Origin of the sequence: Pseudoalteromonas sp. 5Ae-yellow (genome assembly GCF_014077565.1) — a bacterium.
Lineage (GTDB): Bacteria > Pseudomonadota > Gammaproteobacteria > Enterobacterales > Alteromonadaceae > Pseudoalteromonas.
Genome location: NZ_JACGWD010000004.1, coordinates 1 through 111,868, shown reverse-complemented (window position 1 = coordinate 111,868; position 111,868 = coordinate 1). Strand labels below are relative to the sequence as shown.

Annotated in this window: 116 protein-coding genes, 4 tRNA genes and 2 pseudogenes; 42 read left to right on the top strand and 80 right to left on the bottom strand. The window is 40.5% G+C overall.

What is annotated here, in order from left to right:
* Positions 1 to 174: 174 nt before the first annotated feature.
* Positions 175 to 1,512, bottom strand: coding sequence for an ankyrin repeat domain-containing protein (locus H4J63_RS02285; protein WP_182194280.1), 1,338 nt, complete (start codon positions 1,510 to 1,512; stop codon positions 175 to 177).
* A 230-nt stretch (positions 1,513 to 1,742) separates the two neighbouring features.
* Complete coding sequence (locus tag H4J63_RS02280) at positions 1,743 to 2,336, bottom strand: phospholipid-binding protein MlaC (protein WP_182194277.1); 594 nt, start codon at positions 2,334 to 2,336, stop codon at positions 1,743 to 1,745.
* Positions 2,337 to 2,580: 244 nt separating this feature from the next.
* On the opposite strand from H4J63_RS02280, the gene H4J63_RS02275 reads away from it, so the two are divergent.
* The gene (locus H4J63_RS02275; protein ID WP_101163303.1) at positions 2,581 to 3,117 is read left to right on the top strand and encodes an acyloxyacyl hydrolase; all 537 of its coding nucleotides are present in this window, start codon (positions 2,581 to 2,583) and stop codon (positions 3,115 to 3,117) included.
* Positions 3,118 to 3,243: 126 nt separating this feature from the next.
* Positions 3,244 to 3,390 (top strand): DUF2897 family protein, encoded by a 147-nt coding sequence (locus H4J63_RS02270; RefSeq protein WP_182194274.1) that lies wholly within the window; start codon positions 3,244 to 3,246, stop codon positions 3,388 to 3,390.
* A 52-nt stretch (positions 3,391 to 3,442) separates the two neighbouring features.
* Here the strand turns inward: H4J63_RS02270 and H4J63_RS02265 are convergent, their stop codons facing one another.
* Positions 3,443 to 4,813, bottom strand: a complete 1,371-nt coding sequence (locus tag H4J63_RS02265) for a YjiH family protein (RefSeq protein WP_138489349.1) — start codon at positions 4,811 to 4,813, stop codon at positions 3,443 to 3,445.
* A 66-nt stretch (positions 4,814 to 4,879) separates the two neighbouring features.
* Positions 4,880 to 5,941: an outer membrane protein assembly factor BamC gene (bamC, locus tag H4J63_RS02260; protein ID WP_182194271.1), complete on the bottom strand. Its 1,062-nt coding sequence runs from the start codon at positions 5,939 to 5,941 to the stop codon at positions 4,880 to 4,882.
* A gap of 368 nt (positions 5,942 to 6,309) precedes the next feature.
* Between bamC and H4J63_RS02255 the strand changes: the two genes are divergently transcribed.
* Complete coding sequence (locus H4J63_RS02255; protein ID WP_007583906.1) at positions 6,310 to 6,843, top strand: glycine cleavage system protein R; 534 nt, start codon at positions 6,310 to 6,312, stop codon at positions 6,841 to 6,843.
* 11 nt (positions 6,844 to 6,854) lie between these two features.
* Positions 6,855 to 7,334 (top strand): thioredoxin-dependent thiol peroxidase, encoded by a 480-nt coding sequence (bcp, locus tag H4J63_RS02250; protein WP_002963124.1) that lies wholly within the window; start codon positions 6,855 to 6,857, stop codon positions 7,332 to 7,334.
* A 278-nt stretch (positions 7,335 to 7,612) separates the two neighbouring features.
* Here the strand turns inward: bcp and H4J63_RS02245 are convergent, their stop codons facing one another.
* The 4 genes from H4J63_RS02245 to queE all read right to left on the bottom strand — a co-directional run bounded on the left by H4J63_RS02245 (position 7,613) and on the right by queE (position 11,115).
* Positions 7,613 to 8,140, bottom strand: coding sequence for a hypothetical protein (locus H4J63_RS02245; RefSeq protein WP_182194268.1), 528 nt, complete (start codon positions 8,138 to 8,140; stop codon positions 7,613 to 7,615).
* Positions 8,109 to 9,035 (bottom strand): hypothetical protein, encoded by a 927-nt coding sequence (locus H4J63_RS02240; protein WP_182194266.1) that lies wholly within the window; start codon positions 9,033 to 9,035, stop codon positions 8,109 to 8,111. The genes H4J63_RS02245 and H4J63_RS02240 overlap by 32 nt, the downstream gene beginning before the upstream one ends.
* Positions 9,036 to 9,406: 371 nt before the next feature.
* Positions 9,407 to 10,150 (bottom strand): class I SAM-dependent methyltransferase, encoded by a 744-nt coding sequence (locus H4J63_RS02235; RefSeq protein WP_182194263.1) that lies wholly within the window; start codon positions 10,148 to 10,150, stop codon positions 9,407 to 9,409.
* A 299-nt stretch (positions 10,151 to 10,449) separates the two neighbouring features.
* Complete coding sequence (queE, locus tag H4J63_RS02230; protein ID WP_002960417.1) at positions 10,450 to 11,115, bottom strand: 7-carboxy-7-deazaguanine synthase QueE; 666 nt, start codon at positions 11,113 to 11,115, stop codon at positions 10,450 to 10,452.
* A gap of 145 nt (positions 11,116 to 11,260) precedes the next feature.
* Between queE and queC the strand changes: the two genes are divergently transcribed.
* Complete coding sequence (queC, locus tag H4J63_RS02225; protein ID WP_002960416.1) at positions 11,261 to 11,917, top strand: 7-cyano-7-deazaguanine synthase QueC; 657 nt, start codon at positions 11,261 to 11,263, stop codon at positions 11,915 to 11,917.
* An 87-nt stretch (positions 11,918 to 12,004) separates the two neighbouring features.
* On the opposite strand, the gene H4J63_RS02220 is transcribed toward queC, so the two are convergent.
* Positions 12,005 to 12,454 (bottom strand): isoprenylcysteine carboxylmethyltransferase family protein, encoded by a 450-nt coding sequence (locus H4J63_RS02220; RefSeq protein WP_024598358.1) that lies wholly within the window; start codon positions 12,452 to 12,454, stop codon positions 12,005 to 12,007.
* 198 nt (positions 12,455 to 12,652) lie between these two features.
* Here H4J63_RS02220 and H4J63_RS02215 point away from each other — a divergent pair, with 198 nt between their 5' ends.
* On the top strand, positions 12,653 to 12,895 hold the full coding sequence (locus H4J63_RS02215; RefSeq protein WP_010553668.1) for a hypothetical protein: 243 nt from the start codon (positions 12,653 to 12,655) through the stop codon (positions 12,893 to 12,895).
* Between the two features lie 4 nt (positions 12,896 to 12,899).
* Here H4J63_RS02215 and H4J63_RS02210 read toward each other — a convergent pair whose 3' ends face one another.
* From H4J63_RS02210 to H4J63_RS02030, 37 genes are all read right to left on the bottom strand, one after another.
* Complete coding sequence (locus H4J63_RS02210; protein ID WP_182194260.1) at positions 12,900 to 13,922, bottom strand: hypothetical protein; 1,023 nt, start codon at positions 13,920 to 13,922, stop codon at positions 12,900 to 12,902.
* A gap of 101 nt (positions 13,923 to 14,023) precedes the next feature.
* Entirely contained in the window at positions 14,024 to 14,704 is a 681-nt protein-coding gene (locus H4J63_RS02205) for a tRNA (adenine(22)-N(1))-methyltransferase TrmK (protein WP_182194257.1), read from the bottom strand.
* Positions 14,705 to 15,643 carry a class I SAM-dependent methyltransferase gene (locus tag H4J63_RS02200; protein WP_182194254.1) on the bottom strand — a complete coding sequence of 313 codons (939 nt, stop codon included), beginning with the start codon at positions 15,641 to 15,643 and terminating at the stop codon, positions 14,705 to 14,707. It abuts the gene before it with no gap.
* Between the two features lie 2 nt (positions 15,644 to 15,645).
* The gene (gene uvrB, locus H4J63_RS02195; protein ID WP_182194251.1) at positions 15,646 to 17,640 is read right to left on the bottom strand and encodes an excinuclease ABC subunit UvrB; all 1,995 of its coding nucleotides are present in this window, start codon (positions 17,638 to 17,640) and stop codon (positions 15,646 to 15,648) included.
* Positions 17,637 to 19,016: an MATE family efflux transporter gene (locus tag H4J63_RS02190; protein WP_182194249.1), complete on the bottom strand. Its 1,380-nt coding sequence runs from the start codon at positions 19,014 to 19,016 to the stop codon at positions 17,637 to 17,639. The genes uvrB and H4J63_RS02190 overlap by 4 nt, the downstream gene beginning before the upstream one ends.
* A gap of 670 nt (positions 19,017 to 19,686) precedes the next feature.
* The gene (locus H4J63_RS02185) at positions 19,687 to 20,061 is read right to left on the bottom strand and encodes a hypothetical protein (RefSeq protein ID WP_259365563.1); all 375 of its coding nucleotides are present in this window, start codon (positions 20,059 to 20,061) and stop codon (positions 19,687 to 19,689) included.
* Positions 20,013 to 20,585 (bottom strand): hypothetical protein, encoded by a 573-nt coding sequence (locus tag H4J63_RS02180; RefSeq protein ID WP_182194245.1) that lies wholly within the window; start codon positions 20,583 to 20,585, stop codon positions 20,013 to 20,015. The genes H4J63_RS02185 and H4J63_RS02180 overlap by 49 nt, the downstream gene beginning before the upstream one ends.
* On the bottom strand, positions 20,585 to 20,761 hold the full coding sequence (locus H4J63_RS02175) for a hypothetical protein (RefSeq protein ID WP_182194243.1): 177 nt from the start codon (positions 20,759 to 20,761) through the stop codon (positions 20,585 to 20,587). Before H4J63_RS02175 ends, H4J63_RS02180 begins: the two co-directional genes overlap by 1 nt.
* A 72-nt stretch (positions 20,762 to 20,833) precedes the next feature.
* A complete protein-coding gene (locus H4J63_RS02170) occupies positions 20,834 to 21,058 on the bottom strand; it encodes a hypothetical protein (RefSeq protein WP_024604955.1) in 225 nt (74 codons plus the stop codon).
* Positions 21,051 to 22,799, bottom strand: a complete 1,749-nt coding sequence (locus H4J63_RS02165) for a hypothetical protein (protein ID WP_182194240.1) — start codon at positions 22,797 to 22,799, stop codon at positions 21,051 to 21,053. Before H4J63_RS02165 ends, H4J63_RS02170 begins: the two co-directional genes overlap by 8 nt.
* 11 nt (positions 22,800 to 22,810) lie before the next feature.
* A complete protein-coding gene (locus H4J63_RS02160) occupies positions 22,811 to 23,089 on the bottom strand; it encodes a hypothetical protein (protein ID WP_182194238.1) in 279 nt (92 codons plus the stop codon).
* A complete protein-coding gene (locus H4J63_RS02155; protein ID WP_182194235.1) occupies positions 23,089 to 23,973 on the bottom strand; it encodes a hypothetical protein in 885 nt (294 codons plus the stop codon). Before H4J63_RS02155 ends, H4J63_RS02160 begins: the two co-directional genes overlap by 1 nt.
* A gap of 3 nt (positions 23,974 to 23,976) precedes the next feature.
* Entirely contained in the window at positions 23,977 to 26,109 is a 2,133-nt protein-coding gene (locus tag H4J63_RS02150; RefSeq protein WP_182194232.1) for a hypothetical protein, read from the bottom strand.
* A 10-nt stretch (positions 26,110 to 26,119) separates the two neighbouring features.
* Positions 26,120 to 26,482: a hypothetical protein gene (locus H4J63_RS02145; RefSeq protein ID WP_182194231.1), complete on the bottom strand. Its 363-nt coding sequence runs from the start codon at positions 26,480 to 26,482 to the stop codon at positions 26,120 to 26,122.
* Positions 26,479 to 30,081 (bottom strand): tape measure protein, encoded by a 3,603-nt coding sequence (locus H4J63_RS02140; RefSeq protein ID WP_182194228.1) that lies wholly within the window; start codon positions 30,079 to 30,081, stop codon positions 26,479 to 26,481. The genes H4J63_RS02145 and H4J63_RS02140 overlap by 4 nt, the downstream gene beginning before the upstream one ends.
* Before the next feature lie 81 nt (positions 30,082 to 30,162).
* Positions 30,163 to 30,915, bottom strand: a complete 753-nt coding sequence (locus H4J63_RS02135) for a hypothetical protein (RefSeq protein ID WP_182194225.1) — start codon at positions 30,913 to 30,915, stop codon at positions 30,163 to 30,165.
* Position 30,916: 1 nt separating this feature from the next.
* Positions 30,917 to 31,336 carry a hypothetical protein gene (locus H4J63_RS02130; RefSeq protein WP_182194223.1) on the bottom strand — a complete coding sequence of 140 codons (420 nt, stop codon included), beginning with the start codon at positions 31,334 to 31,336 and terminating at the stop codon, positions 30,917 to 30,919.
* Positions 31,336 to 31,764 (bottom strand): gp436 family protein, encoded by a 429-nt coding sequence (locus H4J63_RS02125; protein ID WP_182194220.1) that lies wholly within the window; start codon positions 31,762 to 31,764, stop codon positions 31,336 to 31,338. The genes H4J63_RS02130 and H4J63_RS02125 overlap by 1 nt, the downstream gene beginning before the upstream one ends.
* Positions 31,765 to 32,247: an HI1506-related protein gene (locus H4J63_RS02120; RefSeq protein ID WP_182194217.1), complete on the bottom strand. Its 483-nt coding sequence runs from the start codon at positions 32,245 to 32,247 to the stop codon at positions 31,765 to 31,767.
* 75 nt (positions 32,248 to 32,322) lie between these two features.
* Positions 32,323 to 33,231, bottom strand: coding sequence for a Mu-like prophage major head subunit gpT family protein (locus H4J63_RS02115; RefSeq protein ID WP_182194215.1), 909 nt, complete (start codon positions 33,229 to 33,231; stop codon positions 32,323 to 32,325).
* Positions 33,231 to 34,403: a phage protease gene (locus H4J63_RS02110; RefSeq protein ID WP_182194211.1), complete on the bottom strand. Its 1,173-nt coding sequence runs from the start codon at positions 34,401 to 34,403 to the stop codon at positions 33,231 to 33,233. The genes H4J63_RS02115 and H4J63_RS02110 overlap by 1 nt, the downstream gene beginning before the upstream one ends.
* Positions 34,404 to 34,694: 291 nt before the next feature.
* Positions 34,695 to 35,267 carry a hypothetical protein gene (locus tag H4J63_RS02105; protein WP_182194208.1) on the bottom strand — a complete coding sequence of 191 codons (573 nt, stop codon included), beginning with the start codon at positions 35,265 to 35,267 and terminating at the stop codon, positions 34,695 to 34,697.
* A gap of 71 nt (positions 35,268 to 35,338) precedes the next feature.
* Positions 35,339 to 35,791 (bottom strand): phage virion morphogenesis protein, encoded by a 453-nt coding sequence (locus H4J63_RS02100; protein WP_182194205.1) that lies wholly within the window; start codon positions 35,789 to 35,791, stop codon positions 35,339 to 35,341.
* Positions 35,791 to 35,985, bottom strand: a complete 195-nt coding sequence (locus tag H4J63_RS02095; RefSeq protein WP_182194202.1) for a hypothetical protein — start codon at positions 35,983 to 35,985, stop codon at positions 35,791 to 35,793. Before H4J63_RS02095 ends, H4J63_RS02100 begins: the two co-directional genes overlap by 1 nt.
* The gene (locus tag H4J63_RS02090; RefSeq protein ID WP_182194199.1) at positions 35,982 to 37,463 is read right to left on the bottom strand and encodes a phage minor head protein; all 1,482 of its coding nucleotides are present in this window, start codon (positions 37,461 to 37,463) and stop codon (positions 35,982 to 35,984) included. The genes H4J63_RS02095 and H4J63_RS02090 overlap by 4 nt, the downstream gene beginning before the upstream one ends.
* On the bottom strand, positions 37,464 to 39,029 hold the full coding sequence (locus H4J63_RS02085) for a DUF935 domain-containing protein (RefSeq protein ID WP_182194196.1): 1,566 nt from the start codon (positions 39,027 to 39,029) through the stop codon (positions 37,464 to 37,466).
* Positions 39,026 to 39,187, bottom strand: coding sequence for a hypothetical protein (locus tag H4J63_RS02080; protein ID WP_002960378.1), 162 nt, complete (start codon positions 39,185 to 39,187; stop codon positions 39,026 to 39,028). The genes H4J63_RS02085 and H4J63_RS02080 overlap by 4 nt, the downstream gene beginning before the upstream one ends.
* Entirely contained in the window at positions 39,187 to 40,791 is a 1,605-nt protein-coding gene (locus H4J63_RS02075; RefSeq protein ID WP_182194193.1) for a terminase large subunit domain-containing protein, read from the bottom strand. Before H4J63_RS02075 ends, H4J63_RS02080 begins: the two co-directional genes overlap by 1 nt.
* Complete coding sequence (locus H4J63_RS02070) at positions 40,784 to 41,380, bottom strand: DUF3486 family protein (RefSeq protein ID WP_182194190.1); 597 nt, start codon at positions 41,378 to 41,380, stop codon at positions 40,784 to 40,786. Before H4J63_RS02070 ends, H4J63_RS02075 begins: the two co-directional genes overlap by 8 nt.
* A 2-nt stretch (positions 41,381 to 41,382) precedes the next feature.
* On the bottom strand, positions 41,383 to 41,682 hold the full coding sequence (locus H4J63_RS02065; RefSeq protein WP_024606090.1) for a hypothetical protein: 300 nt from the start codon (positions 41,680 to 41,682) through the stop codon (positions 41,383 to 41,385).
* Between the two features lie 9 nt (positions 41,683 to 41,691).
* Positions 41,692 to 41,904 carry a hypothetical protein gene (locus H4J63_RS02060; RefSeq protein ID WP_182194188.1) on the bottom strand — a complete coding sequence of 71 codons (213 nt, stop codon included), beginning with the start codon at positions 41,902 to 41,904 and terminating at the stop codon, positions 41,692 to 41,694.
* Positions 41,891 to 42,205: a DUF2730 family protein gene (locus H4J63_RS02055; protein ID WP_182194185.1), complete on the bottom strand. Its 315-nt coding sequence runs from the start codon at positions 42,203 to 42,205 to the stop codon at positions 41,891 to 41,893. Before H4J63_RS02055 ends, H4J63_RS02060 begins: the two co-directional genes overlap by 14 nt.
* Position 42,206: 1 nt before the next feature.
* Positions 42,207 to 42,428 (bottom strand): TraR/DksA C4-type zinc finger protein, encoded by a 222-nt coding sequence (locus H4J63_RS02050; protein ID WP_182194182.1) that lies wholly within the window; start codon positions 42,426 to 42,428, stop codon positions 42,207 to 42,209.
* A complete protein-coding gene (locus tag H4J63_RS02045; RefSeq protein ID WP_182194179.1) occupies positions 42,425 to 42,871 on the bottom strand; it encodes a 3TM-type holin in 447 nt (148 codons plus the stop codon). Before H4J63_RS02045 ends, H4J63_RS02050 begins: the two co-directional genes overlap by 4 nt.
* Positions 42,861 to 43,142, bottom strand: a complete 282-nt coding sequence (locus H4J63_RS02040; protein WP_182194177.1) for a hypothetical protein — start codon at positions 43,140 to 43,142, stop codon at positions 42,861 to 42,863. Before H4J63_RS02040 ends, H4J63_RS02045 begins: the two co-directional genes overlap by 11 nt.
* A complete protein-coding gene (locus H4J63_RS02035) occupies positions 43,132 to 43,395 on the bottom strand; it encodes a hypothetical protein (RefSeq protein ID WP_182194175.1) in 264 nt (87 codons plus the stop codon). The genes H4J63_RS02040 and H4J63_RS02035 overlap by 11 nt, the downstream gene beginning before the upstream one ends.
* Positions 43,395 to 43,994 carry a glycoside hydrolase family 108 protein gene (locus H4J63_RS02030; RefSeq protein ID WP_182194172.1) on the bottom strand — a complete coding sequence of 200 codons (600 nt, stop codon included), beginning with the start codon at positions 43,992 to 43,994 and terminating at the stop codon, positions 43,395 to 43,397. Before H4J63_RS02030 ends, H4J63_RS02035 begins: the two co-directional genes overlap by 1 nt.
* A 166-nt stretch (positions 43,995 to 44,160) precedes the next feature.
* Between H4J63_RS02030 and H4J63_RS02025 the strand changes: the two genes are divergently transcribed.
* Positions 44,161 to 44,574 (top strand): DUF4124 domain-containing protein, encoded by a 414-nt coding sequence (locus H4J63_RS02025; RefSeq protein ID WP_024606082.1) that lies wholly within the window; start codon positions 44,161 to 44,163, stop codon positions 44,572 to 44,574.
* 31 nt (positions 44,575 to 44,605) lie between these two features.
* Here the strand turns inward: H4J63_RS02025 and H4J63_RS02020 are convergent, their stop codons facing one another.
* From H4J63_RS02020 to H4J63_RS01945, 16 genes are all read right to left on the bottom strand, one after another.
* On the bottom strand, positions 44,606 to 44,866 hold the full coding sequence (locus tag H4J63_RS02020; RefSeq protein WP_024606081.1) for a hypothetical protein: 261 nt from the start codon (positions 44,864 to 44,866) through the stop codon (positions 44,606 to 44,608).
* A 12-nt stretch (positions 44,867 to 44,878) separates the two neighbouring features.
* A complete protein-coding gene (locus tag H4J63_RS02015; protein ID WP_024606080.1) occupies positions 44,879 to 45,157 on the bottom strand; it encodes a hypothetical protein in 279 nt (92 codons plus the stop codon).
* Positions 45,154 to 45,507 carry a hypothetical protein gene (locus H4J63_RS02010; protein ID WP_182194169.1) on the bottom strand — a complete coding sequence of 118 codons (354 nt, stop codon included), beginning with the start codon at positions 45,505 to 45,507 and terminating at the stop codon, positions 45,154 to 45,156. The genes H4J63_RS02015 and H4J63_RS02010 overlap by 4 nt, the downstream gene beginning before the upstream one ends.
* The gene (locus tag H4J63_RS02005) at positions 45,507 to 45,923 is read right to left on the bottom strand and encodes a Mor transcription activator family protein (RefSeq protein ID WP_008165819.1); all 417 of its coding nucleotides are present in this window, start codon (positions 45,921 to 45,923) and stop codon (positions 45,507 to 45,509) included. Before H4J63_RS02005 ends, H4J63_RS02010 begins: the two co-directional genes overlap by 1 nt.
* Complete coding sequence (locus tag H4J63_RS02000) at positions 45,920 to 46,264, bottom strand: hypothetical protein (RefSeq protein WP_024606078.1); 345 nt, start codon at positions 46,262 to 46,264, stop codon at positions 45,920 to 45,922. Before H4J63_RS02000 ends, H4J63_RS02005 begins: the two co-directional genes overlap by 4 nt.
* A complete protein-coding gene (locus H4J63_RS01995) occupies positions 46,261 to 46,758 on the bottom strand; it encodes a hypothetical protein (protein ID WP_024606077.1) in 498 nt (165 codons plus the stop codon). Before H4J63_RS01995 ends, H4J63_RS02000 begins: the two co-directional genes overlap by 4 nt.
* On the bottom strand, positions 46,730 to 47,341 hold the full coding sequence (locus H4J63_RS01990) for a gp16 family protein (RefSeq protein ID WP_024606076.1): 612 nt from the start codon (positions 47,339 to 47,341) through the stop codon (positions 46,730 to 46,732). The genes H4J63_RS01995 and H4J63_RS01990 overlap by 29 nt, the downstream gene beginning before the upstream one ends.
* Positions 47,334 to 47,513, bottom strand: coding sequence for a hypothetical protein (locus H4J63_RS01985; RefSeq protein WP_182194166.1), 180 nt, complete (start codon positions 47,511 to 47,513; stop codon positions 47,334 to 47,336). Before H4J63_RS01985 ends, H4J63_RS01990 begins: the two co-directional genes overlap by 8 nt.
* 97 nt (positions 47,514 to 47,610) lie before the next feature.
* Entirely contained in the window at positions 47,611 to 47,793 is a 183-nt protein-coding gene (locus H4J63_RS01980; RefSeq protein ID WP_002960355.1) for a hypothetical protein, read from the bottom strand.
* 10 nt (positions 47,794 to 47,803) lie between these two features.
* Positions 47,804 to 48,406, bottom strand: a complete 603-nt coding sequence (locus H4J63_RS01975) for a DUF3164 family protein (protein WP_182194163.1) — start codon at positions 48,404 to 48,406, stop codon at positions 47,804 to 47,806.
* Between the two features lie 6 nt (positions 48,407 to 48,412).
* The gene (locus tag H4J63_RS01970; RefSeq protein ID WP_182194160.1) at positions 48,413 to 48,619 is read right to left on the bottom strand and encodes a hypothetical protein; all 207 of its coding nucleotides are present in this window, start codon (positions 48,617 to 48,619) and stop codon (positions 48,413 to 48,415) included.
* 2 nt (positions 48,620 to 48,621) lie between these two features.
* On the bottom strand, positions 48,622 to 48,954 hold the full coding sequence (locus H4J63_RS01965; protein ID WP_002960349.1) for a LacI family DNA-binding transcriptional regulator: 333 nt from the start codon (positions 48,952 to 48,954) through the stop codon (positions 48,622 to 48,624).
* Positions 48,938 to 49,543: a hypothetical protein gene (locus tag H4J63_RS01960; RefSeq protein WP_182194157.1), complete on the bottom strand. Its 606-nt coding sequence runs from the start codon at positions 49,541 to 49,543 to the stop codon at positions 48,938 to 48,940. Before H4J63_RS01960 ends, H4J63_RS01965 begins: the two co-directional genes overlap by 17 nt.
* Before the next feature lie 10 nt (positions 49,544 to 49,553).
* On the bottom strand, positions 49,554 to 50,261 hold the full coding sequence (locus H4J63_RS01955; RefSeq protein ID WP_008165836.1) for an AAA family ATPase: 708 nt from the start codon (positions 50,259 to 50,261) through the stop codon (positions 49,554 to 49,556).
* Positions 50,262 to 50,272: 11 nt separating this feature from the next.
* Positions 50,273 to 52,480 (bottom strand): DDE-type integrase/transposase/recombinase, encoded by a 2,208-nt coding sequence (locus H4J63_RS01950; RefSeq protein ID WP_182194154.1) that lies wholly within the window; start codon positions 52,478 to 52,480, stop codon positions 50,273 to 50,275.
* Positions 52,480 to 52,749, bottom strand: coding sequence for a helix-turn-helix domain-containing protein (locus tag H4J63_RS01945; RefSeq protein WP_024606071.1), 270 nt, complete (start codon positions 52,747 to 52,749; stop codon positions 52,480 to 52,482). Before H4J63_RS01945 ends, H4J63_RS01950 begins: the two co-directional genes overlap by 1 nt.
* A 291-nt stretch (positions 52,750 to 53,040) precedes the next feature.
* Here H4J63_RS01945 and H4J63_RS01940 point away from each other — a divergent pair, with 291 nt between their 5' ends.
* From H4J63_RS01940 to H4J63_RS01875, 14 genes are all read left to right on the top strand, one after another.
* Positions 53,041 to 53,667 carry a helix-turn-helix domain-containing protein gene (locus H4J63_RS01940; protein WP_024606070.1) on the top strand — a complete coding sequence of 209 codons (627 nt, stop codon included), beginning with the start codon at positions 53,041 to 53,043 and terminating at the stop codon, positions 53,665 to 53,667.
* Between the two features lie 690 nt (positions 53,668 to 54,357).
* Positions 54,358 to 54,434, top strand: a tRNA-Asn gene (locus tag H4J63_RS01935).
* Positions 54,435 to 54,455: 21 nt separating this feature from the next.
* Positions 54,456 to 54,532, top strand: a tRNA-Asn gene (locus H4J63_RS01930).
* A 21-nt stretch (positions 54,533 to 54,553) separates the two neighbouring features.
* A tRNA-Asn gene (locus H4J63_RS01925) sits at positions 54,554 to 54,630 on the top strand.
* A gap of 29 nt (positions 54,631 to 54,659) precedes the next feature.
* Positions 54,660 to 54,736 (top strand) — tRNA-Asn (locus H4J63_RS01920).
* A gap of 148 nt (positions 54,737 to 54,884) precedes the next feature.
* The gene (locus H4J63_RS01915) at positions 54,885 to 56,828 is read left to right on the top strand and encodes an EAL domain-containing protein (RefSeq protein WP_182194151.1); all 1,944 of its coding nucleotides are present in this window, start codon (positions 54,885 to 54,887) and stop codon (positions 56,826 to 56,828) included.
* Between the two features lie 211 nt (positions 56,829 to 57,039).
* Positions 57,040 to 57,621 (top strand): electron transport complex subunit RsxA, encoded by a 582-nt coding sequence (gene rsxA / locus H4J63_RS01910; protein WP_008134172.1) that lies wholly within the window; start codon positions 57,040 to 57,042, stop codon positions 57,619 to 57,621.
* Between the two features lies 1 nt (position 57,622).
* The gene (gene rsxB / locus H4J63_RS01905; protein ID WP_182194148.1) at positions 57,623 to 58,177 is read left to right on the top strand and encodes an electron transport complex subunit RsxB; all 555 of its coding nucleotides are present in this window, start codon (positions 57,623 to 57,625) and stop codon (positions 58,175 to 58,177) included.
* Between the two features lie 8 nt (positions 58,178 to 58,185).
* Positions 58,186 to 60,744 carry an electron transport complex subunit RsxC gene (gene rsxC, locus H4J63_RS01900; protein WP_182194146.1) on the top strand — a complete coding sequence of 853 codons (2,559 nt, stop codon included), beginning with the start codon at positions 58,186 to 58,188 and terminating at the stop codon, positions 60,742 to 60,744.
* Positions 60,741 to 61,799, top strand: coding sequence for an electron transport complex subunit RsxD (gene rsxD, locus H4J63_RS01895; protein WP_182194143.1), 1,059 nt, complete (start codon positions 60,741 to 60,743; stop codon positions 61,797 to 61,799). The genes rsxC and rsxD overlap by 4 nt, the downstream gene beginning before the upstream one ends.
* Entirely contained in the window at positions 61,796 to 62,437 is a 642-nt protein-coding gene (gene rsxG / locus H4J63_RS01890) for an electron transport complex subunit RsxG (protein WP_182194141.1), read from the top strand. The genes rsxD and rsxG overlap by 4 nt, the downstream gene beginning before the upstream one ends.
* Positions 62,434 to 63,132, top strand: coding sequence for an electron transport complex subunit E (locus H4J63_RS01885; RefSeq protein ID WP_007585346.1), 699 nt, complete (start codon positions 62,434 to 62,436; stop codon positions 63,130 to 63,132). Before rsxG ends, H4J63_RS01885 begins: the two co-directional genes overlap by 4 nt.
* A gap of 49 nt (positions 63,133 to 63,181) precedes the next feature.
* Positions 63,182 to 63,814 (top strand): endonuclease III, encoded by a 633-nt coding sequence (gene nth / locus H4J63_RS01880; protein ID WP_182194139.1) that lies wholly within the window; start codon positions 63,182 to 63,184, stop codon positions 63,812 to 63,814.
* Between the two features lie 179 nt (positions 63,815 to 63,993).
* The gene (locus H4J63_RS01875; protein ID WP_182194136.1) at positions 63,994 to 65,904 is read left to right on the top strand and encodes an aminotransferase class V-fold PLP-dependent enzyme; all 1,911 of its coding nucleotides are present in this window, start codon (positions 63,994 to 63,996) and stop codon (positions 65,902 to 65,904) included.
* Positions 65,905 to 66,442: 538 nt separating this feature from the next.
* Here H4J63_RS01875 and H4J63_RS01870 read toward each other — a convergent pair.
* From H4J63_RS01870 to H4J63_RS01860, 3 genes are read right to left on the bottom strand one after another with little or no spacing between them, the layout of a single operon-like run.
* Positions 66,443 to 66,892 carry a flavodoxin gene (locus tag H4J63_RS01870; protein ID WP_002963026.1) on the bottom strand — a complete coding sequence of 150 codons (450 nt, stop codon included), beginning with the start codon at positions 66,890 to 66,892 and terminating at the stop codon, positions 66,443 to 66,445.
* On the bottom strand, positions 66,892 to 67,656 hold the full coding sequence (gene truC, locus H4J63_RS01865; protein WP_182194133.1) for a tRNA pseudouridine(65) synthase TruC: 765 nt from the start codon (positions 67,654 to 67,656) through the stop codon (positions 66,892 to 66,894). Before truC ends, H4J63_RS01870 begins: the two co-directional genes overlap by 1 nt.
* Positions 67,649 to 67,969, bottom strand: a complete 321-nt coding sequence (locus H4J63_RS01860) for a YqcC family protein (protein ID WP_002963030.1) — start codon at positions 67,967 to 67,969, stop codon at positions 67,649 to 67,651. Before H4J63_RS01860 ends, truC begins: the two co-directional genes overlap by 8 nt.
* Before the next feature lie 104 nt (positions 67,970 to 68,073).
* On the opposite strand from H4J63_RS01860, the gene H4J63_RS01855 reads away from it, so the two are divergent.
* Positions 68,074 to 69,102 (top strand): DUF3549 family protein, encoded by a 1,029-nt coding sequence (locus tag H4J63_RS01855; RefSeq protein ID WP_182194122.1) that lies wholly within the window; start codon positions 68,074 to 68,076, stop codon positions 69,100 to 69,102.
* A complete protein-coding gene (locus H4J63_RS01850; RefSeq protein WP_002963032.1) occupies positions 69,103 to 69,402 on the top strand; it encodes a DUF3301 domain-containing protein in 300 nt (99 codons plus the stop codon). It begins immediately after the preceding gene.
* A gap of 851 nt (positions 69,403 to 70,253) precedes the next feature.
* On the opposite strand, the gene H4J63_RS01845 is transcribed toward H4J63_RS01850, so the two are convergent.
* Positions 70,254 to 70,907, bottom strand: coding sequence for a GNAT family N-acetyltransferase (locus tag H4J63_RS01845; protein ID WP_024597670.1), 654 nt, complete (start codon positions 70,905 to 70,907; stop codon positions 70,254 to 70,256).
* A 326-nt stretch (positions 70,908 to 71,233) separates the two neighbouring features.
* Here H4J63_RS01845 and H4J63_RS01840 point away from each other — a divergent pair, with 326 nt between their 5' ends.
* From H4J63_RS01840 to H4J63_RS01830, 3 genes are all read left to right on the top strand, one after another.
* Positions 71,234 to 71,470: a DUF2789 domain-containing protein gene (locus H4J63_RS01840; protein WP_002958240.1), complete on the top strand. Its 237-nt coding sequence runs from the start codon at positions 71,234 to 71,236 to the stop codon at positions 71,468 to 71,470.
* 96 nt (positions 71,471 to 71,566) lie between these two features.
* Positions 71,567 to 71,833, top strand: coding sequence for a hypothetical protein (locus H4J63_RS01835; RefSeq protein WP_007378199.1), 267 nt, complete (start codon positions 71,567 to 71,569; stop codon positions 71,831 to 71,833).
* 13 nt (positions 71,834 to 71,846) lie between these two features.
* Positions 71,847 to 72,620 carry a Zn-ribbon-containing protein gene (locus H4J63_RS01830; protein WP_182194119.1) on the top strand — a complete coding sequence of 258 codons (774 nt, stop codon included), beginning with the start codon at positions 71,847 to 71,849 and terminating at the stop codon, positions 72,618 to 72,620.
* A 65-nt stretch (positions 72,621 to 72,685) separates the two neighbouring features.
* On the opposite strand, the gene syd is transcribed toward H4J63_RS01830, so the two are convergent.
* Positions 72,686 to 73,225 (bottom strand): SecY-interacting protein, encoded by a 540-nt coding sequence (syd, locus tag H4J63_RS01825; protein WP_182194117.1) that lies wholly within the window; start codon positions 73,223 to 73,225, stop codon positions 72,686 to 72,688.
* A gap of 59 nt (positions 73,226 to 73,284) precedes the next feature.
* Here syd and queF point away from each other — a divergent pair, with 59 nt between their 5' ends.
* Positions 73,285 to 74,130, top strand: coding sequence for an NADPH-dependent 7-cyano-7-deazaguanine reductase QueF (queF, locus tag H4J63_RS01820; protein WP_008169292.1), 846 nt, complete (start codon positions 73,285 to 73,287; stop codon positions 74,128 to 74,130).
* 205 nt (positions 74,131 to 74,335) lie between these two features.
* Here queF and H4J63_RS01815 read toward each other — a convergent pair whose 3' ends face one another.
* From H4J63_RS01815 to H4J63_RS01805, 3 genes are read right to left on the bottom strand one after another with little or no spacing between them, the layout of a single operon-like run.
* Positions 74,336 to 75,241 carry a peptidylprolyl isomerase gene (locus H4J63_RS01815; protein WP_182194114.1) on the bottom strand — a complete coding sequence of 302 codons (906 nt, stop codon included), beginning with the start codon at positions 75,239 to 75,241 and terminating at the stop codon, positions 74,336 to 74,338.
* A gap of 32 nt (positions 75,242 to 75,273) precedes the next feature.
* Complete coding sequence (locus H4J63_RS01810; protein ID WP_182194111.1) at positions 75,274 to 78,963, bottom strand: translocation/assembly module TamB domain-containing protein; 3,690 nt, start codon at positions 78,961 to 78,963, stop codon at positions 75,274 to 75,276.
* Positions 78,963 to 80,690: an autotransporter assembly complex family protein gene (locus tag H4J63_RS01805; protein WP_182194108.1), complete on the bottom strand. Its 1,728-nt coding sequence runs from the start codon at positions 80,688 to 80,690 to the stop codon at positions 78,963 to 78,965. The genes H4J63_RS01810 and H4J63_RS01805 overlap by 1 nt, the downstream gene beginning before the upstream one ends.
* A gap of 214 nt (positions 80,691 to 80,904) precedes the next feature.
* Here H4J63_RS01805 and H4J63_RS01800 point away from each other — a divergent pair, with 214 nt between their 5' ends.
* A complete protein-coding gene (locus H4J63_RS01800; RefSeq protein WP_165725436.1) occupies positions 80,905 to 81,240 on the top strand; it encodes a ribonuclease E inhibitor RraB in 336 nt (111 codons plus the stop codon).
* 35 nt (positions 81,241 to 81,275) lie between these two features.
* On the opposite strand, the gene H4J63_RS01795 is transcribed toward H4J63_RS01800, so the two are convergent.
* From H4J63_RS01795 to H4J63_RS01775, 5 genes and pseudogenes are all read right to left on the bottom strand, one after another.
* Positions 81,276 to 83,027, bottom strand: coding sequence for a DEAD/DEAH box helicase (locus H4J63_RS01795; protein WP_182194105.1), 1,752 nt, complete (start codon positions 83,025 to 83,027; stop codon positions 81,276 to 81,278).
* A gap of 124 nt (positions 83,028 to 83,151) precedes the next feature.
* A complete protein-coding gene (locus H4J63_RS01790; protein WP_002958250.1) occupies positions 83,152 to 83,454 on the bottom strand; it encodes an H-NS family nucleoid-associated regulatory protein in 303 nt (100 codons plus the stop codon).
* A gap of 167 nt (positions 83,455 to 83,621) precedes the next feature.
* The gene (locus tag H4J63_RS01785; RefSeq protein ID WP_182194103.1) at positions 83,622 to 86,438 is read right to left on the bottom strand and encodes a TonB-dependent receptor domain-containing protein; all 2,817 of its coding nucleotides are present in this window, start codon (positions 86,436 to 86,438) and stop codon (positions 83,622 to 83,624) included.
* A 530-nt stretch (positions 86,439 to 86,968) separates the two neighbouring features.
* Positions 86,969 to 89,839, bottom strand: a pseudogene (locus H4J63_RS01780) (TonB-dependent receptor domain-containing protein).
* Between the two features lie 226 nt (positions 89,840 to 90,065).
* Positions 90,066 to 92,408 (bottom strand): DNA polymerase II, encoded by a 2,343-nt coding sequence (locus tag H4J63_RS01775; RefSeq protein WP_182194100.1) that lies wholly within the window; start codon positions 92,406 to 92,408, stop codon positions 90,066 to 90,068.
* Positions 92,409 to 92,601: 193 nt separating this feature from the next.
* On the opposite strand from H4J63_RS01775, the gene dinG reads away from it, so the two are divergent.
* Genes dinG through H4J63_RS01745 form a run of 6 tightly spaced genes read left to right on the top strand, consistent with a single transcriptional unit; the run spans position 92,602 to position 97,439 of the window.
* Positions 92,602 to 94,677, top strand: a complete 2,076-nt coding sequence (gene dinG / locus H4J63_RS01770; protein ID WP_182194098.1) for an ATP-dependent DNA helicase DinG — start codon at positions 92,602 to 92,604, stop codon at positions 94,675 to 94,677.
* Positions 94,677 to 95,453: a TSUP family transporter gene (locus H4J63_RS01765; protein WP_024599782.1), complete on the top strand. Its 777-nt coding sequence runs from the start codon at positions 94,677 to 94,679 to the stop codon at positions 95,451 to 95,453. Before dinG ends, H4J63_RS01765 begins: the two co-directional genes overlap by 1 nt.
* Before the next feature lies 1 nt (position 95,454).
* Positions 95,455 to 96,063: a primosomal replication protein gene (locus H4J63_RS01760; protein ID WP_182194095.1), complete on the top strand. Its 609-nt coding sequence runs from the start codon at positions 95,455 to 95,457 to the stop codon at positions 96,061 to 96,063.
* Positions 96,064 to 96,076: 13 nt separating this feature from the next.
* Positions 96,077 to 96,970, top strand: a complete 894-nt coding sequence (locus H4J63_RS01755; RefSeq protein WP_182194092.1) for a histone deacetylase — start codon at positions 96,077 to 96,079, stop codon at positions 96,968 to 96,970.
* A 51-nt stretch (positions 96,971 to 97,021) separates the two neighbouring features.
* Positions 97,022 to 97,303, top strand: coding sequence for a late competence development ComFB family protein (locus H4J63_RS01750; RefSeq protein WP_165725429.1), 282 nt, complete (start codon positions 97,022 to 97,024; stop codon positions 97,301 to 97,303).
* Entirely contained in the window at positions 97,287 to 97,439 is a 153-nt protein-coding gene (locus H4J63_RS01745) for a DUF2496 domain-containing protein (protein ID WP_007584045.1), read from the top strand. The genes H4J63_RS01750 and H4J63_RS01745 overlap by 17 nt, the downstream gene beginning before the upstream one ends.
* Before the next feature lie 2 nt (positions 97,440 to 97,441).
* Here the strand turns inward: H4J63_RS01745 and H4J63_RS01740 are convergent, their stop codons facing one another.
* Complete coding sequence (locus tag H4J63_RS01740) at positions 97,442 to 97,963, bottom strand: sel1 repeat family protein (protein WP_182194089.1); 522 nt, start codon at positions 97,961 to 97,963, stop codon at positions 97,442 to 97,444.
* Between the two features lie 105 nt (positions 97,964 to 98,068).
* Here H4J63_RS01740 and H4J63_RS01735 point away from each other — a divergent pair, with 105 nt between their 5' ends.
* Positions 98,069 to 98,953, top strand: a complete 885-nt coding sequence (locus H4J63_RS01735) for a DMT family transporter (RefSeq protein WP_182194086.1) — start codon at positions 98,069 to 98,071, stop codon at positions 98,951 to 98,953.
* A gap of 44 nt (positions 98,954 to 98,997) precedes the next feature.
* Here H4J63_RS01735 and H4J63_RS01730 read toward each other — a convergent pair whose 3' ends face one another.
* Complete coding sequence (locus H4J63_RS01730; RefSeq protein WP_182194084.1) at positions 98,998 to 101,196, bottom strand: exonuclease domain-containing protein; 2,199 nt, start codon at positions 101,194 to 101,196, stop codon at positions 98,998 to 99,000.
* Positions 101,197 to 101,615: 419 nt separating this feature from the next.
* Between H4J63_RS01730 and H4J63_RS01725 the strand changes: the two are divergent.
* A pseudogene (locus H4J63_RS01725) lies at positions 101,616 to 102,044 on the top strand (dual specificity protein phosphatase family protein); the annotation flags it as partial.
* 329 nt (positions 102,045 to 102,373) lie between these two features.
* Here H4J63_RS01725 and H4J63_RS01720 read toward each other — a convergent pair.
* Both H4J63_RS01720 and H4J63_RS01715 read right to left on the bottom strand, forming a co-directional pair.
* Entirely contained in the window at positions 102,374 to 102,898 is a 525-nt protein-coding gene (locus H4J63_RS01720; protein ID WP_182194081.1) for a competence protein CoiA, read from the bottom strand.
* 123 nt (positions 102,899 to 103,021) lie between these two features.
* Positions 103,022 to 103,417: a hypothetical protein gene (locus H4J63_RS01715; RefSeq protein ID WP_182194078.1), complete on the bottom strand. Its 396-nt coding sequence runs from the start codon at positions 103,415 to 103,417 to the stop codon at positions 103,022 to 103,024.
* 370 nt (positions 103,418 to 103,787) lie between these two features.
* Here H4J63_RS01715 and H4J63_RS01710 point away from each other — a divergent pair, with 370 nt between their 5' ends.
* The 4 genes from H4J63_RS01710 (at position 103,788) to H4J63_RS01695 (ending at position 107,354) form a co-directional block, all read left to right on the top strand.
* Positions 103,788 to 105,212 (top strand): sugar porter family MFS transporter, encoded by a 1,425-nt coding sequence (locus tag H4J63_RS01710; RefSeq protein ID WP_182194076.1) that lies wholly within the window; start codon positions 103,788 to 103,790, stop codon positions 105,210 to 105,212.
* A 132-nt stretch (positions 105,213 to 105,344) separates the two neighbouring features.
* Complete coding sequence (locus tag H4J63_RS01705; protein WP_182194073.1) at positions 105,345 to 105,758, top strand: YeeE/YedE family protein; 414 nt, start codon at positions 105,345 to 105,347, stop codon at positions 105,756 to 105,758.
* Between the two features lie 3 nt (positions 105,759 to 105,761).
* Positions 105,762 to 106,163: a DUF6691 family protein gene (locus tag H4J63_RS01700; RefSeq protein WP_182194072.1), complete on the top strand. Its 402-nt coding sequence runs from the start codon at positions 105,762 to 105,764 to the stop codon at positions 106,161 to 106,163.
* Positions 106,164 to 106,259: 96 nt separating this feature from the next.
* On the top strand, positions 106,260 to 107,354 hold the full coding sequence (locus H4J63_RS01695; RefSeq protein ID WP_182194069.1) for a mechanosensitive ion channel family protein: 1,095 nt from the start codon (positions 106,260 to 106,262) through the stop codon (positions 107,352 to 107,354).
* A 34-nt stretch (positions 107,355 to 107,388) separates the two neighbouring features.
* Here H4J63_RS01695 and H4J63_RS01690 read toward each other — a convergent pair whose 3' ends face one another.
* Positions 107,389 to 109,518, bottom strand: coding sequence for a TonB-dependent siderophore receptor (locus H4J63_RS01690; RefSeq protein ID WP_182194066.1), 2,130 nt, complete (start codon positions 109,516 to 109,518; stop codon positions 107,389 to 107,391).
* A 233-nt stretch (positions 109,519 to 109,751) separates the two neighbouring features.
* On the opposite strand from H4J63_RS01690, the gene zigA reads away from it, so the two are divergent.
* A complete protein-coding gene (gene zigA / locus H4J63_RS01685; protein WP_182194063.1) occupies positions 109,752 to 110,951 on the top strand; it encodes a zinc metallochaperone GTPase ZigA in 1,200 nt (399 codons plus the stop codon).
* Complete coding sequence (locus H4J63_RS01680) at positions 110,951 to 111,640, top strand: DUF1826 domain-containing protein (protein WP_182194060.1); 690 nt, start codon at positions 110,951 to 110,953, stop codon at positions 111,638 to 111,640. Before zigA ends, H4J63_RS01680 begins: the two co-directional genes overlap by 1 nt.
* The last annotated feature ends 228 nt before the right edge of the window (positions 111,641 to 111,868 follow it).

Below are 111,868 nucleotides of genomic sequence, written 5' to 3'. Positions count from 1 at the left end.
GCTTCCTTCAGACCCCACCGTTGGCCAGTGACGCCCTTGCCATTCAGATTATCTTCCCCTTAGTCAGGGTAATAAGGCATCTTTCAGCCTATCGGGTTTGCCAGCTTCGCTGGGCAAACAAAAAACGCGCTTAAATTGCTTTAAGCGCGTTTTTTATTAACTTTTTAAAAGTGACTAAACCAAATCACTCAAGGCTGCTAGTACCACAATACTCGCCAACCCTATTTGAGCAATTAAGCTAATAAACGAAAAGCCCCTAAGCACAAATAAACCCCAAGGATGTTTAATATGTGGATATAACGCACAGCGTTTTAAAGTGGTCGCAAAGAAAAAACAAATCACTGCAACCATGGTTAAACCCAGCGTCAGCTCGCTTTTAATTGAGAGTGTTTCATCAAAAAAGAAGAACAACTGCAAAGGCAGCAATATAGTGACAATAGCGTGCAGCACATGTACTTTTTTAATACGATCAAACTGCCCTTCCGGCGAAAGCTCTTTAATACCAAAGTCACGCTCTAAGCATTTAACTAAGTTATTGGCTTTAATACTAACCGCCAAACGGTAACAACTTAAGCCTTCTTTATTGCGCGCTCTAAAGTTATAACCCGCTTTAATTAACAGCACCATTAACGATTCATTTTTAGCAAATACAGCGTAATGAAGCGCTGTATTACCTAAATTATCAACCGCTTTTTTATCTTGCTTTGCAAGTAGCGTTTCAACCACATTTACATAGCCTTTTTCGGCGGCCCACATGAAGGCTGTTTTATTGTTCTCGTCAGCAAGAACGCCTGTGGCGCCTTGTTCAATAAAACGCATGGCCATTGTTTGCTTGGCTGTTTTTTTACGTAAGTGCGTTAATAATGCTTTTTCTAGCAGTACAACAGAGTCAACATCAGGAGAAACCTGTGTAAGCAACGTAAAGTAGTCTTTACCCGCCGCTACTTTTTCGCTAGCAAGTTCAGAAAGAGTATCTAAATCAGCAATAGACTCTGGAATAAACGCACTTAAGCGCTCTCTAAAATCAACTTCTTTCCAAAGGGCTAATGTATCTTTTGCCGAAAGTTTACTTTTATTATTTAGCGCATGCTCAATTAACGTGAAATAGCGTTTACTAAAAAACAAATCGACTAAAGACAGTGGCGTATCTATGGTATTTTGCGCAGCCACACTTGCGTATTTTTCAAGGCGTTGGCACAACATAAGCACTAAGCTTTCAGGGGTGTATTCATTATCGTAGTAATGGCTTTTAACCGCACTAATATACGCTTGTGCGTCTTCGTCATATTCAGAGATATGTTGAAAGTAACATTCTTCAAATGGTTCTAGCGGGGTTAGCCATGCCAAATAATAAATAGGCGGTAACACGGTGGTGCATACACCATCGTCTTCATTTGTAGAACGACAAGCAGGCCAAGCTTCCAAAGCATCTAAAATAAAGGCACCGTTTTGTTCTACCAGTCCTTTAATAAGTAATGGGTATTCCTTTGGCCAAATCAGTACATTTTCCATTAAAACAACACAACTCCAGTGTGGCTTGGGGGTGGTAAGTTATATCAGTTTTTAGCTGACACCACGCTTAATCAAAGTGTCGATATTCTAGCACACCTTTGTTTTGCTGCTAGCGCAAAATTACGCAATAGCAACAATCCTTTACTTACAAATATAAAAACGGCCAAGTACATAAGTAATTGGCCGTTTTTGAGGTTGGAGTTGGGCTTAATCAGAGCCAGACAAATAGTCTATTTACTTTTTAACTCGCTAATAACTTGATCTAAACCCACTTCAGAAATACGTTGAATAATCTCTTTTTGCTTAGCACTTAATAGTGAAATGCCTTCGGCAACAATATCGTATACTTTCCACTCATCATTTTTACCTAAACGAAGCTTAAAACTTAAGTCGATTGTAGGCGCATTTGGCTCAATAATTTGTGTATTAACTGTTGCGTACTCAGAGTCACTTTTTGCGTTATTACGCTCAAATACTACTTTTTGACCTGTGTACTTCATTAGTGCACCAGCGTATGTGCCTGTTAAGTAATGCTCTACTGCATCTATAAATTGAACAGCCTGCTCGCGCTCAATGCCTTTAATGTGTTTACCTAATAATTTAAACGACACAAACTTAACATCAATATGTGGCATTAAACGTTTTTCAACAATGGCAGCCATCGCTTCTTTGCTTGCTGTGCCTTTTGAATTTACTTGGCCAATGTCTGCAAATAGCTTATCGGCTACTGATTCAAGTAACTGATCTGGCGATTGCTGAGTTTGTGCAAATAACGAACTACTAAAAAAAGCAGTGGCTAAAACGATTAGTTTAAAGAGTTTCATAATTGTATATGTCTGTGTGATTAAGATGGCTTTAGTTTACGCGAACTATACGCAATAAAAAAGGCACAAATAAGCAACTTATTAATGCCCAAAACGCACCAATAAAATAACTAAAATAAATTCAAGCAGTTAGAAACCACCGTTAACAGCTCATATACAACCGGCATTTTGTCCTCATTGTAATTGTTAATAGGTCGCCCTTATCATTTAGTTATCACTTGAATCAGACAAACATTTGGCACCTATGAAAACGTCACTTAAAACACTTATTATTTCTTTTGTATTAGTAGTTTCACTTTTTGGCAAACTTGCTTTTGCTCAATCGAACCACGGTTATGCCGTTGATTTTCTCAAAGGCGAAGGTAACGTAAACGGCGTTAAGCTTGCGTATCAGTATCATGCACCTAGCATGCAAAATATAATTGGTGATGCACGCTTTTACTTTGAAACCAGCGTAAATATGTGGGAATACCGCCACGGCGATGAAACACAATCAAACCTAGTACTTGCTATGTCACCTGTGCTGCAATTTCCTGCCTTTAGTTTTAACAACACCCCATTTTATGTAGAGGCAGGGATTGGTGTATCACTGATTGATGAAACGCAGTTTGCCGGTAAAAACATAAGTACTCACTACCAGTTTGAAGACCGCATAGGCCTTGTTGCCGACTTTGGTCATACTAACGTTGCCCTTAGAGTTATTCACTATTCAAACGCAGGCTTTAAAGAGCCAAACCCAGGGCTTAACTTTTTAACGCTTTCGGTAGCTAGACGTTTTTAAGGTTATTGATTGTGTTTAAAGTTATTGATTGCGTTTAAAATTATTGATTGTGTTTTGAGTAATTTAATTGCTGTTATAGCGTAAAACGGTCACACTTAAACGTACTAAATATTAAGTGATACTGCGATGCAAACTTGGCATATTGTAATTATTGTCGCTGTTGTTCTTGCCATTATCATTGGTAATATTGCGCTGATTAGACTCTCTGCAAAACAGGAGTTTATAAAGCCCAACGCCAATATAAAAAATACAACAAACACAAAAAAGCCCTGATCAATCAGGGCTTTTTCAAAAATACCAACTCGCTAAATATATTTTTGCTAATTTAGCCTACTAGCCAATGCGCCATTAGCGCAATAACAGGTAAAGTAATTAGCGTTCGCAAAATAAATATAATAAATAGCTCTAAAATATTTACCGGTATTTTACTGCCAAGTAAAAGTGCACCTACCTCAGACATATAAATAAGCTGAGTTACACTCATTGCGGCAATAATAAAGCGCGTTACATCACTTTCAATAGTCCCTGCTGCTAATATTGACGGAATAAACATATCAGCAAAACCAACCATAATAGTTTGCGACGCAGCGGCTGCTTCGGGTACTTGCAATAGCTCTAAAAATGGCACAAACGGCATACCTAAATACTGAAATATAGGCGTATGCTCAGCAATGATCAGTGCAAATGTGCCTACCGCCATTACTACAGGTAACACACCAAACACCATATCAAGCGCATTATGTACGCCCTCTTTTATAGTGCCTTTAACACCCGTTGAGTTATCAGCTTTTGCTAATGCAACATCTAACGAATGCCCAAATAAAGTTTTATGACCCGGAATTGTTTCAGCGTCTCTATCTGGCTCAGTGCCATCAATGAGTAAGTCTTTTTTAAAGCGCAGTGGCGGTAATCGCGGCACAATAATAGCGGCAACAATACCGGCTAAACATACCGTTGCGTAAAACGGTGCAAATAGGTATTCAAGTTTAACTTGCCCAAGCACCACTAAACTAAATGTAATTGAAACCGCTGAAAACGTAGTACCAATAATAGCCGCTTCGCGTTGTGTATAATGCTTTTGATCGTACTGCCTTGCAGTCATCAAAATACCCACACTGCCATCACCTAACCACGATGCAGTACAGTCAACCGCACTTCTACCTGGTACACCAAATACAGGGCGCATTACTTTGGTCATTAACGTACCAGCAAGCTCTAATAGACCAAAGTTAATTAATAGCGGCAGTAATAAGCCCGCTAAAATAAATACCGAAAACAACACTGGCAATAAGTCATTTAATACCAGCGCGCCAGTATTGGCCGAGGTAATCATCTCGCTGCCTAAGCTTAAGTACGTCATTAAACCAAACGCCATACCAAATAAGCGCACCACCAGCCATGTCCAGCTCACATCAAATAAATGCTTTAACAAAGGTGAGTTACATATAGCGGCGGGTTTAAACACTTTAGTAATTACAGAAATAACCCCTGTAATGCAAATAATGAGAGTAATAATTGCTTGAGCAGAGCCAAGCATCATTGCTTGAACCGCTTTTGCCATAACGGCAATAGGAATGGTCATCCCTTGCGAAGTACTAATGGGTGTCATAAATAAAAACACACCAATTAACGAAGGAACCAAAAAAGTAAACCAAGTGCGCCACGTATAGTGTGAACGTTCAGGTAGCTGAGACATATTGTTTAACCTATAAAAACCACAAAAAGAGCATAGCGCTCTTTTTATGGTAAAACTTATTATTATTTAAATTTTAATGCCGCGCTGAATGAGTGCTGCTTCTAATGCTTGTTGTAAACCATTCATAGTACCTGGCTCAAGCGTTTCGCCTTTATCATCCATCCACGTTAAGCTAGTACCGCCTTCTTTAGTTTTACTTACTAAAATTTGATATTGGCCTTCATCAATAGGTAGTTGAGCTACGTCATCACCCCAAATTGAATCCCAAACGCTTGTTTCTGGTTTAGTATAATCTGCAGTAATTAAGCCCGTATCTGGGTTAATTTCAACAATAGAGAACGACAAGCGCTCTAAAAAACCAGAGAAGCGGTCAAACACAGCTTCGTAAGATTGCTCAGTTACAAGTGCTGCATTACCTTTGTTATCAAAGCCCATTTCAAGAGAAATAATACCTTGGCGTTTACGCATATCAACTTCAAGTTGACGGTAACGGTAATCAAACTCGCTCACTACTTGGTTAAGCGCACGTACTTCTAACTGCTGCTTTAACAAATCAGTAAGTGTATGGTCGCCTTTAAAATCTATCAGCTCTACACGTAAAGACGCAGTACGCTGATGTGACTTTTCTTCAATAGTGAATCTAAACTTTTCTAAGTCATCGTTAACTTCATCGCCCCACCACCAAAAGCTTTCTTCTGTTTTGATGATTGAGTACCAATCAGTTTCAATAATACCAAGTAGTTTATCTTCTTTAGTAGTTGCCGCATTATTATCAGCTAGGACAGATTTAATCGTATCCCAAAGAAATTCATCTAAATCAGCAATGCCATCGTTTTTATCAAAATAAATACGCGCTTGTTTATCTGTCTCTTCTACCCAACTGCCTTTCGCAATTGTTAATACTTGTGCCGGTGGGCGGTAATTTGTAGCTTCAGGATTATTGTCGTATTGACCTACATCCATTTTATAAACTGGGTCTTGAGCTGGTTGAGATAACGACGCTGGTGCTTTTACAGGCTCATGCGTACGATAGTTACGCTCGTCATGTGCCTTATTAATAAATACACTACACCCTGATAAACTTACCAATACACTTACTGCAAGTGCTTTTGGGATCCAATACTGCACAGATATTTCTCCTTAGCATACCCTTTAATTGTTTTAACAAATATATGAGTGGGTAATACCGATTTGGTTCAGTGTAAAATCAATATTAACTTTACATTTATTATTTGGCTGCCTAAATGCAATAAAGTTCAGCACTTCAACTTAGTAAGCAACTAAGCGCAAATAAGCGCAAATAAGCAAATTTTAGCTATGGTACTTTCCCGTGCCAGTAAAAACAAGAAACACCGCACTTTAAAAGCGCTTAATTAGCGTGTGCTGTAGTTTAGAGCCCTTTTTGTGTTAAACTTCGCCGCCGTGCAACTTCTCGTGTGTATTTTTGGTGTTGCCAACTCGGTTGATATAATCCAAGTAACAAGGTATTTGAACTCATGACTGCATTTTCAAATCATCAAATTGTTTTAACAGCGATTGGCGAAGACAGACCCGGTATTGTAAGTGAACTAACCCAACTGGTTAGCGATTGCCACTGCAACATTATTGACAGCCGTATTGCTATTTTAGGCTGCGAATTTACCTTCATAATGCTACTTAGCGGCGACATGTCGGCAATAAGCCGCATAGAGCACGTACTGCCCACTAAAGCCATGGAACTTGGCCTGCTAACCATGATGAAGCGTACAGCAAGTCATACTCCTAGCGAGTTTTGTGCAGGTTACACCCTAGAATACACAGGCATAGACACCCCTGGTACATTGAGCAAAGTAACGCGCTTTTTTGCCGACAATAATATTAGTATTTGCTCACTTAAGTCAGACACTTATTCTCAAGAAGACAACATTAAAATGCGTTGTGAACTTGAATTCAACATACCTGTTGATGTAGATATAGATCAATTTAAAATTAGTTTTGAGAGCCTTTCTCACACACTAAACGTAGATTATATTTTTAAACGAATTCGTTAAGGATGCTAAACATGAACACAATTAGTCCATTACAAGCTGGCGATACTGCACCCGCTTTTAGCCTACAAAACCAAAACGACGAAACAGTAACATTAAGCGAGCTGTTAAAAGAGCAACAAGTGCTTGTGTACTTTTACCCTAAAGCGTCAACGCCGGGTTGTACTGTACAAGCCGAAAACCTACGCGATGAGCAAGCACAGCTTGCTAAATTTAACACCCGCGTTGTAGGTATTAGCCCAGATCCAATTAAGCGCCTTAAAAACTTTGAAACTAAAAAAGAGCTTAACTTTGATTTATTAGCCGATGAAGACCACGCCATTGCAGAAGCATTTGGTGTATGGGGCTACAAAAAGTTTATGGGTAAAGAGTACGATGGTATTCACCGCCTGACATTTTTAGTAGGCCAAGACGGTAAAATAAAACACCTATTTGATAAGTTTAAAACTAAAGATCATCATCAAGTAGTGTTGGATTATTTAGCTGCAGAATAAGTTTGTGGCAGAATAAGCTAGCGGCTAAGTAAGTTAGCTACCAGCTATTAGACAAATACAGAAAAGCGTTGCTCAAGGGCAACGCTTTTTTTATGCTAGTTATTAAACCTTAGATTTATAAGAGCATGCTCGAGGGATAAATAGGCAATCAATAATTTTGATGTATGAAGTCAAGATTTTATCCCTATGGTTTTAGGTTAAATTTATGGAGAATCCCTCAAGCCTCAATTGTTAATATTACGCCATCAATACAGTGAAAATACACAAGGCTATTAACACTATTTGCTATTGTTTTGTCTTTTCCCATTATTGATGATTAGTCTAAATTGTTGCGCTCTTTTAAAACCCTGAAACTGATCATATGCTGCATAAATTGCCAAGGAAATAACGCCCCCCCTGACTGACAAAAAGAGCCACTCTAAAAGGGTTGAATCCCCGTCAAACAAGCCAGCTCCCCCCTTAAACAGGGCATCTAAAAACAATAATAATATAATAAAAGCAGCGTTACTGATAACTTCATTTTTTAGATCTGTTAATTTTTCTACTGCAATCCCTATCTTTTTTTGATTACCTTTTAGCTCACTTACATCCTTTAACACACCTTCAATATAGTTAAACAACGCCCACGTTAACGCACTCGCGGCAGCCACAAAGTAAGGGAAAACTGCCAATACAGTATCAAATAACTTTTTTGCAGCCCCATTAGTCATATGCAAAACAGCGAAACATAGAATTAAAGACGCCAAGATATATAAACCAATTAATAATGGTTTTTTAACTTTTACCCATATGTTTAATTGTCGCATAAACTTCAGCACCTAAATTTGACTCTTTATAATTTAAGGTATGCACAGAGTCTGCTTTTTCACCTAACTCCATTTGAGAATCATCAGTTTCATTCTCACTTTCAATAGACGGTAGACTTACTGTATCAATATTTTCATTACTACTATGCGCCTTCTTGCCGCCTCGCTCACCTTCTGTGACAACACTCCAACTACCTTCGCCTTCTGCAATATACTCTAGATAGTTAGATACAGGTGACTCTGGTACTTTTAAATCACCAGAGTCATTTTTCAAAGTAATATCTATCTCATCTTGCCCAAATATATCTTGCAATGCTTCAACCGCATCCCTTGCTTTTTGGTTTGTATCTAAAATATTTGGAGATATCAACTTAAACTCTAGCCTGTATATTTTACTTTTCGAACTTACAATGTTCCAAAACTTAGCTGACTCTGACTTACCTTCAATAAAAATACGATGGTTATAAGTAGCAAGTACTGGGTCAGTAAAGGCTGTCTGCAATGACCTAGCAATATGTTCAGGGTCGCCATATCGCCAATCTTTCCTAACAAATATGTGTTGCGTTTGTATATCAATTACTACTGATAACGGGATCCAGTTGTCATGCACCACTTCAACAATGTCACCTGGAATTTTTTCACCTGTTTGCTGTTTTTTTAGTTTTGCAATTTTCCCACAATAAAAACGTCCATTTGGAAAATCATATCCAAAAGACGGAACAAGTTCTTTAAACCCAAGTACGCTATAAAGAGCGCCTGCTGACTTAAACTCTCTATCATTCTTTATCGCTGGTAAAATTGCATGGCCTTTAACTGGTGGTATTGCTTTTGTATTAAGCGCTTTTTGCGCTTCTTCTACTAATGAGTAGCGTAAAATCAGGTACTCTTTATTCATTTTTATATTTCCTTATATGTATTATTATTTTTTGATAATACACACAAAGTAGACAGTTTAAAATCCTCTTGGAGGCAATACCAAATGGTAAAAATTTTGACCTCACACATCATAATTAATTAGTGCCTTGTTTTGCTATTTTTAACCATTTAACAATAACAGCCTTAGGGGTCAAATCTTGACTTCATACATCATAATTAATTAGCTGTTTATATTCGCCGAAACTTAAACAAGCTACTGTGTCGGATGGCGCTTCGCTTATCCGACCTACGTTTTCAAATATATAATGCGGGGTTATTGGGTGTGGGTATTGGCCGTGGGTATGGAGCTCGTTGGGTTTCGCTACGCTCTACCCAACGTACGTGTTTAACTTAAATTTTTACGCAGACAAAAATGGCGTTGCCTGAGCGCTGTGCCCATGGGGTTATTTTGTCGTAGTCATGTTCAAATATGTGAATTTCGAAGTACGGTTTTAAGGCTTCTTTAAGCTCGGTGTAACTAAAAGCAACCATTGGGTGCTCGTCGTGCCATACGAGAGTGTTGTCTGCGGTGGTTTTTTCTATGCTGAGTTTTAATAACTGTTTACTGCCAGTGCCACCGTAGTGCCAGCCAGATCGAAATGTGAAGAAGCTATTTTCGCTTGTTGCTGTGTACTCTACAAATGAATCGCTGTCGATTTTGTTTTTATCAACCGTGTTAAAGCAAAATATTCCACCTACGTTTAATGCATTGTGCACGCTAGCAAGGCACTCTTTTAACTTATCAATTCCGTCGCAGTAATGTATTGAATACAAAAAGCAGGTAATTAAATCCACGTGCTCAGTGACCTTAAATTCACTCATGTTTTGCAACGAAAATTGCGCTTCTGGGCAACGAACTTTTGCTTTATCGAGCATTGGCTGGTTTAAATCAAGCCCACTACTTTTATAGCCGTAATCAATAAAGTGGCGTACATGCGGGCCAGTGCCACACGCTAAATCAAGATGGGTGTTTGCACCATTACCAAAAATTTGGTGCAGCCTGTGAATAGAATTGCTTTGGGCTTGATAATCTATATCTGCGCACATTAAGTCGTAGTAATCAGAAAGGTCGGTGTAAAGCGCATTTGCGGACATATAAGCCTAGTGGTAAGTAGTAGAATATTTTTAAGTCGCGCATAGTAAACTAATTAGCACAATTAACGAAGAAGATATGAGCTTTGGGGTAGATGTAATTTAAGGCTATAAATTTTAGGCTATAAAGTTCAGGCTATAAAGTTCAGGCTATAAAGTACAGGACTGTCGGATGACGCTTCGCTTATCCGGCCTACGTATTTAAATATTATAGAGCGTTGTTATAAAACGGTGTGGAATTGGAGATTCGTTGGGTTTCGCTACGCTCTACCCAACATACGTACTATAACTTTAAACTGGCTTTAACTAATTCCTAAATACTTATGTACTTGTATTGATAGGCGCCAGTTTTTGGCAATACAGGTGTCGATTGCGAGTTTAGTTGCTGATACTTTTTGGCTAATTGGCTGTAAGTAAACAAGCTTAGGGTTAACGCCTGTTTTAGCAAATAATTCTTCTAGCTCTTCTACGTGTTTTTGCATCGCAACGGGGTGTTTTATCTCGTTTGCGCGCTTCATGGTGCTGGTTAGTACTTCGTAACCGCCGCGCATATTAATTTTTGGCGATACTGTTACCCATGTTTGCTCTGGGGCAAGTATTTCAAACGTGCCGCTGGTTTCTATTTGTGTGCTAAACCCGTGTTCGTGTAATAAGTTACAGACTGGATTTAAGTCAAACATACATGGCTCGCCGCCGGTAATTACTACATGCTTTGCGGTATACCCACGTGATTGAAACAACGCTAAAATTTGCTCTGCACTGGCGTTAGCCCAATGATCTGAGTCGGCTTTTTTTTCTACGGTTTCGTCCAGCGATACTTTATATACATTATCAACATCCCACGTTTGCTTGGTGTCGCACCAAGAACAGCCTACTGGGCAGCCTTGCAGGCGCAAAAATATTGAAGGTGTGCCAGTAAAACTTGCTTCACCTTGGATGGTTTCAAACACTTCATTAATTTTGTACAAAAGAAATCTCACTTACTACCTAGCAGCCACATTGCTACTATTAAAAAACCAAAAAGCGCTGTGCAAAAATTGTTATTTAAGCTGCGGCCGTGTAGTATATCGCGCCCTGATATAAACCTCTATTAAAACTAAGAGCAAAACAGATATGACGCAAAAAGTAGTTGTTATTTATTCCGGCGGTATGGACTCATTTACCGTATTAAATAAAGCCCTGCAACAAGGCCATGATGTATATGCCCTATCATTTGACTATGGTCAGCGTCATGTAAAAGAGCTTAAAGTAGCAGCAAGTGTGTGTGAAAAATTAAACGTTCCACATAAAATTGTTGATATTTCGGCGATTAACCAGCTTATTGGTGGCTCATCTCTTACTGATGATATTGACGTGCCAGAAGGCCATTACGAAGAAGAAAGCATGAAAAGTACGATTGTTCCTAATCGTAATATGATTTTGCTCTCGCTTGCGGTTGGTTACGCGGTATCACTTAAAGCTAGCCAAGTTTATTACGGTGCTCATTCTGGGGATCATGCTATTTACCCCGACTGCCGTCCTGAATTTGTGCAAAAAATGGATGATGTGTGCCGTATTGCTAACTACGACGCTGTAGAAATTTTTAGCCCATACTTAAACAATACTAAAATTGGTATTTTAACCGACGGTATTGAAATGGGTTTAGATTACAGCCAAACGTGGACTTGTTATAACGGCCGTGAAAAGGCCTGTGGTAAATGTGGCGCGTGCCAAGAACGCCTTGAAGCATTTGCACTAAATAACATTACAGACCCGTTAGAATACGAATAAGCAGCAATTAATTAGTAATACAGTTGCTACAAATAAAAAAGGCTATCATCGATAGCCTTTTTTGTTTGTTTAATTTTAACGTAGAGATTACAACCAGCGTTTTACGCGCGCTTTGTAAGCGGTAAACTCTTCGCCAAATAATTTAGTGAGCGCTCGCTCCTCGGGTATTATTTGAAAAAACGTTAAATACGCAATAAACCCGATAATACATAAAAGTGCCCACAATGAGCTCAACCAAATACCCCACCCTGCTAAAATAAATGCAAAACCCACATACATTGGGTTACGCGAAATTTTATAAATGCCGCTCGTAATAAGTTTTGACGCTTGCTCAGGCTTACTAGGGTTTACTGTGGTGTTTGCTATTTTAAAACTCACCACCCCTGCAATACAAAAAACACACCCTATAATAACCAAACTTGCTGCTAAGTAGGTAATAAATGCGGTGAAATCAATAACACTGTAATGCGCAATAAGCGCCATTATGCCTGCAAAAAACAGCACAACAATAACGGGAGGTATTTTATTATTTAACATGGCAACTCACTGTATTGGCTAAAGTATGTTTATTTATGCAGCCATTAAACAATATCTTAAGTGTATAAATGATGAACACACTCAAAGCTGAGCTTAATTAAGCTATACAAATTAAGTTACAATTGTCAGCTTTATCATAAGCGCTTAAAGGTTATACTTTAACCATAAACGAATAATAAAATGATAAGGAATGAGGTTATGTCTGGAACTACGATGATTGTACTTATTGTGCTAATTTCGGTTGGCTCAGGAGTGGTTTACGATATGTATAAAAAGCATCTTGAGTTTAAGCATAAAATGCAAAACAACAACAGCGATGCCCATAAACAATTAGCTGAAACAAACGCACAAGTGCTTGCATTAAAAGAGCGTGTACAAACACTTGAGGCTATTGTTACTGATTCAAGCTTTAACGTTAAAGATGAAATTAATAAACTTTAAGTTGTTATAGGTAATTTGGATATAAATGTGCATTTTCTGGCTGCTCAATGCCGTGAGCAGCTAAAAACCCACCAATAGCTTGCCCGCAGCCCTGTGGTGCTCGCCCACTGTCTATCTCAAAGTTTAACTGATTAGCATGTTGCTTACCCACAGAGCAAAGCCCTACGGTACTTGGCGAGCGCATAGCGATACTTAGGTTACCTATTTGTTCAACCACTACGTGCTTACTAAAACGGGCAAAACCTTTGTATTTAAACTGCTCGTTTACGTAGTCGTTACTTGTAGCCACCAATGCCGCAATTAAGCCGTGTAAAAAACTATTAGCGGATGAGTCTGCTGTTAAAAACGCAATCGTTTTTTTATTAAACTCACTAAGCTGGCAATCCTCACACAACAGCTCAACAGTATATAAATGTTGCTCGGCTACTTGCTGCTGACTTTTAAGCTCAATACTTTTTCCTGCAAATACAATACGTTTAAGCACTTCATCAACGTTACTTGTAATCGCTTCGCTTTTAACAAGTTCAGGGTTTTGCGCCATTACAGGTAAGTCGTGGTGATTGTTAAATGGCGTGCTTGTTGCGCCGCTTTGCATTAACTGAAAAAGTTCTCTTACTTCATGTTCTCGCGCTACTTTTAACGCTAAAAATGCAGTTTGGATAAGTTCTGAAGTAGGTAGGTTTTCCTCTACAATCCAGCGTCTGCCAAATAATAGTTTTTTAGCTTTGGCTTCATTAGTAGATGCGATTTTTTGGTAGTTATCAGGGCTCAGCACTGCTACTTGCAGGTAAATTTCTTCACCTTTTTGTGCAGCAAGCACTCTAAAGTGAGCCGAAAATTCAATACTCTCAAGTACTTCGTTTACGCTTTGAAGCGTGTGCTTGTAACGTAAAAAATGCTGTGGCACCACCCAATTACTATTAGCCAATTGCACAAGGGGTGCATAAGAAATAGGTTGCTCGTAACTGTGTTGCCATTTTTGCTCATTGCTAAGCAAATGATTAATGTGACTCTTGTTATCTGACATAAATAAACCAAATAAACTCGCGTTGTGCGATATAAACTATGAACACATTACGTCATCAATGTCGTAATTAGATCACATGTACGCCCTACTTTTGGGCTTTTTTAACTATCGGTGAGTTCTTGATAGTCTGTTATAACTTTTTGATAGTATGGCTTATCTTTATTGAGCATTTTATTATAATGATTTATGAGTTGCCGTTGGTACATAGCGTGCTCTGTACTAGCAAAGTCCCACATTTTGTTGCCGGTATGGCTAATCTCAATATTGGTACTAAAGCTCACTTCAATCACTTCATAAAAACGTTTGTTGTCGTAAACTATTTGCTCACTTATAAGCCCTAAACCAAGTTGTTTTAAACCCACTCGCAACTTATAAGTGTGATGCACGGGGCATAAAATAAACCGAACATTATTTAAATGCTCCACTGCGTTATTAGCAATAATTTGTTGTACTAAACTTAACAACAGCTCACCGCCAACACCTGCTATTACAACTACTTGGCTTTTACTTTGAGCAATTTCAATTTTGCCTACATCCTGACATAAGACCTGCCACTGCGGGTTTTTATCACAGGTTTTTTGTAATTTATTAATAGATGATAATTGCGCTTCTAAATCGTTCATTAAAGTGGCGACTATATCTACAAAAATAACCTGGTTTGCAGCTGCGCGTTTTAATAGCGCCATGCCTAAATAACCATGGTCGCAGCAACAATCCCAAATAATATCATGATGCTGCGAAATTAATGTATCAATGGCAGTTAGGCGTTTACTGAGCTTCATTTAAGCAGGTGTTTGTGACGTTTTATAGACAAGCGCTTTTAAACTTTTGTCGCTATCGACTTCAATAAAACGCTCGGTGGGGGCTAGCCGCTCAACAAATTCAATTGCGCCTTGGGTGTTCTCGTTTATTAACGCTTTAAATGCATCTTCGCTAAGCTCTGGGCTATTCGCACATAATAGTAATTGTGTGGTATCGCAAAGTAGCTCTGGCAACCTGCGCAGCACTTTTTGATAGTCTTTAGTTAATATAAAGCTGCCTTTTTGAAAGCTTGGCGGATCAACTATTATTAAATCAAACGGGGCTGCTTTTTTTAGTTTTCCAAAGGATTTTAAAATATCGTGAGGTAAAAAACTTACGCCGCGCTCAAAACCATTTAGCTGATGGTTTTGCTTGCCGACTTTTAGCACGCCTTTGCTCATATCCATGTTCATCACATGATCTGCCCCGCCTTGCATGGCGGCAAGCGAAAACCCACATGTATATGAAAACAAATTAAGCACTTTGCCATGCTTGCTATTAGCCATTACAAATTCACGGCCACTGCGCATATCGGGAAATATTCCGGTATTTTGGCGGCTCTGTAAATCAACCAAAAAGCGAATGCCATTTTCGGTTACAACATGTGGATTAGGTAATTGCCCATAAACCACGGTGTTTTGGCTTTGTACGCCAGCACGCTGCTGGTACACAAGTGACGTAATAAGCTCAGGCTGTTTTTTTTGTGCCCACTGCCACACAACATTGGTGAGCTCGCTTAGTGTTTGCTCATCAATTTCATCGTACGAAACCAAAAATAAACTTGGCGGGTAAAAGTCTAAATTAATATGGCTTAATGCTTCGACGCTGTGGCCTCGGCCATGAAAAACACGACACAGTTCATTTTTTAAAATTGGCGCGTCTTCAAGCGCAGTAATAAGAGGTGTAAAGTTTGCTGTCATTTTTAATTAATCAACTGTTGTTGTAGTTCATGTATTTCATCGCGAACAGAGCCCGCTTTTTCAAATTCTAGGTCGCTTGCGTATGCATGCATTTTGGTTTCAAGCTGCTTAATTTGCACTGTAATTTCTTTCGCGCTAAGTACCTTTTTAGAATCTTTACGAATAAGTTTAAGGTTGTCTTTAGGGCCGGCCTCTTCGCCAACATCCATCGCATCAAGAATCTTTTTGGCTAGTGAATGCGGTTCAATACCGTGTTCAACATTATAAGCATGCTGAATTTCGCGTCGGCGCGCTGTTTCGTCCATGGCCTTGGCCATCGACTTTGTAATTTTATCACCGTATAAAATTGCGCGACCATCTAAGTGACGTGCAGCACGACCAATGGTTTGAATAATTGAACGCGCTGAGCGTAAAAAGCCTTCTTTGTCAGCATCAAGTATGGCTACTAGCGCTACTTCTGGCATATCCAAACCTTCTCGAAGTAAGTTAATGCCCACTAACACATCAAACACACCCGCACGTAAATCTCGAATAATCTCAACGCGCTCAACGGTATCTATGTCTGAATGTAAGTAACGCACTTTTACGCCATGCTCACTTAAGTAATCAGTTAAATCCTCAGACATACGTTTGGTCAATGTGGTTACCAGTACGCGTTCGCCCTTCTCTACACTTTTATAAATTTCTGATAGGAGGTCGTCAACCTGATCGCCCACTGGACGCACTTCAATAAGTGGGTCAAGCAACCCTGTTGGGCGAATTACTTGCTCTGCAATTGCGCCCACACAACGTTCTAATTCAAAGTCGCCAGGCGTTGCCGATACATAAATAGTTTGTGGTGAAATAGCTTCAAACTCTTCAAAGCGCAGCGGTCTATTATCCATTGCTGAGGGCATTCTAAAGCCATATTCAACTAAGTTTTCTTTACGGCTTCTGTCGCCTTTATACATTGCGCCAATTTGCGATACGGTTACGTGCGATTCATCAATAATCATCAATGCATCGTCTGGGAGATAATCAAGTAACGTAGGCGGCGGATCGCCTGGCGTGCGGCCAGATAGATAGCGGCTATAGTTTTCGATGCCAGAGCAATAACCTAGCTCTCGCATCATTTCCATATCGTATTGCGTACGCTGCGTTACGCGTTGCTCTTCTACTAATTTATTAGCACTTAGTAACTGGGCTCTTCGATCTTTTAGTTCTTCTTTTATTTTTTCGATAGCGCCAAGTATTTTTTCACGCGGGGTAACATAGTGCGTTTTAGGATAAATAGTAGCGCGCACTATGTGCTTTTCAATTGCACCGGTAAGCGGGTCAAAAATACTTAAGCGTTCTATTTCATCATCAAACATTTCTACACGTACAGCAAAAGTGTCTGATTCTGCTGGGAATATGTCAACTACTTCGCCACGTACACGGTATGTACCTCGGCTAAAATCTATATCATTACGGGTATATTGTATTTCAGCAAGACGGCGTAGCATGTCGCGTTGATCTACTTTTTCGCCCACTTTTAAAAGTAGCATCATTTTCATGTACGATTTAGGGTCACCCAAACCATAAATAGCCGATACCGATGCCACAATAATGGTGTCGCGACGCTCAAGCAATGCTTTGGTCGCACTTAAACGCATTTGCTCTATGTGCTCATTTATCGAAGCATCTTTTTCAATAAATGTGTCGCTAGATACAACATAGGCTTCTGGCTGGTAGTAATCGTAATACGATACAAAGTATTCAACCGCGTTTTTAGGAAAAAACTCTTTCATCTCGCCGTATAGCTGCGCAGCCAATGTTTTATTGTGCGCCATTATTATTGTTGGACGGTTTAAATCGCTAATAATATTGGCCATGGTAAAGGTTTTACCTGTACCGGTGGCACCTAATAACGTTTGGTGTGCAAGCCCCGCTTCTAACCCTTCGCATAGCTGTTTAATGGCGGTAGGCTGATCGCCTGCTGGTTTGAAATGTGATTTTAACTGAAAATGGTCGCTCAATTATTGCACTCCTGTAACGATTCGCCGCTCAGCGCTTCTAGTTTTTTCATAAACCATTTATATGCCACTATTGCTGTAAATAAATTACCTATGGCAGCGCCTATAAATAACCCTAATAATCCGGCTATTTCGTTGCCGATATAAGCAAATGGTACATAAAATATGAATAAACGAATAACGCTTAGTACCAATGCGTTCATTGGTTTGTGTAAAGCATTAAACGATGAGTTTGATAATATGATCACCCCTTGTAAGCCATAGCTTAGTGGGATGGTATAAATAAAGAGCTTAATTACATCTATTACGGCTTGTTCTTTACCAAATAATTGGCTTATAACACCTGAAAATGCAATTAGTAATACGTAAATGGCAAATTGCCATACCATCACAAATTTTAGTGTGCCGGTATACGCTTCTTTGACACGGCATAATTTGCCAGCCCCAAAGTTTTGACTCACAAATGGCGGTAATGTCATCGATAGCGCAAGCACTAATATACTTGCAATAGATTCTATCCGGCTTCCTACTCCAAATGCGGCCACGGCTTCTGGCCCATGATGCGCTACTAAGGCGGTCATTACAGCCATTGCAACGGGTGTAAGCATGTTTGCACCTGCAGCAGGTAAACCAATTTTTAATATTTTACGAATAGCGCCAGTTACAGTTTGCTTGCCCGCTTTGAGACTCAACAAACGTTTTTTAACCGCTAATATATATAAAATAATAACCACAGCGACCGACCATGCAACAACACTTGCTATGGCAGCGCCTTGAATTCCTAACGCGGGTACCGGCCCAAAGCCAAATATAAGTATTGGGTCAAGTACGGCGTTTATCAGCCCGGCTCCGCCCATTACTATACTTGGCGTTTTGGTATCACCACTGGCACGCAGTACCGAATTACCAATCATTGGGGTTATTAAAAATACGCTACCGATAAACCATACATTCATGTATTCGTGTATTAACGGCAATACTTGCGCGCCCGCTCCTAGCAAAGTAAATATGGGGTCAATCAGTAAATATCCAACAGATGACAACACAATAACCAGAACCAAACCAACCATTAAAGAAATACTGGCATCAAAACGTGCTTCATCAATTTTATTACTGCCGAGCGCTTTCGCTATTACTGCTGATGTACCGATCCCCAGCCCTATTGCTAAGCTGATAACGGTAAAAGTAACCGGAAATGTAAAGCTCACGGCAGCTAGTGGTTCGGTGCCAAGTAAGCTTATAAAAAAGGTGTCTACAATATTGAACATCATTAGTGTGATCATGCCGAATATCATCGGTATGGTCATCGTCTTTAATGTAGGCAAGATAGGATCGTTTAGTAAATCTGGGCGAGTCTGAGATTTTGAAATTGCGCGCATGAAATAAATAGGCCTCTTTTTACTGAACGAATCATTTTAAAGCATCAAGGCAGTTCAAGCCACGGATTTATCACCACAATTGATGTAATTACGTAAGTAAATATTCTAAAAAATAGTAAAACTTGGTTTTTACATCTTTTTGTTAAAATAGAGCCTAAACACGCCAAAAAACAATTAAAACACATTTTTATAACTTTTATTACAAACACCCTGTGTTATCTGATGCTTTTTTACACAAAGCAACTACTTGGTTTATCGTTACGAAAAAATTCATTCATGGAGTTACATCTATTAGCCACCAAAACATAACCCACTGTTTTACAATGAATAAAAAATAGTGATTTAAAAGCTTGAAATCGTTGTAGCACCCTAAAACATTGGTGCCGATGATGTTCTTAAAGTTTCATAAACAGAGTTATCCACAGAAACCGTGGATAACTCATTCAAAGCCGCATTTATAAAGGCCTTGAGAGACTCGCAATTTTCGCTGAGGTCCAACCAATTGTTGATTTGCTAATTGTGGCATTTTTATAAACTCACATGTAGCCGCCGACGAAAAATGATAAACGCCACGGGGTTAAGTGATAAACAATAAATTATCATTTATGCCGCGCGGGTTGGGGTGATAATATTCAAGCCAATAAAAAAGCAGCTTTCGCTGCTTCATATATTAGGCATTGATCTTTGCCAATTTGAGTAAGGCAGATATTGACTGTGATAGGTCTTCTCCTGTTTCATGCTGCCTATCAATCAACTCCTCTGCACCTCTAATAAGCTCTATAAACTCACCTGTAGGGTTATTCGTAAACCCTCTTAAATCATTTGTGCGGCTTGCTAGCTTACGATTACGCACTAACTCCACTATATCCTTTGGCACTCCCTCTTGTTTAAGTAGGTTGCAAAGCTCAATAAGTGACTCGTCAGTAATCTTTTGCAGGTGCCGCTCTGGTATTTTAACCATGGATTCAAGCATATAAAAACGATATGAAAACACAACTAAAGCGATAACACCGCAAAGCAACAACAATACAATAAGAATATCCATACATATTTGCCTTTAAACTCACCACGGGTAAACAACATAAAAGCCAAAAATAGCAGGTTTGCGTTTATCCCGATGCTGTATATATCCCATAGTAGCCAATTATCTTCTGTATAAAAGTTTGGGCTACCATCAAAATTGAGTGCTATTAAGTTGCGATCAATAAACATTAAGGTGTTTAAAAAAGCGTTTAACGCCATCGTTATAAACACCAGTTTAACCTGATCACTAAACATAACACCGATGAACCAATGAACACCTAGAACTACAAAAGCCTGTAACAACGAGAACAAAGCCCACACCAAATACCAGTAATAAACCTGCTCTGTAATGTCTAGCAAGTTAAGTAAGTTGCCATGGAACAAATCACCTATCGCTAAACCTACTGACATAACGCCAGCAGATATAGCAATAGAAACCCTTTTAGGCTTGAAATAGATTGCCAGTAAGAACGCCACTATAAAAGCAACTAACTCAAGCTTGTTTAGAGAGTAGCCAAGTAGCACGCTTAAAGTTGGCAATTCCACTATTTAGGCTTTATTTTAGGGTTTAGAGGGTGCCCGCCGCCGCCATTATTCAAAGTCATTTCAGAGTTAAGTATTGCTGCAAAATCCTGCTTGGTTTCTTGTGGCTTATTCTGCGTTGGTTTAACTTTGTCTAGCGGCTCTAGTGGGTTGGTAGTGATAGGTTTTGTAACATTCATATTTAAACTCCTTTATAAATAAATACGAAAACGGAAAATACAATAGCGTTCCTTTGTTTGCAACAAATAACCTTAAACTTCTATTTCTGTATACGGCAACGTTGGTGCTGCCCCAACAATACGGCCATTTTCAACGTATGCTGCGCCTGATTCAACGTTAGCACCTAACACAATGCTTTGACTGCTGTCGCTGTATTGTACTAACGTGGTGCCGTTAGAGTTTACTGAAACCACTGTCACTATAGTACGTTGCGTTTTGTCCAGGACTGAGCCTAAGCGGTTGAGTGTATTAGACATTGCTGATCACCTTTATAGTTTGGCTTACTGTGATGGCCCCTGAGTCGCTAATACTTGCGCTTATATCCATGTTATCGCACGTTGCTTTGTAAGTAGAGCTGCCATATGTAACGCCTACCAACATGCCTGGTCTAATTGGTGGTAAGTCGTTTAGTAACTTTGTGCGTATAGTGCTTTGCTGTTTATTGCCACTGTTGGCAAGTTCATATGAGCCGCGCTGCCTTGCTGCTTGGTTGTCTGTTATTAATGAGTCCACTACGTCACCTGCAAACTGATCACCTAATGTTCCCGCTCGTTTGATTTTACACGCCACGCCTTGCTGCTCACCGCGAACAAATACCGCGTTATGCGCTTGGTTAATCGTTTGGCTTGTATTATGTTCGAGTATTATTGAGTCGTTGAGTATTACATCACAAATAGCGTTTTCAGTATCCCAAGGCATAACAGGCCAAGCAGGTATAACTGAGACCGTTTTGTTAGCGTTGTCTATGTCCAACATTGCCCCTACCGACTTAGCCACACTTAAAAGTGCGGCAGCGGGGGTTAAATCAGTATAAGTAAATGCCCCTGTTGGGATTGGGTAATCTATCATTTTATTATCGAGTGACCAGCCTGTATTTACTAAAATATCTGACATGATCCCCGCTAACGTTTTAGCCGTTGGATTGGCGTAGTTTGTAGCGCGAGCATATGGGGCCGATAAGAGCGCAAAACGTCCGCGACAGCTTGCACTATAGCTTGAATTTGCAAAACGATTAGCAGTGCTAGGCTGCTCACAAATCACATAAAAATCGTAGCCATTTACTGAGATTTTTAGCTCTTGGCCCAGGGCACGCTCAAAGTCGATACGAGAACAAAACTTAAGGCTACATGAAGCACTAAACTGGCTGCGAGATACCGAGTAATTTATGCTACTAATTAGTATCTTTACGTCGTCTGAAAGACGTACGCAATTAATGGTTGGCTGCATGATATATGTTTTCCTAATCTGGGGTTCAATAGGTATTTTTCTGTCTATTGTTGGTATGTCATCATCACCACGAACCAAACCGCCTGGCAGGCCCCAATAACACACTTTATCGGGTGCATTGAAACGCATTTTTATAGAGCCTGTTCGGGCTTGGTATGGGGCGTTAAAGTCGAGCTTTACATAGCCTTTAAATGGATGATTTCGCCAATAACAAATGTATTCTTTATCTGTTTGGCCGTAGTAGATAACAAAATCTTTTTGTTTTAATTCAGGGTTTACTCGCCAATCAAACTGCCATGAACTTTCATTAATAGGGCCAGTTTTCCACGGTATTAAAAGCGTGTTGTGCTCAATATCTAAATTATTTAACCACGACAAATCTTGCTCTTTATGCACACGCAGCATTTTATTTTTAAAAGGCACTTCAATACTGTTTAATAATCCTTCACCAATAGACCAATTTGTAATAGCTACTGTTTGCTCATAGTTATTTAGTAACCATGATACTGCTACACTCGCCTCAGTTATGTTTATTGATTTATAAGCCAATTCATTTGATAAGAAAATATCAATTGAAGTCCAATCAAAATGAACTGCATTTTCGGTAGTAGGGAAGCTAAGCCAATCAACAAGAAAATAGCTACCCACTTCCTTATTAGGATTTTCAGGCGGCTCTGTTGGGGTTGAATCAACACCAAACTTAAATGTTATGGGTGGACTTTTTTCTTCTGCATAACTTGTAAAAGAAAATACAACTAAAGGATTTGCCATGAACTATCTCTCTAAGTTGTTATCGCGGGTGTCACATTATCTACAAGGGTTGCTGAATAACTATCTGTCCTATCAAAGCATATTACTGTTAATAAATTTAAATTAGCGACTCGGAAATAAAATTCACCACGCTCACCAGTATTAGCATAAGCCACTGGCGAATAGGTACTTTTATCTATAGCAACAACCATCTGAGATTTAAGCTTGACGCCTTCTTTTGGTTCAATAACACCATCAACGTACATTACTGATGGAATTACCGGTTGGCCAAGTTTAATTGTATATTTCATTATTCACCCAAATAAAAGCGTACATGATTAAAGTAAAGATAATTGTCTATTACTTCGAACTGTTCTGGCTTTGTGTGCGGTGGTGATAATGCCATTTCAGCGTTTGGTAAAAATGCTGATATTTTAAGAGATTTATTTTTAAAATAGATAGGGCCCCATACCCCATCAATGGATATGCCTGACGGTCCAACATCTATAAACGAGCCTGAAGTGACATTTATAGGCCCAACTTCATGAATTGAATCTAAAGTACCTGTATTAACATCAACTAAAATGGGGTACGCAGATGTAATTTCAAGTATAGATTTATGAGAAGTATAAGAGCTAAACAATTGGCATGTATCATAATCCTTATAATACCCATAGTTTGCAATTACACTGTAAGCTAAATCATGGCCATTTCCATCAAGCTTACCAAAAAAACAACCCGCACTAGCGCCTCCAGATCCTATATCGTTCAAAAGGAGGTAAAAGCTCTCCTCATCTGCCAATATCACCCATTTAGAAGCAATTTTATCTATTACCTGATTGTAATAACTTGAGTCCTTTAGGGTTCTACTTGTCCAGTCGCTATAATTTAGTGATGAAATAGGTTCTTCTATTGAGTTATAAGCATCGATAGCGCCAACCATAGCACCTCTATTGCCCCAGTAAGAGTTACGACCATCATCATAAATTAGATACATCCAAGCGCGGCTTTTTGGGCTAAATATCATATTTTTATTGTCTGATGATATTTCTTCAATAACCCAACCAGCTGGCTCTTTTGTTCCATAACCATCAATTAAGCACTTTTTTATAACATCAACTGCTGAACCTTGTGTTTGACTCAATTGCGGCGCGCCTGGGTCATCCCATCGATACATTGTTACTGGTAAAGCCATTATTTAATCCTTATTTCCACGAAAGCTGAGTGTTGAATTATCACGGGTTATTTCTGAATGGCCCGGTGATACTGAGCGCGTTAGCATTGTTGGTTTACTTGCTGCAAGCGTTTCAAATAAGAACGCTTCGCCTGGGTTTAAGCCTGCGCCAAATGCTTCTTTACGTAATATAAAATACGGTGCGCCTGCAAAGCTGTTGATAGGCGTACAGTCGTTTAGCGTATCACCGCTGTATATATTGCCGACTGATTCACCAATGACGTTGTAAGCCGTTGTTGATGTAAAAACAATGGCCCAGCGCTGGGCTATTGCGCCTATGTTTGTAAGCTCTATTGGGTATTGAGTTGTGTTAATAGCGCTTGATGCAGCGGCACCAAAATCAGCAAAGTTGTTTTGCCAAGCGGCCAGTGTACGTTCGTCTTTACTTTGCGCCTGAAAATCGCCTAACACCTGGACACTACTGATTGTTGCACCCGCTGGATAAGCACGGCTAAGTGGTGTTAACAGGCTTAATAGGTTCCCGCTAATACCGCTTACAGTTACTAGCTCAGATTGAATAGCCGTAACAATAAAAGGCGGGCTAAACTCGCTCACACCTGCGTTTATTGTCACCTCGCCAGTGGCTTTGTCATAGCTGTAGTTTGCATCTGTTGCTGACCATAAGCTTGCGCCTTGTGAATCAGCTATATCTACAAAGTTAGCATCAGCCATCACATTTACGACTTGCCCGCTTGTTAAGCTTTGCTGTTGTGTACGCTCTCGGTTTTGAACACTAATTTGCCCAAACTCATGAAATATACTTACAACGCCACCACCAGGCAGTGTTGATGTATCAAAGCCGCCTTCTGGTGAAGGAACTGTAACTTGCTCCACCTCGTTATAGTCGTAGCGTATTGATTCTGGCTTTACATCAACCGTAAAGGTTATATCAACGTAGCCTGTAGCGCTCACTTCACCTGTAGCGTTAGTGCCAGTTATTGCGCCGCTTAAATCGCTAGATGCGCTAAACGTAGTGCCGTCTGTTGTTTGGTAGGTGATATAAAGCGAGTCTCTCGCGAATGAACTGTTAGGCAATTGCCATTGTTTGTTGCGCGTTTTCCGATCGCCTTTAATGATTGTAACCCCAAGGTTATCGTCAACGGGGCCGTTGTAATCAACGCCGTCTATATCTGTAATAACCCCGGTTTCATAGTCAATCGTTGCGAAAACATAGCCATTAGAAATAAAGCGGCCTTGTTTATCATCGGTAAAAACTTTCGTTTCATCTGTTTTTCTAAGTCGTGAATAACCGGGTAAAACAGTCTCACCTGCTGCAAGTGTTACGTTTTGGTTTGCTGAAAATGAATGGAATCTAAAGTCATCTTTACTAAAGTAATTGAGTGTAAAATATTGGTCTTTAGTTACAGCTGAATTTCTATCAAGTGTTACGGATACCGTATTGCCATTGAGTGAAAGTTCAGATTGCTTTAAATTAAGAGTAACAACCTTATAAATAAAGCGCTCATAAGGCTGGCCCGAAGGCGGAAAGTAAAGCTCTTTTGTATATTTATAGCTTTGGTAACTGGCATTGAATACTGGTGAATCTATTAGTAAGTCGGGTACCTCAATGTTTATTTCAGTTATATCACCGTAACTAAGTACACGAGCACTTTTAAAACCTGCCTCACTATCGGGGCTTAAATTTAGCGATTGTGTGACTGTTTTTACACTTGGCGTTAATGAGCGGCTTATTTCTTCAACTCTTAGCGTTTGGCTCTCTGCTTCAACACTTTCGGTTAATAAGCTTGTTCCATGATACTTAGTGCTGGCTAATGACAAATAAGGTAGCATTTCTGCAACTGTGTCAGTGTCTTTTAAGTTAGCAGCTTCAACAATCAATACATTTACAAGCGCATCATCTGGCTGGTCGCTTAGGAATATGTGCGCGTCCTGCAAGCGGCTTGCATCGTCAGTGCTTAGCGCCGGGTATAACTTCACCAAATCAAATGATGAACGGGCATGGTCAATGTCACTGATTGAGCTAAATACATCGTTAAGTTTACCGCTAACAATGGCGTTACTTGTTCGGTGTCCGCCTGCGTGTAGCTCGTTACTTATGCGCTGTGGCTTAAATATTTTTAAATCGGTTCTTTGCATTATCGGGCCTTTAAACAGTTTTTAAACGTAGGTTTACGTTTTGAAAATAGGTAGGTGCGGAGTCTGAAAAATGCGTATGTGGTGTGCCCTCAACCGGCTTTTGGCTGTGGTCCCACACCACAGTAAACGCAGTGCCGCGTATTGTTATTTCAAACTCTGTAAGCGTTGTGCGGGCGTGTTCAAAAAGCGGGTTAAACACGCTAGCCGCTTCAAAGTCACTGTATAAATTGATTGAGCGCCCAGCGGGTATAATGGTTTTTTCTATATGCTGCGCACCATTGAGTGCGCGCTCTGACTGCTCAGCAACGGCTATGTAGTCTAGCTCGTCCAACCAAACAAAGTTATCTAATTGCTGTTCGTTAATTACTATCATTGTGTATTACTCAGTTGCTCTAATGTTTGTAAAAAGCGTTCTTCAAATTCACCATAAATGAGCTGTTTATTTGGCAGAACAAGCTCTAAACGCACTGTTTTAAATGCGTTACTGTTTCCAGCATTCGCAACTGGCTGGGCCTTTAAAGCGGCTGTTAGCTCCTTTACTACTGAGGCTAAGCTGTTTAAAGCGCTATTAGATGCCGCATTAGAGCTTGTATTATTCTGCGAATACGTGGGTGCTTTTGGTGTATAAGTTTGTGTGGGTGCATAGCTAGGCGTGTAAGCCGGTGTTTGACTTACTTTATTGCTGGGCTTTAACGCTTCACGTCGTGCTTTAATTGCATCGTTAATTATTTTTTTATTTTCAGTGCCTAATCGACTAAGTTGCTGGTTAAGCTCTTTATAAATTTTATCAAGATCGGCATTCGTTTTGGCGGATGCAACACTTCTTTGGTACTTCTCCAAATGCCCAGTTTCATAACCCGCTCTTTGTCTTTTGTTACGTTCGGCTCTAATCTCTGGTGTATCTAAGTCATATGCATTTCGACCATTCTTTTCTTGGTAGTCGACTACTTGGCTAACGCTTGCGCCTGACGTTTGACTTCGTTGGCTGTAGTAACTTTGAGCGCTTTGTGATGCATTTTGGTATGAGCGAGATACATTATCTAATTGTCCTATTTGCTCACGTAGGCTTTTAGTTGCAGAGTCACTTGCCCTGGCTTGCTCTTTAGTTGCTTGAGTGCCTGCTTTGGTTGATGTTGTTGCGGCATCTTGTGCGTTTTTAAAGTCACCTAATAAGTTATTTACAACGGCTAGTACATCGCTTAAACGCTCTTTTTGGTAATTGTATTCTTGAGCCGTTAACGCGCCCGATTGATAACGACTATTTAACCGCTCAAGCTCTGCGGTTACATTACTTTGTTGGCGCTGTAATTCGCCCAGGCTTGCAAGTTCTAACTGCTGCACTCGGGTTAAATCGTTTGTTTGATCAGCTAAGCGTTGTTGCTGAATAGTAAGTGCCGCTTGGGCTTGGGCTTTTTGCTCAGCGGTAGCAGTGCTGCTTGCCATTACTTGCTGATTAGTAATAATTGCTGAGCGGGTTTGTTCAAGTTCACGAGCAAAGCGATTTACTGCGTCGCTGTTAGTGTCTGTTACTGGCTTAAGTGCGTTGGCCTTTTCTATCAGCTTGTCTAGCTCTTCGGTAAGCCCAAGCGCAGCAGCAGCGGCTTCAATACTTGAGGGCACAGTTTGGTCGGTAGCATCTGCGGCTTTTATTGCGGCTTCGGCCCACTTTAAATACGCTTGTTGCTGTATGGCTAAGGGCTGCTCAGACTCTTGCATTAACTCATAAGCTGCACGTAGCTTGTTTGCGGTATCGTCCAGCGCTTTAACTGAGGTTAAGCCCAGCGCCTCGTAAGCTTTACCCACATCCCCTGCAAATATTTTTTGACGCTCTAATAATTCGCCATGCTCAGTAAACTTAACTTTTAGTGCATCTAATACAACTAATTGGCCCTGATATTGTTCACCGGCGGCAATAATAGCAGTACGAGCCGACTCTATACTTTGTAAAAAGCCGTCTACGCCTACGGTTACACCATCAAGTGCAGTGGCTTGTTGCTGTAACGACTCTATGGTTTTTACAGCTTCGGGTAATGTTAGGCTTAAAAATGCCTGGCGTTCTTTTTCAGCTGCTAAGGTTTTAGCTGTGGATTCGGCTAATTTTTGTTGCTGGTATTCAATATTTACATAACGGTTGGTTACGTCATCCCATACTAATATGCCCGCCTCTATCAACGCGTCCAGCTCGGCCATGTTAGTAATAACTAAGCCGGTTGAACTGGATAACGATTTTAATTCACCGGTGAGTAATTGCGCTTGCTGCGCTGATTGCTGCTGTGATTTACGTAGCGCCTCTTCGGCTATTAGTAAGTCTTTATATAAAAAGCCAACCTCAATCAATTCGCTAATTAACCAGGTATACAGTCCCGCTTTAGCGACTGTTTTAAGTGCTGTACTCCACTTTGCAGCAGCTATACCTGCCGCATTGGTCGCTACGGTTGTAGAGCCAACGGCTGCGGTATAAGTTCTTAATGATGCAATGGCCGTTGCAGCACCGCTTATTACACTTGTAAAATAGTTACCTACTTTTAGCGCAAGCCACACCTTAGCAACGGTGGCTATTTCTTCACGGTATTCGTAAAGCGTTGTTGCAGCGCCTTTAATTGCTTCGCCGGTACTTACGATTGTGTCGCTAATTTTTTGCGCCCACTCTTGCAAACGCCCATCTGCGGCCATCGCTGCAAACTCAGCATTGAGGGCTGTTATATTGGCTTTTAACCAATCCATAGCGCCACTTTGCGCTATTAGGTTATAGAACTGCTCCATATTGTCTTTAGCGTTTGATACCTGCCCGCTAAAAAGCGCCATTTGGGCAGCGGCTGAGCCAGCACTCGCGCGGCCCATTTCATCTATTAAACCTTTTATTACATCACGGCCTAACTGGCCTGCACTTGATAGCTTTTGCAGCTCAACGGTATTTTTACCTGTGCTTTTTTCTAATAGCTCCCATACTGGTATACCGCGCTCAATTAGCTGTAGTATTTCTTCGCCTTGTAACTTTTGCTTAGCCCAGGCTTGGCCTAATGCTAGGCTTACGCCCTCGACTTCTTGAAAACCACCGCCTAACTTTAGTGCTTGGTCGGTAATGGCCTGCATGGTGCCATCCATTGGATCAAGGCCAAAGGCTTTCAATTTTACAAATGCCTGGCTTACTTCACCCATTTGCAATGGGGTGTTTTTGGTAAAGTCTTTTACCCACTCTGTGGCTTTTTCACCACCAGCTATGCCACCCATAAGCGCCTGCATTTGCACGCCTAGCTTTTCAAATTTATCGCCAGTGGTAAATACTTGGGTTACTGCTTGGGCTACACGGTCAAGGCCAACATAAGCGGCTGCCAGTGCCGTTACTTTGCCTATAACGCCGTCTAAGCTTTGTGCTTGGGTGCGCTGCGCTGTGGTTCCTGTGCGTAAGTTACTGCTAAATTTATCAACTGAGCGGCCTGTTTTATCAAACTGGGCAGCTAAATCGCGCTTAGCTGCCCGTAGATTATTGGTGTCTACGTCTGACTTTTTAAGAGCATTTTGTAGTGCCGTGTGCTTACTTGTTTGCTGTGTAAGCTCGGTGCGCATTTGCGTTAAATCTTTTTCTGCGGCATCGAGTGAGCGTGCAAGCTGCACAAAAGGCTTATCGGTGTTTTTAGCTTCTGTTTGAAGTTTATCAAGGGCAATCGCCGCAGCGGTTGTGGCAATTTCTTGTTGTTCTAATTTTTGTTTGGACTGCTCAAACGCACGAATAAGATCAGCTTGATTAGCTAACCCGTCTAATTCTTTAGCAAGTTTACCTGCTGTTTGACCTGTTTGTTTTGCACTGATGTCGGTTTTGTCTAACGATTCACTGAGGCTTTTAGCTGCTGGATTAGCTGCATCTGCGCTTTGCTCAATATTTTCAAGCTCGGTTACTAGCTGCTCAATATTCTGCTTGCCTGTGGCTTCGGCAACAATGCGTAGGGCTAATTCTAGGGTTTTATTTGCCATGATTTCAACTCAGTTTAAACAGTGCTTGAATGGGGGGATATAAAGGGACGAACGCCCCTTTATAAATACGCTTTATGGGGTTTATTCAGCGTCTAGCTCTTCAATGTAGTACGGCTCTTTTTTGCCTGTTACCAGTTTGGCTGTTCCTTCAAGCGCAGCGGTTACAAACTCACTGCTTGCTAAATCAAGCTCAGAGGTTGGCATCATTGAAGTATCGTAAATTTCAAAGTTAACTTGCTTACCATTGGCTAAATTTGTGCCTTCACCAAAAATACGTAAGCGCGTTTGCGATACTGTTGCACCATTAATGCGTTTACCGGTGCGAGCGTTGTAGCTACCTGTTACGGTAATGCTGCCGCCTGCATCCAATGCACCGCCTTTAATAGCGCGTACCATGCCCAGCGCAAAATTAAACTCGTAATCAACACCGACAGCCAAGGTTACAGTGGCTTGTTTTACTACTACATCGTTTGTAAAGTTTTGCCCAGGTACTGCAACCCATGATTGATTAGCAGGCATTGTTATAGCTTCATCAGTTAATGCACCGGCTGCATCGTTAATCGCAGCTACATCACCCATAAGCGCTAGTGCAATCATTTCTGCTGGCTGGTCGTCAAACTCCCACGTAATAACCGTTGGCTTACCTATTTTCACATCATCAAGTGCTTGGCCTTTGCTGCCTTTTTTATTTGATGTACGTACAACCGAATCGGCTTCGGCTTTAATGCCTAGCTTAGTGGTGTTAATTGGGCCAAAGATTTGGCCGGTGCTTACGCCTTGCTCGTTTAAGCGGTCTACAAAAATGTTGCCCGCTAGTAAAATACCGTCGCTCATATTAAAGCGCTCCTTTAAGTCTCATTTGACAAGTAAAAGCCAGCGGGTAATACGCATGGCCTTTGGTGAATTGGGGTTTAGCTGGGGTGTTTACTCTAAGCCATGGCCCCGTGCCGTTAAGCACTTTGCCCGCCATAGCACGAATAATGTTTGTTAGGTGCTCACCTGCGTTTGTGTCTTGCTTACGCACTACCAGTACAACAATCCATGTTTGAGTTAACTGCATTAAATAACCGGCGTTTTTACTCTCCGGTAAGTTATCGCCGTAGTACATAAGGTGAATGCTGGGGGTTATTTGTCGGTCTTCTTTTACGTCGGCTAATTCGTCGCTTAAGTAAACACGCTTAATACCTGGAACTTGTTCAAGTGCCTGTTTAAGTGGGGTTTGAGCGGCAAAGTAGTCGGTGGTAATTTCAAACATTAAATAAACCCCTTTGACTTTTCACGTGAAAACACGGTTCCTGCGCTTTGTATGGTGGCGGTGTCTTGCACTTTTGCGTCCTCGCCTAGTGCGTTAACACCTATGCTTAACTCTCCTTTAGCCACTGAGTTTAAAAACTTTACTGCGTCCTTGTAGCGAGTTTCTATGTGTTCTGGAGTGTCGTTAGTGCCTAATTTATAGCGGGCAATATCACAACAAAATTGCTCAAGTAAGTTAGGCACTGTTACAAGTGGTAATTCATAACGCCCAGCTAAATAGCCGTTGATCATGTCGCTTGCATCGGTAATAGCCTGCTCAATAACTGCGGTATTAATTACATCGGCTGGGGCGTCCTCGCGTTCACTTAAATAAATAAGCTCGCGCTCGCCAAAGCGCTTTTGCATTGCGGCTATTGTTGCGTAGGCCATTTACTCGCCCTCGTCTGCTTTGGCTGCTTCTTGAAGCCATTGCCAAGCCAAATCACGGGTAAGCGCAGGCACTTTAACTTTAATAACATCACCTTCGTTTTCGCCAGGCGCTTCATAAGCCACCTGCTCGACAACCGGCTTAATCTCCATTTGAGCATCAATCATTAATGCAATAACAGGTTGCAGCTCTATTGGTGCTTGGGTGGTGTCAACTTGAGCGTAGAGTTTAGGGGCATCTAAATTTGCACCCATGTTATCTGCGTCCAGCTGTGGGTTCTGCGCAGTACTCGCATCGAGCGGTACAACTTGCACCGATAAGCGTGGATCATTTTCAATTGCTTCAAGCTGCTGTTGTGTAAGCTCGATAGCTGCAATAGTGTTTTTTCCGCTTGGGTGTGCAATACCACCACGGCGGTAGCCCGTAGGCTGCGTGCAATGCACAACGATAGATGCAAGCGCCGTGAGCTTAAGGTTTTTAGCCATTTCATTATTACTCCTGGTTTAAAGTATGGGGCTGTGCAGCCCCTTACTTAATAGGGTTTTTTATGGGGTTAGCTATTAAAGGTAATCAGCTACTAGTAGCTCTACACGGCCTTTAAGTTCGTTTGAGCTGTTTGAATCAAGCTCACGCTCTAACATGCGGGTTGCTAGCTTTTCCATGCTTGCTGGTACAACTAACATGGTTGGCTTAATACCTAGCTTACGGCCACCGTCGGCAGTAAAGCTGCGCATTTTTTCGATGCTGTCCCACAAGTTATCTGGCGTTAATGCACGCTTATTAGCAAAAGCTAATTGCCAAAAACCAAAGCCTGCGGCATCACGACAATCAACGCCATAACGGTATTCTTTGCGAGTGAATACGGCTTCATCGTCGGTTTTTGTCATCGCAAGTAAGTTAGGCTTTTTACGCTCTTGAAAAATAAGCGGCTTAAGTGCTTTTGAGGTATCGAGCACATACCAGGCATCCCCAGTGTATTCAGAATCAACCGCCATATTAGCTGTAGATACCGCAGTACCTGTGCCGTCGGCTTTAGGATAAACTGGGTGTTCTTCGTCAAAATAGTTTTGCCCGTCGTAGCATAGAGTTGTAAAACCTGCCGCTAGTAATGGAAAAATCATTTCGTCTGGGTGAATGGCCGCCGCGTTACCCATTTCTTTAAAAATAGGTGAGTACACGCCTAGGTTGTCGTCTTCAATATCGTTGCGGTCTACGCCTACCGTTGACTCGTAATCGTCGTTGGTAATGGTGTACGCCTGCGATTTCATACTTTGAATATTACGATCGCCAATCCATTTAGCCAGGCTTGGGAACTTACCCAACCAGCCGTAGGTATTACTGGCCGATGTAGATTTAATTACACTGGCAATTTTATTAAATTGCGGCATTGCTTCTGATTTACCTTGTTCAAACTCGGTTTTAAAACCAGTAAACAACGCGGTTAAAAGTGCGGGGGTCACTAAAGCCATTATTTTTGCTCCTGTTTAGCTTTTGCATAAGCCGTGTGCGATAGACCTAACTGGTCTGCTGCATACTTTTCGTCTGCGGTGAGTGCTGCTAAGCCGTCTTGGTTTTGCTCTGGCTTAGGTGCGTGAGTGGTTTGCTGAGCCGTTAAGCTTGCAATAGGTGAACGGGCATCTAACACCGCTTTTAACGCAGCAATGCCTTGCTGATTACCTAAGTTAGTTAGGTACTCTTCTTCGCTTGTGATCACGCGGCCATCTTGTTTGGCTTTGTTAATTTCTTGCTCAACGGTTTGCGTTGCGCTGGTGCTTTTAAGGGCCACCATTTCAGTGTGCAATGCGTTGTAGGTTTCAACTGGCACGTACTTAGCTAAATTAACCTCTGAATCTGGGCTGTTGGCTTTTAGTGCGGCAACGGCATCGTTGGCGGTACTTAACTGGTTTGTTAGCGTATCGGCTTCGTCGGCCTTGGCCTTTAAAGCAGTGAGCGCTGTTGTTGCTTGGGTGTAGTCTGCATCGGTGATTTTGTCACCATCCACAGTAATACCTAGCAAGCTCAGCAATTTTTGAGCTGCATTCATGGTGTTTTCTCCATTGTTAACATGGGTTTTAGAAGCTTTTAAAACCGCTACTTTGTCCATACCGTCTACCGCTGGGTCGTTGGTAAGGGCAAAGTGGCGTAATTTGGTTGGGCGGCCTGTTTGTTTGTCGTAATGAAAAACAGGGCTTATAAAGCGGTATTCGTCGTTTTTTAGGTGTGCGCGTGCGCTAGGTGTCCAGCGTACATTAAGGGCATAAAGCCCCTCGCCTGGCACATACTCTAAATCGCTTGGGTTAAACCAACCACTTGCTGGCGCTGGCTTGCCGTTTTCTTCGGCGTGTAAGGTTTGGTGCTCGTAGTCAAAATGGTAATCGTTAGTGCGGGTGCTAGCTGTGCTCTTTAACAGCTCAAATGCAGCTTGGTCTAGTAACCAGGCATTAGCAGGCACATCGAATGGACGGCCATCGTGCGAGTTAAAATAGCCATCTGGCATAACCATTACGCGCTCGCTGATACCTTGCTCGTTTATTTCGCTGGCAAAGCGGCACGCAGCAAAACCTAAATCGGCAGGTTTGCTAGCTGATAAAACAGCGAGTCCTATTGTAGTTTCTAGTAAGCTTTGGAATGGTTTTTTCATGGCTGAGCACAGTTTGAATAATCTGTGCCCAGTATGAATTTAGATTTGGAATTGTTGGCCGTGCGGTGTTTCGGGAATTTATAAGGGGTATTTACAGTTTAAAATGAGGATTTTGGTTTGTCACAGTAAAACACGAGTCAATATTAGCAATGCAACCCTGTTTAAACGCTGTTTAAAATCGCCTGTAAGCGATTATTATAATTTAAACGCCACATTGTGTGACTTTGGCAATCACAAGCGCTTAGATTTGATTCTACGCGCTTGGGCTTTATTTTTAAATCAAAAACTCGCTTATTGCTGTAATACTATCCCCTGATGGTAACTTTTAGCCTCTTGTTCAGGTACTCGTTTGCCGTTTACATAAGCATGAGCAAATAAATTGGTTTTATCTTCATGCACAGAAACAAAGGCTGCGTCCTCATTTAGAGTGTTTACCAATTCATACAATTCATTTGGATAATCAGGTTTTTTCACTAAGATCGTTTTTAATCTAGAGGCACTCTTACGATCATCACTAATCAAAATATACGAATGCTCACTTAACTTGTTCTCTAAAATTTCAATATTTTTTATAACCCCACCACTCTTTAAAACTACGTCATAATACATAGCTAAAACTACCTCACAATACAAAGGGTCTGGTTCGGGTTTGTTGGAGTTATCTTGATACTTATAATCAACTAAGTAATGACCTGTAGGGTAATCATCAATATTAACTTTGCTCAAAAAAAACTGGGGAGTAATATTGTTATTCATTTGGAAATTTATATTCGCCCCTCCCATTAAACTAATTGATAGCAATGCGACATTAGCTCCTTTTTTTAGCCATTTTTTTAACTGATTACGACTTAATTTTTTTTTCATGGTTTATTCCTTTAAAGCTCGATTGCAAGATAATTTATTGAACATGATAGTATTTTGTTATATCAAAAGTATCAAATTAAAAACTCACTTAATATTTCGATCACTTCGGTTTCATCATCAGCGGATAGACCTAAAAATGGCCGTGCTGGTATGGCGGCTAATCGGGGTGGCATATCGCTTGTACCACCAAATTGATGAATAGCGCCGTACTCCATGTTTGTTCCAAACTCTAATGATTCATCCCCTACGTTATAAGCGAACGTGTCGCGCAGTATGTCGTTTAGCCTGAGTATTTTATCTTTGTTCTTTTTTTTGCTTTTCGCGTAGTCGGGGCTAAGTGCTTGCCATGGTGTACCGTCGGGGCTGCGTTGCTCGTCAAAGTGATCGCGGTGGGTGAGCATTAAATGCTCCCCTACGTTACCCAATGCGGGCGCTAGGTTATTGGCATTTTTAATAAGCTGGGTAAGCACGTCGCTTACGGCTTGTGCGCCTTGGGTGCTTATTTGTATTTTTGCGCCCGCCATTACACTAGCCCTTCGTTAAATGCTTGGGCGTGTGTTTCCTGATCTAGTCCTGCAATAAGTGCCGGTAGTAGGTCGGCTATTTGGTCGGCCTCTTGGCCTTTGGCGCGTTTTTCAAGCTGTGCAAACTCGCGACACGTTTGTAGAGTGTAAGGTGTTTGTTTTAGCAGCTGCTGCGCTTGGGTTAATAATGTCATCGTCTTTTTTCCTGTGATTTGGCGGCATCGTTTACTAGTTGGTCTATCCAGCTTACAAGCTCTGGTTGCCATTTCTTAAGCTCTTTGCGAGCCAACGCCCAGGCTGTAAATGCCTCGGCAAACTCTTCGTACTTGTTGGCGGCACCGTAATAGGTTACGGGTAAGGCGTTTTTTAAAAAGGCCGGTGCGCCTGCGTAGTAATGCACTTGGTGGCCTAGTTCGTGTAGCCATGTGGCAACCACTGCGTGAGCTTCGTTTTTATCCAGTGCATTAAGTGTATCTGATATTGTGTGATCGCGTTTTAAGATTTGTCCATTGTGTTTAAAGCTGTACTTACCTGCGTTATTAGCGGCGAGCCTTACGGTAAGTGCTGCGGTGTCTTGCACGGCTTGCATGTCTACTTTGGCTAGGTTTTGGCTAGCTTTTACTTTTACCACTACGTGCTCAAACCCCACAGAGGTAAACCCGCCTACGCGCTTAGGGTTGCGTGTTGCATATTGCATGCGGGCGTAAAAGTCTTCTACGCCTAAGTACTGCCCAACGTCACTGCGTATAGCTGCGTTTGCTTTAGAGCCTGCGCTCATTTCGTTACTTTTTACAAACAGGGTTTTAGTTTGCTTGGCACTTAAAAAGCTGTTTAAGCCGTTAAGTACTTCGCTATCGAGCTGGGCTAGTAATGGGTCTAGTTTTAATGCGGTGACGTTTTTAGCGGTGCTGTAAGCAGATGGCACAATGCGGCTTGCTTGGTAATCTGCTATACGCTTTGTAAGCGGTGGTTTGTCGGCCACTTGCTTTTTAGCCTGGCTTGTAAGCTGGGCGGTATTTTTTGGGGTGTAGTCAAAGCCCGGATCAATACCACGGGGTAGCTCAAACTCCTCGCCTGTTTTTTTGTTGGTCCAGGTGTAGTTACCCTCATCGGGTGCGGTGCCTACAGTTAGGCCACGGCGTTTAAGCTCACGTTCGCTTAGGCTAAACTTTTTACATTTGCAGCCCCAGCCATTTTGTGGGCTGTGCGTGTCCCACCATGGATCATCTAAGGGTAGCACTAGGTTATTCCATTTTAAGTGCAGTACGCGCGAGGTTTCACTATCGCCATGTTTGTATAGTGCATAAGGGCGTGTGGCTTTAAGCGTTTGTATTTGCCCCTCTCGCCCTGCGTTGTAGGCTTGGCGTATATTGGTTTCGTATATTAACTGGCTACGCCATGCAGGCTCCCCGTTATGCTCCCAGCCGTAACGCGATTTGATATTATCAAACTCGTTTTGAAACCAGCCCAGGCTTTTACCCTCGCTTATGGCTTTGTCTACTGAGGTGTAAAAGTCGTTAAGCATGTCGGCTTTGGTAACACCTGCCACCATAAACGCGCGGTTATGGGCGTTTTGCCATACATCATCCCAGCTGCTGCTAGGTGTATTTAGCTTTTGCCTAAAAAACTTTATCCCGTCGTCAAACGGCAGTGAGCCGTATCTAATAGCCATTTAACGGCCCTCATCCACTTCTAGTGCGCCTAGCAATTCGCTGGCTGCCATTGCCTTTGCCATTAGCTCGCTAAAGCCCTCTGTGCTTATTTGTGGCTCTAGGGTTAGTATACCGTCGCGTATTTCTTCTAAGCTGCTGGCGTTTTTAACCAGTTCGGTTACGGCATCGCTCATGCTGTTTAAATGGGTTTGTGCTTGTGCGGCTAGCTGCTCGGCCAATAGGTCGGCATTATCTTTTTGTGGCTCGGTTTTAAGTGCTGCAAACCCTTTTAGTGCGGCGCTTTGTTCGGTTGGCGCGGTGAGTGGTGCAATGCTTAAAATGGCTTCGCCCTTTTCTGGTAGCGGTATTTGGGTTTTTTCGCTTACCCAACTAACTGGTACTGGGTAGTTAGCTTCGGTGAGTATTTTAAGCGCAGGTGCAAGTACGGCTATGTCGTCTGCTTCGCTAGTGTCAAATTTAAAGCGAGGTATACGGCGTGCGCCTGAGTAGCTTTTAGAGTTAAGTGCGTGCATTGGGTAAATAATATCGCGCGTTATGGTGTTGGCTACTTGTTTTAAATCGCTTTCTGTTATGTCGTTTAGTACGTCCATATGCACACTACCCAGCGCGTTAGTGCTGGTTTTACCGTCCGCTTGGCTGGTAAGCGTTGCGCCTAACACGGCTTTACTTTGGGTGGTTTCACACCATTTGATCATGGCTTCAAATGGGTCGGCTTGACCATTAGCAGCATTTTGAAAATCGATTTCCATGCCTTTGGGGATAATACCGCCTGCGTTATGGCCGATGCTAAGCACGGCGCGTAACAAAGTGGCTTTTTCGTCTTCGCTTGCGCCATTAGGGTATTTACCCAGGCGTAGCGGTAAGCCGTAAATTTCTAAAAATTCGGCTAGGTCGCGTATTGAATAGTTTTTAAATAAGTACGGCCATGCCACGGTTGACGTTAACCCCGTGCGATGTATGTAACCCGATTTACTGCGGTGAACATGCGCACACCAACCAAACGGATTTAGCGCTTGGCCTGTGTAGCTGTTATCGCGCAGCATAAGCTGATTGCGGTTGTCGGGGTGGGTTTGAAATAGGTTTTGATCGCGAAATTCGTAACCGGTAATAATATGCTCGCCGTTATCAAATGCCCAATTAAGCTCGTTACATGAAAACGATTTTAGTATGGCGTCGCTGCAATCAAATAGCAGGTCGTCTAACCAGGTGGCATCTTCTAATATTTCTTGAATCGCTGCGGCGTCTTTTTCTTCTTGCTCTGTGGCGTTGCGCGGCGGTTCTACTGACCAGTCGTATTTTAACCAGCCTCTGCGGCGTTTTGTTAGTTCGCTAAATAGGTGGCCGTCTTTGTCTTCCATGTCTTTTGCGAGGTCTGCCATGGCCGCTAAGTCTCCGGCTTCGGCGTCTTTTAATAGCTGCGACAATTTAGCAGGGGTAAGCGCTTCACTCGGATGCTCGGCGTACTGGCGCATTAACATGCCAATGCGGCTGTCTTGCTCGGTTTGTACTTGCTTAAAGTCGGTTGAATTTAGCGGATTTCCGTGAATGTCTACTATTTGGTTCATGGGTTTACTCTAACTTTAATGATGGGCTTAACGCTTAGCACGTATACATCTAGCGTTTTAGTGTGTTGGTGGGCCTTGGCTAAACTGGCGGCTGTTATATCTAGTTGTTGTACTTGTGCGGTGAATATCTCTTGGTAGAACACTCTAAAGCGCGGCATTACCAAGCAGCCTTACGATCACTTGCAAAGTCGTCGCTGTGGTCGGGGCGCAAGCTATTAGCGGCTTGCTGGGCTTTACTCGGCAGTGGTGTGTATTCTATGGCGCTGCCGTCCATTTCAGCGGCACGTATAAGCATGGCAATTGATACCGCGCTATCGCCGTGGCGTTTGTTGCCATCGGTGCCTGTGTTTTTACCTTTATCGACCTGCGCAATACCGTTTTTAAGTTTAATTTGACCTAAGTCGTCTAGTACGTCTTGGTCTTTAGGTAACGTTATGTTATCGGTTTCAAAGTAGTCTTTTAGTTTTGGCATCCATTCTCGATACCAGGCTTGTGATAAATGCACGCTATCTACTAGCTCGGTGCCGTATTTAAGGCTTGCAGCTTCGGCTAAGTAGCCGCCGTTACCTGTGGCGTCAAACGCTAGGCCGCGCAGTTTTGGTATGCGGTCACAAATATAAAGCATGATTTGCTTTTGCTGCTCGTAAGTAACGTTGCGCAGCTCTACCATAAAGGGCACGGTTAGGCTGGTGTCTTGGTTTATTTCACCAATACTGAATACGGTTAAATCGCCTTTGCGGGCAAAATCTTCACCAAAGGCATGGGTTAGATCAGGATTTAACCCACTGAGTAAATCATCAATATTTTGTTCAAGCCATGTGGCTACGTCTTTTACGCGCTGGTCTTCTGTCCAGCTTTCAAAGTCGGTGGGGGCTTCGTAGCGTATTACTTTGCAGTCGTCGCTTAGGGCACGTTCGCGCAGGCGGCGGCTCAGGTATTGGCCTGCGCCTTGGCTTGGTACGCAGTATAGCTCCTCGTTTGCGGCATCGGCAGTGGGGTAAAAATCAACTTGATTAGCTAGCCATTCGTCTTCTTTGGCTTGCGTCCACGTTTGCCCACTGACTAAACAAATACGTTTATATAGGCCGTGTTTTAGCGCTTTATCAATAGGAATATGATGCACGGAATACTTTTTAGTGCCGCGCCTTGCTTGGGTAATTAGGGTGTTAAATAGGTTATCTACGCCGTTATGGGTTGAAATAATACGTACTCGACCGCCCCACATGGTGAGTGCCATAGCAGCTTTTAGTACTTCGTCTAGCTTGTCGTGAAATGCGGCTTCGTCTATTACTACGTTGCCTTGACGGCCACGCAAGTTACGTGGATTGGAGCTGAGCGCGACTATTTTTTTACCGGTATTTGGGAATTTAATTTCAAAGGTGTTGATTGATCGCTTTGTGCCGTCTGGGTCTTTTTCTTCAAATATGCCCTCTTCCACTTCGCCCATTACCATGTTGAGCTTTTGCGCCCAAAATGCACAGGCGTCTATAAACTCCTTAGCCATTTCTTTGTCTGAGCCAAGGTAATAGGTGTTCTGGCCGTTGGCGGTTGCTGCTGCGCTTAGTACGTCGTCTAGTGCTTCGGCAAAGGTTAACCCAGTACGGCGTGACTTTTCGGCAATTTTTACTATTGCTTTGTCTTCCATCCATGCTTTTTGATAGCCAAAAAGTATGTCGGTGCCCATGGCAACCGCTAACGAACCTGACACTTTGCTAAGCGGTAGCTCGTTGGTTTGGGTAACGCTTTGCGCGGTGCTAGTCATGTTTTAGCCCTAATATGTCGCGTTTGAAAAATGCCAGCATGTCGTCTGCGGTTTGCGGTAAGTTTTCGTTTTTAACCTTTTGGTCTAGGTCTTTGGCGAGCTTTTGCGCATAGGCTTTTTCGATTTCTTGCTGGCGTTTGTGTGCGGCCATAGCGGTTTGCTCTAGTCGCTGAGCTGCTAGCATGGCGTCTTTTATGGTGTCGATGTCTACCGCTGCGTCGTCGTCGGGGTTCATCATTTGCTGCTGCATAGCGCGGAACAGCTGAGAACGGCCCATTTCTAAAATAAGCTTGGTGGTATCGCCTGTGGGCTTTTCGCCAAGCTCTGCGGTGAGTGCTTTGGTTGACTCGCGCAGGTCGCGTAGCTTTTGGCCTATGGCTTCGGTTTTTTGGGCATGGCGACTTAAGCCACTGCGGCTAATGGTTGCGCCCTCGTCTAAACCCGATTCAATAATAAGGCTGTTAACTGCGTCGAGTATTTCGCCCTGGCTAAAGCGTTTGTCGCGTAGCATTGAGTCGAGCTGCTTTTTAATGTCTTCTGGGAGCAGATCTACCTTGCTGGGTTGGCCTCTGCGGATTGACTCGCTCATAGTTAACCTCGTGGCCCAGGGCGTTTAATGCCAGGTACTACACTTATGCCCTCGGCTACGTCGATGCCTGATTGCGTAATACGGGCTACCCATGTGTTTTCTGTGAGTTTATCGAGTGTTATATAGCCGTTTTGCTCTAACCAATTGAGTAAGGTTTTAAGCTGATCACGACTGCAGCCCAGTGCATAGCGTTGTAATACATCGGCTAGCATGCTGGTGTTAGCGCCAAAATCGGCGGATTCTTTTAGCGTTATAAGTATGCTAATTCGTTGGTGCTCGGCTTGAACTTGTAACATTGCCATGGTGGTTTCCTATGGGTGGGGCTTAAGGGCTGGCACAGTTTCTTCTACTGGTTCGCCGCATTTCATGCAGCAATACAGCGTGTAATCGGTTATGCCTTTATTAAAATCGTTGGTGGTAACAACCTGAGCGTGTATGTTTTTATAACAAGCCTCGGTTTTATCTGTGCCTGTAAGTACGGTGATTTTTGCACCGCATTGGCACTTGTCGTTAACTATCGCCATTTCGCGTGCCTCTGAGTTCGTTTTCCATTAGTAAGTCGGTTAAGCGTTTTAGGTCGGTGAGCTGTGGGTTTAGCCCGTCTATTTTGCCGCTCACTTCTATTAGGCGTTTATCTAAGTCGTGTAGGTCGTCGGCGTTGGGTAGGTCTTCTACTGTTTTTTCTACGGCACTTAAACGGCTTTCTAACACCTCATGCACCTTTTTAGTTACAAAGGTGCTGCGCAACCACGCCAGTGCGCTTGCGCCAACTATGGCAATACCTACGGTTAAAAATGCTTTCCACCATTCCAATATAAAATCCATGCTAGCGCCTATAGTGCTGTTGTTGTATTTCAATGAGCGATTGGCAATCTACACAGGTACTACAGTTTTTAACCGCGTCACGGCGTTGTTTTGGTATGTCTATGCCACACTCTTGGCAGTGCATAAACGCTGCACCTGGTTTATTTGCTTTTTCGCGTTGAATAGATAGCGCGGCATCGAGTAGGTGTTGTTCTATTTTTTGCGCGTCGTCTAATTTACTCACTGCGGTTTCCTTACTTTTTCAATGACGTTTTTAATGCCTTGCTTAACGCTTGGCGCGGCTTTTTCAACTGAGCGGCCAATAACATAGCCACCTATACCTAGCTGTAATAGTTCCCATGCTTGCGCTGATAAACGAAAAGCCAGCACACCAAATGAATCAAGGCACACCAACACTAAGAACGTAAGCATGGTGATAGGCCGCCAATTACGCTGTAAGGCGCTTTCACCTTTGGCCTCGGCGGTAATAATTTGCGATTGCGCCTCTAGCACTTTGCCTTGTAGCTCGACAATTTTACCCTCAAGCTCTAGCACTTGGCTTTGCGCTGCGTTTTCAATGCGCTTGAGTTCGTTGGTAACGGCTTGGCGTTCTTCGTCGCTGGTAAAGAGATCATCAATTAAATTAGTGATTGGCTCGACCACGTTAAACCAATTTTTAATTGCCATTTACTTGCTCCTCACCAAACTTTAATTGTCGCTTGCGCTCGTTGGTAATTGCCTTTTGCAACGCCTGCCAAACCTGTTTAGTTTTGGGGTTGCTGTTTAACATTTTGTTGGTAAATGACTCGGGGTGCTGTGAGTCGTATTTTTTACCGGTGGCCTCTTCGTAGCTTGGCTTAACTACCTGCTGCTCTATTTCGCTAAACACTAAGGTAAGCGCTAGCTCTTTAATAACGGTGTTTTGCGCTGTGGTAAGCGGTTTTACTTTAGCGACCATTAGATTCTCCAAAACGTTTTTTGAGGGCTTCGCGGGCGTTTTTATAGCTTTGCTGGCCGTCTACACGCAGCTGTATGTCGATGGCTCTAACTGATTGCCAGCCTTTGTTAAAGTGGCTTTGCATGGTGCCGCAATGGCTGTGTAGTGGTATTTTGCGCGGATCGAATGGCATGTTGTGCATGCGGGCATCAACTTCTAATTCCATGCGTTTCTCGCGGCCTTTTTGATATGACCAATCCCAATTTTTACCCATTAGGCCACCTCGCTTAGCTGGTTTACTGCAAATTCGGTTACATGGGCTAGGCGGTTATACCAGCCCTCTAGATTTGGCTTTTGGCTGGAGTCGTTTGCACAAATGCGGGCGTACTTACGGCCACGGTTTACGCTGAGCAATACGGTTAGGCTAAGGGCTGGGCGCTCTGCGATAGCGGCTAGGGTTTTTGGCCCCATGCGACCATCGGGCTTTGAGTTGACTAATCGCTGGGTTAATTGGGTCATGGCGGGTGCGCCGTGCTGTACTGCGCCATCTAGCAGCATAAAGTCAACCCCTGCGGGGCTTTGCTCGCAGTGCATGGCACGCCAATAATCACGGTGATACAGGCTTATTGCTTTAGCAAGCGTTAGGTTTTTAATATCTACCGTTGGGTAAGCGCGTTGGCTTATGCCGTATTTTGTAAGGCCGCCACGGTCTGATGCTACGTTATTTAACCCACCATCGCTGCGCAAGCCTCCCTCTAAATACAAGATAGGTAATATGCACTGGGCAAATTTAAGCGAGTACGGGGCAAGCGCGTTTTGCACTTCGGGTACTTGTTTAAAGTAATTTAAGTTGAGTGGGTTGAATACGAACATACCGAAAAGCCTTGTTGTTTTTCGGTATTGTGGGGGGTTGTGCTTAGGTGTTGGCCGTGCGGGGTTTCGGGAAAGTTTAGCTAAAAAGTAGACAGCAACAGTAAAGTTTTTTATGGTACTGCAAGTTTTATTTTTTCGCTAGTTACCATTTAAAAGGACTTAATTTATGAAATACCCAGCCTTTGCCTTCCTTGCTTTATGCGCTTTACCAAGCCACGCAAAAATTTACCAATGTATTGTTGACGATGTGCCCACATTTAGCCAAACGCCCTGCGCACCGGATGCTAAAGAATTGCATTTAAAGGTAACAAAAGCCCCTGATACTCGCGCTGCAAGCAATGATATTTTGCAGCAATGCACTGAACTTGCAAAAAATAATGGCTGGCGTGATCCTGATTCATTTATGGTTGTGTCGCATGAAAAGCAGTGGCGTGATGATGCTAGCGGCGCTCGATTGGTTTTAGCTATGCAAGTAAACGCTAAAAATGGGTATGGCGGTTATGGTAAAGCAAAGCCGTTTAATTGCTTTTTAAATCACAGTGGTACGGGTTTAAGTAATGTTCAAAGGTGGGTTAACTGATCAATAAAAAAGCCGCGTAAAGCGGCTTTTTTTATTGGTTTTGTTTCTTAAACCTGGACCAATCAAGTTCTTTTACTTCTTCAACCAAGCTGTTTATATACCTTAACCTTTTTAATGCTCGGCTTAGGTTTTGTTGAGGCACTTGATTTAATGATGCTGCCATAGGCTCGCTAATGCCATTACAGAGGCAATCATATATAGCGGCTTTAATTGGTTCACTTGTTAAGCGTGTTATTTTTATTAACACTGCAACACGTTCCGGTGATTCTTTTCCGTTAATTAAAGCGTACATACTAAACCACCTTTAAATTTGATTATTGGTAAGCATTGCAGGGCGCTTAAATAAAAGCGCTCTGCATTGCAGGTCATCTATGCTGGCTGTTCTGCCATTGATTGATACTACTTTTAAGCCACCGCTTTGGTCTCTACTTTCTATTGTTTTGTAGCCATCTTGTTCTTTAATGTTTTTTAACCAGCTGGCTGCACGATTGGTTGATACACCAAACACTTGAGCTAAGGTAAGTGAGTTGTAAAACTGCTGGGTTTGTAGCATTTTTTCAGCGGCGTTTATTGTGCTGCTCATTGGCTTAGCTCCTTTACTTTTTGTTGTAGTTCGGTGATGCCTTGTAACAACTTATTTGGCTGATGAATAAGCATAAACTCTAAATCGCCTGCTTTTACCCCTTCAAGGGCTGCGGGGGTTTTAGCTATAAGCGGTGCGCCTACCTCGTCTATAAATTTGTTTTCGTCTTGCATAACATGCAGCTGTATTTGTATGTCGGTGTGCTGTTCTTGCAGTGTACCCAATAGCACGTAGTTGTTTGGGTGTTTACCCTCTAGCATATCCACTATTAGCGTATCTACGCACTCTACGGCTTCGGCGGCTACGTTTACTGCTTCGCTCATTGGCGCTTTACTCATGGTGTTGCTCATTAAAATAGTCTCCGTTGGCGGCGTTCGGTTTCTACGATGCGTTGGTGCTGGATTATTTCAGCTATACGGCGCTCTGTTAGTTTAAATTTATTGGCAAGCTGTTCTATGTTGTTGCCTTTGTATTCTTGCCATATTTGTATATCGCGTAGGGCTGCTTTTAGGCGTTGGTCGGTGGGTATGTAAACATCGCGCCCGCCAAAGTAATGGCCTATTGCTAATGTTATGGCCTCGCCTACCCCTTGCGGGTTGTTTACACTGGCTTTGGTTAGCTGCGATTCGATAAGCAGTGCAAGCGATTGTAGGTTGCTAGGCCAGCGTTTACGTACTTCGGCTGCGTCCTCAGTAGATAGCTTGCTTAGGCAGTCTTGCAGCTGCTCTACGCTTTCACCAAACAGCTCTGATTGTTGTTCGCTCATAAACCACCTCGGTTATATCTAATTGTTAAAAATGAAAGTTCATTATTAAAATCGTTGAGTTCATCACGGGTTGAGTTTTCAGCATCAAAAACTTTCATTGGGTCTTTTTTCATTAATTTGAGTGCGGCTTTTTCTTGGTTTGCTAGCTCATCAAATTCGTTCACTCTTTTTTCAAACTCGCCCGATTGCAATATTTCACTAGCTTTACGCCTTACCTCAGAAATTTTTGAAGTCGCATTTATAAAGTCCTCTGATAACTGGGCGGCTTTTTGCGCTTTTAGCGTTAAACGCTTTTGCTCTTTTTCTAACGCTTGCAATACAAGCTTTTGGCCTAATCTCATTTATCCTCCTTATTCACTTTTGCACCGTAGCGGCTCATTTGTTCTAAATAAGCTTGGTGGTTTTGTTGCTCACTCATTTCTAAGCCCTGGCGTTTTACTTCCATACTGCGGCTACGTTCTGCTGCGGTTGGCTGCACTATTTGCTCTAGTGAGGTGGTGAGCACTTGTTTTAAGTAGTTATGGTTTGCAAGCGGTTTTATATTTGGCTGACCTACTCGCTTTGCCATGATTGAGTTAGCGGTTTGCTCCATAGCGTGGCCCAGTGCTGCAACGTTTTCGGTTAGGGCAAGTACTTCACGGGCTAGCTTTACTGCACGTGTGGCGCTTAAGTCCTGCTTTGCTGGGCGAAATAGGGCTAAGTAGCCGACTAATGCCTGGGCTGTGCGTTTATTGATGCTAGCTACGATACTTAATAGCTCTTTGCCTGCGTCGTCTTGCACTAGTTGATCTAGGCTTAGGTGGCTTTTACACACGGGGCAACGGGTTAATTTCATTTGTGCTTATCTCAAATATGTTGCATACGGCTGGGTATGATTTATGGGGTACAGTGCTAAGCGGTATAGGCCGTGCGTAAGTTTGGCCTGATACAAGGCAGTTAAATGCTTCGTACGCTTGCATGTTGTTTGCTTTTAAATGGTTTAACATTTCGCGTTTATGCCATTTTTTAAGCGGCTCTAGCACTTGTATGGCTTGCGTGAGCGTTAAAAACTGGGTGTGGTAGCTCACGTTTGCGCCTACCTTGGCACGATTTAGCATGCGGTTTACGTAGGCGTCTAGCGCGGTTTCTGAGCCATCGCGCACAAAGCTTTGTTTGTGCATGGTGATCCAAATTGCGCGTATTTTGTTTATTTCGCCTAGTTGCGTTGATGACGATTTAGGGCTTAAACGGCGTTTAGCCTTTGTTTTAAACCCTGCTTTTTTAAAGTGTTCTAACACTTTGTTTAGCTCTGGCAAGCTCATTTGGCTGCATGATGTTTTGCCCGCTGCGCCAAGTAGTGCGGCGCGGTAGGTGTCGTCGTCTAGCCCTAGCTGCCCTTTAGCAATGTGAATTAGCTGAGTTAACTTTGCTTTAGTCATTTTTAAACTCTTCTAGCTGCGCACGGAGGCTTAAATAGCTTTGACCTATGTCGTTGGCTTCTTGGTCTGTAAATATGCTGGTGTCTACTGCTAGCTTGTGTGAGCACTCTAAAAACTTAACGAGTGCAACAAGCTGTTTTAGCTCTAATGTGGGCTGTATTAATAGGGCCATGTGACCTCCTTTTGTTGCTTTATTTTTATCAAAATGCTTTTTGTTTTAGGTAAAGCACTTTGATAAAAAGCCGCATCCGTGCGCGCTTTTTGGTTACTTAATTAGGCTTTGTGGTTGGGCCTAGTGTTGTTGGGTTTACACTTACCAGTTGGCTTTGCACTACAAAGGTGATGTTTTGAAATACAAAGTTAATACTTACTGGTTCTTTACTTTGAGCGACCTGATTTACGATGTTTTGTAGCTCGCTGTGTTCGCTTACTTGAATTGTTATGCCTTCCATGAATTGCTCCTTATAGCTTTGCTATGTCGAGTGATATAGCATGTTCGTGCTCGCCTATGGTTTCGTAAAAACGAATAAAGCGGGTTGAGTCCATTACCAGTATTGAGTCGGCTATTATGTCCATTGCACGCTGCCATTTACCGGTTTCGTCGGTGATTTTAAGACGGCGCAAGCCAAGTACTTTTTGCACTGAAACTTTGCCTTTTTTGTCGGTGGCAAAGGTTTGTTCAATAATGAGTTTTAGGTTTTCGTTTGCGCCCTCGCTCCATTCGTTTAGGCACTCGTCTATTAGCTCTTTTGCTACTAATAGCTCGGGGCCAAGCTCTATGCTTTCTTGCACTTGGAGGGTTACTTTTTGTTTGTGATCAAAACTGCGTAGCGTGACGTTTCCTTTAGTGCCGCCCAGCTCTACCGCGTACTCTTGAGCTAGTAAGGCTATGAATGCGTCAAACTCACTCATTTGCTGCTTTTTAAAATCAGCTAGTGCTTTGCTTTGCTCTTTAGCTTTAGCTATGGCCGATTGCACAAATTCATGGCGAATTATGTCGGCTGGGCGTATAGCTTTAACTGGCACCTGGTGGCCTTTTTGATTAATTAAAAATTCTTGTGGCATAGTGGTTTATCCTTCTATAAACATGACAATTTGGCCGTGTAATTTGGCTGGGCGAACTTGGCGCGTTTGCCCGTTTTTTGTTTCGGTTATTACGGGTAAATGTGCTGGGGCTTGGCCTGCCACTTCAATTACATGGCGGCTAAACCCTTGGTGTGTGTCTAGGATTTGTAACCCTTGTTTTTGTAACTCTTTTAGTGCGTTGCGTAGTTGCATGGTTATTTACTCCCGCATATTTTTGAGTGTGGGCAACCGTTACGACAGGCTCTATAAAGCGCTACGCGTACATGGTTGGTTGCTGCGAACTTTCTGTTTTGGTGTTCTAGGCATACGTTCAGCGGTATTTCGTCCAAGATTGGGCAAGTTACTGTTGATGCCATGAATACTCCCTCTACACGCTGCTGTATTACGTGTGTAGAGGCTTTGTATTTGTCGTTTACTACTTGGCTTACTGTGGCTTTACTTACGCCTAGCTTTTCGGCAACGCTGCGCATGCCTTGCTTTGCTACTTCGTCTTTTAAGACGTGTAGCCAATTAGTTGTTGAAGTCATGCGCTTCTCCCAGTGTGACGGGCGCTATTTTTACGGTTTTACGTTGCACGGCGTTAAACTCAACTAGCTCGTTTGTGTTTGGATCAAATACGCCTGTTGCTTTTGGGATCGGGCGTTTGGGACCGGTATTTTTAAGTATTCGGTATATGGTTGACTCTCCCGCTCGCTCAATGACTGAGCCTGTACGTGGGGCTGATTTAACAACAAATATGTACCCTACTTTTTTTAAAATTGAGATATATGAACGCGCTGAGGCTACCGATATATCGGCGGTGCTAGCCACTTGCCCTGCGTCAAATTCATTTAGGATTCGCATTGATTGCCACATGCGCTGTCTCCCTGAGTTTTTTTGCTTTGCATCGCTTTTATTTACTTGTTTAAACGGCTTATATTCTGCGTTTATAACGGTGTAAGTGATGTGCTCGTAATCAACATGTTCGGCTATTGCTTTTGCTGCTACTAGGCGCTTTGCAAAGGCTTTTAAACTGTCGAGTGTTGTGTGCTCTATGGCATCGCGCACTTGTTGCAATGAGAATGTTTTTAAGATTCTCATTGCTTGCCATGCGTCTTTTAGTTGTGGGCGGCTCACTAATTTCTCCTTACGCTTTTTTAAGGAAAAATTCTTTATTGCCCCACTGTTGTAGGTCGATGCTCGTTAACCCATTCGCCAGTGCAAAGGCTTCTATTTTTGATAGTCCTGTGATGATGCGACGTACCTCGCCGTCGGTGTCGCTAAGCAGCTGGCTTAGTAGGTCGTCTTGTATTGTTAGCGTTGGCTCTATCACTGCATTGACGATTATTTGCAGGTCTTCGCGCTGAGTTGGCTGGAACTCTAACCATTCTGATATGCGGTTATAAAATTGGCGGTGACGCTGTAATTTACGGCGTACTGATTCCATGCCAATAAGTACTACTGGGCAGTTGGTTAGGTCGTGAATGTCGCGCACGATTTCGAGTGTATTTTTGTCGTTTAATAGGTAGTCGGCTTCGTCTATAAACAGTGGGCGATTGTGTATTGCCATATGCTCTATGATGTAGTTAAGCATGGCTTCACGGGTGTATATATCAGGGCCACTTAGCTCTTTAACTATTTGACGTAGCAACTGGGCTAATGTCATGCCCGATGTAGCACGAATGTAGATGCCGTCGCAGCGGTTAACCAACCATGCTGTTGCGGTGGTTTTACCAAGACCTGGATCGCCGTAAATAAGGCCAATACCTGGCACGCCATGAGCGCGCTGGTTTAGCGCTTCTACCATCATTTGTGTGGCTACTACGTTGCTTACGATTGCTATTTTAGTTTTCATGGTTTTTCCTTTTACTGGTTATGTAATTTTGTGGTTGCGGGTGCTGGGTTCATGTCGTTTAGTAGGTCGTCTAAGCGCTTTGATGTGGCGCGATTGTTTTGCTCCCACCCGTTTAGCCATAGCGCGTCTACATCACTTAACTGATTTTCTAGGCGCTGCTTTTTATGAAACATGGCTTTACTTTGTGGGTTGTCGAATAGCGGTGTTGGGTTTACGTTTGCTACTGCTGTTTCTTCATCCAACTGCTTACGACGTTTTTCAAACTCACTTAATTGCTCGTCACTAAAGCCAACTGCTGGCTTGCTATCTAGCGCTTTAATAGCTGATTGCGTTATGACATTGGTGTGTTCAACTGACTGTTTAGGCAGTGTTGCAAGTGCTTTATTTTGGGTTGTGTAATGCCCTAACACTTCGTTTGCTATGTCTGAAACGTTGACGCTTTTAGCGGTCTTTTTAAGCTCTTTTAGCTTGCGTGATGTTTCGGCTGATTGGCTGCGTTTTGCATGGTGCGCGACGTCTTGGCGTGTCATGCCTGCTGACTCTATTTCGTGGTCTACTGCGATACAAATAAACTCGTTATTTATGCGGTTAAATACGTAAATACGGCCTACGTTTTTAGGGTCCCATTTACATAACACTTCATCGCCTACGATTGCGCCTAGCTCTGGTGCAATATAGAAGCCACCACTTAGTTTTATGCCCTCTTTACCAACCATGCGTAAACCGCGATTTGATGGTATTGGCTGTAGCATTACATCAAGCAAACGCTCGTCTTTGATCACTTTGATTTGGTCGCGACTTGCTGCGAATAAATCGAATGGTGTTTTGTTGCCTACATTACTATGCGGTTTATGGTGGTAGCGGTTTTCTATCCAGTTATCTACGAACTCTTGCAACTGCTGCGCGGTCATATTGATTTCGATTGCTGACTTATCACCGCCTTGCTTTGCTAATAAGCGCTGTGCAAAGGTTTTACGCGCTTCAATTGCCTGGCGTTCTGAAACGTTGTGACCAATGTAACCGGTTAATAGCTCAGCTATGTCGTGCGAAAACGTTTTAAAAAACCGCTCTATATATGGCTTTTCTTCACCTGAAAACGGGCGTGTTGTTTCGTGCTTTATGTCGAGCGCGTCAAACACGCTTTTTATCTGTATTGAGGTGTAGTCTTTACCGTTATCGGTGCGAGCAATTTCGGGTATGCCCCAGTCGAGTATTGCTTTGCGGATAACTAAACAAATACCGGTGCTGTCACTGGTTGGGTGAATAACGACTTTTGCACGGCGGCTAAATACGTCGATAATTCCGATTAGTGAGTGGCGGCCATCGGTTAGCATTACGTCTGATGGGGTTGAATCGAACTCCCACAATTGGTTAAGACGTTTTACGTTTTCGTCCATTTTACCCATGGCGCTCATATACTTGTTTTTCCAAGCATCTGGGTTTGCCATTTTGGTATAAAGTGCGCTGTTTTCGCGCTTCCAACGTGTTAGCCAATCGCGAATTGTGGTTTCTGCTGGTAGTGCTTTACCTACTTGGTAAAAGCGAGCTATTAAACCCTCTTTGATTTGTGTGGCTTTTACGTGTGGGTACTCGTAGATCATGGCTATGCAAAAATCGGCTAGCTCTTTGTCTGAGTCGATGATTGATTTGCCGCTACGCTTAGGCTTTAAAGCTAAACCTGCTACGCCTTTTTCGGCTATGGTTTTTTGCCAGCGTATTAGTGTAATGCGCGATACAGATGGAATTAAGCTTCTGTATTCTACAGGTACGTCGATTAGTCCTTTGTTATAGCGTTCGCTATATAGGTCAAAGCCTGCAACTTTCGCTAGGTTGTTCGCACTTACAAAATTTTCTGCCTCTTTTAAAACCCAGCATTTCGCACTTGCCTTGGGTGGGATACTTTCCATTGCAGCAAGTTGCTTTAAGTTTTGGTCTTTAAGTTCAGTTATTTCAGAGTTTTTAAGGCGGTCGTTTTGCTCATTTACGCTTAAATAAGCCTTACCGCTGTGTGCTGCTGAACTATTTGTTTCTTTGATTAAAGTCTCTTTAATCTGCACACAAATGTGTGCAGGAAGATCGGCGAGTGCATACTTACGTACTTTTCCGCCTCTGCCATTAACCTCTGTAAAAGGCCAGTTTTCATTTTTAGCTCTTATCTGAATACTGCGCTTATTGACAAGCATATAACCAGCTATTTGGTGTGCTGTGTATAGTTCCATTATTCACCCCTTTTAAGCTTACGACGCCCAGCCTTGCGGTTAGGCTTTCCGTCAACCCCATAGCGCTCAGGCCATATTTCACTGGCACTTACACCAAGCGTTTCAGCTATTATTTTTTCAGCTGCGGGGTACGGTCTGTGTAATGCGTTTTGCACTGCATTCGACTCATAACCCCGACTAAATGAGAGCTGGCGACATGACCAACCCTCGATTTCTAACGCTGATTTTATCTCTGTTACCGTCCAACCTGGACTTTCTAACTCATCCATTCAATGCACCTCTATGTGTGTATTTTGCGTTCATGCACACAAAGATACGCACACATAAATGTGAATGCAATATTTATTTGCACACCTTTGCATGCAAGCAAATCAAGCAATTGATTTAACTAATAATTTATTTTTTTAGATGTTTGTATTTGATGGATCGCACTTCGCGCTTTGAAGTGCGAAAGGATCGCGGTTGGGAAAACAGGGGGATTTAAATTTTTATTTTGCATGCACTCGCTTGTGTGATTAAATATAATTATATCCATCATCCGAACAGAGCAATTGAGCGTTATGGCTACATTCAATAAATATCTAAAAGCGCTAAGAGAACGGGTGTTCTTAGATATAGGCACAGTTGCCGAGCGCACGGGGGTGCATAGAAATACTCAATCTAAATACGAAGACAGTCGCGATCCTCCATTTGATTACTTAGTTGAGTTTGCGGCATTGGTTGATGTGCCGTTAGATGAGATGTTAATTAAGCGCCTAGAAGACTCTAAAGCTTCTGAGGACGCTATCAACAAGGCGTTAAAGGCTTTAAAGCCAGGTGATAGAGGCTACTACGAAATCAAGTCAGTTAATGAGCCAAACATGACTTACAACGCAGTAAGTGAACTGATGCAAGTAAAAATCACTGAGGCTTCACACAAGCTTATACCTCTTGGGGCAACTATTTTTATCAATACAAACTCAAAATCTATTGATGCAAATAGCATGTATGCGTTTCTAAACCCGATGAACGGTGAGTATTTTGCTGCAAAGCTGGTACTGACTGCTGCAAAACTAAAATTGGTCTTTGATAGTGATGAGCGTAAAGATTTAGTATTTAACGTTGAGGGTGGCGAAATTGAATCTCGTTACATTCTAAAAACTTTGGGGCTTTTAGGTAAAATCGTAAAAGCTGAACTTATTTTTTAATTTATCAAATTAAGCCGTGTTTATCGCGGTTTCGCACTTTCTTTTATCATTTTTTCGTACTTTCTAAGATCGCACTTATTTTTAATTAAACTGGCCTTAAACCCTTATTTCTCCCGCGTTTTCCCATCTATTCTTATCTATTCCCTGTTTATCATTTAGATCTGTTAGTTACATCACACTGAAAACGCAAGCTTGCCGATTTTTCTTCTTAACATAGTTATACGTTAGTAAATAAAAAACGTTTAATACAAAGTTAAGTTATTGATTGTTCTATTTTTGAGCGAAGATAATAAATGCTCAATTTATAGATCAAAATTGGATCACTATTAAGAGGGAAAATACTTTTATGACTATTCGTGCAGGTATATTTTTAGAAAATTAAAATAAAAAAGTAAATAAATACGAAGAATACCCCAAAGTAAAAAATGAAATTTTATGTTTTTGAGTTGTTTTTTTAATTACAAGTGGCTTTAATGGCGTGTTTAATTTAACCAATTTAAAGACTCAACAATAATAAAACTCGCATTAGTATTCTTAAATTCTTAAAAAAACAGCTTTAATAGAGCTATAAATCACGCAGATCGAACACAAAAACAACGAATAAACCTCTTTTTTCAATTTATGACTTTTATATGTTGACACTTTGCGGCTCCATCATTAATATTTCGCCCCGTTGAAAGGCAAGACGCTTCCCCCTTAGCTCAGTTGGTTAGAGCGACGGACTGTTAATCCGCAGGTCCCCCGTTCGAGTCGGGGAGGGGGAGCCAAGTTTTTCAACCATAAACGTTTCCCCCTTAGCTCAGTTGGTTAGAGCGACGGACTGTTAATCCGCAGGTCCCCCGTTCGAGTCGGGGAGGGGGAGCCAAGTTTATGTTTATGATGTAGTTCCCCCTTAGCTCAGTTGGTTAGAGCGACGGACTGTTAATCCGCAGGTCCCCCGTTCGAGTCGGGGAGGGGGAGCCAAATCATCATAATAATATCAGTACTTTAGTTCCCCCTTAGCTCAGTTGGTTAGAGCGACGGACTGTTAATCCGCAGGTCCCCCGTTCGAGTCGGGGAGGGGGAGCCAATTCTAAGAATTTCATAGACATTCCAAGCTATTTCCACTACTCTTCCTTATATAACTAAAGCATTAGTTTAATTCTTTAATGCGCTGTACTTAGTTTATTAATCAAGGACTTGATTCCTTCCCTTTTGATTATTAAAAGACTGAAAACATGGCTGGATTTAAAAAACTTATTTTTATACAAATTATCTCTTGGTTATTGTGTGTTGCAGCAGGAAGCTACTTCATATCTATAAGCTTTGATACTGCGGTAAGTGATGCACAAAAAAATGCACAAACAACTGTTACTAAGTATATTAATGACCTTTCTTTAGACGATATTTCTGCTCAAAATTTAAAACAATCAATTGCAGATGGTAATACGTTTTCAAGCTTTACCCTAAGAGATTACCAAGGTGCTGAAGTATTTAGCATTAACCCCCCTACTCAATTACCAATGTTTGCTGATTTTGTACTCTCTAACTTTAACTCTGTACGCCCACAGTTTGCTGTAAACGATGCCGCAGATATAAAAGTTGAATTTGTACTTAACATTGAGCATTTAGCATCGCAGCTACAAACTTCCCTTTTTATTGTTATTTTGATTTCTGCCATTTTAGTTATTATTCCAATAATTTTAATGCAATCAATTTTCTATCAGCTAAATAAAAACATAAGTACAACAGTTGCTGACATTATCGATATTTATATCAATCAAAACCAAGTTGATAATGATTTAGAAACAGCGTTAGATGGCACTCGATTGAAAAAAATGGGGAAAGACTTAGTACCTAGTTTTAATCGATTATCTCATTTTTTAAAAAACAAAAACGAAGACATACAAAGCGCTGCTATGACTATTAAGCATGAAGCGTACAAAGATGTAATTACCTCGCTTGGTAATCGTAATATGTTTGTTGAGTACTACGAAAAAAATATTGAAAACACTGAGCAAAGTACATTTGGCTCTTTAGCTATGGTACGTTGTAGCGAACTACAAGCTATAAACCAAACCCGTGGTTATCAAAAAGGTGATGAGTACGTTAAAGGCGTTGCCGATATTATTAAGCACATAAGCGGCACTTACACTGGTAGCCAAGTATTTAGATTAAACAGCTCTGACTTTGCTGTAGTACTGCCCCACACCCCTTTAAAAGAAGCAGAGCGCTTTGGTGAAAATCTACAATCGCGTTTTACTCAGTATCAACAAAACCAAGAGCTAAGCTCTGTTGCTAACACGGGCATTGTCGGTTACGAAAAAGGTAAGCCTTTAGGTGAGCTACTTTCTGTTGTTGATAACGCGATGAGTATGGCGCAATCAAAACAAGTAAATGCATGGCACGTGCAACGCGAGACCGATTTAGTTAATAACGTAAGTGCAGGTTTTGGTAATCAAAACTGGCGTAAGGTTATTAACGAGGTTATTGAATCTAAGCGTGTACATTTAGTTATGCAGAATATTATGCCGCTTGGTAAAAGTATTAAAGCCTATGCTGAAATACAAGTGCGATTTAAAACAGAAGACAATCAAGTACTCCCTACCGCTTCTTTTTTAGCAATGGCCGAAAAGCTTGATATGGCAATAGAAATTGATCGCCTGATCATCGACTCTTCTCTTGAAAAGGTTAAAAGCCGTAACTTATCCGAAAAGTTTTTTGGTTTAAATGTAACAGCCTCTAGTGCACACAACGATCAGTTTGTAATTTGGCTAGAACGCCGATTATTAAAAGATACGCATATTGCATCTAAACTAGTATTTGAAGTAAGCGAGTTTGGTTTACAGCAAAACATAAAGGCTAGTAAGCGCTTTATCGACATGGTGCACAGAGTTGGCGCACGCGTTACTGTTGAACGTTTTGGTGTTGGCTTAACATCGTTTAAATTTTTCCGTGATTTAAAACCTGACTTTATTAAAATGGATGCAAGTTACACTCGTGGCCTTGAAGACGATAAAAACAATCAGTACTTTATGCGCTTAATGGTTGATTTAGCCCACCGTATTGGTGTTAGCGTATTTGCTGAGGGCGTTGAGAGCCAAGAAGAGAAACACATAATAGAAACTTTGTGTTTAGATGGCGTTCAAGGTTATTACATAGAAAAACCTAAAGATATTTAATTAGTTTTTAATTAATAAAAAAAGAGCATTCGTTGCTCTTTTTTTGTTTCTGCTATTTGAGTAATTCCTTACATCAAAATCACATTAATTTTACAGCCTTGTGATCAATATGTTTGTCCTTGCGTTTATTTAACTGATAACGACTCGCAAATGTTGTTTATCGGGGCAGAAAAAAGGATAATACGTAGGACTTTAATAGCGTGAGGCACACATGACAGAATATGTCTTGTTATTGATTGGAACCGTTCTGGTTAATAACTTTGTATTAGTACAATTTTTAGGCTTATGTCCGTTTATGGGCGTATCAGGTAAGCTTGATACAGCGATTGGTATGTCTTTGGCAACCACGTTTGTGCTTACCCTTGCCTCTGTAACTAGCTATTTAGTTAACCAATATATTTTAATCCCTCTGGATATCGAATTTTTACGTACCATGAGCTTTATTTTGGTAATTGCCGTTGTAGTGCAATTTACCGAAATGGTTGTACGTAAAACAAGCCCTACTCTATATCGTTTACTAGGCATATTTTTACCGCTGATCACCACTAACTGTGCGGTATTAGGTGTAGCTCTATTAAATATCAAAGAAGATCATTCATTTTTACAATCTGCAGTGTATGGTTTTGGTGCTGCGGTTGGTTTTTCTTTAGTGCTTGTATTGTTTGCAGCACTACGAGAACGCTTAGCAGCAGCTGACGTTCCTACGCCTTTTAAAGGCGCCTCCATTGCAATGATCACCGCAGGCTTAATGTCGATGGCGTTTATGGGTTTTACTGGATTAGTGAAGTTTTAATATGACCTTGTTTTATGCCTTGATAGCGATTGGCTCGCTAGCACTCGTTTTTGGACTTATTTTAGGATTTGCAGCAATTCGCTTTCGTGTTGAAGGCAACCCTATTGTTGAGCAAATTGATACTATTTTGCCACAAACTCAATGCGGACAATGTGGCTACCCGGGCTGTCGCCCTTACGCCGAAGCTATAGCCAATGGCGATGAAATAAATAAATGCCCTCCGGGCGGCGAATCAACTATGAAAAAGCTTGCCGGCTTAATGGGGGTTGATGAAAAACCACTTGCAGGCGGCGAGCAAGCAGAACCTGTAAAAACAGTGGCTTATATTCGCGAAGATGAATGTATTGGCTGTACCAAATGTATTCAGGCCTGCCCTGTTGACGCTATTTTAGGCGCGACTCGTCAAATGCACACCGTGTTAATTGATGAATGTACTGGCTGTGATTTATGTGTTGAGCCTTGCCCTGTAGATTGCATTGATATGCTACCTGTAGCCGAAACTAAACAAAACTGGAAATGGCAGCTAGATGCTATTCCTGTTACACAAATAGATTAGAGGTTTGAGTGGACAAGTTACTTGAACAAATAAAAAAAGGCACCGTGTGGGCATTTCCTGGCGGCATACACCCACCACAACAAAAATCACTCTCTAATAGTGCGAGTATCACTCGCTTACCTTTGCCCGACAAACTCATTGTTGCGCTTAAGCAACACATAGGCGCAAACGGTAAGTTACTTGTAGAAAAGGGCCAACACGTCTTAAAAGGCCAGCCACTTACAGCGCCTGCTGCTAACTGGTCGGTACCTGTGCATGCGCCAAGCTCTGGTGTGGTTACTGATATTGCACCTATGCCATCAGCACATCCATCGGCCCTACCTGAACTAAGTGTTATTATTGAACCAGACGGCAAAGACGAATGGGTAGCTCTAAATAAAAATAAAAATCCTGCTGAGCTTAGTCATGACGAGCTAATAAATATTATTCACCAAGCCGGTATTAGTGGTATGGGTGGAGCTGGTTTTCCTACTTATGTGAAAGCAGATACTAAGCAGCCTATTGAATTTTTGATTGTAAATGCTGTTGAGTGCGAACCTTATATTACTGCCGATGACGTTTTAATGCGCGAACACGCTAAAGAAGTTATCCAAGGCATTGAAATTATGCAGCAGCTTTTAAACCCAACACTGTGCATTGTGGGTATAGAAGATAATAAGCCAGAAGCTATTGCAGCAATGAAGCAAGCAGCTGAGCATAACTCAAAAATAATTATTCAAACGGTGCCCACTATTTACCCCTCTGGCGGTGAAAAGCAGTTAATTAAATTACTTACCAACCGTGAAGTTCCTAGCATTGGTATTCCTGCCGATATTGGTATTTTAGTGCACAACACGGGTACTTTGTTTGCCGTACAACAAGCCGTTTATGAAGGTAAACCACTCATTGAACGTATAGTTACGGTAACAGGTAACACTATTCATAAGCCTGGAAATGTATGGGCACTACTTGGCACTGAAATAAAGCACTTACTTGATTGCCAAGGGTTCTCGCCTGTACCTCAGCAAAGTGTTGTGATGGGCGGCCCGATGATGGGATTTACGCTACCCACAGTACGTATTGGCATAGTTAAAACAACTAACTGTATTTTAGCGCCCGATCATAAAGAGCTAGCAGAACCCGGCCCTGAAAAAGCCTGCATTCGTTGTAGTGCTTGTGCCGATGCCTGCCCTGCTTCTTTATTACCACAGCAATTACAGTGGTTTGCTAAATCAAAAGAGTACGACAAACTACAAGAACACAATTTATTTGACTGTATTGAATGTGGTGCTTGTGCATATGTGTGCCCAAGTGAAATCCCTCTTGTACAATACTATCGTGTGGCCAAAGTTGAAATTAAAGAACAGCAAGCTGACAAAATAAAAGCCGACAGAGCAAAAGAACGTTTTGATGCACGAAAAGAGCGTTTAGATCGCGAGCAAGAAGAACGTCAAAACCGCCATAAACGTAAACCTGCCGCTAAATCAGCTGACGAAAAGCAAAAAGTAGCTGATGCATTAGCTCGTGTTAAAAATAAAGCCGATAACGGCGATGAAAAATCAGCTGTTGCTGCCACTATCGCACGCGCAAAAGCTAAAAAGCTAGGCGTTCAATCTGCTGAATTAGAGCCAGACAATAGCGAAGTAGCAAAAGATCGCGCACTACGTAAAGAACAAGCGCGCAAATATAAAGAGCAAAAATCGCAAAAAGATGAATCGGCCGAGACTGCACCCGTTGATGATAAAAAATCAGCAGTCGCTGCAGCCATTGCTCGAGCTAAAGCCAAAAAAGCAGCACAAGCAAGTGACGAATCACAAAGCGATGTCCCTGTTGATGATAAAAAAGCAGCGGTAGCTGCGGCCATTGCTCGTGCTAAAGCCAAAAAGGCGGCACAAGCAAGTGAAGTGGCTGAGCAGACAGTAAGTGAAGAGTCACAAAGCGTGGCACCTGTTGATGACAAAAAGGCAGCCGTAGCTGCTGCCATTGCTCGTGCTAAAGCTAAAAAAGCGGCTAAAGCATTAGATAACGCTGAACAATCCGTGAGTGAAGATCCACAAAGCGTGGCACCTGTTGATGACAAAAAGGCAGCCGTAGCCGCTGCCATTGCTCGCGCTAAAGCTAAAAAAGCGGCTAAAGCATTAGAAGACGCTGAGCAATCCGTGAGTGAAGATCCACAAAGCGTTGAGCCTGTTGATGACAAAAAGGCAGCCGTGGCGGCGGCCATTGCTCGTGCAAAAGCTAAAAAAGCAGCTAAAGCATTAGAAGAAGCCGAGCAAACCACAAGTGAAGAGCCACAAACTGATGCACCCGTTGATGATAAAAAAGCAGCGGTAGCTGCGGCCATAGCTCGTGCTAAAGCTAAAAAAGCGGCTAAAGCACTAGAAGATACCGAACAAACTCAGCCCCAAGAGCTACAAGTTGATAGCGCAGCACCTAAGAGTGCAGAAAGTAACACCGATGACTCATCAGATCTTATTAACGCAGATAAACCTAAATCAGCAGACGATAAGAAAAAAGCCGCCGTGGCTGCTGCAATTGCGAGAGCAAAAGCTAAAAAGTTACAAAAAGAAGGAAATAATCAGTCATGAAATTAACCATGGCCAGTTCGCCGCATAATCACAGCCATAAATCGTTAACGCGATTAATGCTTAGCGTTATTGCTGCGTGTATTCCTGGGCTAATTGCTCAAGTTTTCTTTTTTGGAACCGGTGTACTTATTCAACTGGTGCTCGCGCTTGTTGCTGTAAGCGTATTTGAAGCTGCAATAATGCTAATACGAAAGCGCCCTGTTTGGCCTGCATTAAGTGATGGCAGTGCGTGGCTTACTGCCGTGTTATTGGCATTGAGTATTCCACCACTTGCCCCTTGGTGGATAATTATTATTGGCTGTTTATTTTCTATTGTTATAGTTAAACAGCTTTATGGCGGCCTTGGGTTTAACTTATTTAATCCAGCAATGGCGGCTTATGTACTGCTTTTAGTTTCGTTTCCGGTACAAATGACCGCATGGTTGCCTGTTACCGATTTAATAAATACGCCAATAGGCTTTGCTGATCAGTTAAGGCTAATATTCACCGATTTTACGGCCTCTGGGTTTAGCCTAGATCAAGTCCGTGCAGGGGTTGATGGCCTAACAATGGCAACACCGCTGGATACTGTTAAAACAGACATAGCACACGGTTTAACTGTTACCGAAAGCATGCAAAAGCCATTATTTAACGAATGGGCTGGCCTTGGTTGGGTGTGGGTTAACTTAGGCTTTTTAGTGGGTGGTTTATACTTATTAAAAGCAAAAATAATTAACTGGCATATTCCTGTCAGTTTTATCGCAAGTTTAGCACTATGTAGTGCTATTGGTTATATCGCATCACCTGGTACAGAGCCGGGTACCCTATTTCACTTATTAAGTGGAGCCACAATGATGGGGGCCTTTTTTATAGCAACCGATCCGGTATCTGCAGCAACAACTAACAAAGGGCGCTTAATTTATGGCGCGCTAATTGGCTTACTAATTTATTTAATTCGTACCTTTGGTGGTTTTCCTGATGCCATCGCATTTAGCGTATTATTGATTAATATTGCAGTGCCGCTAATAGACTACTACACACAGCCACGTACTTATGGCCATGGAGCAGTAAAATGATCATTTCGTCAATGGCTAAAAATGGTGCTATTTTAACTGCGTTTGCATTAGCAACGACGGGCTTAGTTGCCTCTATCAATGCACTTACTGCCGATAAAATTGCAGAGCAAGAACAACTACAACTTACTGCGCAGCTACAAGAAGTGCTCGACCCAAAATCATACGACAATCAACTATCACAAGATTGCGTAATTATTACTGACGAAAAACTAGGTCCACACGCAAATCAAGTAATTTACCGTGCTCGTAAAAACAATAAACCAGTCGCTGTTGTTATTAGGCATGTTACGCCAAACGGCTACAGTGGCGATATAAATCTATTAACCGCCGTTTTAAGTGATGGCACCATAGCGGGTGTACGCACTACTAAACACGAAGAAACTCCTGGTTTAGGCGACAAAGTAGAAGTTAAAAAATCACTTTGGATCACAACATTTAAAAGCTTAACCGTTGAAGGTGAAGATGACGCTCGTTGGGCTGTAAAAAAAGATGGCGGCCAGTTTGATCAATTTACAGGTGCAACCATAACGCCCCGTGCTGTAGTGGGCTCTGTAAAAAATGCCGTATTGTTCGCACAAACTAATTTTGATGATATTTTTGCAGCACATAATGCCGAATGTTTGGAGGTAGCTAAATGAGTGAGTTAAAAACATTATACAAAGAAGGTGTGTGGGTAAATAACCCTGCCCTTGTACAGCTTTTAGGTTTGTGTCCACTGCTTGCCGTTACCTCAACTGTAACAAATGCCTTAGGTTTAGGCTTAGCAACTTTACTCGTACTAATAGGCTCAAATGTTACCGTATCAATTGTGCGTAACTGGGTGCCAAAAGATATTCGTATACCTGTATTTGTCATGATCATCGCGGGCTTTGTAACTATAGTTCAATTACTTATGAACGCTTATACCTTTGGTTTATATCAATCATTGGGAATTTTTATCCCGTTGATTGTAACTAACTGCGCCATTATTGGCCGCGCCGAGGCATACGCCTCTAAAAATCCTGTTCATTTATCAGCATTTGATGGCTTAATGATGGGTTTAGGCTTTATGATTGTGCTTGTTGTTTTAGGCGCTATGCGTGAGTTAATTGGCCAAGGTACGCTGTTTGACGGCGCCGACTTATTACTTGGCCCATGGGCACAGAGCTTGCGCATAGAAGTATTTAACTTTGATAATCAATTTTTACTGGCAATTTTACCACCGGGTGCCTTTTTAGGGCTTGGGCTGCTTATTGCTGCAAAAAACGTAATTGACGCACAAATAAAATCAAAGCAAATTGCACCGCCAGAGGCTGAAAAAGGCCCTCGAGCACGTGTTACCAGCTTAACTTAAGGGGAAAACGTATTAGAGCAACAATTAGCACTAATACGTTTTAAGTTGCATGAATAAAGAAAAACGTCACCAAATATTATCCCGCCTGCGCGACGATAACCCGCACCCAGTTACAGAGCTTGAATATTCAAGCCCGTTTGAGTTGCTAGTAGCAGTAACTCTTTCAGCGCAAGCAACCGATGTAGGTGTGAATAAAGCCACTCGAAAGTTGTTCCCTGTTGCTAATACACCCCAAGCCATTTTAGATATAGGTCACGATACACTGCGTGATTATATAAAAACCATCGGCTTATTTAACTCTAAAGCTGCCAACGTTTATAAAATGTGCCAAATTTTGGTGAATGAACATAACAGCATCGTGCCAGAAAATCGTGAAGCATTAGAAGCCCTACCAGGCGTTGGCCGTAAAACCGCTAATGTTGTCCTCAACACAGCTTTTGGCTGGCCTGTAATAGCCGTGGATACACATATATTTCGTGTTTCTAACCGCACTAAGCTTGCTATGGGAAAAGATGTTGTTGCTGTAGAGCAAAAGCTTGAAAAAGTAGTCCCTGCTGAATTTAAAGTAGACGTGCATCATTGGCTAATACTGCACGGGCGTTACACCTGCGTAGCGCGTAAACCTAAGTGTGGCAGCTGTATTATTGAAGACTTGTGTGAGTTTAAGGAAAAAACTGATTAGTTCCAAAAGCGCGGCATAAAGCCGCGCCAATCAATCCATCTAGATAAAACATTTTTATACGTAAGGCCGTGTTAGTGAAATTGTACAATTATCAGAACATTATCAAAGTATTAATTTCACAACGCTCACTCCTTTAGTTATGCTAGTGAACATTATAAAATTATATTGCGAAACCCTCTATGCTACCTCTACTTCGTATCTTGATAATTGAGCAAGACCCAGCCACTTTACAAGGGCTTTCAACGAACCTATCAAAGACCATTCCTAACTTTGAGCGAGACGATATTCATATCGATATTATTGAATGCCTCGAGCTTAAACACGCGCTGGAATGTGTAGAGGAAGATGGTGATATTCAAGCCGTGGTTCTAAGCTGGGATATGCACAACAAAGTGGGTGAGCGGATGTATAGCCGCTTTATCGAGGATTTAAAGGCAATTCGTCTTGAGTTACCGGTTTATGTTATTGGCGACGACACTAAAGGGCTGGAAATCGTTAACGAATCAGAAGAAATCGAATCATTCTTTTTTAAAGATGAAGTGATTTCTGACCCAGAAGCTATTTTAGGCTATATGATCAACGATTTTGACGACCGCTCTGAAACGCCATTTTGGACGGCGTATCGTCGTTACGTTGGTGAAGCAAACGACTCTTGGCATACACCGGGTCATAGTGGGGGTTCTAGCTTTAGAAACTCACCTTACATCAAAGATTTTTATCAGTTTTACGGCCGCAATGTATTTGTTGGCGACCTGTCGGTTTCGGTAGACTCGCTAGGTTCATTATCAGACAGCACTAATACTATTGGTCGCGCTCAAGAGTCAGCAGCGGCGACGTTTGAAGTTAAGCACACCTACTTTGTTACAAATGGTTCATCTACCTCAAATAAAATCATTTTGCAGACACTCCTGCGCAAGGGGGATAAAGTAATTGTCGACCGTAATTGCCATAAGTCAGTACATTATGGCATCTTGCAATCAGCCAGTTACCCCATTTATTTGGCGAGTATTTTAAATCCAAAATATGGCATTTTCGCGCCGCCGTCGTTGGCCGACATCAAGTTAGCAATTGAAAACAATACTGATGCTAAATTACTAGTGCTTACAGGTTGTACTTACGATGGCCTACTTAGCGACCTGAAACAAGTCGTGGATTATGCTCATCAATATGGTATTAAAGTGTTTATAGATGAAGCCTGGTTTGCATACTCTTTGTTTCATCCTAGCTTTCGTCATTATTCTGCGATACATGCAGGGGCTGACTACATTACGCATTCGGCACATAAAGTAGTATCGGCGTTTTCTCAAGCATCTTATATTCATATTAACGACCCAGATTTTGATGCTGACTTCTTTCGAGAGATTTATAGCATCTACGCTAGTACATCGCCCAAATATCAGCTTATTGCATCGCTTGACGTGTGCCAAAAGCAATTAGAGATGGAAGGCTATAAGCTGCTCAATGCGCTGCTAAATCATGTTGAGGAGTTTAAACAACAGATGGCCTCGCTTAAGCAAATTAAAGTATTAGCTAAGCAAGACTTTATGGAAATATTCCCGCATTTTAGTGGTGATAATATGGGTCACGATCCATTAAAAATCCTTATTGATATTAGTGAGCTACCTTACTCATTAAAAGATATTCATAAATATCTACTGGATGAAATTGGGCTAGAGATAGAAAAATATACACACAGCACCATCTTGGTTTTACTCACGCTTGGCGGCACGCGTTCGAAGATAATTCGTTTGTACAATGCATTGAAAAAGCTAGACAGCGGTAAAGTAAAACTATCGAAATCGACGCGCAGAGCTCGCTTACCTGAAAACTTACCAGCCATAGACTTGGCGTGTATTCCAAGCGATGCTTTTTATGGCGACCGCGAATCTATACCTATTAGCAAAAGTAACAACCGCATTTGTGCCGGTTTAGTCACTCCATACCCACCAGGCATTCCGCTTTTGGTACCGGGCCAGCATATTACTGAAGATCATATCGAATATTTGCAAGAGCTGGCAAGCCAAGGGCTGACGATTCAAGGCAGTTTTGATGGTGAAATTTATGTTCTTAAGGGTAAGGTTAATAAGTAAAGTATTCACTTAATACTATCCCAATAATGATTACTGGCGGCTGTGTCGCAAGATATTGCCGCTGTATTGCAGCTTCATTAAATCGACTAATCAAGTAATCCCCTATTAAACATTCACTTTTATTTTAATGTCCCTAATTGCCTTATGGGTGGTCAACTAAATTTGGGCTTGGATAAATGCATAGAGGTCGTTGCGCAAGAGCTTGATATCACAAGCGTTTAATAAATATGCATCATTGGCTAATACTACACAGACGCTATATCTGATTGACACGTAAACCAAAGTCTGGAAATTGTATTATCGAAGATTTAGTAAGCTTAAAGATAGAACTGATTAAGCGTTAATTGGAAACTCGATAATACGCTACTTCACATAAGTGTGTTTTAAATAAAAATAGAGATGGAGTGAAAAATTGTTTGGAGTCAGTGGTTTTTATATGCTCAAAGAAGACTTACTCTTAAAATAAAAACGCCTAATAAATTATTTCAGACGTTTTTATTCAATTATTTTCCCCTACACTCAGACAGGGTAATAAAAATTAAGCCGGTAGTTTTTCTAGCCATACCTTTAACCAAGGCTCTGCTACTGGCCATGGTTCAAAATCTTCACATGCATCTATTTCTAGGCGGTTGCCCACAGGCTTTGCTTGTAAATCGCGTAGTAACTCGTCAAAGCTACGCCCTGCGCCACAAAATGTATCGCCGTAGCACCTGTCACCCATTGCAATTACACCAAACGGTTTATCTGTAAGCATTGGGAAAGTGCTATTCATTGCAAAGTACAACCCTGCCAAATTACTCGGTACATCACCTTGGCCTGTTGTGGAGGTAACAATTAAAATATGCGATGCATTTTTTATATCATCAAGCGATGCTTCTGTAATTACTGTAGCAGTATGACCCGCTTGCTCTATTGTGGCTGCAACTTCATCGCTTAAACGCTCTGCACCGCCATTAACGCTGCCTACAAAAATACTAATATGTGCCATTAATAATCCTTTTCTTGCTCTGGCCAACCTAGCTGCTTACATATTTCAAGCATGTCTTCACCTAGTGGCGCTTTAATTGTTATTGATTCATTACTATAAGGGTGCACAAAACTAAGCTCTGTTGCAAATAACATTAAGCGTCTTAGCTCAAAATGCTCTCTAAAAAATTGATTATGCTGGTTATCACCATGATTTACATCACCAATGATAGGCAGTGATAAGTGCTTTAAGTGTCTGCGAATTTGATGCTTTCGCCCGGTTTTTGGAAAACACTCAACTAACGAGTAACGCACTGTTGGATACTTACCTATAGGAATAGGCAATGCAGCTTGGTGCAAGCAATTAAACTGGGTTTGCGCTTCTTGCGGTGCTTTATCTTGATCTGCAAACTTATCGGCTATTTTATCAAGTTCTTCTTTAAGCGGTTTATCTAAAAATACTGACTCTGGCGCAAAGCCGCGCACTAAGGCCAAATAGCGCTTAGCAATAGTACCTTCAATAAATAGCTGATTCATATCGCGAGCTGCTTCAGAGCTCAGTGCGAACAGCAATACGCCCGACGTAGGTCTATCGAGCCTATGTACTGGAAATACATGTTGCCCTAGCTGGTCGCGCAACATTTGCATAGCAAACTGGGTTTCGTGTTTATCTAAAAACGAGCGATGCACTAATAAACCTGAAGGCTTATTTATAGCCACATAACTTTCATCTTGATACAAAATAGTCAGCTCGCCATATTCAATAGGCGCTGGACGCTCACTCATTTGGTTCTCCTAAAAAGGTATCAAGGGCTGTTAGTAATTCAATAATTTCATCGCTTCCGGCTTTATTCACAAGTGTCATTTGCGCCATAGGGGCAATAGCAAAGTTACGCGGCAGTGGTTGCCTATGTGTTATTAATTGCTGTATTTTTTCAATAAATACAAATTGTAACCACTGCTCAAATGCCATTGTATCGTGACAAAAAGGAGTATTTGAAAGCAGTGCCTCAGCGTCTATTGGCTCACTTTGCCAAAGCGCGTGTTTTTGTAAAAGTGCCGTTAGCTGCACTAAATAAGTTTGGGTTTGCTGGTACATAACCACCCTCTTTTATATATGTAATGCAATTATACCCTGTTCCCTCACAAGCGGCTATGACGTATAATTAATGTAATTTTGCAGTAAAAACAGTTGAGAAAACAATGAGTGATCAAATAGCTACATTAGGTCAGCTTTTAGATGGTGCGGGTACTCAGTGGCGTGCTTTTGATATTGGCAGGCACATTACTAAGCTTGATAAAAAACAATTTTTAGCTATTGAACGAGCTCAAGTGCCTTACCCTTATCCACTTGCTGGTCATGCATGGCTCGCTATTCAATTTTGGGATACTAAAGCCAGTAAAGAACCGTATGTATGGTTTTTAAAATTCCCCCTTGATGAGCAAAGTATGCTGGTAAGTGCTAGTCGCGATCACTTTGCTGATATGGTTATTCAAGCGCTAGGCACTGAAATTACAGGCGAGCAAGCCGATGGAAAGCTTGATAATAACCCTTATGTTTTTACACCAAACGCAAATAAATTAGCGGCATTTAACGCCCAAGTAAAAGTACTATTAAAACAGCCTGCATCGCAGTATTACGAGCATGCACAATTGTACTTTAGCGGTAAAATTGGTTTTGATAATTGGCAAAGTGTTGCACTACAGGGTATTGCCGATTTTGCACTACGCTTAGACAGCGATACAAACTTAAGTAATCTGCAAAAAGCATGGGCGTATTTACCTATTGAAGTACTACAACCACTCAGTGCCATGCTTGAACACGTTGAAATACCAACATCAATGAGTGAGTTACTTGTTGATTACACACAGACCGCAATTAGTAATAACGATACATTAGCTATAACCGCAGCACTAAGATCAGCTTCAAAAGGTCAAGCTCAAGGGTTATGCGCTCAATTAGTTGATACTGTACTAAGCTCACCAGTGAAGCACGACTCTGACGTGTTACTAACAATCGCTGGGCGGTGTTTTAAACAATTAGAAAACCCTGAACGCTTACATGTATTTATGGATAATTGCGCGCATCATCAAAAAATTGAAGAATTGTTTCCAAGTATTTTTGCTGACTTAGTTGCAATACCAACTATTCGCCCGCATTTATTAGGCTTATTACGTAAAGAAAATCGTAGCGAAACCCTCGCGCGTGCAATTGGAAGGTTATTCTCTTAAATGGCAAGTTTATGGACGTTCATACTTATTGGTAGTGTAATTTACTTATTTTGGCTTAACCGAAAGGTTGCTGAAGCGGCGAACGTTCATGCTAAACGTCAAAGTGAGCAACTGCAGGTGCAGTTGATGAGTGTTGCATGCACAAAACGCCGCTTTGGTTTTTTAAAGAACGGCAAGCCAGGCATTAAAAGTGAATTTATATTTGAATTTTCAAGCGATGGTGAAAATGCTTATCAAGGTGTGTTAATTATGGAAAATGAGTTTTTGAAAAGTGTGGTTGTTCCACCGCATAAAATATAAAACTTAATGTACTTTAAGAGTATGTGTCTTAAATTAATAAATTTAATTCAACACAAAAAACTAAGGCGTAACTAAAGTTACGCCCCAATTGGACTGCATCCTGCTAGATATCCATTATCTTAAATCCGTATTATCATCCCCTGAACGAGTAAACAACCTTGTTTACCCTCACATTGCATCCTGCAATATCCATGGCCACCTTGGCAAACCCACGAAATATATCGTTTGGCTACATCTGTAGCATCATCCCTGATAATCCTTTTAAGTAGCTCCTGCCACTTTTTGCATCCTGCAATGTCCATAGCCATCTTGGCAAACCCACGAAATCTATCGTTTGGCTACGTCCCGTAGCATCATCCCTGGTAATCCTTTAAAGTAGCTCCTGCCACTTTTTGCATCCTGCAATGTCCACTTGCCATCTTGGCAGTCCTGCGTAAACTAACGCTCCTGCTACTTCCTGTAGCGTCATCCGTGATTATCCTAAAGTAACTCCTAGCTACTAAGTGCTTCATGCACTTCCTTATTCTTCCTTGTATCCGTTTTAGCTTGTCCTTTATGCTTCCTGCTAGCGTCTGCTATGTTGCCTATTCCTTATCCTTGGCAGTTACTCAATCATTGAGCTATGTCGTCTTGACAAAGAGAAGTTTAAAGCAATCAGGGGGGAGAAATAGGACTTAACACTAAATAAATAAACGTCACAAAAATGAAAAAACAAAATAAACACTGCAGAACAATAACTTAGAACAAAAAAGGCTACTTATTAGTAGCCTTTAACTGACAATGCTCACGATGATGTGAGATATATCTCACGGTCTTATGTCCGTTTGGGCGCATTGGCTTACATTATAATTTTAAATAGTTGGCTCAATTATTGATTTAAACAGTAACTCGCCCTCTACTTGATTAAAAGTAAGGTGTTTAAATGCTTCAAACTTTTCAGTTTTAAAAAATTCAATGTGCTCCTTACGTGTTACAAATACAGCCATCCCTGTTGACTCAGCGTTACATTTAACTAAGTCGTCAAGCCCGCGTAGTAAGTAACGACCAAAGCCTTGTCCATGAAAATGCGGATCTACGGCAATAAAAGCTAAAAAATAGTAATTGCCTTTTTGTTTAAGGGCGTCTCTAATTGTTTGTTCTTTATCTATTAATTGATTTGTTTGTAAGTAGCCCGCACTCAGCATTAATTTTAAACGCCAGTGCCAATAACGCTGCGCTTGTAATTGGCTATTAGATTCAAATACACACGCTACTGCTTTTAATTTATCGTTGCGGTATAAACCAATTAATGGCTGTTTTTCTTGCCAAAAACTACTGAGTTCTTCGCGAATTAATGATCGTAATTTTTTTTCGTAAACTGATTTATTTTCGTCATTGTAGCTAAGCATGTTTAGTAATACAGGATCGTCATGATAAGCCTGATAAATTAGGCTCGCTGCAGTACTAATATCTTCTGCAGCTAAATACTGTACGCTGAACGTATCAGCTGGTGTGGTTACACTCATTGTATTTCCTTTATTATTTAGCTATAGGCTGTTTAACTTTAAACCTAACTATATACCTAACTATATACCTAAAATTATTAACCGTAAATTCAGCGAGAGTTTAACTAGCTAGGAGTAGAGTTAGTCCTTAGATTAAGTTTTCATTTAGTTAATACCAATTGCATTAAATGAGTGTTCTATTATAGCGCTAGGAAAATAGCACAATAACAAGGCGAAAATTATGACATATAGTTGTTCTATATGAATAATTTTTAACGCAGTAAGTGAGCTATTTAATACGCTAGAATGGTCATGTTTTTAATAAAACTGGTATAAGGAGCAATATCATGGATACGACAAAACACGACATTAACACACTTTTTGCACAGCTTGGATTACCAAATAGTGATGAGCAAATAGATGCATTTATTGCCTCACATGAATTAGAAGACACAACACTACTCCAAGAAGCTTCTTTTTGGGATGAGGCACAACAACACTTTTTAGCTGAATCCCTCGCACAAGACGGAGATTGGAGTGAAGTAATTGACGAGTTAGATGTACGCATTCGTCAAAGTAAGTAATTTTATTTAATGTACCCTCCCTTATTTATTGCTAACATAGCATCTGCGCAGCATTTATATGCTGCGTATTTATTTTATTAAAGAGTTATATATCTAATGAATTCAGTTGTATTTGATGCAATTAAAGCCCTTCTTGATGAAGGCAAAACCCCTACTGTAGCACTAACTAAAAGCCGTTTGGCGCAACCGGTTCCTATGCCGATGATTATTGCAGCAGTAAGCCAATATAAAAACAATCCTGATTCAATTAATAACTTCATGAGAAACCCACAGCAGTCAGATAATACTGAGCTTAAAACAAGTCAATTAGATAGAATTGAGCAAAAACTCGATAAACTTCTTGCACTGCTAGAACAAAAATAATTTGAGACTATAAATGTTCGTTGTTGATTTAACTTTTGATTGCTACCAAGACACCACCTTAGAACAAGCCGAACAGGCAATAAATCGCTTAGTCAATGCACTGCGTTTTAATGGTCAAATAATGGGTGAAGAATTTCCAACCGTTTTAAAAGATGGATTTTTTATTACCCGTGTAATGTGCCCTACTGAAGATGCAATGCACCCGCTAAATAACAGCCCGTTTGTTAAGCACAGTATCGAAAAGTTGCATAGTGCAGGGCTACTTGCGCCAAAAGTGAAAGTGATTGGACAAGATATTCATTCTAACGGCGCTGATTGCTGTAAAGAACCATCTAGTTATATTTTATACACAACCTATGTACATACGTGTAGCCCGTTTTATTGTGGTGATGACTTTTTGCCTGTACCGCTATTTCGTATTCCGGCAATTGCTAATGGTGATTACAAAACACTCATAAAATGGCAAGAAGATTGGCAAGCCTGCGATCAAATTCAAATTAATGGCGCAACCCGTTGTGAATTTCCGGCGCTTGAAGAAATATCGAGTATTAAAAGCGACTTATATAGACGCGGAAAAGACATAACAAAGCGAATTAGTTTTTTAACTAAAAAGCCAACCTATTATTATTTATACCGTGTAGGCGGCGTAGATAAAGCGTCTGAACTTGAACGAAAATGCCCTAGTTGTAATGGCGACTGGAAATTACCTGAATCGTGGTTTGGGTTATTCGACTTTAGGTGTGAGCCCTGTGGCTTAGTGTCTAATATATCGTGGGATTTTCAGTAGTTACACTAAATTAATGAGCAACAATAGCTTGGTGCTAACTGCACCAAGCTATTGTTGAATAGACTTTAAACCTCTAATGCCTTTAAAAAAGCATTAATGTTAGGTGCAAGTACATGGTGTGTTTTTTTGCCGACAAACTCTAAACATACTTCACCAGTGTGCACCAATACACTCACTAGTAAATCATCTTGATCTGTTAAACCAATAAATACTGTTTCTGGCTGCTTAAGCTTGCGTTTCATTAAAACGTGGCCCGTTATATTTTGCTGTAGCAAATTAAAGTCTTCTTCGTTCCATGCTTGTAGTAATTCAACCTGATGCCCATCAATACTTGCTAAAATACTTCCACCGTACATATGTCCGTATAGCTCGCTAAGCTCTTTTGGAAACTCAAGTTCTAGTGCACTGGCTAAATCATTAAGCGAACCTGCAGGTTGCTGACGCGCCCCCTGCCATTGAATGTTTCCTTGCTCGTCAACCTCACCAACTTCACATGGGCTTGGCCATTGTTCGTCGTGCGCAATAAGTGGGTACTTTGTAGTGTTTTTAAGGGTATTTTCGCTAAATTTTTGATGAAGTTGTTCTATAAGCAATGCAACAGACATACTGTGAAACTCATTTAAATTAGATATAATGTCCCTATTGTAACTATTTAAGAGCAAACATGACAGATTACAGCAATTCTCCAGACCTTAAAGGTAGCGTATTAGGCCAATCTACTGAGTATGTAGATGTGTACACGCCAAGCTTGCTTTTCCCTATTGCGCGCAAACTAAATCGTGATGCTTTAAATATTGACGAAGCAGAGCTGCCATTTAAAGGCCAAGACATTTGGACAGGTTACGAGCTTTCATGGCTAAATACTAAAGGTAAACCGCAAGTTGCCGTGGCCTTATTTACCTTTGAATGCCAAAGCAGCCATATTATTGAGTCAAAGTCGTTTAAACTTTATTTAAATAGCTTTAACCAAACCCGATTTGAAAGCATTGATGTAGTAAAACAGCATTTAATTGATGATTTATCAAACGCGGTTAACAGCCCTGTCAAAGTGACTTTATATAATCCTGATGATTACAATTGCTTACCGTGTACAGCGCTGCCAGGTGAATGTATTGATGATTTAGATATTGAGATTAATAATTACGATATTGATGCTAATTCACTTAAAGCAAAGAATGATAACGTAGTAACAGAAACGCTCTACAGCCACTTACTTAAGTCGAACTGTTTAATTACCTCCCAGCCTGACTGGGCAAGTGTGATCATAAGATACACAGGCGAGCAAATATGCCGTGAGTCGTTATTGCGTTATTTAATTTCATTCAGAACACATAACGAATTTCATGAGCAGTGTGTTGAGCGTATTTATAGCGATTTAACAACACAACTTAATATTAAAGAGTTAGAAGTTTACGCGCGTTATACTCGTCGCGGCGGGCTTGATATAAACCCGTATCGCTCTACACATTATAACGATACGCCATTTGCAGTTAAAATTAATCGTCAGTAGGTTATTTTAAACTGGAATATGAGTATAAAAAAAAGGAGCCAAGGCTCCTTTTTTCATTCTTTAATTAATACCAATTCCATTAAGTATGTGATCTAAATTTTACGCAGAAAAAATAATTCAGTTCTAGGCGTAAATTGATGTAAATGGTTGTTCCCTTTGCGAAATTTACAACAAAGAAATGGGTTGTTTTAGCAAGTAAAATAGATCAGCTATTTATTGGAATTGGTATAACTTCGCGCTTAGTGGGTATAGGCATACCACACACATCAACGTAATTATGTGCTTTAACAAACCATGGCTCAACACGGTTTTTACGAGCATTTATTAAGTTTTTAAACACCGATGAGTTTGTTTTCATCACTTTAAATATACTTTTATCGCTTTGTACATCGCCAAGCACTTGTATATTTGTAATTGGGTTAAATGCTTTTCCTTCAGTTGGTATGCGCGCTAAACGGTTAAAATGCTCTATACCCTCTAACACTCGACCAAACACCGTAATGTTTTTATCAAGGTAGCGCGGGCCTTGCCCTATCGTTACAAAAAACTCCGTGCTCGCACTATTTATATCGTTATCGCGCGCCATTGCAAACACGCCACTACAATGCACTTGCCATGTTTGCGTATGTGCTGAGTTTTGAGCCACTGCAAAGCCGTTTAAAAAGCCAGTAACTGGTGCATATCCGTCGCCATTTAGCTCAGCAATTAAAAGTGGCTTGTTTGTTGTTAAATAAAACTCAGCAGGGACTGTTTTATCCGCTGTTTTAATTAATTTTTTACCCGATCTGTCGCCACCTTGCGCTACAAAACCTTCAACAAACCGATAAACGCTGGTATTTTTATAAAACCCTTCTCGTGCTAACTTTTCAATGTTTTGAACGTGTTTTGGAGCAAGCTGTTCATTAAGCTCAATGTACGCATCGCCCGTTGGCAGCGTTATCTTTAAAATATTTTGAGCGTCCACTACTCGCCAGTCATTGTCTGTTGCACTAGCAATAACTTCACTCGCGCTCAATAAAGATAGCTCTTGATTAACAACATTATTGCCGAGTTGTTGGGCACAACCGCTTAATAAAACACTCAGCAGAGCTGGTAATATAATTTTTTTCATCACTCATATCCTTATAATTATTATAGTTTTGGTTATTCCCAGTCAAACTTATATAGCACATCAACATTTTGGTATAGGCCGCTCGTTATTTCTATATATAACTGTGAAAGTAACTGATATCGCACAGCCACTTCACTGAGCGAATCAAATACACCCACGCTATATTTAACTTGTAAGCTGGGTGCTACGTAACCAGATATTTCTACTTTGGTGCTATCACCACTACCTGATGAGCTTAAACTTACATCTGACAACCCAAAGGTTTCACCTACCTTAGAAACAACCCCTTCGCTGCGGCTAACCCCTTGAGAGAGTAATAACTGTGTAAGCATAGCATCGCTTGACGAACTTTCTCCATCACCTAAAGGTTGGCCATTAAGTAAATATGCAAGTGCTTGTGCTTGATCCATCGCAGGCTCAGAAAATATTTTGAGCGTTGGTTGTTCAACATTACCTGTGAGCGTAACCCCTGCAATGACACCATTTGCAGTCGTATCGGGGTTACGTATTGCTTTAATATTTAAAAATGGTTGTTCAATTGAACCGCTAAAACCGACTTGCCCGGTGCTGATTATTAAATCTTGCCCAAAGGCTAAGTAAGTACCTTCAATTAAGTTAAGCTCACCTGTGGCTATAATTGGTGCTCCTTGACTCATTTTTATCGCTAAATCACCCGCAACTTTTGATTCCAAGCCAAACGATTCTACTTTTACATCGTTTTTGACAATCACTTTTAAATCTATGTCGTAATCAAACGGAACTGTTTCGGTGGCCTCGGTTTTTTGATCAACAATAATTTCATCATCGCTAACTTGCACTGCGCCCTCTGGGAGCTCTTCAATCATTATACGACCGTAAGGCACAACTACCTCACCAGCAAGCTTGAGTGCATTATTAGCCAAGCCTATTTTTAAATCCGGCGATACTTTAAAAGTAACCCCTTGCTGCGCGCGTACATAAAACTGATCGCCAACTACCGCCACATTTACAGCAGGTTGCGCACCTTGCCAATCAACGTCACCGGTGAGGTTTATTTTACCGCCCTGGTTGTCGTTTAAGTTGCCTTTTATTGTGGCTGTTGTTTTATCAAACAATACGTTTATATTTGATTTTTGCAGCGCTATAGGCAATTGCTCGCCCTCTAAACTAATATCGCTCACATTAAGCTCGCCATTTAATAATGGATCTTTTAACGTACCTGCTAACGCGACTTTCCCACTAATATCACCTGTTAATTGCTCGAGAGTTTCAAGAAATGGTTGTAAGTCTGACAGTAGTATTTTATCTATATTAATGGTGCCATTAAGCGCTTGAGTATTTTGTATATCGTCGATATTAATTTGTGTATTTATTTTACCAAGTACACTTGATTCTAAGTTAGCTTCAAGCTTGCCAATTTGAGAATCCGAAAATGCACTGATACTTAACGTTTCGATAGGTAATTTGAAACGATCTTCATCAGAGATTAAAACCGCAGTTAAATCGCTAGAATCGATATTTGCACGTAATGTTTTAAGTGCACCGCCATGCCAATTAAGTGCGACATCGCCAGCAATATTACCGCGAGTCCGAATATTATCAGGCAAAAAGTGCTTGAGCTCTTCAAGTGCTAAGTTACTTAATTTTGCATTTAACTGACCAAGTTCTTTTGTTTGAGCTAGCGTGTCTATACATAATTCACTTTGCTCAGATGCCCAACAATGCGCGCTTACATTAAAGTCGCTGGTTTGAGTATTAACCATAATGGCAATATTTTTAGTGTTACTAAAGCTTAGCTTTTTATCACTAAGTGTTATATTGCTAAGCTCGCCATTCCAAGTGGTATTATTAATTTTGCCATTAACTTCCAGCTCTACACTGCCTTGCTCGGCATCTACTGATGCCGTAAGTTGGTGATCAGTTTTATCGCCGCTGGCATCAATTTTAACGCTATTAATTTTTTGGTCGGCCACAAGCGCCGAACCAACACTTACCGATATATCCGTTTGCCAATCGGCAGCGGTATCTAACTGCCCTTTTACTGATAATTTATTAATGTTTATTTCATCAAAAATAAAGCGATCTAGTATTAACGCTAAATCAACAGAGGGCGTTAATCGCTCACCTCTCACTTTTAAATTTGCGTTGCCATCAGCAGTAAATGGAATATTAGCTTTTTCATCACTTTTTAGCGTTACTTTGCCATCAACCTGCCAAGTATCATCAACTTGTCCGCTTAGTACTAACTTGTTGGTGCCGCTACTTAAATAAAAGCTATCAATGTTCGCTTTTAACGTATTATCGAGCTTAAAGTTTGAAGCAAATTCTAGTGGTACATCGTTAAGTAATCCGCTTAACTTTGTATTATCCATTTGTAGCTGCCACGCATCAGCTGCGGCATTATACGAGCCTTTAAACTGCCCCGAAATATCACTAGTGACAGCGTCAGTTAAGTACTGCGCTTTTAAGTTAGCAAGCGTGCCGTTAAAGCTAGCCTGTATTCCTTTTTGCCAATCAACATTGGCTTTTATAGTTGCACTGCTTTCGTTCGCTTTTATGCTTAGCGCTTGTAATGTTGCTTTGGTGAGACTGCCTTTTAATTGGGTCTTTAAGTCAACAGCTGGGTAAGCGCCTAGTTGGCTATTCGCCTGCAGGCTAAGCTGATAGTCGTCAGCATTACCTTGTGCGTTAAGGTTAACATTTCGTACTTTAAGCTCATTACTTTGTGCATCAATAAGCCACTGCTTAATTTTGCCATTTAACTCAAACGGGTAGTTTTTTTGCTTTAAATTTGCTGTTGCCGTTAAATTAAGTGGATATTGCCCCTGTGTTTCTAAATTTAAGTTTAGGTTTGATAAGTCGCCACCTAGCTCCAAGTTAGCTTGGTGTTCATCGCTTTGTAAAACAACACTCCCTTTTAAAGGTAAGCTTCCTGCAAGCTCAGCATTAAGGTGCGTATTAAGCTGCCACTGCTCATACTTTGCTGAGAATGACTCTAAATTAATAACCGCATCTTCTACATTTAACCGCAGCGCTATATTTTCAATAACATGCTGGGCTTCGCCTTGTTCTATCGTAACTTCAGCTATTTCAAAGTCCTCAACGACTAAATCAAGTGGCGAAGTAAATTCTATATTAGGCAAAGCAGGTAGATGCGTTAAAGGCGCTTGAGCATTTTGCGCAGTTTGTGTTTTCGCGTCTTGTTCTTGCTCTTTTAAAGCAACCAGTATGGTAGGGATATTCAGGCTTTTAACCGTGAGCTTAGAGCCCTCTGCTTTTGCTGAGAGTTTAAAGTTATCCACACTTACGTTTGCGCTTGGATGCTCTAGAGTAAATTTGTTTATCGCAATATTTTTTACAGCAATATTAAAAGGTAAGCTGATTTTTTCAAGCGCCTCTGTCGGGGCTTCTTCTTGTGATTCTGCAGTTTTTGGTAACGTTAAATCTATAGATTTAGCACTTAAGTTATCTATACAAATCCCATCGCATTGCCACCAAAACAAATCAACTTTCAATTGTTGAGCATTAAAATCCAAGCCATTGCTAGTAAAGCGCACATTAAAGGCATCATTATAAATAAAACGGCCATCTTTAATTTCAATATGTAGGCCATCTACGGCTTTGTTTGCACTATAGGCAATAAATTGATTACCGGGTGCGGTAAATAACAAACAAAATAGTGCAACAACTAACGTGACAAAAATAGCACTTACGGCGGCTGTTATCTTTTTTAATACTGACATTAAATTTCTGGCCCTATGGTAATACTTAAACGTGTGCTTTTACTTTCTTTTGTTAATCCCCAAGCGTGATCTATACGCACAGGGCCAACGGGTGTTAAATAACGAAAACCAAAACCAGCGCCTACTTCAAAGTCATCAGAAAAATCATTCGTCGCAGTACCACCGTCAACAAATAAAGCCGCGCGCCAGTTTTGAGCAAACTGATAGTTGTACTCTATTGTACTGGTTAATAAGTATTTACCACCGATGAGGTCGCCATCATCATTTTCTGGCGATATTGATTGGTACGCAAAACCACGAACACTTTGATCGCCACCTGCGTAAAAACGCAGTGAGTAAGGTACGTTTTCAATATCATCAACTAGCATTGCACCTACATTTGCTTTTAAAAACACTAAATGCTTATCTAAATAAGTACGTAACCATGCATGTTGCATTTGCACCCTAATCAAATTAGTACTCGAAAGTACATCATCTAAACCAAACTCAGCAGATATAAGCCACTGCTCTCCCCAATAAGGAGTCGTGCCGCCTTTTGATTTTTTGCGCGCGTAGCTAATGCCGGGCATTAACATTTCGGTGCTTTCTTCAGGCTCATCACCAATGCGATAAGTTTCTTGGTCGCGGCGTAAAAATGCAGTACGCACCCACTTATTTTCGGTCAACCATTGTCGCTGAACTTGCCCCGTGAGTATTTCACTGTAAGTGTCGTTTGTTAGTTCATCTTCTAACTTGTAGCCAACAGAGAAACGCCATAAATCATCACTAGGATCATCAACTGGAATTGTATAGGCCATGGAAATATCTTGCTGTTTTTGTGCCACATTTAGATTAGTTTCGAGGTAATGGCCGTCTTCTGTGATCCACGGTTTACTCCATTTAAAACGCACTTTGGGTCCTAAGTCAGTGCTATAGCCGCCACCAACTTCATAGCTATTAGCGGGCTTAGGGAGTACATCTACTTTAATAGGAACTTGGCTATTTTTACGTGCTGCAATGTCAGCATAAACACGCACGCTTGCGAAATAAGGGGTGCTTGATAGATCTAAATTATAATCAGCAATATGTGTTGATTTATAAGGTTGGCCCTGCGAGAAAGGCGCTATAGAGCGTATGTATTTTTCAGCGGGTGTATTAGTGGCAATTTGTATATTGCCAAACTGATACCTGACTCCGGTATCAATAACAAAAGTAATAACAGCACCATTTTTTTTAACCGACACTTCTAATTTACGTGCTGGCCACTTAGCATCAAAATAACCAAGTTCTAATAGCATTGATTCTATTTTTTTATGGGTTGAGTCGTATTTACCATGATTTAGAACATCGCCCTGTTTTAAGCTGATGTTGTTAATTAATGCCTGTAATTGGGTATCGCTTTGGCCATCCCCATTTAAAGTAATGTTAATTGCTTCTATACGAGTTGCAGGCCCCCGCTCAACTTTAACAATTAACTCACTGTCGTCTTTATCAAACTCAACTTCAACGGTCGGGCTATAATAACCAAGTGCTTTAATGCTATTTTGTACTTGCTTTTGGGCATAACGACGAAGTGTACGGGTTGGTTTTTCACCAATTAATTGCTTGAGATAAAGGGCTACGTTATTTTCTAAATCACCACTTAACCCTTTAATTTCGTAATCTTCTATGACTCTTTCTGCCGCATAGCTATTTGTCGCAATTAAAGCGCTCACAACACATATGCAACGTAAAAACTTAATAAACAAGTAAATATCCTTACTTTTAATATCTTACATAAAACTGGCTGATTACGCGCATATTAGCATAGCCATAATGAGCAACACATTAACTTAATGACAATCTAACGCGTAAATTTAACTTTGAATAAATATCAGCATAATTAAAATTAGTACGCGTTAAGACAATATTTTAGTTACAATAGTGCCTACGAATAAAAAATTAATTTTAAATGAGTTTTTAATGCAATTCCCTGATGATGATAACGGCCAACTTTTAGCCGAAATAGCCGCTGCTGGCATTGATTTAAATAAAATGCACCAAGTCGATTTTTTTATTTTATTTGAACAAGAAGCCGATGCTGAAAAATTTGCTAAAGAAATAGTCTCTGATGCATTAGTTCAAAATGCTGAGCTTGAAAAATGTAAAGACACTGGCGTTTGGGAAGTTATCACTCAAGTACAAATGGTGCCAGAGCACACCCTTTTAGGACAAGCAGAACAATACATTGAAAGCATTGCTAATAGCTTTAATGGATACGGTGACGGCTGGGGATTAATGGACGGTGAGGAGGCTTAATTGCCTTTTGGTTCAATATACTCTATCAGTTAAGCTTAGCGGCTTAACTGATTTGCCTTCCTAAAATTGCCTTTATAATCAAATAGCTTATCAGCTACTTTCCAACCATATTTTTTGCTTTTTCGTGCAATAACAAAATCCGGTGGTACTAATTCAAATTGTGCTTTTACTACTTGCGCTGCAGTTTTAAAATTAATAGGTGTTTGCCCAAGTCCTACTCGAAGACCAAATTGCTTATTAAATATAAATTGCCCGCCTTTATTTGCGAGGTTATATACTTCATCGCAACTTGCACCATCTTCATCAAAATACGTTATTTTAATAAGTTCATCTTTAATTTGAGTTACCGATAACCCACTACATCGAAGCACAAGTGCGTCTTTTAAGTTTAATGCATTACGTAACTTATCATCAGGGTCGGCCATGACCGCGCCACAATCATGGCATTTACGTGCAGCAATATCATTTTGGGCACCGCACTGCTCACACTCTTTAAACCTAAAACGATAATCGCACTGCTCTTTATGCCCATCATCATCTTCTAACAGCCCTTTACAGCGCCTGCCAAAGTGCTCTATTACTTTTCCTGCGGAATCAGTTTTACCCCAAAATATATTTGCAAAACCACAGCCAGGACAAAGTACCTGCACAGGTTCATTATCACTATCGCCTTTTTTATCGCCTACTTCTGGGTGAAATAAATTAAAACCATTGCCGGCATAATCGATTACTAAGCAATCTGTTTTTGATTCAGATAACCTGAGACCTCGCCCCACAACTTGTTGATATAAACTAACTGATTCTGTAGGTCTTAAAATAGCTATAAAATCGACGTGTGGCGCATCAAAGCCGGTCGTTAGTACCGATATATTAACTAGATACTTTAATTGCTTAGCTTTAAATTGCGTAATGATTTTATCGCGCTCATTGTTTGGCGTATCACCTGTTATAAGTGCGCTTTGATGAGCTGGCAAGTAGCTTAATATTTCCTGAGCATGCATTACCGTGGCTGCAAAAACCATAACACCTTCACGCTCTTCACTGTATTGAATAACTTGCTGTAATATAGCTTTCGTAGCGCGCTCACTGTTTTTTAAAAGCGCATTCATATCATCAGTCGTGTATTGCCCAAATGCATTACTATCTAAGGACGAAAAATCATAATGGCTAATCGCTGCATCAACTTCGTTTGGCGGCGTTAAATAATTATGTTTGATCATATACCTGAGCGGCAATTCAAAAATACAACTTTTAAACGGGCTTTCTTTAGTCCCTTTAACAAAGCCATGATAATGATGATGGTATATCCACCCCGTTCCTAGCCGATAAGGTGTTGCTGTTAAACCCAATACTTTTAACTGAGGGTTATATTCTTTTAAACTGTTTATTACTTTACCGTACTGACTTTTTTTATCCCCATTCACCCTGTGGCATTCATCAATAATAAGTAACGAATAATGCTCATTTAATTTATTTAAATTACGAGAAAGTGATTGCACACTAGCAAACGTTACTTGATGGTTTAATGACTTTTCTTTTAAACCTGCTGAAAATATACTCGCCTCTAAACCAAAGCTTTTATATTTTTGCGAATTTTGCTCTACCAACTCTTTTACATGAGCAAGTACTAATATTTTTTGCTTAGCAATACGGGCAAGTTCAGCAATAACAAGGCTTTTACCTGCACCGGTTGGTAGCACAATAACGGCAGGATCATTACTCTTTCTAAAGTGTAAAACGGTGCGTTCTACGGCTTCTTGCTGGTAAGGTCTTAGTTTATAGCTCATTGGAAAACAAATAGGTTTGAGTAAGGAGATTTTAGCAAATAATAGCTGGGAGTTTTAAACTTTAATTATATTTTATTGAGGGGTAAACAAAAAAGAGAAGCCGAAGCTTCTCTTATATTTAGCTTTAGGCTAAAAACTTTTCAAGCTCAACACCTTCAAACGCTTTAGGACGACGGCCACGGCCTGTCCATTCAATAGTCTCACCATTAAGTTCCATACGGTACTTAGGCTTAACTTTAGTACGTTTGTCAGATGCTCCATCTTGTAAATCCTCTAGCGTAAGTCCTTTTTCTTTTAAAAGATCCAAAACTTCCTGTTTCGCTTTTTGCTGCTGGGTATATTTTGAAATTGCATCATTGATAAGCTGTTGAGCTTTTTCAAGCTCTGTTAATGATGCTGTTTTAATAAAAGATCGGACTTCTTTCATTTATATCTCGCTAAATTATATGATTGGAATTATTTAAATATTCTTTTTTAGTATAAGGGTATTTTTCAAAAATAACTACGACACATAATTTATTAAGGTATATAAAATTTATTTATAAAAAAACCGCGATTAAAATCGCGGCTTTTATCATTCTATATAAATAACAATTAGAACTTAGTAGTAAAGCTTAACTGGAAATAACGACCAGTAACATCATAAGCTTCACCAACAGTGTTTATACCTGATGCACCACTTACTGAGCTTTGATTTGCTACAGGAGGTTGCTTATCAAAAATATTTCTAACTGACAAAGTAACGTCTGTTCCATCAGTGATGTTATAAGTACCTGATAGATCATGATAAATAACAGTCGGAAAGCGATTAAACTTGTCTAAAGGAGCACCAGTTGAGAAATTTTGGTTTCCTTCAATATTACTATCATTTGAACTTGCCCAGTACTTCATGCGCCATGATACTGCAAAGTCATCAACTGCATAGCCTAAATTCAAATTTGCACGATTAGTAGGCGTTAATACTTCACCTCTGTAATCTATCTCTTCACCAGATTCAATTGATGTTTCAGCATACTCATACAAGTGATTCCAAATCAAGTCAGCTGATAATTGCCCGTAAGAAAATTCTTGTTTGTAGCTTAATTCAATATCCAAGCCTTTTGTGCTTAAATCATTTTCATTGCTAGTACCAGAGCTAACTTCTGTCAAAGCACCTCTTGTATCACGTATTGCCCCACCACATGTCGCATCAAAGTCAGATGGATCAACACCGTAGCATCGGTTTAATACAGTTGTTCTAGCAGTTGTAGCAATAGCGTTATCTACAGCAATATCGTAGTAGTCAAGCGTTAATGAAAATTCATCAGTCACTTGCCAAATAGCGCCAACACTAAATGAATCAGATGTTTCTTCTTTTACATCTTCATTACCACCAACATAACCGCCAGTGCTTTGACGTTCAATAGTTGTTAAATTGAATGCGCCTTCAGTGGCAACTCGATTTGCCACTTCAGCGATAGAAAGACAGTTAGCCGCTACATTTCCTGTAGATGATGCAGTAATTGCATCACAAGGATCTGCAACTCCTGCAAATGTTTCGCCTCTACCACCAAATAGATCTGCAATATTTGGAGTTCTAATCGCTCTCGCTGCTGATGCTCTTAATTTTACTGTTTCTGTAGGAGAGTATTGTACACCTGCATTCCATGTTGTTTGTCCACCAACAATTTCATGATCTGAATAGCGAGCGGCTAAATCTAGTTCAACATTTTCTAAAACTGGTAGAACAGTCTCAACAAAAACGTCGTTAGTGTAGAAGCTACCATTTGTAGGCTCAGATTTATTTGTACTTGAAGCACCAGTTTGCGCTAAATCACCTGGAGAGTATGAACCTTTTTCAAGACGATGTTCTGCACCAACAGCTAGCCCAACCATACCACCTTCTAACTCAATTGGTAATTCACCAGAAAGGGTTGTTGAAAATATAAACTGCTCAACTTGACCTTGAGATTTTGCAGGTGATCTTACATATGCAACAGCTTCATCAGACAAAGTTCCTGCACCGAACAAATCTAAAGGCACACACCCTTGAAGTACTGCTAAATCATTAGAACATTGAACGTTACCTTCTGCATTAGTATATACATCTAATGCATTTGCAGCACGTTCAACATTTATTTGACCACCATTTTCTTGGCGCTGGTCAGTTTTACCCCATGAGATATAAGAGTTTAAAAGCCAGTTGTCATTAATTTCCCAATCTATACCTGTCGCAATACGAATAGTATCACGCTCTAAATCTGTTGAGCGAGCACCAAACTCAACCATACGGCGAACTAACGTTGGGATATTATCATCCATTGTTAAATCAGGATTATCAGACATTAAATTTTGGCGTAAAAGGTCTGGAACTAAAGGGCTTCCCAGTTTAATCCCACCAACACCACCACGTGAAGGTAGATATACATCATCCGTAGTAAAAGGAGTTGGTTCAATAGTCGAGTTGTATGTTTTAGATGAATTCCAGTTTACTTCCGTGAAAGAGTGAACACTATCTGAAATATCTTGTTTAAAGTTAACTGCTGCGTATTTACGTTCAAGCGGAGTCACTAACTGTCTGTAAGAAGCACGATTGAATGAATTCTCATCACCTACATATGGTGTACCATCTGCATTATATCCGCCAACACGGCCTTGAGGTGGGTATGAAGAGTTTTGAATACCTACATATTCACCACCTTCATCATTCAAAAATATAGCTTGATCGTATTTAGAGAAATTACGATCAGATGATTTAAGGCCTTTATCGTCATCATATCCAGCAGCAATTGTAACACTACCTGAATCCCATGTATTACCAGCAGTAAGGTTTAAAGAGTATTTTTCACGATCAGATTCATCTGAAATACCTGTTTGAGCATTAACCTCAACACCTTCAAAATCACTTCGCGTAATTATGTTCACAACACCAGCAACAGCATCTGAACCATAAACTGCTGAAGAAGCACTTTTAAGAATATCAATACGTTCAATCATTGATGCTGGTATTGCATTTAAGTCAACCGCATAACCGCTTGAAGGAGAAACACCTGATACAAAGCGACGACCATTCACTAACACTAAAGTTCTTGAAGAACCTAAGTTGCGTAAAGACGTAGTGTTAAGACCAACGCCTGTAGTACCAAATGCGCTATTTGATTGGTTTGAACCAGCAATAGTGACAGGGGATTGATTCAAAACATCAGCTACATTCAATGCGCCCATTTGAATAATATCACTTCGGCCAATTGATGTAATTGGTACAGTTGTTTCAATATCAGTTCGCTTTATGCGTGAACCAGTAACTTGAATACGCTCTACTTTTTCCACACCTTCATCAGCAGCTATTGTACTTGCAGAAAAAACAGCTGTAGATGCTGCACCAAAAGCAATCGCTAAGCGGACGGCTTTTGAAACTTGATTATTTAACATTGGATTCTCCCTAGAATACTATTTTAATTATTTTACTTGCTTGGTCTGTAATTAATCACAGTACCTATTTCGATTTGAATAGTAGTCCCAACCCAACCAAAAGGTCAACACTTGAATAACTAAAAAAACGCCTTTATTTACAACGGGTTAAAGTAACATAAAATAAACAAAATGCATTAAATGCACTAATGCATTAAATGCACTAATGCATTAAATGCATTAGTGCATTAATGACCAATGCATTTTTTACGCTAATTGTTTTTTTGGAATGAACATTTAGAAAAATAGCTTTGCAATTTTCTTACAGCAAAAGAGTTACAAAAGTAAATGTGTATCTTTTAGAGTGGGGCAAGGTTTGAATCGGGGGAGGTTAAATTTAAAAAGTAAACATCACACTTAAAATTCACGATAGCTAGAAGTATAAAAATTCATATTAGTGTCTAATTTAAAAACACTTATTAAAGCAATGTGTTAAATACAAAAAGGCCCGTAGTCACGTGACTATGGGCCTTTTAATTAAATTTCTAATATTAGAATTTCAAGTTAAAGCTTACATGAACAAAACGACCTAGCGTGTCATAAAAACCAGCTACAGTGTTTGCATTAGAAGCTACAGTATTACCAACTAACGGTGGCTCTTTATCGAAGATATTATTCATACCGCCAGTAAAGGTTAAATGCTCGTTATATGAGTAGCTACCTGAAACATCAATAAAGTTATATGCTTCAATACCGCCATCATCAATTAATAACGTATCTGCAGTTCCTTCATAATCTACAGATCCGTAATAACGCCATTTAACACCAACACGCCAATCATCGCGTAGGTAATTTACATTAGCCGTGTGACGCCATTTTGGAGATGCAAAACAGTCTGTACTAATAGTGCCTGAACAATCGTAAGCTAATTCCGCATCACCTAAAATAGGTTCAACTTCTTTTTGAATGCTGTAGTAACCATTAATATCAAAGTTTAACGCACCTTCTTCTAGGTCCATTTTGTAAGCTGCTGTAAAGTCAACACCTTCCCATGTTTGACCACCAATGTTATCGCTCAAGTTTGTAACGAAACCAGCTTGGCCTAACCATAAGCTGCCAGATGGGCTACGAGTAACATTGTCACAGAAGAATGCATCGCCTGTTTCAGCACAGTTGTTAATAATTCTTTCTGCACCTACAACACCAATTACTTTTTCAATTTCAATTTTGAAATAATCAATTGAGAAGTTAAATCCATCTAATGGATTTGCAACTAAACCGATTGTGATTGTATCGCCTTCTTCTGGCTCAAGTAACTGATTACCACCAGCGAACTGATTATATTGACCAGCTGGAGACTCACCAATACCGCCGTACTATGAAGCACTTACACCTGTATTAGCACATTGGCTAGCAGAATAAGTTGGACGGTCACCTACAGCAGCTGCATTTGGATCACCAGCACAAGGGTCATCACCACTCCACAAGCTAATGCTTTGTGCAGAAAATAACTCACCAACATTTGGTGCACGTACAACTTTTGCATAACTTGCTCTTAGTTTATATGCATCTGCAATCGTATAATCTGTACCAATTGAGTATGTAGTGTCTGAACCTGTTGTTGAATAATCAGACCAGCGAGCAGCGGCTGATACATTTAACTCGTCAAGTACAGGAATTTGCAATTCACCATAAACTTCATTTACATCAATAGCACCGTACAAACTTGGAGATGGACCACCTTGACCTAACAGTTGACCTTCTTCGTATACCGTATCTGAAACACGTTCGTAATCTTGCTCACGACGTTCAAAACCGAATACTGCAGCGATAGGAGCTGATGCAGAAGGTAGGCTCCAATCAAGTTCACCGGTAACGTAACCACTGTAAATAATCTGTGTTACTAAACCGGTTTGTGTTCCAACACCAGCTAATTGTGCAGCTTGCTCTGCGGTAACACCATCTAATTCAAATACGTTATATAACAAACAACCATCTTCAGTATCACACTCTGTACCTACAGCGCCAACGCGTGGAGCAATTTTTGGCGAAAGTAAGTCATTTTTATAAACTGAGCTTGACGTTGTTGCAGAGTAGTTATAGCTAATATCGTAAGACCAGCTATCGTTAATCTCACCTTCCATACCTGTCAATATTCTGTATGACGTATGCTCAAGGTTATCCTCTCGCGGACCACCTTCAACGTTACGTTTACCAATGTATGCAACGAATTGATCATCGCTGCCTTGGCCAAATAACGTTTGTAGTTGTTCTTTTTGAAGATCAGATAATAACGGGTTGTTATAATCGAATAGAATTTCTTCGTTATAAAAAGTACCAGATTCAGCGATTTGGCCTGCTGTTCTGTTGTGCATAAATGAAAATTCTAAATATGGTCTAAAGTGTTCATTTATTTCATAATCAATAAATGTACCAAACGTAAAGCGCTCATTTGGACGTAAAAAATGGTTTACCGGTGCAAAGTTATAACGGTAGCCATCATCTTCCATAAAACCTTGGCCATTTGGGTTCAAATAACCAAAAAGATTCTGATCGTAATCAACTTCACCGTCTACAACCGGGTAAATATCAAAATGAGGATTTGGAGTAGTAGCAGAACCACTACATGACTGGCCATTGCCACCTAAAGCACACGATGAATAGTCTCGAGTACCTTGTACTAATTCGTTTTGACGGTTATAAGTAACATAACCTACGGCATGACCTTTACCACCATCAAATCCACCACCAACAGTAAAATCGATGCTATAAGCTTTACCATCGATTCCAGTATTACCTGTATCGTAGTCATAACCTTTGTCATCCATCAAACCTTGCATGTACTTGTTATCGTTGTTGTGCTGAAAGCCTGATGAGCCCACATTTAGTGAAATACCATCAAACTCATCATCCATAACAAAGTTAACAACACCAGCAACGGCATCTGCACCGTATACTGCAGCTGCGCCACCTGTTAGTACATCAACGCGTTTGATTAAAGAGGCTGGAATTTGGTTAATGTCAGCAACTTGAGAGGTAATACTACCAGCCTGCATTCTGCGACCATTTATTAACACTAGAGTTCTGTTTGAGCCTAAACCACGTAAATCAACAGTTGCAGTACCTGTTGCGCCATTAGCTAAGAATGAGCTTTGAGCGGCTTCTATTTGTGGAAGTTGGTTTAAAACATCTTCAACACGAGTAAAACCACTTAGCTTGATTTCTTCTGCTGTAATTATGTTTACTGGCGAAGCACCTTCTAAATCTGTACGTTTAATACGTGAACCAGTAACTTCAATTCGTTCTACTTTTTCTACGCTATCTTCTTCTGCAGCAAACGAGCTTGCCGAAAATGCAGCAGTAGATACTGCACCAAATGCAATCGCTAAGCGAACTGCCTTTGAAACTTGATTATTTAACATTTGATTCTCCCTGGTGTTACAACTTTATAGAAGCAACTATTATTTATTTTATTGTTACATATTTTTAACAGAAACTAAGGCAAATAATAAACAAAAACATTAAAAGGCCAACAAAAGTTAACAACACTTTGCAGAAAAGAATAAATAACGCAATAAAAAGGAAGTTTAAGAAGATTTAGAAGATTTAGAAGATAAAAACACCACAGCGTTGCTATTTTGGGTATTATTAAAAAAGTCCACCCTGATAATTTAACCCAAAATAAACATTGTAGTTCGAAATAAGATCAACCATTTCAATTAGCGGTACAATCTGCTTTTCTAAATAAGTTGCATAGTCATACCTATGAAAGCCTTGATACAGCTCAACTCCGCGAGTGGTGTAAACGAATGTAACAAATTCACCTCTATTAACTGTAAATTCGCTATTTTTTTTCTGGTGTTTTTTAACTGCTTGAACATGAGGGGGGATATTTTTCTTATAATCGATTAAGTTTTGACCTAATCTCTTTTTAAATATGAGTAAATCATCAAACTCACCTTTAAATAGCTTTGTTGTATAGTCTTTTACAAGGTCATTTATGTTTAAATTTCCATCAAAAAGACTAGTAAATAAATCGAACTGAAATTGTTGAGCAAGTTTAGTCCAATCACTTCTTACCGTTTCTAATCCTTTAAATACTAGTTTTGATTCGTTTGGTTTAATTAATTTACCTACGTAGCGCTTTTTAGAGCCAACTAACTTCCCTCTTATTGTTGGTAAAAAGAAAGGGCTATAAAGAGATTCAAATTCTATTTCTAAATGACTTTTTAAGTTGTGCGTTTGTTTCATCTCGTCAATCCAATCTGTAGTTATCTTTTTAGCTAAAAACACACCAATTTCATTACACTCATCTGGTGTTAGCTCATCATCCAACTTAATAAACGTAGAATCGGTATCACCATAAATAACGCTATAACCAAGATCTTCTATCCATCTTTTAGTTTGTAGCATAATTTCGTGCCCTCTTAACGTAATAGAGCTCGATAACCTGGGATCGTAAAACCGACAGCCTTTTGAGCCTAAAACACCATATAAGCTATTCATTATTATTTTAATTGCTTGAGAAAGCATTTGATCTTGATTATCTTTGGCAAGCTGCCTTTGAGATGCCAGGCTTTTGATAAGTAGAGGGAGGTGATGCTTCTCTCGCGAGAATACGGCTTCGTTAAAACCCTGAACACTTTGGTTTGGATTTTTTAAACCTTCTATTAGTCCAAGTGGATCAATGTAAAAAGTTTGCATAATACTGGGGTACAGGCTTTTAAAGTCTAAAACAATGACATTTTTATAAAGGCCAGGAATAGACTCCATTACATAACCACCAGGGCTTTCAAATGTAAGTCCATGATCGCCCATATTTGGGGCAACATAGCCACTGCGATGCAGTAATGGTAAATACATATTAATAAAAGCAGCGACAGAGCCGCCCTTTTTTTCAAGCTCTAACCCCGTAAGCTTTGTTCTTATAATAGAAAAATCGAGTAGCTTTAATTTATCAAAAATTTTATTTACCAAAATACAATCTTGTCGATTATATTTTGCTAAAGAAAGTTTATCTTCGTTAAATTGCCTAATAATTTCCTGCAAACTATTAGCCGTGTCAATTAATTTAGACTCACCCAGCACTTGATTTGAAACATTAGCTAGAGAAAAACTCTCAAAGCTATATGTACCATTTTTTAAAGTGTCTATTCCATCAACCACACATCGCCCAGGGATCGATACTCGAGTAAAGTGTCCTTTACGAACATATAAAGGTTGATCTCCCCTACCCAGTAATAACTTAATGCCTAATGCCTCAGCTCTTTCATGAATAACCGAAAAATCGAACTCAATTACATTCCAGCCAATTATTACATCGGGATCGCTAAGCTTAATAAAATGCTCTACCCCCTTAAGCAGCTCAGCCTCATCTACACACCAAATAATATCAAACTCTAGGTTTGCGGCTTCTCTATCTGGCTCGCCAATCATTAAAACACAGTCTAAATTACAGCCCACAAGTCCAACAGAAAACAAAACGCCACTTTCGTTACATTCAATGTCTAACGAGAGTTTATTAAGAGCTGGGGAATACTCATCATTCGCTTTTAATTTAGCGTTGGTTATTAATGTATAGCTATCTTGCTTAAATACATTACCCGTTATCCAAGCACCTCCTTTTATAAAGCGCTCCATTAGGTAGCGCTCTATTGGTCGAATATCTTCTTCAAATAATACAACTCCACGCTGCTTTAAAGCTTTAGTAGCACAATAAAAGTGTTTAAGTGACTTGAAGTAACAGGCCGACATATCTTCTTGCTGAAAGCTTTTTAACTCAAGACTTTTAATATTAAAGATAAGTGACTCAGCTGCTAATATTTCATTCGCTATTTCAGCATCTTTACTTTTGATAAAAAACAGCGCATTTTCGTTAGTCGACACCGTTTTTATAGGCCCTTTATCACTACAAAACCACGCTTCGTAGCAGATGCCGTTAGCAGTATCATAAGCATGAGAAGAAACAATAAAACCAGCTGTTAAGTACATTATTACTAAACCTTATACATATATATGTAAGTTTTTACTTAATTCAAAATGCTTTAAAGCCATACATTCAACCTAAATAAACACTCAGATACTTTATTTGCTAAATTAATCTCATCACTTCTTGTAGTTACACCCTTATAACTCTAAAATCCATAGCACTGTAATTATATACATACTTTAGGTAAATCATCCCATGCTTTCTGACTCACTAAAAAAAACAATTAGGCAAGTACACCAGCATGTGGCTAGTAACCTAAACGATTATCGCCCTCGCAGCAGCCAAAACTACCTTGTAGCTGAAATAGCAAAAACCCTTGCAGGCGAATACCATAAAAAGCAGCGCATATGCGTAATTGAAGCTGGCACCGGTACAGGAAAGTCTCTTGCCTATTGTTTAGGCGCATTACCGCTTGCCTTAGCGCAAAAAAAGAAGCTCGTTATTTCTACCGCAACCGTTGCACTGCAAGAACAATTAATAGCAAAAGAACTGCCATTTTTTAAAAAGCATTCAGGCCTCGACTTTAAATTTGATTTGGTAAAAGGTCGCCATCGTTATATTTGTGCCCACAAATTACATAATGCTGTAAACGGCGATAGCCAAACACAAATGGACTTTATGCCAACGCTTACTTCACCACTGAGCACAATGGAAACCAAGTGTTTGAATGATCTATATAACGCCTATGTTAATAAAAAATGGCAAGGCGATAGAGACAGCTGGGCCGATACTGTACCCGATAGAGTGTGGAACTTAATAGCCTGCGATAAACATTCATGCCAGCGCCAAATGAAGGCGCATCAAACGTGTCCGTTTCAGCTTGCTCGTAATCAATTAATGCAAATGGACGTACTAGTAATTAATCACTCATTACTACTTGCCGATTTAGACTTAGGCGGTGGTAAAATTTTACCAGAGCCCGACAACACCATTTATGTAATTGATGAAGCGCATCATTTAGCACATATAACACGCGATTTCTCATCGGCTGCAGCAACGATTAAAGGCACAATAGAATGGCTTGATAAGCTCACCAAGTTTAGCGGGAAAATGGCGAAGGTTTTAGTGGGGCAAAGAGCCATTGGTCAAAACTTTAAACTTTGCGACAGTATTAACGATGCGAATAAAGATTTAAAAGTAGTTCGCGATATTCTTGATAATGCCGACTTTGAATACTCAAAAGACGATACTTATCGTTTTGAGCACGGTGAAATCCCAGAATCATTGCACAGTAAAGCGAAAGACATAAGCGAAGCCACGCAAGATGCGCTGCGCTGTTTGAACAAAATGCACGACACCCTTACCCAAGATGTTAGCGATGGCGATATAAAACCTTACGTTGCCGACCCCATATTGGGCGAAAGCGGACAATACATAAACCGATTAGAGCAATTAAATAAACTGTGGTTTAGTTACGCTAAAAAAGGCGAAGGTGCTCCTCATGCACGGTGGATAAAACGCCTTGAATACAAAAGCCATCACGATCACCTATTAAGCGACTGCCCTATCGAAGTAGGTTACTACCTAAAAGATAAATTGTGGAGAGAATGCGCAGGCGCTGTTTTATGTTCGGCCACATTAAGCGCGTTGGGTTCGTTTGATCACTTTGCCTACGAAACAGGACTTGCTAAAGAAGAAGGCGTTAAATTTATTAAAGTACCTTCTCCATTTGATTACCCCAAACAAGCCACTTTACGTATTCCGGTATCAAAAGTAGAGCCAACCGATAAAGACTTTAGTGACCACTTAGCTAAAACATTACCAGAGTACATAGATGATAAAAAAGCGAACCTAGTATTGTTCGCTTCTTACTGGCAAATGGACCACGTAACAAAGTTTCTTAGAACAAAAGGTTTTAACTTATTAGTACAAGGTGAAATGTCGCGAGAAGCATTGCTTAAATTACACACTAAAAATGTAGACGAAGGCAAAGGCAGTATTTTATTTGGAACACAAAGCCTTTCGGAAGGCCTTGATTTGTCTGGAAAATATTTAGAGAACTTAATAATTACTAAAATTCCGTTTGCGGTACCTACTTCGCCAATAGAAGAAGCGCAAGCAGAGTTTGTACAAAGCAAAGGTGGCAACCCGTTTTTAACGATTACCGTACCAGACGCCGCAAAGAAATTGGTGCAAAGCTGTGGTAGACTGCTGCGAAAAGAGAGTGATGAAGGCTGTATTACTATTCTCGATAGACGCTTAGTTACTAAGCGATACGGTAAAGCCATGCTCGACACCCTACCACCTTTTAAAAGACAAATAGATTATTAATGTTTGAACTCGCACTCGATCCAACAACCTGGGCTGTTTTATGTGCTGTTGCACTTGCCGCAGGTTTTATAGACGCTATCGCCGGTGGCGGTGGCATGTTAACTGTGCCCGCTTTATTAACTGCAGGCTTACCTCCACATTTAACATTAGGCACCAATAAACTCGCGGCTAGTTTTGGCTCCTTAACAGCTAGTTATACGTACTATAAAAAGAATTTATTTAGCCCGAAATTTTGGGCAGCCTCCATCATAGCTACTGCAATAGGTGCATTGATAGGTACTGTTATTGTTGATCATTTAAGTATCGATTTTTTAAACAAACTACTACCCATTATTATTATTTTAGTTGCCGCCTATAGCTTATTTGGTAATTTAAGTACCACAGAAGGCGATGAACTGCCTAAACTCAACAAAGCGATGAAAATAAAACAATGGCTACAGGGTTTAGCATTAGGCTTTTTTGATGGTTTAGCAGGCCCAGGTACGGGTACTTTTTGGACTGCTTCTAATGGCATGCTTTATAAAATGAACTTGCTACTCAATTGTGGTTTAGCGCGTTCAATGAACTTTGTTTCTAACTTTATATCTTTAATTACCTTTGTAGCACTCGGACATGTAAACTTTTTACTTGGCATTACTATGGGCTTTTTTATTATGCTTGGTGCATGGATTGGAGCGCATTCAGCAATACGGTTTGGTAGCAAATTTATTCGCCCTGTATTTAATACTATGGTTATACTTTTAGCATTAAAGCTAATTTATGAGGCTTACTTTTAATATGCACCCTACAGCTTTAGATAAACTACGCCAACAAGTTGCAACGCTAAAACAACAAGCTGAGCAATTTGATAAAGCTAAACTTTTTTCTAAAAATCGTTACATGCAAGCACAACCTAGCTTGTTTGACCGCGCCGTTTTTAGTACAAAAAGCATGATCCTAGTCGATTACGTAATAGAAATAGAAGACGAAGTGTCACGATTACCGCCAAGCGAGCATCGCCATGCTTATACCTACGCGCTTGAACGTATAGGAGCTCAGGTACAAGCTGTATTCAATGTTATTAAATCAACGCCTATTTGGATTAAAGAAAACAAAAGCCATTATAAACCTCGCCCTAAGCAAACTGTTTATAAGCACGCTGTACAAAAAATAATGCAATCATCGCATGAGCTTTACGATGAATTAAAACAAAACCATGAGTTTGAACGCCGTTTAGTACTCATGATTGAAGAACGTAAGATGCAAATGGATAAAGCCTCGCCAGCTAAAGCACAAAAACTTAACCTTGAAATATTAAGCACACACGCTCGATTAGGTCGCTGCAGAAAAGCAATTTCTGCCACCGAGGACAAAATACAACAAGTAGAAAAACAGCAGCTGCGTTAAGGCGCACTTTACTATGCAGCTTTATTATCATCCATTGTATTCAGACCTTATACTCCCAGAACGTCATCGATTCCCTATTCAAAAGTATCAGTTACTTAAAACCGAAATAGAAAATCTAGGTGTTTCGGCTATTCACTTTAAAGATCCTAAAAAAGCAACCGCATCTCAACTTGCGCTATGTCACAGCCAACGTTATATAGATGATTTTTTAAATGGAACGCTAAGCGATAAAGCAATTAAAAAGATGGGATTTCCCTATTCGCAACAACTTGTAGAGCGTACTCTTTTATCAATTGGCGGGAGTATTCAAGCTGCTGAAGCGGCTTTTAGTCACGATCTAACCTTCAATTTAAGCGGTGGTTATCATCATGCCTATAGCGATTTTGGCAGTGGCTTTTGCATTTTTAATGATTTAGCTATTGCAGCAGCACATTTAATAAATACAGAGCAAGCCGACACTGTTTTAATTTTTGATTGCGACGTACACCAAGGCGATGGCACAGCGAAAATCACTCAAAACTATAATCAAATTATTACCTGCTCAATTCATTGTGATCAAAATTTCCCGCGCAATAAGCAAGAGTCTACTTACGATTTTGCATTGCCCGCTAAAACAGCCGACGATGAGTACCTTGTTACATTAAGGCAAGCTCTCGATTTTTGCGTGCGCATACATAACCCTGATATTATTTTGTATAATGCAGGCGCTGATATTTACACTAAAGACGAGTTAGGCTTGTTTAATATATCTCTCAATGGCGTATATGAGCGCGACTTGTTTGTTCTCAACTTCTGTAAGCAACATCAAATCCCACTAATGTGCGCTTTAGGTGGCGGTTATCAGCGTAATTTGAGTTCGCTAATTAATGTTCATAAACAACTATTTAAAGCCGCTATCGATTTATAGTAAGCCTTAGTATAGACTCAGTTAAACGGATTATTTTAAAGCGGTGGGAATATGCGATTACACGAAGATATACACAACTATTACGAAAAGATTGTAGTTGAAGAAATCATCAAACTTAAACTTGATGAAAAATATGGTGAAGATGTAATGGCTGACTTTTGTTGTACGGTACTAAATCAGCTCCCGCCACGATATATTCGCTACGATGTAGATATGGCGTTTTATTTACCGCAATCAGAACGCATACATATGGAACAGCGTGTGCAAACAGCAATAAATGTCGCCATTAGTCAAATATCAAAAAAGAAAGAGTTAAATGACAAGCCCACTTGATCAAGCCCCTACACATATTAAACTTGCAGTAGATTTAATTATGATACTAGAGCAACACGATGTTGCTCCAGAAGAGGTCTTAAAAGCACTCGATATTGTTAAAAGCGACTTTGAAAAAAAGCTAGAAAAGCCATAACTCTATTCTATTATTTGTATGTCGTACTCGGTAACGATACCTTCGTGCTTAGTGCAATCAATTTTAACTTCACCAAATGTGCGCCTAGGCGAAGTTGAACGACGACAGGTCATATTTTGTGCTTTAACGCCAAATTGCGTTATATACAACGCAACTATTTCGTCTATTTCTTGTTTTTGCTGCACAGTCGCTGCACTGTAAAATACATCGTATTGCGCAGACCAATTTTCAACCCCCGCTTCCTTTGCAACACCTAGCCAGCCCATCCCTAGTTTAGTAGATTGCTCCAAGTATTGGCCTTTCAAAAACATAAATGCCAATGTGTATTGTGCACTTTTATAGCCTAGTCCAGCAGGCTCTTTTAAATAATTAAAAGCGGCCTCAAACTGTCCTTTTCGATACGCTTTAATACCATTGTATTCATTCTTTTTCATGGTGGTATCACTGTAAAGGTTGATTGGGCTTGAATTACATCCCCCCAACAAAGTAATAAATACCATAGAAGCTACTGAGAACTTTTTCATTCTTATCCTTAATTTATTATTTTTATATGCCAGTTCCGAATATGGCTTACACTTTTTATAAACCCTGTTATTCTAAAAGCCAATCAGCATAATTAAAATACTATCATGACCTTAGCAAGCTTACTGCGATTATTTTTTCTGGCCGCTATTTGGGGCGCTTCTTTTTTATTTATGCGAATGGCCGCTAACAGCTTGGGGCCTGCGGTATTAATTGAGCTTAGAGTAGGCTTTGCTGCAGTTACTTTATTTATTGTTGCTTTGTATTTAAAACGCCGCTTAGCCTTTACTGAACACAAAAAACACTTTTTTATTATAGGCGCGTTTAATTCTGCTCTACCATTTTTATTTTTTGCTTACGCAGCTCAAACTATAAGCGCTTCTACTTTATCAATTTTAAATTCAACAACCCCTATTTGGGGCGCAGTAGTTGGTATTTTATGGACAAAAACCAAGCCCAATAAAAGTATGGTGCTTGGTTTACTACTTGGCTTAATAGGAGTTGCAATACTCGTTGGGCAAAATCACTATGTATTAAATAGTCAATCAATAATGTCTATAATAGCAGCATTGAGTGCTTCACTTTGCTATGCCATTGCATCGCATTACACTAAAAATGCGCCAAAGCTTGCTCCATTCGATAACGCTCATGGCTCAATGTGGGCTTCAACCTTGATGGTATTGCCGCTTATCTTATTTATGCCAATACGTGAAGTTCCAACCACCAACATTATGCTAGGTGTATTAGTACTGGGCGTAGTATGTACCGCGCTTGCGTATATATTATTTTTTAAATTAATCGAAGATATAGGCCCAACCTCAGCACTCACGGTTACATTTTTAATTCCATTATTTGGCATATTTTGGGGGCATTTATTTTTAGATGAGCAAATAGGGCCAAATACATTATTAGGCGCACTATTTGTAATTGTAGGCACTATGTTGGTTACTGGTTTTTTACCACGAAAAAAGCACTTACCTAAAACAAGCTAAGTGCCTTAAAAGTGCATACTACTTCTTGCGTTAAGATTTACTGCTTATTCACTACTTTGGGATTGCTGAATAAGTAACAACAACTCTGCAGTCGCGGTTGCATCGGCAAGTGCCCGGTGATGGCTGGTCAAATTTAAATTAAAGTGCGATGAGAGATTGCCAAGCGAATACGACTTTAAGCCTTTAAACGCTTTGCGCGATTCAACCACGGTGCACATTTTTGGCATTTTAAAAAAGTGCCCTGCCATCTCGCACTCTTTTTTAATAAAGCCGTAGTCAAAATTAACGTTATGGGCTACAAAAATACTGCCTGCTAGTTTATCAATTAGTGGCTTTACAACCTCTGCAAATACGGGCGCGTTATAAACCATGCTGTCGCTAATACCAGTTAGTGACGTTATAAATCCAGGTATATGGCGCTCGGGGTTAACTAAGCTCGTCCAGGTATCAATTACTTTACCGTGCTGCACTTTTACAAGGCCTATTTCGGTAATACGGTTACCGCCTTTTAAGCCGCCTGTGGTTTCTATATCAACTACGCTGTAAATACGGTTTGGATCTACAAACCATTTAACCGCAGCAATGTGTACTTCAAAGCCTACGTTTTTTAAGTTATCAATAGTGGTTAATTGGTTGCGCCTAAGCTTATCGCCCGGTGCTTTTACTTCTTCAAAATGTACTTGGCCATTATTAATAACCATTAAGTCGGGGTAGCCATCTTTTAGCTGTAAATAGTGTTTGCTCATAGCCGTTAGGTGCGCAATTAACGCTTCAAGCGAGCTGTTTAAAATGAGCGCCTCTAGTGGCTCTAATAAATTGCTGCGCCATCTAAACAAGCCGTTAGGTTGGTCAAAGTATTGCGCTGCATTTTTGCATACCAAATTAAGTAATGCTTGTGGCGTTTGACACTGTGCTAAGCGCTCATTTATCTGTGTTTGCTGCGCTTCATAAAAATTACCAAGCCTTAATACTTGCGGATAAATATCAAACTCATTGCATGGCGGATAAGGCGACTCCACAAATAACTCGTGCCAAAATACTAAACCAAACAAACTTTGCCAAAGCGTGTTTTCGGTATTAAATACAGCCATACCTTGGCGAGTATAATAATCGTTTACGCCCTGCTCTACTTCACCTCGGTACATTTCATCTATTTCTAGCACGCACTGAGTGTCGGCAAGCATGGCACTTAAACGCGAACGTGTTTTTTTATTAAACTTACGCATTAAAAAATCGTCAGCAAAATACAGTAAATCATCAGTAAGTGGATTTTCGATAATGGCTTCTAATCGTGCTTTTACCCACTCTTTATTGCCAAGCCTGTATTGCTCTCTTATTTGAATTTCTTGTGCTTCACTATCATCCACGCACCCTTCAAGTAAACTAAAAGCAAGTTCGTTATCAACTGTTTTTAGCTGTCTATAAAGCCTAACTAATAATCTATTTTTTAATGCAACGGCTATCGCACCATGTGCAGCTTGTACTAAAACCTGCGACGCTAAAGCAACATAGTCGCTCTCATCTGTTATATTTTTAAGTGCTAACCGGTAACGGTTTAGTAAATAGTTTGATTGCGCTTCGTCAAGTGTTTCAAAGCGTGACAAGCTCTCGCTATGTCCTTCGCGTGTAGCGGTTAAGCCTAAGTCTCGCATTACAAAACGGTTTTGATGATTCACATCACCACTGCTTAGTTTACCTGCAAATAAAAACTCAAAATACTCGTAGTAATCACTGCGGTTATTAATTACATACTGGCTATTAAGTGGCGCAAGCTCTTGTGGGCATGCTTTAAAAAACTCTCGCGCAATATCCACCAGCGCGCCTTTAGCGGCGCTTTTTTTAAAGCTTATTTGCTCACTGTAATTACTTAGCAACTCAACCAAAGAAGGCTTAGTTAAGTGCGCTAAAAGCTGCGAATAATGCTGCTCGTTTGGCTCAAATAAAATACCCGCTTTTTTTAGCGTATAAATAGCCTGATGCGGCGAGGTTATTTCTTCATAATTAAGCGATTGCGCCTGCACCAAATAAGGCTTTCGCGAGTACACACGCGCCAACATGCACTGGCTTTGCTCATCTAGCTGATTAATTTCACTAATAAATTCACTATGTTTAGGCTCAAGTAAATGCATACATTTACTAGTTACAAACTCAATAAGCTCTCTAAAATGCGCTAAATAGTATTTTGCTGGTAATTCTTTTTTCATAATATCGCCACAACTGTATATAAAAACAGTATCTAGCATTTGTGCTTATTATTCAATCTTAAACTTGTAACTAAAACACGCTATAGTGAGCGTATTAAAGCAAATTTATTAAAAATAAAGGACTTACCATGAGCGCGCAACCATACAATGTTTTATCACTTAATAACGGCGCAAATATTATTTTTACGCCTTGCTCAGGGCCTGCTGACCTTTCAGGATTAAATTTGTTCAATCTAGGGGGGATTTAATCGCGGCGCGAGGCTTGTAACCTAGTGGGCTAAGTAAAAGCAGAGCAACAAAGAGTCAATCCCCCCTAGGCAGAACCCTTCGGGCAGCGCATGTTTGGCATTTATACTGCGTTATCGCCTATTTATGGGAAACCACCACACTACATAAGCTCTGCCTTGCCTAAAAACCAAACATGCTGCTGCAAAGTTAACCTCGAAAGATAAGCAGACCCTAGTACAAAAACGCAAAACCTAGCGGATTCAATCACCACATTAAAGGCGGCTGGCACTCACATGCTGCTTTCACTTATGCCGCAAAAAGAACTTGAAAAAAACAACGTACAAACAATTAATAGTGAGTGCAGTAAGCACGATATAACCTGGTTTCATTTACCAATAAATGACGACGAAGCACCCAAACAGCCTTTTACATCAAGCTGGAACACCCACAAAACCGACATATTACAGGCCATACAACACAAACAAACCATTGCCATACATTGTAAAGGCGGCACTGGCCGCACAGGGTTGGTCGCTGCGCTTATTTTAAATTCGGCAGGTTACACAAAAGAAGAAGTATACAGCCTAGTACAAGGCATTCGCCCTAAAGCACTCACTATAGAATTGCAAAAAGAGTACTTTGAGAATTTTGAGGTGTAAGACAGAAATTGGGGAGGATTTAGCACTATAAATAGTGCCAATAATTCTATTTATAGCCTGTAATGAATTAGCACTGATAAGATTGATCACTTGTTATGCAACTCATTTAAACTTTGCCAAGAAATCATTTTTAATACATGCCTTAATACAGAAACTACTATAATTGTTAAAACGCATTAATTGCCAGATGACACCTTGTCCAAAGTCCAAATAAACTGGTTTTGTTGCTTTAAACCAAACATATCTAGGCCTTTTCCACTCAAAGAGGAAGTGTCCTACATGCGTGGATTTAATTATTCCATCTATTTTATCTGAGCTATGTATTTCTACTAACTCATTCGGACCTCGATACTCAGAAATAAAAGAATAAACGAATAAACGAAATGAGTTTTATGATTACTTGAATGAATAGATATATCTTCCATTGATTCATGCAGAGGATCAGGAAGCATCGCACTTAATTTTATGTTTTTCGCTAGATTACGACCATTTATTACCCAAATCATATCTCCGTAGAAATCCTCTCTTGATTTCAACTCAGCTTCAGACATTGGGGAGTTTTGAAATTCAATTACAATATTCTGCTCATTAACAATATCTGCAATATGCTTTTCACCACTTTTATCAAAGTATACTATTTCTTGATTATGATCTTCCCAATGATTTTTCCAATCTCGATGCCATTGGGATTCATTATCCCACCAAGGATCACAACTACATTTTACCTTGTGCGCCCAATGCCATCTAATTTTTGAACCACACTTTGCTACGGTTGGGCTACCACAATATATACAAACTCCTTTCATCTTAGGCAGAGGAGCTTGCTTAAATCCGTCAACTAATGAAAATTTCATAAGTACATAACACTCGGTTGTATAATGCCTCAATCAGCCGCTGCTGGATTGGCTTGTTATATTTATTTAACCAATTCAGGAGCGGGTAAAGTTTTTGTAATACTTTTATTTAGCGAATGATTGTCAAATGCTATAGAAACCATTGAAAGTTTCGCCACCAATTTTTCCCCCCTTAAATAGAGCTAAATCCGTTCCTAATTCTGCACCATCAAGATCGGAGAGTGGAAAAGTTTTGTCAATTTTTTTCCAGCCAGATAATCCTTTAAGTAGGATTACTTCACTGTCTATTTTGATTTCGTATTGCCGAAAGCTGAGTACCATCCACCAAGCAAAAATAGATGTTGTAACCAAAGCGAGAATTAACGCCAAAAGTTGTTCATTTGGCGATAACGAAGTATTGCTCTCGCTAAGGAATAAAATAGCGCCAGCATATATTGCAAAGAATCCGATACAGTTAAATGATAGTAAAAAAATTGATTTAAAAATGATTTGAAAAACTGAGCTACGAATTACAGACATGGTATCTCTATAAATATGACAATTTAATCGACGACATTTGTCGTTTTGTAAACCGACAATGTTCCTATATTCAATGCATTTACCTTAACCACCAAATAATCACTTGTAAACAATTACCTAACTTCAGAACAGGCTACGCAATTACAAAAACACACCCAAATGGGTGAGAACAGTAATATTGGTCCAACAAATACTCCCCATACAAAACATATTATTTTTTTGAAAATCAATCGGTGTTATTCAAAAAAGGCGGTTACTTAATTTTAAAGCCTTTAAAAATGGCTCAATTTACACCCGCACAAGCGTATTCAGCCATAGCGCTTTACGATATCATGCTCTTTTAAATTTAAATTAACTTTCAGGGCATATAATGACAACGCACACACCGCCTTCCCACTCAGCCAACACAGTTGAACACACCTCTCTTTTTTACGTAATATTTATATCGGCTGTGGCTGCTATTGGTGGCTTTTTATTTGGTTTTGACTCGGGCGTTATTAACGGCACAGTGTCGGCACTCGGTAATGCATTTAATTCTAGCAGTGTAGCTACGGGCTTTAATGTAGCGTCTGTGTTATTAGGGTGCGCCCTAGGTGCGCTTGCTGCGGGGCCGCTGGCTGATAAGTTTGGTCGCCGTGCAATTATGATCATCACCGCGATTATTTTTGCCATTAGTGCATTTGGGTCGGGCATTAGCGAAAGCTCTGCGGAGTTTATTTTTTACCGTTTATTTGGTGGTTTAGGTATTGGTGCTGCATCGGTATTAGCGCCAGCTTATATTGCAGAAGTTGCGCCACCAGCACTACGTGGTCGTTTAGCTACATTACAACAACTCGCTATTGTATTGGGTTTATTTGCTGCTTTTTTAAGTAACTACTTAATTGCTGATGCAGCAGGCAGCGCGCAAAATATTTTAATGCTTGATATAGCCGCTTGGCGCTGGATGTTTTGGGCTGAGCTTGTGCCTGCTGTGTTGTTTTTAGTCGGTGTATTGTTTATTCCTGAGTCGCCTCGTTATTTAGTGGCGCAAGGTAAAGTCGACGATGCTAAAGCGGTATTTAGTAAAATTTCGAACGACAACCTTGATGCGCAAATAAGCGATGTTAAAGGCTCTTTGCATAGCGATAAAAAGCCAAGTATTCGTGATTTATTTATTGATAACAGTAAAAAAGTACACCCAATTGTTTGGGTGGGTGTTGCGCTGAGTGTATTTCAGCAATTTGTGGGTATTAACGTGGTGTTTTATTACGGCTCAGAGCTGTGGCAAGCCGCTGGGTTTGACGAGTCGCAATCGCTATTTATAAATGTACTCGCAGGTACTACTAATATTGTATCGACCTTTATTGCCATTGCCCTAGTTGACAAAATTGGCCGTAAACCACTGCTCTTAGTAGGCAGTATTGGTATGTTTATTAGCTTAAGCGCGCTTACTTATATATTTGGTAGTGCAGGCCTTGATGAAGCAGGCAAACTTGCCCTTAGCGATAACATGGGGACGTTTGCACTGATTATGGCTAACTTATTTGTGGTATTTTTTGGCTTAAGTTGGGGCCCTGTTGTATGGGTATTATTAGGCGAAATGTTTAATAACCGTATTCGCGGGGCAGCGCTTGCTGTTGCAGCTAGCGCACAATGGATTGCTAACTTTGCCATTACCATGACCTTCCCTATTATGCTGGCTAACATTGGCCTTGCCGGTGCTTATGGCTTTTATGCGTTATCGGCACTTATAAGCATATTTTTTGTTGTTAAATACATAAAAGAAACACGCGGTAAAACGCTCGAATCTATGTAATTTTTAAAAGCGGTGATTTTATTCGCCAGCAAAAAAAGTAACGGGTGCTAACTACTTAGCGCCTAATCAACAATTATCAATCGAAATGAAACAAACCGGTTTAGGCGTTTCTATTGTTTGGGAAATTTAAAAATGATAACAGAATTCACCCCAGTATCGGCTGCAATAGGCGGTGCATTAATAGGTATAGCGTGTACGTTATTACTGGTTTTATACGGAAAAATTGCGGGCATATCAGGCATTGTTAAGTCTGTATTTGCTAAAGCAAATTCAGACTCTCGTTGGCAGTTATACTTTATTTTAGGGTTGTTGTTGGCAGGTATAGCAGTAAGAGTATTTGCCCCTTCTTTATTAGAAGGCGAATTGCAATTACCGCCTTGGCTTATTGTTGTTGCGGGGCTTTTAGTTGGCGCGGGTACAACTTTAGCTAACGGGTGCACAAGTGGCCATGGCGTGTGCGGCATGTCGCGCTTTTCTGCTCGCTCTTGGGTTGCAACATGTACATTTATGCTTGTTGCCTTCATTACAGCAAACCTTGTAGGATAAATAATGAAAGCAATTATGATGGTTGTTATAGGCTTTATATTTGGCTTAGGGCTTATTATTAGCGGGATGACAAACCCTGCTAAAGTGATTAACTTTCTTACCTATGGAAATCAATGGGATGGAAGCTTAATTATAGTGATGGCTGTTGCCATGCTAATAATGATGCTTACATGGTTATGGATTGCAAAAAAAGAGAAACCACTTATTTCAGGAACATTTAATTTAAGTAATTTAAAAAATATTGATGCGCGCTTAATTATCGGCTCAGTATTTTTTGGTTTAGGCTGGGGTTTAAGTGGCATTTGCCCAGGCCCTGGCTTGGTTCAATTGGTGTCTCTTAAAATGGAATTTTTGTTGTTTTTTGCAGCCGTCTTAGGCGGTATGTGGTTAGCCAAAAAAGTATAATATTTGCTGCCGACCAAAACTCGGCAGCTACTTTTCCAAACAAAGGTACATAACTTGCTGCAATATATATAAAACTATATTGAACAGGTTTAAGTTATGCTAAATAAAGCGCTGGAATTTTCCAACAGCACCCCCTGGTTAAGCGCGATTTCATCTCTCTTACTTATAGCTATACTACTGTTTTTAATTCGCTTTTTTGTAATGTACTGGCTAAAAAAATGGACTTCAAAAACCAAGTTTATATTCGATACTTTACTAATAGAGTCAATATCTAAACCGCTAACACTGTGCACAATTATTGTGCTACTCACCATTTTAGAGCACGACACCTTCATTATTAGTACTTCTATTTCTCAACAAATTCCTTTTAATAGCATTAATATTGTACTAGCTCTACTGGCACTTATTATGTTTTTAGACCGCTTTATTATTGGCACTATTAATTACTATGGTAAACAATCTGCCGTTGTTTTTAATTCAAAAAGCATAATTAAAGGCGTGATACGCGTTACATTATCATCCGTAGGAATACTAGTATTAATGGGCACGTTAGGTATTTCTATTACACCCATTATTGCCTCGTTAGGCATTACATCACTGGCTGTTGCCCTTGCTTTACAACCTACCCTCGAAAACTTTTTTTCTGGCGTGCAGCTAGTGATAGATAAACCCATAAGAGTGGGCGATTTTATTGAGCTTGAATCAAAAGAACAAGGCTTTGTAGATCACATAGGCTGGCGCTCTACATGGGTTAAAATGCTACCTAATAATATGATTATTATACCTAATAGCCAATTATCTAAATCGCGTATTATTAATTACTTTTATCCTGAAAGAGAGCTAAGCGTCCCTGTAGATATAAGCGTGCATTACGATTCGGATTTAGAATTTGTTGAGCAAGTAACACTTGAAGTGGCTCGTGAAATACTTATTTCACACGAATGGGGCGTTGATGATTACAATACCTTTGTGGTTTTTCATACCTTTGACAGATCAAGTATTAACTTTACGGTTATGCTGCGCGCAAAAGAATACTTTAATCGCTTTTGGGTTAAATCTGCTTTTATAAAAGCCCTGCATAAACGCTATAAAAAAGAAGGCATTGTAATTCCCTTCCCTATTACGGCTATTAACACTACACAAGAATCCGCTAAATTTAATAGTGATAAAAAGGTGCAAGGCGATACTTAAAACAAAGCGCGAGAGACTCTCGCGCTAATAAGTATTAAAACTTGTAGGTTATTTGCCCAACAATTTCACGCGGGCTACCCGGAAAGTGACCGTTACGCTGGCTAAATCCGCTTACAGCATATTCCTTATCAAACAGGTTGTTAATATTTACACTTAGTAATACGTCATCAAAACGACTCGTCCAGCTCATATCAAATACGGTAAACGGTTTTACTTTTTGACCATCGGAGCTTACTTGCTCACTCACATAATTAGCGCCAAACGCAATAGAGGAATTAATCGAATCGAGCCCATAGCGTGACCATAAGCCAGCTTGATGACGAGGTGCATTAGCAAAGCGCGAGCCATCACCAAATGTATTTGAAAGCGTATCACCCGTTACGCCGTCTACTACTTGCGTATCGTTGTATGCGTAGTTAGCCGTTATTGTCCAATGCTCGGATAAATCGCCTACTAAAGTTGTTTCAAATCCACGGCTTTCAACTTCACCTATATTTAAAAGTGCAGCAATGCCATCCCCCGCTCCCGTATCGTCAGGGTTGCTCATTACCACGTTTTCTTTATTAATTTGGTAAATTGCAAAGGTGCTCATTATTTTGCCGTCGAGCCATTGGTTTTTCATACCCAGCTCGGTTTGCTTACCGGTTTCTGGTTCTAAATTACCTTCTACATCTTCTTGGTCCGCTGATGATGTAGGGTTAAAGCTCTCTGAGTAGTTAATATATACCGATGTGTTTTCTACTGGCTGATAAGTAACAGCAACGCGCGGCGTTATGTCGTTATCTGAGTAACTAAAACCAGTTTCTTGATTAAACTCTTTAAAATGGTCATAGCGCAAACCTGCAATTATTGTCCACTGCTCGCCTATGCTAATTACGTCTTGCGCGTATACACCAAATCGGTCGGTATCTACGCCATCGCGGTTCATGTCGGTGAGGTTATAAGTGCTTGGGTCGGTTTCACCGTAGTTTAAATTAAAAATATTTAAATTAGCGACGCCATCGGCCTCATATCGGGCACGAAAGTAGTCATATTCGGTATCAACGGTGTGGTAATCACCACCAAATAAAAACTGATGGGTTAATTGTCCTTGTCCAAAGTTATAAACAAAGTCGGTGGTTATACTTGCTTCTTTATTGGCACGAAATTGCTTACGGTATTCACGCTTAATCGTCTCGTCATCGATATTGGCTACGCCATCACCATTTACATCTACCCAGCTTTGCGACTCATGGTAGGCTTGGTCTCGCTCGTTATCCATGTAACGAAACGTAGTACTTAACGAAAAATCATCATTAAAATAATGGCTAAGTTCTGCTTGAAGCACCAAAGCTTCCATATTTTGATAATCAAACGACTCATTGGCGTTATAACTTGGGTCAACTAAAAAGTTACCGTTGTCATCTACCGGTACGCCACGTAAGCGGTTTCCGCCTAGGTCTTGTTTAATGTAGTCAACACTTGTGGTTAGGGTTGTTGAATCACTTAAATCAAATAACAATCCACCCGTCAGCTCGGTGTTTTTTGAGTCTGCATTGTTACGAAAGCTGTCTTGCTCTTCATAAAAACCACCCAATCTATAAGCCATTGTATCGCTTAAACCACCGGTCATATCGAGTGATGCGCCACGCGTGTTGTAGTTACCCAAGATGAGCTTTAATTCGCGCTTTTCTAGGTAGCTTGGTTTTTTGGTTACGTAATTAATCATTCCACCAGGTTCGCCACCGCCATATAAAGCTGAGGCTGGGCCTTTTAATACTTCAACACGTTCAACATTAAATAACTGCGGTACACCAAAGCCTGAGTACGGGTCGCCGCGCACACCATCGTAAAATACATTGGCATCATCTCTAAAACCACGAAAAGTTACGCCTGAGTAGCTATATTCACTTACGCCAGCAATTGAGCGGTATAAGTCGGTAATGTCACGAGCCGCTTGGTCAATTATAAGCTGCTCTGTTAAAACCTGAGCCGATTGCGGAAGTTTAATAAGATCTAAATTAGTTTTAGTACCAATTTTACTCTCAGTTTCTAGGTAAAATTGCTGAGCACGGCCTGTTACTTCAATTGTTTCAATTTTGTCGCTTTGCTTGGCAAATGTCATTTGAGAAAAAGCAGATAAAGACACGGCAATACTTAATGCCAAGTAATTAGGGTTAAACATGATAGTTCCTGAGAGAAATGTAGGTAGTTAACAAGCTAAATGATAACTCTTATCATTACTACAATCAACGCAAATAAAAGTTTTACACTCCTTAATATTAGAATTAAAAGCACCTAAAACAGGGATTTACTTACGAATTAATCAAGCGGTGATTAATAAAATAAACAGCATAACTAGAATATTAAATTGATATAATATAACATACCGAAATTGTAAGTTAGTAAGTTCTCTAAATGATAAATAAACTGCCCGTCACAGTGTTATCAGGCTTTTTAGGAGCCGGTAAAACAACCGTACTTAGTCATATCCTTAATAATAGACAAGGTAAAAAAGTTGCCGTTATAGTTAACGATATGAGCGATATAAATATAGATGCTGCAACAATTAAAAGTGGTGTATCGCTAAGTCACAGCGATGAAAAGCTAGTTGAAATGAGTAACGGCTGCATTTGCTGCACCTTACGTGAAGACTTGCTGATTGAAGTAGGAAAACTGGCCAAAGAAGGTCGTTTTGATTATCTCGTTATTGAATCAACGGGTATATCTGAGCCCCTCCCAGTGGCCGAAACATTTACCTTTGCCGATGAAAACGGTAATTCGCTGGGTGATGTTGCCACTCTTGATACAATGGTAACGGTGGTTGATGCAGTCAACTTCTTAAACGATTACGAGCAAGCAAACGATCTACAACAAACGGGTGAATCACTTGGTGAAGACGATGATCGCAGTGTAGCCGACCTACTTGTTGATCAAGTTGAATTTGCCGACGTAATTTTAATAAGTAAAACTGATTTAATAACATCTGTTCAATTAAATAAACTTACTGCCATTTTAAATACACTTAATACTCAAGCCAAAATTATTCCTATTTCAAACGGCAATATTAATATAAATGAAGTACTCAACACCGGCCTATTTAACTTTGAGCGAGCTCAACAAGCTCCTGGTTGGCTTAAAGAAATGCGCGGTGAACATATCCCCGAAACCGAAGAATACGGAATTAGCAGCTTTAATTACACAGCTCGGCGCCCTTTTGATCCTGAAAAGTTTTATAACTTTCTTCACAGTACAGAGCAATTTGGCAAGCTCATTCGTTCTAAAGGTTATTTTTGGTTAGCAACGCGCCCTTTATTTTGCGCGCAGTGGAGCCAAGCTGGCGGTATAGCTCATTACGGGTTTGCAGGTATGTTTTATAAAGCAATACCTAAAAAAGACTGGCCCACAGAGCCCGAACTACTTGCTGATATAAACAGTAAATGGGTAGAGCCCTTTGGTGATATGCGTCAAGAGCTTGTGTTTATTGGTCAATCGTTAGATCAAAAAGCCATGATCAACGCGCTTAATAACTGCTTATTATCAGAAGATGCCGTACTTAAGGGTAATGAATTTTGGAGAACCTATAACGACCCGTTTCCTATTTGGGAGGAAGCATAATGAACGCACTAGCCCCAATAACTGCGCAAATAAAACCGGCGGAACCTCTTCACCGAAGAGCAGCTAAAGAGTGTGATGCCAATGTATTGCCACAAATTTATAACCAAGACACTAATATTGTTATTTGGAAAAGAGACCTTGAGCAAACATTAACAAATGCAGTTAATACACTCATTGCCACCAGCGCGTTAAAGCCAATAGAACTTGCTGTATCGCCCAATGACGCTTTTGATCGGTTAATAACTGTGCTTAAGGCAGAAGATAATAATCGTGATGAGGTTAATACACTTTGTGAAGACATTGCCTTACTTGTTGAAATGTTTTGCTGCCTGTTTGATTTAAAGCGCGCAGGTTTAAGGCTGAAAATATTAGATAAACCCATGTGCCCGCGTTTTCATGTAGACAAAATTCCGTGCCGATTAGTTACAACCTACCAAGGTGTTGCTACGCAGTGGTTAAATCACAGCGATGTAAACCGCTCAAAACTCGGTGCGGGTAATTTAGGTAAACCAGATGAAGAGTCTGGTTTATTTGAAAACTTAAGTAATATTAATCAACTACAACAAGGTGATGTGGCACTGCTTAAAGGAGAATACTGGGATGACAACGAGGGTGCAGGTTTAGTCCATCGCTCGCCACCTGTGGCTGCAAATGAGCAACGCTTATTACTTACCCTGGATTTTATTTAATGCTTTTAAATTAATAATATACCTAATGTAATGGCGTCTCTTTTCAATAATTGGCCAACCCTTTTTAACACTCAAGGCTAATACAAAAAACGCTCCATAAAGGCTGTCTCTTATACACAAATCCCTGCTAAGAAATTAGCGGGGATTTTTTTGAACTAAATCTCAATGTCATGATCAGATCTTCAAATCTTGTTTGAGGGCACATTATGATTAACGAACATACTCATT

Bases quoted from the DNA above. Each gene is read 5' to 3' on its own strand.
- rsxD (WP_182194143.1), top strand. From the start codon at position 60,741: ATGAAATTAACCATGGCCAGTTCGCCGCATAATCACAGCCATAAATCG.
- H4J63_RS02070 (WP_182194190.1), bottom strand. From the start codon at position 41,380: ATGAGCGAGTCAATCCGCAGAGGCCAACCCAGCAAGGTAGATCTGCTC.
- H4J63_RS01885 (WP_007585346.1), top strand. From the start codon at position 62,434: ATGAGTGAGTTAAAAACATTATACAAAGAAGGTGTGTGGGTAAATAAC.
- H4J63_RS02055 (WP_182194185.1), bottom strand. From the start codon at position 42,205: ATGGATTTTATATTGGAATGGTGGAAAGCATTTTTAACCGTAGGTATT.
- H4J63_RS02060 (WP_182194188.1), bottom strand. From the start codon at position 41,904: ATGGCGATAGTTAACGACAAGTGCCAATGCGGTGCAAAAATCACCGTA.
- H4J63_RS02130 (WP_182194223.1), bottom strand. From the start codon at position 31,336: ATGTTTGAAATTACCACCGACTACTTTGCCGCTCAAACCCCACTTAAA.
- H4J63_RS02095 (WP_182194202.1), bottom strand. From the start codon at position 35,985: ATGACATTATTAACCCAAGCGCAGCAGCTGCTAAAACAAACACCTTAC.
- H4J63_RS01755 (WP_182194092.1), top strand. From the start codon at position 96,077: ATGCAGCTTTATTATCATCCATTGTATTCAGACCTTATACTCCCAGAA.
- H4J63_RS02040 (WP_182194177.1), bottom strand. From the start codon at position 43,142: ATGGTCGCTAAAGTAAAACCGCTTACCACAGCGCAAAACACCGTTATT.
- H4J63_RS02010 (WP_182194169.1), bottom strand. From the start codon at position 45,507: ATGAGCAACACCATGAGTAAAGCGCCAATGAGCGAAGCAGTAAACGTA.
- H4J63_RS01940 (WP_024606070.1), top strand. From the start codon at position 53,041: ATGGCTACATTCAATAAATATCTAAAAGCGCTAAGAGAACGGGTGTTC.
- H4J63_RS01950 (WP_182194154.1), bottom strand. From the start codon at position 52,480: ATGGAACTATACACAGCACACCAAATAGCTGGTTATATGCTTGTCAAT.
- H4J63_RS01715 (WP_182194078.1), bottom strand. From the start codon at position 103,417: ATGTCTGTAATTCGTAGCTCAGTTTTTCAAATCATTTTTAAATCAATT.
- H4J63_RS02185 (WP_259365563.1), bottom strand. From the start codon at position 20,061: ATGGATATTCTTATTGTATTGTTGTTGCTTTGCGGTGTTATCGCTTTA.
- queF (WP_008169292.1), top strand. From the start codon at position 73,285: ATGACAGATTACAGCAATTCTCCAGACCTTAAAGGTAGCGTATTAGGC.
- H4J63_RS01850 (WP_002963032.1), top strand. From the start codon at position 69,103: ATGGCAAGTTTATGGACGTTCATACTTATTGGTAGTGTAATTTACTTA.
- H4J63_RS01740 (WP_182194089.1), bottom strand. From the start codon at position 97,963: ATGAAAAAGTTCTCAGTAGCTTCTATGGTATTTATTACTTTGTTGGGG.
- H4J63_RS01965 (WP_002960349.1), bottom strand. From the start codon at position 48,954: ATGACTTCAACAACTAATTGGCTACACGTCTTAAAAGACGAAGTAGCA.
- H4J63_RS01980 (WP_002960355.1), bottom strand. From the start codon at position 47,793: ATGGAAGGCATAACAATTCAAGTAAGCGAACACAGCGAGCTACAAAAC.
- H4J63_RS02235 (WP_182194263.1), bottom strand. From the start codon at position 10,150: ATGTCCGCAAATGCGCTTTACACCGACCTTTCTGATTACTACGACTTA.
- H4J63_RS01760 (WP_182194095.1), top strand. From the start codon at position 95,455: ATGCACCCTACAGCTTTAGATAAACTACGCCAACAAGTTGCAACGCTA.
- H4J63_RS02270 (WP_182194274.1), top strand. From the start codon at position 3,244: ATGCAAACTTGGCATATTGTAATTATTGTCGCTGTTGTTCTTGCCATT.
- H4J63_RS01855 (WP_182194122.1), top strand. From the start codon at position 68,074: ATGAGTGATCAAATAGCTACATTAGGTCAGCTTTTAGATGGTGCGGGT.
- H4J63_RS01795 (WP_182194105.1), bottom strand. From the start codon at position 83,027: ATGAGCTATAAACTAAGACCTTACCAGCAAGAAGCCGTAGAACGCACC.
- H4J63_RS01750 (WP_165725429.1), top strand. From the start codon at position 97,022: ATGCGATTACACGAAGATATACACAACTATTACGAAAAGATTGTAGTT.
- H4J63_RS01955 (WP_008165836.1), bottom strand. From the start codon at position 50,261: ATGAAAACTAAAATAGCAATCGTAAGCAACGTAGTAGCCACACAAATG.
- H4J63_RS02145 (WP_182194231.1), bottom strand. From the start codon at position 26,482: ATGATAGTAATTAACGAACAGCAATTAGATAACTTTGTTTGGTTGGAC.
- H4J63_RS01745 (WP_007584045.1), top strand. From the start codon at position 97,287: ATGACAAGCCCACTTGATCAAGCCCCTACACATATTAAACTTGCAGTA.
- H4J63_RS02090 (WP_182194199.1), bottom strand. From the start codon at position 37,463: ATGGCTATTAGATACGGCTCACTGCCGTTTGACGACGGGATAAAGTTT.
- H4J63_RS02170 (WP_024604955.1), bottom strand. From the start codon at position 21,058: ATGTCTAATACACTCAACCGCTTAGGCTCAGTCCTGGACAAAACGCAA.
- H4J63_RS01705 (WP_182194073.1), top strand. From the start codon at position 105,345: ATGATAACAGAATTCACCCCAGTATCGGCTGCAATAGGCGGTGCATTA.
- H4J63_RS01845 (WP_024597670.1), bottom strand. From the start codon at position 70,907: ATGAGTGTAACCACACCAGCTGATACGTTCAGCGTACAGTATTTAGCT.
- H4J63_RS01680 (WP_182194060.1), top strand. From the start codon at position 110,951: ATGAACGCACTAGCCCCAATAACTGCGCAAATAAAACCGGCGGAACCT.
- H4J63_RS02085 (WP_182194196.1), bottom strand. From the start codon at position 39,029: ATGAACCAAATAGTAGACATTCACGGAAATCCGCTAAATTCAACCGAC.
- H4J63_RS01970 (WP_182194160.1), bottom strand. From the start codon at position 48,619: ATGCAACTACGCAACGCACTAAAAGAGTTACAAAAACAAGGGTTACAA.
- H4J63_RS02105 (WP_182194208.1), bottom strand. From the start codon at position 35,267: ATGAAAAAAAAATTAAGTCGTAATCAGTTAAAAAAATGGCTAAAAAAA.
- H4J63_RS01790 (WP_002958250.1), bottom strand. From the start codon at position 83,454: ATGAAAGAAGTCCGATCTTTTATTAAAACAGCATCATTAACAGAGCTT.
- H4J63_RS02135 (WP_182194225.1), bottom strand. From the start codon at position 30,915: ATGAGCGACGGTATTTTACTAGCGGGCAACATTTTTGTAGACCGCTTA.
- H4J63_RS02065 (WP_024606090.1), bottom strand. From the start codon at position 41,682: ATGGCAATGTTACAAGTTCAAGCCGAGCACCAACGAATTAGCATACTT.
- H4J63_RS02115 (WP_182194215.1), bottom strand. From the start codon at position 33,231: ATGGCTTTAGTGACCCCCGCACTTTTAACCGCGTTGTTTACTGGTTTT.
- H4J63_RS01875 (WP_182194136.1), top strand. From the start codon at position 63,994: ATGCTACCTCTACTTCGTATCTTGATAATTGAGCAAGACCCAGCCACT.
- H4J63_RS01815 (WP_182194114.1), bottom strand. From the start codon at position 75,241: ATGAAAAAAATTATATTACCAGCTCTGCTGAGTGTTTTATTAAGCGGT.
- H4J63_RS02255 (WP_007583906.1), top strand. From the start codon at position 6,310: ATGACTGCATTTTCAAATCATCAAATTGTTTTAACAGCGATTGGCGAA.
- H4J63_RS02125 (WP_182194220.1), bottom strand. From the start codon at position 31,764: ATGGCCTACGCAACAATAGCCGCAATGCAAAAGCGCTTTGGCGAGCGC.
- H4J63_RS02000 (WP_024606078.1), bottom strand. From the start codon at position 46,264: ATGAGATTAGGCCAAAAGCTTGTATTGCAAGCGTTAGAAAAAGAGCAA.
- H4J63_RS01975 (WP_182194163.1), bottom strand. From the start codon at position 48,406: ATGCCACAAGAATTTTTAATTAATCAAAAAGGCCACCAGGTGCCAGTT.
- H4J63_RS02120 (WP_182194217.1), bottom strand. From the start codon at position 32,247: ATGGCTAAAAACCTTAAGCTCACGGCGCTTGCATCTATCGTTGTGCAT.
- H4J63_RS02175 (WP_182194243.1), bottom strand. From the start codon at position 20,761: ATGAATGTTACAAAACCTATCACTACCAACCCACTAGAGCCGCTAGAC.
- queC (WP_002960416.1), top strand. From the start codon at position 11,261: ATGACGCAAAAAGTAGTTGTTATTTATTCCGGCGGTATGGACTCATTT.
- H4J63_RS01835 (WP_007378199.1), top strand. From the start codon at position 71,567: ATGAATTCAGTTGTATTTGATGCAATTAAAGCCCTTCTTGATGAAGGC.
- nth (WP_182194139.1), top strand. From the start codon at position 63,182: ATGAATAAAGAAAAACGTCACCAAATATTATCCCGCCTGCGCGACGAT.
- H4J63_RS02200 (WP_182194254.1), bottom strand. From the start codon at position 15,643: ATGACAGCAAACTTTACACCTCTTATTACTGCGCTTGAAGACGCGCCA.
- H4J63_RS01860 (WP_002963030.1), bottom strand. From the start codon at position 67,969: ATGTACCAGCAAACCCAAACTTATTTAGTGCAGCTAACGGCACTTTTA.
- rsxB (WP_182194148.1), top strand. From the start codon at position 57,623: ATGACCTTGTTTTATGCCTTGATAGCGATTGGCTCGCTAGCACTCGTT.
- H4J63_RS02220 (WP_024598358.1), bottom strand. From the start codon at position 12,454: ATGTTAAATAATAAAATACCTCCCGTTATTGTTGTGCTGTTTTTTGCA.
- H4J63_RS02020 (WP_024606081.1), bottom strand. From the start codon at position 44,866: ATGTACGCTTTAATTAACGGAAAAGAATCACCGGAACGTGTTGCAGTG.
- H4J63_RS01700 (WP_182194072.1), top strand. From the start codon at position 105,762: ATGAAAGCAATTATGATGGTTGTTATAGGCTTTATATTTGGCTTAGGG.
- H4J63_RS02150 (WP_182194232.1), bottom strand. From the start codon at position 26,109: ATGCAAAGAACCGATTTAAAAATATTTAAGCCACAGCGCATAAGTAAC.
- H4J63_RS02190 (WP_182194249.1), bottom strand. From the start codon at position 19,016: ATGCGCGCAATTTCAAAATCTCAGACTCGCCCAGATTTACTAAACGAT.
- H4J63_RS01765 (WP_024599782.1), top strand. From the start codon at position 94,677: ATGTTTGAACTCGCACTCGATCCAACAACCTGGGCTGTTTTATGTGCT.
- H4J63_RS02280 (WP_182194277.1), bottom strand. From the start codon at position 2,336: ATGAAACTCTTTAAACTAATCGTTTTAGCCACTGCTTTTTTTAGTAGT.
- H4J63_RS02035 (WP_182194175.1), bottom strand. From the start codon at position 43,395: ATGGGTAAAAATTGGGATTGGTCATATCAAAAAGGCCGCGAGAAACGC.
- H4J63_RS01945 (WP_024606071.1), bottom strand. From the start codon at position 52,749: ATGGATGAGTTAGAAAGTCCAGGTTGGACGGTAACAGAGATAAAATCA.
- H4J63_RS01840 (WP_002958240.1), top strand. From the start codon at position 71,234: ATGGATACGACAAAACACGACATTAACACACTTTTTGCACAGCTTGGA.
- H4J63_RS01915 (WP_182194151.1), top strand. From the start codon at position 54,885: ATGGCTGGATTTAAAAAACTTATTTTTATACAAATTATCTCTTGGTTA.
- H4J63_RS01985 (WP_182194166.1), bottom strand. From the start codon at position 47,513: ATGGCCCTATTAATACAGCCCACATTAGAGCTAAAACAGCTTGTTGCA.
- H4J63_RS01995 (WP_024606077.1), bottom strand. From the start codon at position 46,758: ATGAAATTAACCCGTTGCCCCGTGTGTAAAAGCCACCTAAGCCTAGAT.
- H4J63_RS01870 (WP_002963026.1), bottom strand. From the start codon at position 66,892: ATGGCACATATTAGTATTTTTGTAGGCAGCGTTAATGGCGGTGCAGAG.
- H4J63_RS02205 (WP_182194257.1), bottom strand. From the start codon at position 14,704: ATGAAGCTCAGTAAACGCCTAACTGCCATTGATACATTAATTTCGCAG.
- H4J63_RS01775 (WP_182194100.1), bottom strand. From the start codon at position 92,408: ATGTACTTAACAGCTGGTTTTATTGTTTCTTCTCATGCTTATGATACT.
- H4J63_RS02215 (WP_010553668.1), top strand. From the start codon at position 12,653: ATGTCTGGAACTACGATGATTGTACTTATTGTGCTAATTTCGGTTGGC.
- H4J63_RS02140 (WP_182194228.1), bottom strand. From the start codon at position 30,081: ATGGCAAATAAAACCCTAGAATTAGCCCTACGCATTGTTGCCGAAGCC.
- rsxA (WP_008134172.1), top strand. From the start codon at position 57,040: ATGACAGAATATGTCTTGTTATTGATTGGAACCGTTCTGGTTAATAAC.
- H4J63_RS01830 (WP_182194119.1), top strand. From the start codon at position 71,847: ATGTTCGTTGTTGATTTAACTTTTGATTGCTACCAAGACACCACCTTA.
- H4J63_RS02240 (WP_182194266.1), bottom strand. From the start codon at position 9,035: ATGAATAAAGAGTACCTGATTTTACGCTACTCATTAGTAGAAGAAGCG.
- H4J63_RS02210 (WP_182194260.1), bottom strand. From the start codon at position 13,922: ATGTCAGATAACAAGAGTCACATTAATCATTTGCTTAGCAATGAGCAA.
- H4J63_RS02160 (WP_182194238.1), bottom strand. From the start codon at position 23,089: ATGAAATATACAATTAAACTTGGCCAACCGGTAATTCCATCAGTAATG.
- H4J63_RS01730 (WP_182194084.1), bottom strand. From the start codon at position 101,196: ATGCTAGATACTGTTTTTATATACAGTTGTGGCGATATTATGAAAAAA.
- H4J63_RS01735 (WP_182194086.1), top strand. From the start codon at position 98,069: ATGACCTTAGCAAGCTTACTGCGATTATTTTTTCTGGCCGCTATTTGG.
- H4J63_RS01720 (WP_182194081.1), bottom strand. From the start codon at position 102,898: ATGAAATTTTCATTAGTTGACGGATTTAAGCAAGCTCCTCTGCCTAAG.
- H4J63_RS02030 (WP_182194172.1), bottom strand. From the start codon at position 43,994: ATGTTCGTATTCAACCCACTCAACTTAAATTACTTTAAACAAGTACCC.
- H4J63_RS02045 (WP_182194179.1), bottom strand. From the start codon at position 42,871: ATGGCAATTAAAAATTGGTTTAACGTGGTCGAGCCAATCACTAATTTA.
- H4J63_RS02155 (WP_182194235.1), bottom strand. From the start codon at position 23,973: ATGGCTTTACCAGTAACAATGTATCGATGGGATGACCCAGGCGCGCCG.
- bcp (WP_002963124.1), top strand. From the start codon at position 6,855: ATGAACACAATTAGTCCATTACAAGCTGGCGATACTGCACCCGCTTTT.
- syd (WP_182194117.1), bottom strand. From the start codon at position 73,225: ATGTCTGTTGCATTGCTTATAGAACAACTTCATCAAAAATTTAGCGAA.
- H4J63_RS02005 (WP_008165819.1), bottom strand. From the start codon at position 45,923: ATGAGCGAACAACAATCAGAGCTGTTTGGTGAAAGCGTAGAGCAGCTG.
- H4J63_RS02165 (WP_182194240.1), bottom strand. From the start codon at position 22,799: ATGGCAAATCCTTTAGTTGTATTTTCTTTTACAAGTTATGCAGAAGAA.
- rsxG (WP_182194141.1), top strand. From the start codon at position 61,796: ATGATCATTTCGTCAATGGCTAAAAATGGTGCTATTTTAACTGCGTTT.
- H4J63_RS02245 (WP_182194268.1), bottom strand. From the start codon at position 8,140: ATGCGACAATTAAACATATGGGTAAAAGTTAAAAAACCATTATTAATT.
- H4J63_RS02100 (WP_182194205.1), bottom strand. From the start codon at position 35,791: ATGGCGGGCGCAAAAATACAAATAAGCACCCAAGGCGCACAAGCCGTA.
- H4J63_RS01785 (WP_182194103.1), bottom strand. From the start codon at position 86,438: ATGTTAAATAATCAAGTTTCAAAAGCCGTCCGCTTAGCGATTGCTTTT.
- H4J63_RS01800 (WP_165725436.1), top strand. From the start codon at position 80,905: ATGCAATTCCCTGATGATGATAACGGCCAACTTTTAGCCGAAATAGCC.
- H4J63_RS02285 (WP_182194280.1), bottom strand. From the start codon at position 1,512: ATGGAAAATGTACTGATTTGGCCAAAGGAATACCCATTACTTATTAAA.
- H4J63_RS02025 (WP_024606082.1), top strand. From the start codon at position 44,161: ATGAAATACCCAGCCTTTGCCTTCCTTGCTTTATGCGCTTTACCAAGC.
- zigA (WP_182194063.1), top strand. From the start codon at position 109,752: ATGATAAATAAACTGCCCGTCACAGTGTTATCAGGCTTTTTAGGAGCC.
- H4J63_RS02015 (WP_024606080.1), bottom strand. From the start codon at position 45,157: ATGAGCAGCACAATAAACGCCGCTGAAAAAATGCTACAAACCCAGCAG.
- H4J63_RS01695 (WP_182194069.1), top strand. From the start codon at position 106,260: ATGCTAAATAAAGCGCTGGAATTTTCCAACAGCACCCCCTGGTTAAGC.
- H4J63_RS01690 (WP_182194066.1), bottom strand. From the start codon at position 109,518: ATGTTTAACCCTAATTACTTGGCATTAAGTATTGCCGTGTCTTTATCT.
- H4J63_RS01810 (WP_182194111.1), bottom strand. From the start codon at position 78,963: ATGTCAGTATTAAAAAAGATAACAGCCGCCGTAAGTGCTATTTTTGTC.
- H4J63_RS01990 (WP_024606076.1), bottom strand. From the start codon at position 47,341: ATGACTAAAGCAAAGTTAACTCAGCTAATTCACATTGCTAAAGGGCAG.
- H4J63_RS02265 (WP_138489349.1), bottom strand. From the start codon at position 4,813: ATGTCTCAGCTACCTGAACGTTCACACTATACGTGGCGCACTTGGTTT.
- truC (WP_182194133.1), bottom strand. From the start codon at position 67,656: ATGAGTGAGCGTCCAGCGCCTATTGAATATGGCGAGCTGACTATTTTG.
- dinG (WP_182194098.1), top strand. From the start codon at position 92,602: ATGCTTTCTGACTCACTAAAAAAAACAATTAGGCAAGTACACCAGCAT.
- H4J63_RS01710 (WP_182194076.1), top strand. From the start codon at position 103,788: ATGACAACGCACACACCGCCTTCCCACTCAGCCAACACAGTTGAACAC.
- H4J63_RS02110 (WP_182194211.1), bottom strand. From the start codon at position 34,403: ATGAAAAAACCATTCCAAAGCTTACTAGAAACTACAATAGGACTCGCT.
- H4J63_RS02080 (WP_002960378.1), bottom strand. From the start codon at position 39,187: ATGCCGCGCTTTAGAGTGTTCTACCAAGAGATATTCACCGCACAAGTA.
- H4J63_RS02075 (WP_182194193.1), bottom strand. From the start codon at position 40,791: ATGACTAGCACCGCGCAAAGCGTTACCCAAACCAACGAGCTACCGCTT.
- H4J63_RS02275 (WP_101163303.1), top strand. From the start codon at position 2,581: ATGAAAACGTCACTTAAAACACTTATTATTTCTTTTGTATTAGTAGTT.